The sequence below is a fragment of the Echinicola salinicaeni genome (genome assembly GCF_014280965.1).
GTDB lineage: Bacteria > Bacteroidota > Bacteroidia > Cytophagales > Cyclobacteriaceae > Echinicola > Echinicola salinicaeni.
This window is the reverse complement of the sequence record NZ_JACODZ010000003.1, coordinates 57,672-173,014: the sequence shown is the minus strand read 5'-3', so window position 1 is coordinate 173,014 and position 115,343 is coordinate 57,672. Positions and strand designations below refer to the sequence as shown.

The 115,343-nt window shown below is 39.4% G+C and carries 100 protein-coding genes (1 of these 100 only partly in view); 45 read left to right on the top strand and 55 right to left on the bottom strand.

Going from position 1 to position 115,343, the window contains the following annotated elements; genetic code table 11:
* The 8 genes from betA to H7U17_RS06520 all read right to left on the bottom strand — a co-directional run.
* On the bottom strand, positions 1 to 1,398 hold the 5' portion of the coding sequence (gene betA, locus H7U17_RS06555; protein WP_186755865.1) for a choline dehydrogenase. It extends 216 nt beyond the left edge of the window; 1,398 of the gene's 1,614 nt are visible here — the first part of the coding sequence; the start codon lies at positions 1,396 to 1,398; its stop codon lies beyond the left edge, outside the window.
* 12 nt (positions 1,399 to 1,410) lie between these two features.
* Positions 1,411 to 2,880: a betaine-aldehyde dehydrogenase gene (betB, locus tag H7U17_RS06550; RefSeq protein WP_186755864.1), complete on the bottom strand. Its 1,470-nt coding sequence runs from the start codon at positions 2,878 to 2,880 to the stop codon at positions 1,411 to 1,413.
* Between the two features lie 957 nt (positions 2,881 to 3,837).
* The gene (locus H7U17_RS06545) at positions 3,838 to 4,083 is read right to left on the bottom strand and encodes a hypothetical protein (protein ID WP_186755863.1); all 246 of its coding nucleotides are present in this window, start codon (positions 4,081 to 4,083) and stop codon (positions 3,838 to 3,840) included.
* A 191-nt stretch (positions 4,084 to 4,274) separates the two neighbouring features.
* Positions 4,275 to 7,430, bottom strand: coding sequence for an efflux RND transporter permease subunit (locus H7U17_RS06540; RefSeq protein ID WP_186755862.1), 3,156 nt, complete (start codon positions 7,428 to 7,430; stop codon positions 4,275 to 4,277).
* Positions 7,431 to 7,449: 19 nt separating this feature from the next.
* Positions 7,450 to 8,496: an efflux RND transporter periplasmic adaptor subunit gene (locus tag H7U17_RS06535; RefSeq protein ID WP_186755861.1), complete on the bottom strand. Its 1,047-nt coding sequence runs from the start codon at positions 8,494 to 8,496 to the stop codon at positions 7,450 to 7,452.
* Between the two features lie 51 nt (positions 8,497 to 8,547).
* Positions 8,548 to 9,915: a TolC family protein gene (locus H7U17_RS06530; RefSeq protein ID WP_186755860.1), complete on the bottom strand. Its 1,368-nt coding sequence runs from the start codon at positions 9,913 to 9,915 to the stop codon at positions 8,548 to 8,550.
* Positions 9,916 to 9,989: 74 nt separating this feature from the next.
* Positions 9,990 to 10,451, bottom strand: a complete 462-nt coding sequence (locus tag H7U17_RS06525; protein WP_186755859.1) for a GbsR/MarR family transcriptional regulator — start codon at positions 10,449 to 10,451, stop codon at positions 9,990 to 9,992.
* A 146-nt stretch (positions 10,452 to 10,597) separates the two neighbouring features.
* Positions 10,598 to 10,774, bottom strand: coding sequence for a hypothetical protein (locus H7U17_RS06520; RefSeq protein ID WP_186755858.1), 177 nt, complete (start codon positions 10,772 to 10,774; stop codon positions 10,598 to 10,600).
* A 304-nt stretch (positions 10,775 to 11,078) separates the two neighbouring features.
* Here H7U17_RS06520 and H7U17_RS06515 point away from each other — a divergent pair, with 304 nt between their 5' ends.
* The 3 genes from H7U17_RS06515 to H7U17_RS06505 all read left to right on the top strand — a co-directional run bounded on the left by H7U17_RS06515 (position 11,079) and on the right by H7U17_RS06505 (position 13,973).
* Positions 11,079 to 12,212: an amidohydrolase gene (locus H7U17_RS06515; protein ID WP_186755857.1), complete on the top strand. Its 1,134-nt coding sequence runs from the start codon at positions 11,079 to 11,081 to the stop codon at positions 12,210 to 12,212.
* A gap of 22 nt (positions 12,213 to 12,234) precedes the next feature.
* Complete coding sequence (gene alr, locus H7U17_RS06510; RefSeq protein WP_186755856.1) at positions 12,235 to 13,389, top strand: alanine racemase; 1,155 nt, start codon at positions 12,235 to 12,237, stop codon at positions 13,387 to 13,389.
* 179 nt (positions 13,390 to 13,568) lie between these two features.
* Positions 13,569 to 13,973, top strand: a complete 405-nt coding sequence (locus H7U17_RS06505; protein ID WP_186755855.1) for an META domain-containing protein — start codon at positions 13,569 to 13,571, stop codon at positions 13,971 to 13,973.
* A gap of 102 nt (positions 13,974 to 14,075) precedes the next feature.
* Here the strand turns inward: H7U17_RS06505 and purU are convergent, their stop codons facing one another.
* Positions 14,076 to 14,930, bottom strand: a complete 855-nt coding sequence (gene purU, locus H7U17_RS06500; protein WP_186755854.1) for a formyltetrahydrofolate deformylase — start codon at positions 14,928 to 14,930, stop codon at positions 14,076 to 14,078.
* A gap of 134 nt (positions 14,931 to 15,064) precedes the next feature.
* Positions 15,065 to 18,004: a DEAD/DEAH box helicase gene (locus H7U17_RS06495; RefSeq protein WP_186755853.1), complete on the bottom strand. Its 2,940-nt coding sequence runs from the start codon at positions 18,002 to 18,004 to the stop codon at positions 15,065 to 15,067.
* 1,117 nt (positions 18,005 to 19,121) lie between these two features.
* Here H7U17_RS06495 and H7U17_RS06490 point away from each other — a divergent pair.
* Positions 19,122 to 20,714 (top strand): hypothetical protein, encoded by a 1,593-nt coding sequence (locus H7U17_RS06490; RefSeq protein ID WP_186755852.1) that lies wholly within the window; start codon positions 19,122 to 19,124, stop codon positions 20,712 to 20,714.
* Positions 20,715 to 20,779: 65 nt separating this feature from the next.
* Here H7U17_RS06490 and H7U17_RS06485 read toward each other — a convergent pair whose 3' ends face one another.
* Entirely contained in the window at positions 20,780 to 22,003 is a 1,224-nt protein-coding gene (locus H7U17_RS06485) for an FtsX-like permease family protein (RefSeq protein ID WP_186755851.1), read from the bottom strand.
* Between the two features lie 83 nt (positions 22,004 to 22,086).
* A complete protein-coding gene (gene rbfA / locus H7U17_RS06480) occupies positions 22,087 to 22,461 on the bottom strand; it encodes a 30S ribosome-binding factor RbfA (RefSeq protein ID WP_186755850.1) in 375 nt (124 codons plus the stop codon).
* 179 nt (positions 22,462 to 22,640) lie between these two features.
* Here rbfA and H7U17_RS06475 point away from each other — a divergent pair, with 179 nt between their 5' ends.
* Together H7U17_RS06475 and H7U17_RS06470 are read left to right on the top strand one after the other, a co-directional pair.
* On the top strand, positions 22,641 to 23,948 hold the full coding sequence (locus H7U17_RS06475; protein WP_230981294.1) for a hypothetical protein: 1,308 nt from the start codon (positions 22,641 to 22,643) through the stop codon (positions 23,946 to 23,948).
* A gap of 85 nt (positions 23,949 to 24,033) precedes the next feature.
* On the top strand, positions 24,034 to 24,468 hold the full coding sequence (locus tag H7U17_RS06470) for a hypothetical protein (protein WP_186755849.1): 435 nt from the start codon (positions 24,034 to 24,036) through the stop codon (positions 24,466 to 24,468).
* 74 nt (positions 24,469 to 24,542) lie between these two features.
* Here the strand turns inward: H7U17_RS06470 and H7U17_RS06465 are convergent, their stop codons facing one another.
* The 5 genes from H7U17_RS06465 to H7U17_RS06445 all read right to left on the bottom strand — a co-directional run bounded on the left by H7U17_RS06465 (position 24,543) and on the right by H7U17_RS06445 (position 28,635).
* Entirely contained in the window at positions 24,543 to 25,205 is a 663-nt protein-coding gene (locus H7U17_RS06465; RefSeq protein ID WP_186755848.1) for a phosphatidylserine decarboxylase family protein, read from the bottom strand.
* Positions 25,206 to 25,319: 114 nt separating this feature from the next.
* On the bottom strand, positions 25,320 to 26,597 hold the full coding sequence (locus H7U17_RS06460; protein ID WP_186755847.1) for a Glu/Leu/Phe/Val family dehydrogenase: 1,278 nt from the start codon (positions 26,595 to 26,597) through the stop codon (positions 25,320 to 25,322).
* A 74-nt stretch (positions 26,598 to 26,671) separates the two neighbouring features.
* On the bottom strand, positions 26,672 to 27,511 hold the full coding sequence (locus H7U17_RS06455; RefSeq protein ID WP_186755846.1) for a phosphatidate cytidylyltransferase: 840 nt from the start codon (positions 27,509 to 27,511) through the stop codon (positions 26,672 to 26,674).
* Positions 27,495 to 27,701: a putative signal transducing protein gene (locus H7U17_RS06450; protein WP_186755845.1), complete on the bottom strand. Its 207-nt coding sequence runs from the start codon at positions 27,699 to 27,701 to the stop codon at positions 27,495 to 27,497. The genes H7U17_RS06455 and H7U17_RS06450 overlap by 17 nt, the downstream gene beginning before the upstream one ends.
* Positions 27,676 to 28,635, bottom strand: coding sequence for a CPBP family intramembrane glutamic endopeptidase (locus tag H7U17_RS06445; RefSeq protein ID WP_186755844.1), 960 nt, complete (start codon positions 28,633 to 28,635; stop codon positions 27,676 to 27,678). The genes H7U17_RS06450 and H7U17_RS06445 overlap by 26 nt, the downstream gene beginning before the upstream one ends.
* A gap of 37 nt (positions 28,636 to 28,672) precedes the next feature.
* Between H7U17_RS06445 and dusB the strand changes: the two genes are divergently transcribed.
* Entirely contained in the window at positions 28,673 to 29,671 is a 999-nt protein-coding gene (gene dusB / locus H7U17_RS06440) for a tRNA dihydrouridine synthase DusB (protein ID WP_186755843.1), read from the top strand.
* Positions 29,672 to 29,885: 214 nt separating this feature from the next.
* Positions 29,886 to 30,809 (top strand): DMT family transporter, encoded by a 924-nt coding sequence (locus H7U17_RS06435; protein WP_186755842.1) that lies wholly within the window; start codon positions 29,886 to 29,888, stop codon positions 30,807 to 30,809.
* A gap of 6 nt (positions 30,810 to 30,815) precedes the next feature.
* Here H7U17_RS06435 and H7U17_RS06430 read toward each other — a convergent pair whose 3' ends face one another.
* From H7U17_RS06430 to H7U17_RS06410, 5 genes are all read right to left on the bottom strand, one after another.
* Positions 30,816 to 31,907, bottom strand: coding sequence for a DUF3810 domain-containing protein (locus H7U17_RS06430; protein WP_230981293.1), 1,092 nt, complete (start codon positions 31,905 to 31,907; stop codon positions 30,816 to 30,818).
* 74 nt (positions 31,908 to 31,981) lie between these two features.
* Positions 31,982 to 32,566 carry a NifU family protein gene (locus H7U17_RS06425; RefSeq protein ID WP_186755841.1) on the bottom strand — a complete coding sequence of 195 codons (585 nt, stop codon included), beginning with the start codon at positions 32,564 to 32,566 and terminating at the stop codon, positions 31,982 to 31,984.
* Positions 32,567 to 32,635: 69 nt separating this feature from the next.
* Entirely contained in the window at positions 32,636 to 33,967 is a 1,332-nt protein-coding gene (locus tag H7U17_RS06420) for a dicarboxylate/amino acid:cation symporter (RefSeq protein WP_186755840.1), read from the bottom strand.
* An 18-nt stretch (positions 33,968 to 33,985) separates the two neighbouring features.
* Positions 33,986 to 35,068, bottom strand: a complete 1,083-nt coding sequence (gene aroC / locus H7U17_RS06415; protein ID WP_186755839.1) for a chorismate synthase — start codon at positions 35,066 to 35,068, stop codon at positions 33,986 to 33,988.
* The gene (locus H7U17_RS06410; protein WP_186755838.1) at positions 35,068 to 36,513 is read right to left on the bottom strand and encodes a BatD family protein; all 1,446 of its coding nucleotides are present in this window, start codon (positions 36,511 to 36,513) and stop codon (positions 35,068 to 35,070) included. The genes aroC and H7U17_RS06410 overlap by 1 nt, the downstream gene beginning before the upstream one ends.
* Before the next feature lie 122 nt (positions 36,514 to 36,635).
* Here H7U17_RS06410 and H7U17_RS20615 point away from each other — a divergent pair, with 122 nt between their 5' ends.
* Positions 36,636 to 36,824, top strand: a complete 189-nt coding sequence (locus H7U17_RS20615) for a hypothetical protein (protein ID WP_226335468.1) — start codon at positions 36,636 to 36,638, stop codon at positions 36,822 to 36,824.
* Positions 36,825 to 36,878: 54 nt separating this feature from the next.
* Here H7U17_RS20615 and H7U17_RS06405 read toward each other — a convergent pair whose 3' ends face one another.
* The 4 genes from H7U17_RS06405 to bshC form a co-directional block, all read right to left on the bottom strand.
* Complete coding sequence (locus H7U17_RS06405; protein ID WP_186755837.1) at positions 36,879 to 38,003, bottom strand: sugar phosphate isomerase/epimerase family protein; 1,125 nt, start codon at positions 38,001 to 38,003, stop codon at positions 36,879 to 36,881.
* A gap of 97 nt (positions 38,004 to 38,100) precedes the next feature.
* Positions 38,101 to 38,586: a hypothetical protein gene (locus H7U17_RS06400; RefSeq protein WP_186755836.1), complete on the bottom strand. Its 486-nt coding sequence runs from the start codon at positions 38,584 to 38,586 to the stop codon at positions 38,101 to 38,103.
* Positions 38,587 to 38,615: 29 nt separating this feature from the next.
* Complete coding sequence (locus H7U17_RS06395; RefSeq protein ID WP_186755835.1) at positions 38,616 to 39,191, bottom strand: 5-formyltetrahydrofolate cyclo-ligase; 576 nt, start codon at positions 39,189 to 39,191, stop codon at positions 38,616 to 38,618.
* Complete coding sequence (bshC, locus tag H7U17_RS06390; protein ID WP_186755834.1) at positions 39,175 to 40,749, bottom strand: bacillithiol biosynthesis cysteine-adding enzyme BshC; 1,575 nt, start codon at positions 40,747 to 40,749, stop codon at positions 39,175 to 39,177. The genes H7U17_RS06395 and bshC overlap by 17 nt, the downstream gene beginning before the upstream one ends.
* A gap of 376 nt (positions 40,750 to 41,125) precedes the next feature.
* Here bshC and H7U17_RS06385 point away from each other — a divergent pair, with 376 nt between their 5' ends.
* The 14 genes from H7U17_RS06385 (at position 41,126) to H7U17_RS06320 (ending at position 53,185) form a co-directional block, all read left to right on the top strand.
* Entirely contained in the window at positions 41,126 to 43,339 is a 2,214-nt protein-coding gene (locus H7U17_RS06385; RefSeq protein WP_186755833.1) for a heavy metal translocating P-type ATPase, read from the top strand.
* 23 nt (positions 43,340 to 43,362) lie between these two features.
* The gene (locus H7U17_RS06380; protein WP_186755832.1) at positions 43,363 to 43,560 is read left to right on the top strand and encodes a heavy-metal-associated domain-containing protein; all 198 of its coding nucleotides are present in this window, start codon (positions 43,363 to 43,365) and stop codon (positions 43,558 to 43,560) included.
* Between the two features lie 172 nt (positions 43,561 to 43,732).
* On the top strand, positions 43,733 to 44,986 hold the full coding sequence (locus tag H7U17_RS06375) for a M16 family metallopeptidase (RefSeq protein WP_186755831.1): 1,254 nt from the start codon (positions 43,733 to 43,735) through the stop codon (positions 44,984 to 44,986).
* 157 nt (positions 44,987 to 45,143) lie between these two features.
* A complete protein-coding gene (gene ispF / locus H7U17_RS06370) occupies positions 45,144 to 45,629 on the top strand; it encodes a 2-C-methyl-D-erythritol 2,4-cyclodiphosphate synthase (RefSeq protein WP_186755830.1) in 486 nt (161 codons plus the stop codon).
* Position 45,630: 1 nt separating this feature from the next.
* Entirely contained in the window at positions 45,631 to 46,314 is a 684-nt protein-coding gene (mnmD, locus tag H7U17_RS06365) for a tRNA (5-methylaminomethyl-2-thiouridine)(34)-methyltransferase MnmD (protein ID WP_186755829.1), read from the top strand.
* Positions 46,315 to 46,603: 289 nt separating this feature from the next.
* A complete protein-coding gene (locus H7U17_RS06360) occupies positions 46,604 to 47,029 on the top strand; it encodes a hypothetical protein (RefSeq protein WP_186755828.1) in 426 nt (141 codons plus the stop codon).
* 56 nt (positions 47,030 to 47,085) lie between these two features.
* Positions 47,086 to 47,817: a hypothetical protein gene (locus tag H7U17_RS06355; protein WP_186755827.1), complete on the top strand. Its 732-nt coding sequence runs from the start codon at positions 47,086 to 47,088 to the stop codon at positions 47,815 to 47,817.
* A gap of 53 nt (positions 47,818 to 47,870) precedes the next feature.
* A complete protein-coding gene (locus H7U17_RS06350) occupies positions 47,871 to 49,151 on the top strand; it encodes a CPBP family intramembrane glutamic endopeptidase (RefSeq protein WP_186755826.1) in 1,281 nt (426 codons plus the stop codon).
* Between the two features lie 48 nt (positions 49,152 to 49,199).
* The gene (locus tag H7U17_RS06345) at positions 49,200 to 49,622 is read left to right on the top strand and encodes a DUF3995 domain-containing protein (RefSeq protein WP_186755825.1); all 423 of its coding nucleotides are present in this window, start codon (positions 49,200 to 49,202) and stop codon (positions 49,620 to 49,622) included.
* A 38-nt stretch (positions 49,623 to 49,660) separates the two neighbouring features.
* On the top strand, positions 49,661 to 50,239 hold the full coding sequence (locus tag H7U17_RS06340; protein WP_186755824.1) for a Crp/Fnr family transcriptional regulator: 579 nt from the start codon (positions 49,661 to 49,663) through the stop codon (positions 50,237 to 50,239).
* Between the two features lie 84 nt (positions 50,240 to 50,323).
* A complete protein-coding gene (locus H7U17_RS06335; RefSeq protein WP_186755823.1) occupies positions 50,324 to 51,493 on the top strand; it encodes an Acg family FMN-binding oxidoreductase in 1,170 nt (389 codons plus the stop codon).
* A 310-nt stretch (positions 51,494 to 51,803) separates the two neighbouring features.
* Positions 51,804 to 52,226 (top strand): DoxX family protein, encoded by a 423-nt coding sequence (locus H7U17_RS06330; protein WP_186755822.1) that lies wholly within the window; start codon positions 51,804 to 51,806, stop codon positions 52,224 to 52,226.
* Positions 52,227 to 52,229: 3 nt separating this feature from the next.
* Positions 52,230 to 52,712, top strand: a complete 483-nt coding sequence (locus H7U17_RS06325) for a glutathione peroxidase (protein ID WP_186755821.1) — start codon at positions 52,230 to 52,232, stop codon at positions 52,710 to 52,712.
* Entirely contained in the window at positions 52,709 to 53,185 is a 477-nt protein-coding gene (locus tag H7U17_RS06320; protein WP_186755820.1) for a MarR family winged helix-turn-helix transcriptional regulator, read from the top strand. Before H7U17_RS06325 ends, H7U17_RS06320 begins: the two co-directional genes overlap by 4 nt.
* Before the next feature lie 251 nt (positions 53,186 to 53,436).
* Here the strand turns inward: H7U17_RS06320 and H7U17_RS06315 are convergent, their stop codons facing one another.
* Together H7U17_RS06315 and H7U17_RS06310 are read right to left on the bottom strand one after the other, a co-directional pair.
* Positions 53,437 to 54,045 (bottom strand): hypothetical protein, encoded by a 609-nt coding sequence (locus tag H7U17_RS06315; protein WP_186755819.1) that lies wholly within the window; start codon positions 54,043 to 54,045, stop codon positions 53,437 to 53,439.
* Between the two features lie 271 nt (positions 54,046 to 54,316).
* A complete protein-coding gene (locus H7U17_RS06310; RefSeq protein WP_186755818.1) occupies positions 54,317 to 54,931 on the bottom strand; it encodes a hypothetical protein in 615 nt (204 codons plus the stop codon).
* 246 nt (positions 54,932 to 55,177) lie between these two features.
* Here H7U17_RS06310 and H7U17_RS06305 point away from each other — a divergent pair, with 246 nt between their 5' ends.
* The 4 genes from H7U17_RS06305 (at position 55,178) to H7U17_RS06295 (ending at position 58,719) form a co-directional block, all read left to right on the top strand.
* On the top strand, positions 55,178 to 57,115 hold the full coding sequence (locus H7U17_RS06305) for a helix-turn-helix domain-containing protein (protein ID WP_186755817.1): 1,938 nt from the start codon (positions 55,178 to 55,180) through the stop codon (positions 57,113 to 57,115).
* 298 nt (positions 57,116 to 57,413) lie between these two features.
* Complete coding sequence (locus tag H7U17_RS06300) at positions 57,414 to 57,809, top strand: dihydrofolate reductase family protein (protein WP_394353714.1); 396 nt, start codon at positions 57,414 to 57,416, stop codon at positions 57,807 to 57,809.
* 9 nt (positions 57,810 to 57,818) lie between these two features.
* Positions 57,819 to 57,974 (top strand): hypothetical protein, encoded by a 156-nt coding sequence (locus H7U17_RS20795; protein WP_394353713.1) that lies wholly within the window; start codon positions 57,819 to 57,821, stop codon positions 57,972 to 57,974.
* Positions 57,975 to 57,990: 16 nt separating this feature from the next.
* A complete protein-coding gene (locus tag H7U17_RS06295; RefSeq protein ID WP_186755816.1) occupies positions 57,991 to 58,719 on the top strand; it encodes a carbon-nitrogen hydrolase family protein in 729 nt (242 codons plus the stop codon).
* On the opposite strand, the gene H7U17_RS06290 is transcribed toward H7U17_RS06295, so the two are convergent.
* The 6 genes from H7U17_RS06290 to H7U17_RS06265 all read right to left on the bottom strand — a co-directional run bounded on the left by H7U17_RS06290 (position 58,716) and on the right by H7U17_RS06265 (position 64,753).
* Positions 58,716 to 60,191, bottom strand: coding sequence for a cryptochrome/photolyase family protein (locus H7U17_RS06290; protein WP_186755815.1), 1,476 nt, complete (start codon positions 60,189 to 60,191; stop codon positions 58,716 to 58,718). The genes H7U17_RS06295 and H7U17_RS06290 overlap by 4 nt on opposite strands.
* The gene (locus H7U17_RS06285; RefSeq protein WP_186755814.1) at positions 60,188 to 61,654 is read right to left on the bottom strand and encodes a cryptochrome/deoxyribodipyrimidine photo-lyase family protein; all 1,467 of its coding nucleotides are present in this window, start codon (positions 61,652 to 61,654) and stop codon (positions 60,188 to 60,190) included. The genes H7U17_RS06290 and H7U17_RS06285 overlap by 4 nt, the downstream gene beginning before the upstream one ends.
* The gene (locus H7U17_RS06280; protein WP_186755813.1) at positions 61,647 to 62,741 is read right to left on the bottom strand and encodes an FAD-binding domain-containing protein; all 1,095 of its coding nucleotides are present in this window, start codon (positions 62,739 to 62,741) and stop codon (positions 61,647 to 61,649) included. The genes H7U17_RS06285 and H7U17_RS06280 overlap by 8 nt, the downstream gene beginning before the upstream one ends.
* A 1-nt stretch (position 62,742) precedes the next feature.
* Positions 62,743 to 63,258: an SRPBCC family protein gene (locus tag H7U17_RS06275; protein WP_230981291.1), complete on the bottom strand. Its 516-nt coding sequence runs from the start codon at positions 63,256 to 63,258 to the stop codon at positions 62,743 to 62,745.
* Between the two features lie 287 nt (positions 63,259 to 63,545).
* Positions 63,546 to 64,046 carry a TspO/MBR family protein gene (locus tag H7U17_RS06270; protein ID WP_186755812.1) on the bottom strand — a complete coding sequence of 167 codons (501 nt, stop codon included), beginning with the start codon at positions 64,044 to 64,046 and terminating at the stop codon, positions 63,546 to 63,548.
* Between the two features lie 11 nt (positions 64,047 to 64,057).
* Positions 64,058 to 64,753: an SDR family NAD(P)-dependent oxidoreductase gene (locus tag H7U17_RS06265; protein WP_186755811.1), complete on the bottom strand. Its 696-nt coding sequence runs from the start codon at positions 64,751 to 64,753 to the stop codon at positions 64,058 to 64,060.
* 121 nt (positions 64,754 to 64,874) lie between these two features.
* Between H7U17_RS06265 and H7U17_RS06260 the strand changes: the two genes are divergently transcribed.
* The gene (locus tag H7U17_RS06260) at positions 64,875 to 65,441 is read left to right on the top strand and encodes a fasciclin domain-containing protein (RefSeq protein WP_186755810.1); all 567 of its coding nucleotides are present in this window, start codon (positions 64,875 to 64,877) and stop codon (positions 65,439 to 65,441) included.
* 194 nt (positions 65,442 to 65,635) lie between these two features.
* Here H7U17_RS06260 and H7U17_RS06255 read toward each other — a convergent pair whose 3' ends face one another.
* Together H7U17_RS06255 and ytxJ are read right to left on the bottom strand one after the other, a co-directional pair.
* Complete coding sequence (locus H7U17_RS06255; RefSeq protein ID WP_186755809.1) at positions 65,636 to 68,518, bottom strand: outer membrane beta-barrel protein; 2,883 nt, start codon at positions 68,516 to 68,518, stop codon at positions 65,636 to 65,638.
* 200 nt (positions 68,519 to 68,718) lie between these two features.
* The gene (gene ytxJ, locus H7U17_RS06250; protein ID WP_186755808.1) at positions 68,719 to 69,057 is read right to left on the bottom strand and encodes a bacillithiol system redox-active protein YtxJ; all 339 of its coding nucleotides are present in this window, start codon (positions 69,055 to 69,057) and stop codon (positions 68,719 to 68,721) included.
* Between the two features lie 283 nt (positions 69,058 to 69,340).
* Here ytxJ and H7U17_RS06245 point away from each other — a divergent pair, with 283 nt between their 5' ends.
* The gene (locus tag H7U17_RS06245; protein ID WP_186755807.1) at positions 69,341 to 70,729 is read left to right on the top strand and encodes a DUF4403 family protein; all 1,389 of its coding nucleotides are present in this window, start codon (positions 69,341 to 69,343) and stop codon (positions 70,727 to 70,729) included.
* A 65-nt stretch (positions 70,730 to 70,794) separates the two neighbouring features.
* On the opposite strand, the gene H7U17_RS06240 is transcribed toward H7U17_RS06245, so the two are convergent.
* The 5 genes from H7U17_RS06240 to H7U17_RS06220 all read right to left on the bottom strand — a co-directional run bounded on the left by H7U17_RS06240 (position 70,795) and on the right by H7U17_RS06220 (position 77,859).
* Positions 70,795 to 71,469: a 3'-5' exonuclease gene (locus H7U17_RS06240; RefSeq protein ID WP_186755806.1), complete on the bottom strand. Its 675-nt coding sequence runs from the start codon at positions 71,467 to 71,469 to the stop codon at positions 70,795 to 70,797.
* Entirely contained in the window at positions 71,470 to 73,416 is a 1,947-nt protein-coding gene (locus H7U17_RS06235) for a DUF294 nucleotidyltransferase-like domain-containing protein (protein WP_186755805.1), read from the bottom strand. It lies immediately after the preceding gene.
* A gap of 326 nt (positions 73,417 to 73,742) precedes the next feature.
* Positions 73,743 to 75,641 (bottom strand): acetate--CoA ligase, encoded by a 1,899-nt coding sequence (gene acs / locus H7U17_RS06230; protein WP_186755804.1) that lies wholly within the window; start codon positions 75,639 to 75,641, stop codon positions 73,743 to 73,745.
* Between the two features lie 226 nt (positions 75,642 to 75,867).
* The gene (locus H7U17_RS06225) at positions 75,868 to 77,571 is read right to left on the bottom strand and encodes a sodium:solute symporter family protein (protein WP_186755803.1); all 1,704 of its coding nucleotides are present in this window, start codon (positions 77,569 to 77,571) and stop codon (positions 75,868 to 75,870) included.
* Between the two features lie 30 nt (positions 77,572 to 77,601).
* Complete coding sequence (locus H7U17_RS06220; RefSeq protein ID WP_186755802.1) at positions 77,602 to 77,859, bottom strand: DUF4212 domain-containing protein; 258 nt, start codon at positions 77,857 to 77,859, stop codon at positions 77,602 to 77,604.
* A 270-nt stretch (positions 77,860 to 78,129) separates the two neighbouring features.
* Between H7U17_RS06220 and H7U17_RS06215 the strand changes: the two genes are divergently transcribed.
* A complete protein-coding gene (locus H7U17_RS06215; protein WP_186755801.1) occupies positions 78,130 to 78,510 on the top strand; it encodes a hypothetical protein in 381 nt (126 codons plus the stop codon).
* A gap of 7 nt (positions 78,511 to 78,517) precedes the next feature.
* Here the strand turns inward: H7U17_RS06215 and H7U17_RS06210 are convergent, their stop codons facing one another.
* Both H7U17_RS06210 and H7U17_RS06205 read right to left on the bottom strand, forming a co-directional pair.
* The gene (locus H7U17_RS06210; protein WP_186755800.1) at positions 78,518 to 79,249 is read right to left on the bottom strand and encodes a ZIP family metal transporter; all 732 of its coding nucleotides are present in this window, start codon (positions 79,247 to 79,249) and stop codon (positions 78,518 to 78,520) included.
* Between the two features lie 104 nt (positions 79,250 to 79,353).
* A complete protein-coding gene (locus H7U17_RS06205) occupies positions 79,354 to 80,418 on the bottom strand; it encodes an FAD:protein FMN transferase (protein WP_186755799.1) in 1,065 nt (354 codons plus the stop codon).
* A gap of 133 nt (positions 80,419 to 80,551) precedes the next feature.
* Here H7U17_RS06205 and ruvB point away from each other — a divergent pair, with 133 nt between their 5' ends.
* The gene (gene ruvB / locus H7U17_RS06200) at positions 80,552 to 81,592 is read left to right on the top strand and encodes a Holliday junction branch migration DNA helicase RuvB (RefSeq protein WP_186755798.1); all 1,041 of its coding nucleotides are present in this window, start codon (positions 80,552 to 80,554) and stop codon (positions 81,590 to 81,592) included.
* A 38-nt stretch (positions 81,593 to 81,630) separates the two neighbouring features.
* Positions 81,631 to 82,569 (top strand): tRNA epoxyqueuosine(34) reductase QueG, encoded by a 939-nt coding sequence (queG, locus tag H7U17_RS06195; protein ID WP_186755797.1) that lies wholly within the window; start codon positions 81,631 to 81,633, stop codon positions 82,567 to 82,569.
* A 76-nt stretch (positions 82,570 to 82,645) separates the two neighbouring features.
* Here queG and H7U17_RS06190 read toward each other — a convergent pair whose 3' ends face one another.
* Together H7U17_RS06190 and H7U17_RS06185 are read right to left on the bottom strand one after the other, a co-directional pair.
* Positions 82,646 to 83,344, bottom strand: coding sequence for a response regulator transcription factor (locus tag H7U17_RS06190; protein WP_186755796.1), 699 nt, complete (start codon positions 83,342 to 83,344; stop codon positions 82,646 to 82,648).
* Entirely contained in the window at positions 83,341 to 85,056 is a 1,716-nt protein-coding gene (locus H7U17_RS06185; protein WP_230981289.1) for a sensor histidine kinase, read from the bottom strand. Before H7U17_RS06185 ends, H7U17_RS06190 begins: the two co-directional genes overlap by 4 nt.
* 193 nt (positions 85,057 to 85,249) lie before the next feature.
* On the opposite strand from H7U17_RS06185, the gene H7U17_RS06180 reads away from it, so the two are divergent.
* The 7 genes from H7U17_RS06180 (at position 85,250) to H7U17_RS06150 (ending at position 93,402) form a co-directional block, all read left to right on the top strand.
* Positions 85,250 to 85,864, top strand: coding sequence for a hypothetical protein (locus H7U17_RS06180; protein ID WP_186755795.1), 615 nt, complete (start codon positions 85,250 to 85,252; stop codon positions 85,862 to 85,864).
* Between the two features lie 109 nt (positions 85,865 to 85,973).
* On the top strand, positions 85,974 to 87,209 hold the full coding sequence (gene lysA / locus H7U17_RS06175; RefSeq protein ID WP_186755794.1) for a diaminopimelate decarboxylase: 1,236 nt from the start codon (positions 85,974 to 85,976) through the stop codon (positions 87,207 to 87,209).
* Between the two features lie 678 nt (positions 87,210 to 87,887).
* Positions 87,888 to 89,684 (top strand): T9SS type B sorting domain-containing protein, encoded by a 1,797-nt coding sequence (locus H7U17_RS06170; protein ID WP_186755793.1) that lies wholly within the window; start codon positions 87,888 to 87,890, stop codon positions 89,682 to 89,684.
* A gap of 3 nt (positions 89,685 to 89,687) precedes the next feature.
* On the top strand, positions 89,688 to 90,698 hold the full coding sequence (locus H7U17_RS06165) for a PorP/SprF family type IX secretion system membrane protein (RefSeq protein WP_186755792.1): 1,011 nt from the start codon (positions 89,688 to 89,690) through the stop codon (positions 90,696 to 90,698).
* Positions 90,699 to 90,845: 147 nt separating this feature from the next.
* On the top strand, positions 90,846 to 92,387 hold the full coding sequence (gene gltX, locus H7U17_RS06160) for a glutamate--tRNA ligase (RefSeq protein WP_186755791.1): 1,542 nt from the start codon (positions 90,846 to 90,848) through the stop codon (positions 92,385 to 92,387).
* 53 nt (positions 92,388 to 92,440) lie between these two features.
* Positions 92,441 to 92,644 carry a hypothetical protein gene (locus H7U17_RS06155; RefSeq protein WP_186755790.1) on the top strand — a complete coding sequence of 68 codons (204 nt, stop codon included), beginning with the start codon at positions 92,441 to 92,443 and terminating at the stop codon, positions 92,642 to 92,644.
* Between the two features lie 143 nt (positions 92,645 to 92,787).
* On the top strand, positions 92,788 to 93,402 hold the full coding sequence (locus H7U17_RS06150) for an outer membrane beta-barrel protein (RefSeq protein WP_186756159.1): 615 nt from the start codon (positions 92,788 to 92,790) through the stop codon (positions 93,400 to 93,402).
* 350 nt (positions 93,403 to 93,752) lie between these two features.
* Here the strand turns inward: H7U17_RS06150 and H7U17_RS06145 are convergent, their stop codons facing one another.
* From H7U17_RS06145 to H7U17_RS06130, 4 genes are all read right to left on the bottom strand, one after another.
* Positions 93,753 to 94,319: a hypothetical protein gene (locus tag H7U17_RS06145; protein ID WP_186755789.1), complete on the bottom strand. Its 567-nt coding sequence runs from the start codon at positions 94,317 to 94,319 to the stop codon at positions 93,753 to 93,755.
* 115 nt (positions 94,320 to 94,434) lie between these two features.
* Complete coding sequence (gene pruA / locus H7U17_RS06140; RefSeq protein ID WP_186755788.1) at positions 94,435 to 96,066, bottom strand: L-glutamate gamma-semialdehyde dehydrogenase; 1,632 nt, start codon at positions 96,064 to 96,066, stop codon at positions 94,435 to 94,437.
* Positions 96,067 to 96,146: 80 nt separating this feature from the next.
* Positions 96,147 to 96,842 (bottom strand): YjjG family noncanonical pyrimidine nucleotidase, encoded by a 696-nt coding sequence (locus H7U17_RS06135; protein WP_186755787.1) that lies wholly within the window; start codon positions 96,840 to 96,842, stop codon positions 96,147 to 96,149.
* 11 nt (positions 96,843 to 96,853) lie between these two features.
* A complete protein-coding gene (locus tag H7U17_RS06130; RefSeq protein WP_186755786.1) occupies positions 96,854 to 97,234 on the bottom strand; it encodes an ArsR/SmtB family transcription factor in 381 nt (126 codons plus the stop codon).
* A gap of 135 nt (positions 97,235 to 97,369) precedes the next feature.
* Here H7U17_RS06130 and H7U17_RS06125 point away from each other — a divergent pair, with 135 nt between their 5' ends.
* Entirely contained in the window at positions 97,370 to 98,017 is a 648-nt protein-coding gene (locus H7U17_RS06125; RefSeq protein WP_222439152.1) for a carboxypeptidase-like regulatory domain-containing protein, read from the top strand.
* 72 nt (positions 98,018 to 98,089) lie between these two features.
* On the opposite strand, the gene H7U17_RS06120 is transcribed toward H7U17_RS06125, so the two are convergent.
* The gene (locus H7U17_RS06120; RefSeq protein WP_230981287.1) at positions 98,090 to 99,688 is read right to left on the bottom strand and encodes an aminopeptidase P N-terminal domain-containing protein; all 1,599 of its coding nucleotides are present in this window, start codon (positions 99,686 to 99,688) and stop codon (positions 98,090 to 98,092) included.
* A 185-nt stretch (positions 99,689 to 99,873) separates the two neighbouring features.
* Here H7U17_RS06120 and pafA point away from each other — a divergent pair, with 185 nt between their 5' ends.
* Entirely contained in the window at positions 99,874 to 101,499 is a 1,626-nt protein-coding gene (gene pafA / locus H7U17_RS06115; protein WP_186755785.1) for an alkaline phosphatase PafA, read from the top strand.
* 116 nt (positions 101,500 to 101,615) lie between these two features.
* Here the strand turns inward: pafA and H7U17_RS06110 are convergent, their stop codons facing one another.
* The 3 genes from H7U17_RS06110 to mfd form a co-directional block, all read right to left on the bottom strand.
* Positions 101,616 to 104,417 carry a YCF48-related protein gene (locus H7U17_RS06110; protein ID WP_186755784.1) on the bottom strand — a complete coding sequence of 934 codons (2,802 nt, stop codon included), beginning with the start codon at positions 104,415 to 104,417 and terminating at the stop codon, positions 101,616 to 101,618.
* A gap of 319 nt (positions 104,418 to 104,736) precedes the next feature.
* Entirely contained in the window at positions 104,737 to 105,918 is a 1,182-nt protein-coding gene (gldJ, locus tag H7U17_RS06105) for a gliding motility lipoprotein GldJ (protein ID WP_230981314.1), read from the bottom strand.
* Between the two features lie 219 nt (positions 105,919 to 106,137).
* The gene (gene mfd / locus H7U17_RS06100; protein ID WP_186755782.1) at positions 106,138 to 109,488 is read right to left on the bottom strand and encodes a transcription-repair coupling factor; all 3,351 of its coding nucleotides are present in this window, start codon (positions 109,486 to 109,488) and stop codon (positions 106,138 to 106,140) included.
* Positions 109,489 to 109,709: 221 nt separating this feature from the next.
* On the opposite strand from mfd, the gene H7U17_RS06095 reads away from it, so the two are divergent.
* The 3 genes from H7U17_RS06095 to hflC all read left to right on the top strand — a co-directional run bounded on the left by H7U17_RS06095 (position 109,710) and on the right by hflC (position 112,310).
* Positions 109,710 to 110,321, top strand: a complete 612-nt coding sequence (locus H7U17_RS06095; RefSeq protein ID WP_186755781.1) for a cytochrome c oxidase subunit 3 — start codon at positions 109,710 to 109,712, stop codon at positions 110,319 to 110,321.
* A gap of 76 nt (positions 110,322 to 110,397) precedes the next feature.
* Positions 110,398 to 111,375, top strand: coding sequence for an FtsH protease activity modulator HflK (gene hflK, locus H7U17_RS06090; protein ID WP_186755780.1), 978 nt, complete (start codon positions 110,398 to 110,400; stop codon positions 111,373 to 111,375).
* Positions 111,372 to 112,310, top strand: a complete 939-nt coding sequence (gene hflC / locus H7U17_RS06085) for a protease modulator HflC (protein ID WP_186755779.1) — start codon at positions 111,372 to 111,374, stop codon at positions 112,308 to 112,310. The genes hflK and hflC overlap by 4 nt, the downstream gene beginning before the upstream one ends.
* A gap of 94 nt (positions 112,311 to 112,404) precedes the next feature.
* Here the strand turns inward: hflC and H7U17_RS06080 are convergent, their stop codons facing one another.
* Together H7U17_RS06080 and H7U17_RS06075 are read right to left on the bottom strand one after the other, a co-directional pair.
* Positions 112,405 to 113,637, bottom strand: coding sequence for an ammonium transporter (locus H7U17_RS06080; protein WP_186755778.1), 1,233 nt, complete (start codon positions 113,635 to 113,637; stop codon positions 112,405 to 112,407).
* A gap of 56 nt (positions 113,638 to 113,693) precedes the next feature.
* On the bottom strand, positions 113,694 to 114,032 hold the full coding sequence (locus H7U17_RS06075; protein ID WP_186755777.1) for a P-II family nitrogen regulator: 339 nt from the start codon (positions 114,030 to 114,032) through the stop codon (positions 113,694 to 113,696).
* A 302-nt stretch (positions 114,033 to 114,334) separates the two neighbouring features.
* Here H7U17_RS06075 and H7U17_RS06070 point away from each other — a divergent pair, with 302 nt between their 5' ends.
* On the top strand, positions 114,335 to 115,237 hold the full coding sequence (locus tag H7U17_RS06070) for a nucleotidyltransferase family protein (protein WP_186755776.1): 903 nt from the start codon (positions 114,335 to 114,337) through the stop codon (positions 115,235 to 115,237).
* The last annotated feature ends 106 nt before the right edge of the window (positions 115,238 to 115,343 follow it).

Here is a 115,343-nt window from a genome sequence, read left to right as displayed (position 1 = left end):
AGCACTTTCTCCCTCTCGAGCAACCCAGTCGAGAATTTCTTCATCTGTTTGAACATCCTTGCCAGGTGACAGTTCCTCTCCTCGGATATCCTCCATGGCTTTGGTTTCAATAAGTTCTCGGGTTTTGCGGACAGCTGCCACCCAGTTCCTTTTTTCATCCTCCGTAGAAAGATAGTTAAAAAAGATACTTGGATGTTGATAAGGGTCAGATGATTTTATTTTCACATGTCCACGAACATCCGTATTCATAGGGCCAATATGGAGCTGAAAACCATGCCCCTTCACTGGGGTACTACCATCATAGCGGATCGCAAGTGGCAAGAAATGATACTGCAAGTTAGGGTACTCCTTGTCCTCATGACTCTTGATAAATCCTCCTGCCTCAAAATGATTCGTTGCTCCTGGACCTTTCCTGCGAAAAAGCCAGTTAAATCCTATCATGGGCGCACGCCATGGACTAAGGGAAGGATACTCACTGATTGGTTTTTTACACTTCCATTGGATATACACCTCCAAATGGTCCTGCAAGTTTTCCCCAACGCCTGGCAAATGATGAACAGGCGTTATTCCCAACTGTTTTAGTTCTTCTGCATTTCCTATGCCTGAAAGCTGTAGGAGAGTAGGAGAATTGATGGCGCCTCCACAACTGATCACCTCTTTTCCAAACACCTGTTTAACCTTACCTTTGTGCTTATACTCCACTCCAACAGCCTTCTTCCCTTCAAATAATATGCGATGGGCCATGGCCTGAGTGAGGACGGTCAAATTTTCCCGGTCCCTTACTGGCTTTAGATAAGCCCGAGAAGTACTCATTCTTCTTGAACGGAATATCGACTGGTCAAACTTCCCAAAACCTTCTTGCTGAGCTCCATTTACATCATCAGTAAGTGGATAACCTGCTTCCTTCACTGATTCAAAGAAAGCCTTAAAAAGTGGATTTTTGTTTTCCGGGGTGGTCAACTTCAAAGGCCCCTTATCCCCGTGGAATTTGTCAGGTCCAATCAAGCGGTGCTCTAGCTTTTTAAAATAGGGCAAACAATGGGCATAATCCCAATCTTCCAAGCCCTTTTCTTTGGACCACTTATCAAAATCCAACTTATTACCTCTGATCCAAATCATCCCGTTGATACTACTGGATCCACCCAGCAATTTACCTCTGGGCTGAGCAATTCGTCTATTTTTCATATTGGGCTCTTCATCCGAAGAATAGGCCCAGTTATAAAAAGTCCCGGTCAACAAATAACTTAGCGCTGCCGGCATATGGATTCTAAAATCTAATTTGTAATCTGGGCGTCCAGCTTCAAGTACTAGAACCTGGTTTTTTGGATCTGCACTCAAACGGTTGGCCAAAACCAGACCTGCACTTCCTCCCCCCACAATAACATAATCATACTGCATTTTACTCTTTCTTTATCCGTAAGGTGAATCAATTTTGTTCATTTCTACATACACTGTCTTCAATTGTGTATAGGCTTCTATGGTCGTTAGGCCATTTTCTTTTCCAAAACCTGACTGCTTATAAGGGCCAAATGGAATTTCCACTGGAGTGATATTATAATTATTGATCCAACACATTCCTGCTTCCAATTGATTCACCATGCGATGGGCCTTCTTAAGATCCTTGGTAAATACACCAGCAGCCAAGCCATAGACCGTATCATTAGCTTTCTGAAGGACCTCATCCTCTGTTTTAAACGGCAAAACAGTCATAACAGGACCGAAAATTTCCTCTTTGACTATTATTGCTTCCTCATTTTCTGCATAAAAAATGGTCGGTTCAACATAATATCCACTGTGCAAGTCGGCATTTTTATGGCCTTGGAATCGCTCTCCTCCATATACCAAACTTGCCTCTTTTTTACCTTGTTCAATATAGCCCAGCACTTTTTCCATATGCTCTTGGCTAATAAGGGCCCCGATATGGGTTCCCATATCCATTGGATCTCCGGTAATCAATCTCTTGGTCTTTTCAATTAATCTTTCCAAAAATTGATCTTTTATGGATTCCTCCACATATACCCGAGTACCATTCGAACAAATTTCCCCTTGGGTATAAAAATTAGCGAGCATGGCTCCCTGCACGGCCTCCTCCAAATCAGCATCCTCACAAATTATAAGCGGTGATTTTCCTCCAAGCTCCAAGGTGACATGCTTCAAAGTCTCTGCCGCAGCAGCCATTACTTTCTTGCCCGTACCTACTTCACCTGTTAGTGAAACTTTCTTTATGGCAGGATGGGCAGTAAGCATTTTTCCAACCTCTTCATCTCCCTGAACTATATTAAACACACCATCTGGAAGGCCTGCCTCCTTATAAATTTCTGCCAGAAAAACTGCTGATAGCGGACTCAGTTCTGCAGGCTTGAAAATCATTGAATTCCCACATGCCAATGCTGGAGCAGATTTCCAGCAGGCTATCTGAATCGGATAATTCCAAGCTCCAATTCCAGCAACTACTCCAAGAGGTTCTCTGCGTGTATAAGCAAATGATCCTCCCAGATCATGATAGTCTCCTTTGATGGTTGGCGCTACTCCTGCATAATATTCAATGGCATCAGCACCTGAAATAATGTCTACTTCGATTGCCTCTGATATAGGCTTACCTGTATCCATTACCTCTATCTTTGCTAATTCGTCATTTCTTTCTCGCAGTATATCTGCAGCTTTCTTCAAGATTCGACCTCTTTCGGTCCCTGTCATTTTTGACCATATCTTGAACCCATTTTGGGCAGATGCTATGGCCTTCTCCACGTCAGTAGCGGAGGCTTGGCCTATCTCTGAAATCAACTGCCCATTTGATGGATTAGTATTAGCAAAATACCTTTCGGATGTGGAATGCTGACGCTTACCTTCATAAAAGAGCTGTCTGGAATCTTTATTCATTTTCTTTCTTGAAATAGTTATCAACTAATAAATTAAGCCGTCAAAGCTCATCTGGCCAAATATTTAATGCGCCAAAATAAAATGACTAACTATGAACATTAGATTGAGTTCAATTATTGACTGAACATTCAATAAAATTAATCAAAAATACAAAAAACCTTTTTTATAAAAAATTTTATTAATCTTCCGGTTCCTCAAAATAAAATTTAACATAAGTCCTTTAAAGATTGGCAAGCTTAATTATACTGGTTATTTCACAAAACAAAAACACATATAATTACTAAATATTCGTTATTCTGAGCTCCTCTAAAAAAACATAAAACACTCATATTAAAAAGATTAAAGTTATATTCTTCAAACATAATAAAGGTATCCAATTACCAAAAGCATGAGCGGTTAATCCATTATTTCCTTTTCCTTCCGTAATTTGCCAAAAGCTTTTTCAAACGCTTTTGATCCTTAATTCAAATACTACAAGGAAATTTAATATTATTCGATCTTAGGTTGATCTTCCTCTATCTATTCTATAATCAAAGTATAAGCCAAGGAAACAATAATGGCTCCAGTAAAAAGACAAATAAAGCTATTTATAATATCCACAAAGAGAGCACTAGGCTCGGAACAGTAAATTTTGTTTCAATAAAACTCACTTAAACCACGAGAAATAAGGTTCTATTCATCCAAAACAGTCTTCCCGCAAGGTAAATCTCCGAAAAATAAGTTACAGCTGTTTTCACAGATAATTAAACTCCATTTTGAGCTGAAGCAAAATATCAATATGGGAAGTGAAAAATCTTAACAAGTAAAAAGTAATTAATGGAAAAGATTTGCCTTTGGAAAAAATAATCATCCCAAAGGTCAATATTCTATCCAAGGCAAACCCATTAATATTCTACCAAATTGGCTGCACCCGGTATCGGACTAAAAAATCAGTCTATTAAATACTGTTTGAAATTATTAATTTTGATACTGAAGCATATGTTCAATTAATTCAGCCGGGCTTCTAAAAGACTGAGCCTCCTCTTCCTGCAACTCTACCTTTAAGGCATCTTCTACATCATAGATAAGACCATCTAAAAACACCCTGTCAAACCCCATATCTTCCATAAAATAGGATTGCTTTTGTTTGGATATAGGAGCTATCCCATATTTTCCCATTACCTGAATGATGGTTTTAAGCTTGGAATAATTATTGGTTTTCATAGCTTTTTATTTTTTAGGACGAGACAATAACCGTTTTTGTCTCAATAGTTTCTAAATCAATTCAATAAGAAGACACCTTAATGTATCCTTACCCTTAGTAAGAAAAAGGGCTGCACGGAAAATTGACCTGTCTTTACTGTCAACAAATAACTTATACAGTTCAAATTCCGCACATACCCATTCACACACAATTAATAAACATATTCAGCCACCTCTGATTCCGATTCATCGAGTTCAGTCTCTTCAATGTGGATTTCTTTCTTCTTATCTTTACCAAACCTCTCCATGATGCTATCAAAGATGTAGTAGATCACCGGAACAACGACCATCGTAAGGAACATGGAAGAAATCAATCCTCCTATCAGTGCCCAAGCCAAACCATTTTTCCACTCAGCACCTGCCCCAGCAGCCAAGGCGATCGGCAACATCCCGAACACCATCGCCAATGTGGTCATTAGAATCGGTCGAAAACGAATCTCAACGGCCTTGAACAAAGCTTCCTTCACCTCCATACCCGCATCTTTCAACTGGTTGGTAAAGTCCACCAACATAATCGCGTTTTTCGCCACCAAGCCCATCAGCATAATCAGCCCAAGAATACTGAAAATACTCAATGAAGAACCCGACAATGCCAAAGCCAACAATGCCCCTATGATGGCCAGAGGCAAAGAGAACATAACGACAAATGGATATATATAATTATCGTAAAGCGCTACCATAATCAAATAAATCAGTAGTATAGATGCCAATAAGGCAATCCCCAAACTTCCAAATCCATCCTCTTGCCTTTTAAGGTCTCCATCAAAAGAGACAGATACTTCTTTTGGTAACTCCATCTGACTTACCAATTCCTTGACTTCAGTACCAACCGTACCGGTAGGTCTACCTGATACTTGTGACTGAATGGTGACAGAGCTGATCCTATCTTGCCTCTGCAGTTTGCTAGGTCCTTCTGAAGGAATAGCCTTTGCAAATTGTTTTAATAGAATTGACTGCCCGCGATTATTTACAAATGCCAAGTTTTCTATATCAGAAACGGATTTCCTATCAAATTCGTCCATACGGATATTGATATCATATTCATAATCCCCATCTCTGAATTTGGTGTCAGTATTTCCATTAAAGGCTACCTGCATAGTTCCACCCACCATGGCCATATCCAATCCCAAATCTGCCATTTTAGCCCTGTCCACCTCTACACGAATTTCTGGATTCCCATCTTCCATGGAAGTTTCAATTTTTCTTGTTCCAGGCACTTCTTGCACCTTAGCCATGACCTGATCTGAAAATTCCTTCAACACCTCCAAGTCTGGACCTGAAACAACCACCTGAATAGGTGCATCGTTCGCCGTACCGGTAATACTAATAGGCACAGCTGTAAATTCTGCTCCTACAATATTCTCCTCTAAAGCAATTTCCATTTCCTTGGAAAATTCAGGAGCTGTCATGGCTCTGAGCTTTGGCTCCACCATTTTTACAGTAATTTCAGCAGCATAAGGTGTTGCCTGATTTCCTGTCATCCCCGTAGTCTGGCCCACAGTAGTAAATACATCAGTGACCTCAGGGTATTTCATTATAAAATTCTCTACCTCTCTTGTAGTAAAATTGGTCTCCTCTAAAGTAGCGGATTTGGGTAATTCCAGTCGCATGATGAATTCTCCCTTATCACCTTCACTCACAAACTCACTTCCTATAAAACCTTTGCTTACCAATAAAAACGACGAGATAAACAGTACAAAAGTGACAGCCAAGGTGATGATCTTGTGGTTAAATGACCATTTCAGAATTCCTGTCAACCAAGCAATCACTCCATCCAGCATTTTTTCAAATCCATTTACAATCCTCCCAAAAATACTTTTGGGGTTGATATGTTCCAATTTGGAAAATCTAGAGGTCAGTAGCGGAATCAAGGTAAATGCTACCAATAAACTCATTAGCGTTGCCACGGCCACCGTAATACTGAATTGGGTAAGAATCCCTGAAATCATGCCCCCAGTCAAAGAAAGAGGCACAAACACCACTACAATTACTAAAGTGATAGAAGTAACAGTACCTCCAATCTCCCGAATACCATCATAGGAAGCCTGAATCGCCGATTTTCCTTTTTCCATATGACGATAAATATTCTCAATAACCACAATAGCATCATCCACCAAAATCCCCACTACTAGTGATAAGGCCAATAAACTCATCAAATTCAATGTAAATCCAGCCATATACATCACCGTAAACGTAGCTATGATGGAAGCCGGTACTGCAATCATTACAATAATTGCGTTTCTGAAACTATGTAAGAACAATAGCATGATTACAGCTACCAAGACCACCGCAATGATCAAATCATGAATAACAGCATTAGCCGCCTCTAGGGTAAACTCTGACGAATCCTGGGAAATCTCAAATTTCAAATCCTGTGATTGGTAAGTAGTTTCCAGTTGCGCCAAAGCATTATTTACTTTTTCTGCCACATCCACGGCATTGGCATCTGACTGTTTTTGTATACTTAAACCAATGGCTGTATTTCCGTTTAGTCTACTAAGGACCTCATCATCCTTCTGAGAATCTACTACCTCTGCGATATCTTTGATTTTTACTGGTGATCCATCTGTATAACTGACTATCAAATCACCAATTTCAGTAACCGACTGAAATTTCCCGGCCAATCGAATCAGGATTTGCTCAGCCTCACTTTTCAATTTTCCTGTTGGGAAATCAAGGTTGGCTTGTGCGATGGCCTGATTAACCTGTAAAGGGGAAATCCCATAGGTCTCCATTTTATTCAAATCCAAATTGACCTTAATCTCTCTTTCTGTACCTCCCAAAAGGTTAACTTGTGCCACACCATCAATTTGCGACAATGTAGGCTGGATTCTCTGGTCCATCAGATCATAAAACTCCGTCGAACTCAGGGAAGAATAGGCTCCCATTTGCATAATAGGCATATCATCCAAACTGAATTTCCCCAGCGAGGGAGGATCCGCATCATCTGGAAGATCGCCTAATACCGCATCAATTTTTCTTTGGGCATCCTGAAGAATGATATCTACATCCACATCATCATCCAGCTCAATGGTAATGATGGAAAAACTCTCCAAAGAAGTAGATTTCATTACATCAATCCCCTCTAAAGACGCCAAAGCATCCTCCAATTTTCTGGTCACGGAATTTTCCACCTCTGAAGGTGCCGCTCCAGGATAAAGCGTAGAAACCGTTACCACATTAGATGAGAACTTCGGCAAAAGTTCATAGGACATTTGACTGTAGGAAAATAGTCCTAACAAAGTCAAAATAGTGAACAGTACCACTACAATGGTGGACCGTTTTATGGATACTTTCGTTATTTGCATTTCCTTGATTTTTTTTAACTTATAGTTCTGTCACAGGAATTCCGTCACGTAAATTGATCAATCCTGAAGTCACCAATTTCTCTCCTTCTTTCAACCCCTCTAGCACAACCAACTTGTTTTCTCCTACTTGTGCCAACTTTACTTTTTTAAGTTTTGCCTTGCCGTTTTCCACCACAAAAACCTCAGGATTCTTCACCCCACCTACTAAGGATTTTCTATCTATCAACATAGCCTCCTCAGCAGGGTACTGGAAAGAAGCATAGGCAAACATTCCTGGCTTGATCTGTTCAGAACCTTCCTCCAGCTCAATTTCAACCTCATACCGCAAGGATGCATCTCCCTTTTTACTGGTAAATGAAACCTTACCCTTTAAATCTTTTTCAGGTAATACACCTACTTTTACGTCCACAGTATCACCGGTATTAATACGGGCAATCTCCAATTCGGACACATTGACATTTAGTTTTAAAGGTCTGATATTTACTATATCGGCTACATTCATCCCGGGACTCATCAGGGTCCCGATCTCTATATAATCTTCATTAATATATCCTGAAATGGGAGCCTTGATCACTGTATTGGCCAATCGCTTCTTTTTAATGATCACATCGGATTCAGCCATTTTGGTGGCATTGCGGATTTCCTCCAACTGCTTTTCTGTAATAGCTTCAGTCCCTGCCAAATTCTCATATCGAGCCAAATCTTTTTTATTCTGTTGAAGTTTAATTTCAGCAATAGCCAATTCCTGCTGAATGAACTCATCATCCAATTTGGCAATAATGTCTCCCCTCTTTACATATGCACCCTTTTTCTTATAAATCTTAACCACCTTTCCATTGGCTTCGGATTTTAAAGAAAGCTCCTGACTAGGCTCAAAAATCCCATTGGATGAAAAAGAAATTTCGTGTGGCTCACTTTTAATCTTAGTGGTCCTTACAGGAATAGATTCACTCGTTTTCATAGCTTCCTCAGCCTTTACTTCCATTTCTTGCTTGTTTTTGAAAAGTGTAAAGCCAATCGAGGCAGCAATAACGACTAATACTAATGGTGTTATAAGTTTTTTCATGACTATAGTTGATATAATTGGAGGATTACCTCCATTGTGTTCTGAGATAGATTATTTAATGATCTTTTCGATCTGTCCTTTTGATTTATATAAATCAGCTTCTGCGGTCTTTACATTGATGATTTGTTGATAATAAGTGGATCTGGCTTCTCTGAGAGAAGTTTCTGCATCTAGCAAATCTGTCAATGGAGAAAGCCCCTCTCTATACAATTGTGCCGTTTCATCAAATACAGTTTCTGAAAGCTCCAAATTGGACTCTTGAGCTTTTAAGCTTTTGATGCTGTTTCCAAGTTTTTTAACTGCATTGAGGTATTCTGCCTGAGCAGATTGCTCCGCCATATACTGATCATATTTGACCTTTTCTGATTCCACCTTTGCTTGGGCGATTTTGTTCTTTTTTTGGAAACCATCGAAAATTGGCACATTGAGCTGCAAGCCTATCAATGCCCCCCTGTACCATACATGACTATCAGAGATAAAATCAAATTCCTTTGAGAAGGCATTATAATTCACATCCGCAAAGGCAGATAAGGTAGGGTAATAACCCGATTGGATATTTTTGATATTCAAAGAATGTAGCTCCAATTGTTTATCCAAAACTTGTAGATCATAACGCTCACTCAAGTCCCCATCTGCTTGCAATGCCTGTAACGGCAACTCATTATCGGTGAAATTATATGCTGCCAATTCTAATGGCAGGTCCACTGGCATCCCCATTATCAGTTTAAGATAATTCGTCCTTTGCTCCGTGATGATTTCCAGATTGTCCATCTCTGTTTCCAAAGTGGTCAAATTGACCTTCACTCGATTATAGTCCACCTTTCTTGCCAAATCATTATCATATTGGGCCTTGATGATCTCCTCTAGCCTTTTTAGCTTATCATGGTTAGCTTGCAGGTTGGTCATTTGTAACTGAGTGGCGATTACATTATAATAGTTCAAAGAGATGTCATAGATAATGTCCTCTTCAGTCATCCTGGTGAGTAGCCTGTAAAATTCTTCCGAAGTTTTGGCTGCTTTTAGACCAACCAAATAGGATTGACTGAATACCAATTGATTTAATTTAAATCCTGCTTTCATGCTTTGTGGCACGCCAAAAGAGATCACATCTACACCGTTCGGATCTGATTCCGGGTTCAAGACCCCACCAGGAATCGCCTGTGGATATACATCCAAGAAATTATTATACTGCCCATAAGCATCTATCTGCGGTAAGCCAGTCCCTGTAATTTCCTTACGCTGATAATCTGCAGCTTCTTCATCCAATTGTGCCTTTTTTACCTCGGTATTATGTTTTATGCCTAGCTCTATACATTCCTTGAGCGTGAATATGCCACCCTCCTCAAATTTGCTCTGGGCGGATATGCTACCTGAGACTAAAAAAGCAGCTATAAAACCAATCAAATACTGTTTCTTCATTTTATTATATTATAGTTATTTTCTTATTTATTACTTTGTTCTGTTTTTAAAGAACTATTAAAACAAAAAATATATCAGCTGTGAAGCCGATCATATTTTTCAATAAGTTTTGGCATTTCTTCTTTCATAAACTCGATAAAGTTTTGAAAATCTGAGATACAATGGTTGAATTCAGAATTAGAATTGGACCTCACCTCCATGACTTCCTTCAACAAAACACTGATCCTGAATATACCATTCATATCATCTTGCATATCCTTTCTCCAGTTCCTTACCTTTAATCGAAAATACCTTTTTCTCTCCCCTGGCTTGGTCGTGTATTCCACCCTGTCAAGACTCTGCAATAGCGTAAGCGCATTGCTTACCGCACTTTTACTAACCGATAAATACTCCCGAATCTCATCAAAAGTGGCCTCAGCCCGATCTAAAACCAATAGCAAACCCATAATCCTCCCCAATATTGGCTGATGTCCCTTTTTCTCAAAAAAAACGCCAATTCGTTCGATTATTTCTTGTTCTTTGTCAGATAATTTCATATTTTTTCTTGACATTTAATGGAGTAAACGCTGCAAATATACAAAAGGTTTTGTTAGTTCATAAAAAAGAGAACTAAAAAAAATATAATTACATAAAAAAAGGTCCTGAAACGGACCTAAATAAAGCTTATGTTTTATTTTATTTTTTAACTTCCACATCCAATACAATCAAAATGACTATCCATAGGTTTCGTTCCATTTAATTGCATTTCCAGATTGTGAATCTTATCACGAATTTCCATGTCACTAAACATGTCACCAGTCAATGATCCTTTTAACTTTTCAATTTCGTTGGTAAGAGCTGTTTTTTGTTCTGCGTTCATAGGATGAAAGTTTATTAGATAGAAAGCAAAATTGAATATAAATAAGTTCAGCCAAATAATCTATCATTTTTAAATTTTATATAATCCACTGATTCCTAGCCGAAAAATTTATCGACAATCCCACTCCTAAATTAAAATCCAAATCAATGGTGCTTTTGGGAATTACCCATAATTGAGCTATTTTAATTTCTATGAAATGATTCTTTGCCAGAACATTCAAATAGGTATTAAAGATTAATCAAATGAAAACCAGCATCGAACGGTATGATTTTGGCACAGACAAGCATCAAACCAAATTTAGGCCATGAAGAAAGCAGATATTCAGAAATTAATCAATTTTAGAAGGGAGCTTCATCAGCATCCTGAATTATCCGGAAAGGAAAAATCTACCGCAAAAAGGGTAAAAGATTTTTTTGTTCCATTAGATCCTGACGAATTTATAGAAGAGCTGGGAGGAAATGGACTGGCATTTATCTTCAAAGGAGAGCAAAAGGGCCCCAGTACTTTGGTACGCTGCGAACTGGATGCCTTGCCCATACAGGAAAATAACGATATCAAACACAAAAGCAAAACCCCGAATTGTTCCCATAGCTGCGGACATGATGGCCACATGGCGATAGTAGCCGGCCTAGGCATGGCAATAGCGGCCCAAAGACCAAAAAAAGGACAAATAAACTTACTTTTTCAACCCGCTGAAGAAACGGGAGAAGGAGCAGAAAAAGTAATGCAAGATCCTAAATACGCAAAAATTAAATCTGACTACGCCTTTGCCCTTCACAACCTACCTGGCGAACCTGAAAATAAAATAGTACTCAAAAAAGGTGTTTTCACAGCCGCCTCCAAAGGTATGATCATTGAACTAAGGGGTAGAACATCTCATGCGGCACATCCTGAAGATGGAAATAGCCCAGCAGAAGCCATGTCCAAAATTATAGTGGGACTCCCATTGATTTCTAAAAGTATAAAATCATTCAACCTAATCACGGTCATCCATGCAACACTGGGAGAAGTTGCCTTCGGAACAAGCCCAGGAGAAGCCACCATAAGCGCCACGCTTCGGACTATAGATGACCAAAATATGGCCACACTTGTCGAATATGCAGAAAAGCTTTGTAGTTTAATTGCCAAAGAATACAAATTAGGTTTATCTATCTCCTTTACGGAAGAATTTGCTTGCACTGTGAATGACGATTCAGCTTGGAGTTTTGCCAATGAAGCGGCCAAAACACTGAAGTTAAAAAGTAAATATATCCGCAACCCTTTCAAGTGGTCAGAGGATTTTGGTCAATTCTCCTCTGAGAGCAAAACTTTGCTTTTTGGAATAGGATCGGGCAAAAATCACCCTCAACTCCATGAGGCTCACTATGATTTCCCAGATCAGATTATTCCCACAGGAATACATATGTTTGAAAAAATTTTAGGCCAAATCCATCAATAAACAACTTAACACGTGCCCGCCCATGCCTCACACTTCCCGCTTGGAAATCAGTAAATCAGCTTACCGTAGAAACATAAAGTTCCTCCAAAATCAACTAGGGGCCGAAACCATTATCTCCTCTGTTGTGAAAGGAAATGCCTACGGCCATGGTATTGAAAATATTATCCCCATTGCTGAAGCTGTTGGCATAAGGCATTTTAGTACCTTCAGCACAGATGAAGCACAGAGAGTATTTGCATCCTCCCAAAAAAACAGCACCATCATGATCATGGGCATGATTGAAAACAAAGACCTGGAATGGGCTATCAAAAACGATATCGAATTTTTTGTGTTTGAATTTGACAGATTATTGGCAAGCATCAAAACGGCAAAAAGACTGAAGAAAAAAGCAAAAATCCATATCGAGGTAGAAACAGGTTTCCATAGAACCGGATTTGAATGGAAAGAAAAGGAAATTCTGGCCGAAATGCTCGTGAAAAACCAGGAATTCCTAGAACGCTCCGGATTTTGTACCCATTATGCAGGAGCTGAAAGCATCGCCAATTATGTCCGGGTTCAAAATCAAATTAAAAGGTACCATGAATTCAAAAATTGGTTCAACAACAAGGACATAAAATTCAAATCCCACCACACAGCTTGCTCAGCGGCCAGCTTAAGCTACCCGGAAACGATCATGGATATGGTTAGGATAGGCATTGTTCAGTATGGTTTTTGGCCAAGCCAAGAAACTTATATGAGCAAATTCAAACAACTTGCGGTCAACAGAAAAAATCCATTAAAAAGACTGATCACTTGGAAAAGCAAGATCATGAGCTTAAAGAAAGTAGAAATGGGTGATTTCATCGGCTACGGTAACTCCTATATGGCCCCTAGGGATATGCTTGTTGCCATGGTCCCTGTAGGCTATGGACATGGTTTTAGCCGAATGCTTTCCAATCTTGGAAAGGTCCTGATTCAAGGAAAAATGGTTTCTGTTGTAGGCACGGTGACCATGAATTCTATCAGCGTAGATGTGACAGACCTGAAGGAAATCAAGAAGGGAGATGAAGTGGTGATCATAGGCAAACAAAAAAGCAATGAAATAACAGTCGCCTCCTTTAGTGAATCCACCCATCAAGTCAACTATGAACTTTTGACACGATTGCCACAGGACATTCCTAGGAAAATAGTTTACTGATTCCGCCGATAATTCTCTCCGACCGAAAATCAAAATATTGCCATATTCGGTCCGTCAATATAAGACTTAAGTATACTTTTTGCAGGATATGATGGAAAATCAGTGTTCCCAGTTCTGAAACTCAAAAGAGGAACAAACACTGATGTATCAAAAAATTTATCAACGAAAAAACTTTAAAAATGAAGTTCCTTAACGTTTTATCCTTAATCTGTTTGTTATCCTTTACATTTTTTGCCTGTGGTGGTCCTACTGATATTGGAGCCCATGAATGGAAAGTAAGATCTATCAAAGGGGCCCCAGCCACAAAAGAACAACTTTCTGATATGACCTTAAAATTCGGAAAAGACAAAAAAGTTTCCGGTACTTCGATTTGTAATGATTTCAATGGGCAAGCAGTATATAATAAAGAAAAGGTCAAATTCTCCACTTTATATGCAGACAGCAATCCATGTGATGAACGGTTTATAGAACAAGCCTACTTAAGCTCCCTGGAAATGAGTAAAAAATATAGCCAAACGGCAGACCGACTGGTATTCTATGATGAAAAAGGTAATATCACCGTAGAGTTGGAAAAAATCAACTAAGCCAATTTTCCTGGAAAATAACTAAGGCTGTCCTGTAAACTACCGTTAATCTTTTTGAAGAACTATCAGATCCATCAGACAGTACAGGACAGCCTTAAAATATTAATTAAAAATAATGGTCTTATTGCCCATGACCATTACTTTTTGGGCAATATGATATTTGATAGCTTTTGAAAGCACGACTTTTTCCACATCTTGACCGATTTGGACCAATTCCTCTACTGTATTGTGGTGCTTAACCCTGGCGATGTCCTGCTCTATAATAGGCCCCGCATCCAATTCTTCTGTCACATAATGCCCTGTCGCCCCAATGATCTTTACGCCCCTCTTATGAGCAGCATGATAGGGTTTTGCCCCCACAAAAGCAGGTAAAAAAGAATGGTGAATATTGATAATTTTATTGGGATACTGAGCGATAAATCGGGGACTTAAAATTTGCATATACCTTGCTAAAACCACAAAATCCACCCCTTTTTCCTCCATCAATTTCAATTGTTTTTCCTCTTGATCAGCTTTATTGTCCTTGGTAATTGGGAAGTGGTAAAAAGGTATATCAAAGGCCTCTACAACCGACCTCAGTTTTTCATGATTAGAAATCACCATGGGAATTTCAACCTGAAACTGGCCTGAAAAATATCTTGAAAGGATATCGAATAAACAATGGGAATGTTGGGAAACCATAATGGCCATTTTTGGCTTAGGCTCTGTAAAGTGCAAGGTAAAATTCATACCAAACTTGGTGCCCACAGTCTCTGCAAATATTCGCTCAATTTGATCTTTTTTTATGGCAAAAGTGCTTAACTCCCATTTAGCACGCATAAAGAAATCACCCGTATCATTATCTATATACTGATCCACTTCCTCTACATTTCCATTGTGAAAATAAAGGAACTGGGAAACAGCTGCCACTATACCTTTCTGGTCCTTACACTGTATGATTAAAATCGCACTTTCCATACCAATCAAAAATTAGAGAAACAAGACTAATTACGCCTCTAAAATTATATCTTTTTTAGTTTCTCACCATTATTATTACAATATATTCAAAAAAAGATCATTGTTAAGGTGCCATTATTTAATCTCAAAGCATTCTATTCCAGTAAAGCCTCAATATCCTCCTTATTAAGGTTTTTCATAAAGCTTTCTTCAGTACTGATCAGCTCTCCTGCAAGAGCCATTTTCCTTTCTTGCAAGGCCATGATTTTCTCCTCCACCGTATTATGCGCAATGAACTTATAGATGATCACCTTGTTTTCCTGTCCGATCCTATGAGCCCGGTCGATTGCCTGAGCCTCCACTGCCGGATTCCACCAAGGATCTAAAAGGAATACATACTCCGCCTTGGTAAGATTAAGCCCAACACCTCCGGCTTTCAAGGATATAAGGAAAATCTTTACCTTTTCATTTTCTTGAAATGCCTTCACTTGAGCCTGTCTGTCCTTAGTAGTACCATCCAGATAAGCATAAGGAATATGATTAGCATCCAAGTATTCCTTCACTATACCAAGGTGCTTCACAAACTGACTAAAAACCAAAACCTTATGACCTTCTCTGGCTGTAGAATCCAACATATGGATAATATCCTCCATCTTACCAGAATCCCCGGTATAGGCCGGATCTGTAAGTCGAGGGTGGTTGGCAATCTGACGCAACTGAGTCAAGCCCCTCAAAAGCGTAAATGCCTGCCTGTTCATTCCAGGAATAGACATTTCCTGGACAATTTTTTCTCTGTAATAAGCCTTCACTTCCTCATAAGCCTTTTCTTGCTCGGAAGTCATATTGGAGTATTTGACATTAATTACCTTTTCGGGAAGGTCTGTAGCCACTTGGGTCTTCAGCCTTCTGAGCACAAATGGCTTGATCATGGCATGCAGCTTTGAAGCCTTATCCATGTCATTTTTCTTTTCAATTGGCTGTAGGAACTGCTTTTTAAACATGCCTTGTGTTCCTAAAAGGCCTTGATTCACAAAATTCATCTGTGACCAAAGGTCCATGGTTCCGTTTTCCACTGGAGTACCCGTGAGTATCAACCTATGTCTACATACCAATTGATTCACGGCCTTGGAAATAATACTTCCAGGATTTTTGATCGCCTGGGATTCATCCAAAATGATATAATTGAAGAAAAAATCTTTAAGAATATCCACATCCAATCGGGTAATGCCATAGGAAGTAAGTACCAAATCATACTTGGAAAATCGGCTACTGTCTTTAATACGCTGCGATCCAGTATACACCAAGATTTTCAAATTTGGTGTAAATTTCCTAGCTTCTAACTCCCAGTTATATATTAATGAAGTAGGCATAACCAAAAGAGAGGTAGCTCCTTCTGTACGCTGTTTTTCATGGGCTAGCAATGCCAAGGTCTGCACTGTTTTACCAAGCCCCATATCATCAGCCAGACAGCCCCCAAAATTATATTCGTTTAAGAACCTCAACCAATCATAACCAGCCTTTTGGTATGGACGCAAAGTCCCTTTAAAATTGGGAGAAATATCATAAGATTCCATCTGGGAGAAATCCTTGAGTTTTTCCAGCTTCCTACTTAGTGTAAGGTCTATAAGATTACCTTTTTGCAATTCTTGGGCAAGCGCAATATGATGCTTTTTCAGCTTCATATTTTCATGTTGTTCCTCCCCATTTTCTAGGAATGAGAAAATCTCAGAATAATTCACAAACCAAGAATCCGGGATGACAGCGATCTCCCCATTGGGCAATTCAAACTCTGCCTTCCCCTTTACCAGTAATTTTCTAAGCTGATTAAAGGGAATCTCAAATTCACCAAAGCGAATGATCGCATTTACATCAAACCAATCTATATTTTCCTTAATCTCTACCTTTATGGAAGCATTACCAATAAAGTATTTCTTGCCTTTTCCACTTTGGTTTTGAAGAATTTTAACCCCCATCCCTTCGAGTGCCTCACGGTGGGAATTCAACCAATCAAAGGCCTTGGATTTACCCAAACTGAATCGAGATGCTCTTACTGGCAATCCCAAATCCTTTAGATAATCTCCATAGGATTTTTCCTTCTCCAAATCCCGGATGACCTTGTGAAAAATATAATTATCCCCCTGCTCTTCCAACTCGACATTATTGGATTTCTTTTCTTCTGAACGGAAAGAATAATTACCATATTGGAATTTGAGGTCAAAGACGATTTTATCTTCCTCTTCGGACTCTTGAGCCTGTCCAAATAGGTCAGTTCCATTGCCGACACTTGGCAGGTCACTCAGGCTCAGCAATGCCTCAGGCTTACTTCGCTGTACTTTTATGTCAAACCCTTTGGCATAAACATCAAAAGATGCCACTAATTGGGTGATGAACTTCTGATAATAAGATCTTTCTACATTTTTAGGAATGACAATAAACTTTTTATTTAAAAAAGGCTTCAGTTTTTTGCCATCTACATTCTTCTCAAAATTATAGAGACAACCATTTACCACTAGCCAAGCCGGCTCCTCGCAAATCAAGTAGCCCCCTCTATACTGCCATTCCATTTTTTCCCCTGCATATTTTAGCGTAGGGAAATAATGGGTATTATCTTCATTTCTCCTAAAGTGAAAAAGCACACTAGCCCTATCTGGCATCACCTTGATTTCCTTCCAAATTGGATTTCCATCATTACCCATTTCAAAAAGTCGTTTCCCCTTAATCTTCTCCAGAATCTTCGCACGCAATCCTTCCAATCGGATTTCAATCATATTCCGAATCTCCTTGTTAGCCGCCGACTCACTATTGGTATCATAAACTTTACGGAGATACTCCTTAGGCTTAAGCTTTTTGGTATTGAACTGTTTGACAATCGCATCATGTTGCATACTATCCATCAACTTGATCAACTCATAGTCTTCATCATCCAGACCACTACCAAATTCGCGGGCATTCTGCGAGGCTATATTCTGATAAGCAAAGGAGAGCCTGCCCTTATCATCCAATTGTATAACAAAGGACTCAAAAAGGATTCCCAAGTACTCGTGACTGAAAAGAGAATAAACAATTTCAAATGGCTTCTCTGGAGAAACTTTCATAACACTTTCAACAATCCAACCGACCTAAATCACTGATTAGGCTATAATTTTCTAAAATATACTAGCTTGCAAAGTAAATAATAATTAGAACTTTTAATAGAAAAAAGAAAAGAAAAAAGGGATATTTTACAAAATTCACAATACTAATTCAGTTATATCATTCTTGGCATCATTCACACCTAATATTATGCCGTTCAGGTTGTTGGACTTAATTTCATGAATAAAAGGCAATATTGTCTATCCGCCATTTCACCAATAAGCTTTACCCTTCATCATTCCCTCAAAAAATAAATCTTTTAGAAATGCTTCATTAAATCAGTGGAATATCCTGATAAACGAGAACAGGCTATGAGAAATAACTTTAATGGTGTAAAAACAGATAATCATAAAAGTTATTTTCCGAACACACTAGATAATTAATTCACCAGCAACTCATTTCACCAACTTTAAAGCAAAACCATCCATTCCTAACTATATCAAAAGGACAAAAAACAGAAAATTTTCCAAAATATGGAATTCAACTTATATGAACAAAATCAAAAAACATTGATTATCAACTGTTTACAAACATGGAACTTGAATTGCTTTTGGTATAATAACACGCTACATGCATTTAAGAAAATGGTGTCCTCTACCAAAGCAACATTTAAAGTTGCCAAGTGGAAAGGTTGACTTATCACCCATAATTCAACAGTTCATTGAGTTACATTTTGACTTTAGCCGGAAAACTAGGTCCGGCTAAAGTTTTCCTAATTATCCAGAATATTAATGACCAGACCCAAAAAACCAGATCATCAAAAAAACTCAGTCTATTACCGATAATAACTGCGTATCTCCTGCCGTCCGAAGTCCATGAATCTGATTTAAATCAAGATCATGTGAATACACAAAGCTTGAATAGACGCCATTATATTAAGGGAAAATTCAAATAACCTTAGGCTATATTACGGTTCTCTATTTATAGAAAGGAATGTTTTAATCACCCCCATCACCCAAAGACATTTAAACAATTCCTTCTAATAGCTCTTTATTACACAGACAGTCCAACACAATATCCTAATCACCATGCTGTAGAAGCCAAAATCTAAAAATTAAACAAATAATCACCCTACCCAAAATGAAAAACTTCTTATTAAGTCTAATGACAGGATGGCTGTGCCTATGCATGAATGCCTATGCCCAAATAGTCCCTGGAACTATGGCTAACCTCAAACTGGGAGACCAGAATTATGTCAAAAATAATATGATGCCCAGCCGAATTGTCGGCAGTGATGAAAGTGGTATTTATATGGTCAAAGTTAAATTAAAGCATGAAATCAGAGCTGATCATAACTTCCCCGTTTTGGAGCATTATAATGATCAAATGGTACTCACTAAATTTAGAGAATTAAAAGTGTCCAACACGGAAACAATTCCTCATTTTGAAGGAATTATTGAGCTTGGGAACCACCTATACTGCTTTTACAGCACAGTGGATAAAAGCTCCAAAACCAAAACCTTAATCGCTCAGGAAATAAATAAGCAAACGCTCTCCTTAAAAGAAAAAACCATCCCAATACAATCGTTAAATTATACAGGGATACCAGCTTATCAAAGTCCAGAATTCCATTATAAATTATCTCCCAATCACCAAACCCTTTTGATAAGCTCCCAAAAGAAAGGAACCAAAAACCTTGAAAATGGCTTCATGTTTTCAGTATTTGACAAAAACCTAAGTGAAACTTGGTCAAAAGAAATATCCAGCCCATTTGAAAAAGATCATTATAGTATTGAGAATTATCATATTACAGATAAGGGAGAAGTCTTTATGCTGACCAAAACCGTAAAGACGACAAAAAATCTTGATATTTTCTGGGAACCTAATTATTCGTTTCAAATTTTGCATATCGACAAAGACAAAGAAGAACCACAGTTGATTCAGCCGAAAATAGGAGGAAAGTTCATAAGCAAGATGCAAATCGCCACTAAGGCAAGCGGGGACCTTATATGTACTGGATTTTATCTTGACCTAGCTGATAGCAGCCAATCAGGCAGCTATTTTCTCACCTTATCAAAAGAAAATAACAAGATAATCCATGCAGATTTCCAAGTATTCAAACCAGATCGCCACAGTAAGGATATACCTGAAGGTGTTTCCAAAGAAAATAATGCCAAAAGTATCTTTTCCTATTCCTTTAAAGACTTGGTATTTAGAAACGATGGCAGCTCAGTCCTTATCGGAGAACAAGCCATCATCACCTCTGGCAATAACCCTAGAAACAATATCCCGGGAACTAAAACCAGTTATAATAATATCTCCGTTACTAGCATTGATCCTGATGGTAAAATCATGTGGACTGAGGAAATCCCCAAAAACCAAGTTTCCTCTGCTGGATATAGCTTCTTTTCTTCATTTGCCAATATAGTCTTACATGACAAAATATATTTCGTCTTCAATGACAACCCTGAAAACCTTTGTGAAGGACCCTGCAAACCCGTCCAGTTCAATCCCAAATCACCTAAAAAAGAAGTACTTATTGCTTTAGTTGAACTTGACTGGAATGGAAACATTAAAAAAAGTGCCTTGCCCTTTTCTAGAGACTTAAATATTCTAACTAAACCAGGGGCTTGTGAACAAATCTCTACTCATGAAATGGTGATTTTAGGACAGAACAATAAGTCCTACCAATTGGCCAAATTAGAATTTGAGAAGTCCTTTGCTTATCAGTAAGGGGGCATTGATAATTATCTAAATACTCCTGATCTAACTTTTAAATGAAGCTAGATCAGGAGTATTTATAAATGATCAACAGTATTCACCTTGGCGGCAATGCTCGCTGGCCTATAAGAAGCCAAAAAAGTGATGATCACTACACTTAGACTAGTCCAAACAAAATCGGACCAAATCATCTTCACAGGATAGTTCTCTACTACGGAAGAACCTATTCCCAAGGACACTAAACCATAATTATCCTGCAGCCAACAAATCAAAAAACCAAGCCCCAAACCGACAATTGCTCCACTAAACGCAATGATTACCCCTTGCTTGATATATATTTTTTTAATCAAGCGAGAAGAAGCTCCCATGGCCAGCATAACAGCAATGTCCTTTTTCTTCTCAATAGCTAACATACTTAGAGAGAAAAAGATATTAAATGATGCAACCGCTAGGATAAAAGTAAGGGTAATAAAGACAAAAAGCTTTTCTATGCGAATGGCCCTTAAAAGGCTGGCATGTTGCTCATCAGTATCTTTTACTTCAAATTTATCACCTAATAGATCCCTTAAAGAAGACTTTACCTCCTGTACCCCATAGTTCTCAGCCACCTTTACCTCTAAAGAGGTTCGCTTATCTCCATATTCCATCAAGTCCTTAGCAAAAATAAGCGGCACCAAAACATAATTATCATCAAACTGCTTCTCTACCCTAAAAAACCCAGCAAAATCCAGCATATTGGAATTGTACATTTTGGAGGGATCAATGGTCCCAGCCCTGGGCGCCTTGGGATAATACATCCTTAGCTTTTCAAATTGATTATTGGGGTCAACCCCAAGAAAGTAGCCAACCCCACTTCCCAAAATAGCCCTTGGACGCTGTTCTGTTCCCAAACTCATCTCTCCATTAAACACTCCACGGCTAAACCTCTCCGCATCCAAAAAATTATCAGAAACGCCCTTCATGGTCACCACAAGTTGATCATCGTTATACTTCAGAAGGGCATTGTCTTCTATCACTTCTACCAAACCTTCTACTCCTTCAATGGCCCTGATGCTATCCATCCATTCCTCGGTAATCACAAAGGATTTACCCTTCACGGCCTGAATTTCCAATTCAGCGTCAAATGAAGCATAAAGTCCTCTGATCAAATCCTCCAATCCATTAAACACAGAAAGTACTATTATCAAAGCCATGGTCCCTACTGCCACACCAATCATAGCAATTCTGGACAGGACATTGATGAAGTTCCTTTTCTTTTTACTTCTGAAATACCGGGAGGCAATGAAAAATGAGAGATTCACAGGTTTATTTATTTCTAATCAGTGCTATTAATATTCAATAGTCCTTTAAACTAATTTAAAATTTAACAATTTCCAGCGAATAATCAGTCCTCATCATCTTCTTCTGGTGCATCTGGAATATCTAAATCTCCAATTATCTTATCCATATGCTGGGCATAAGCAGAAGAATCATCTGGATAAAATACCAATTCAGGCACTATACGTACAGATTTTCCTATTCTTTTGCCCAAGTGTTTGCGAATTTCGCTTTTATGGGCATTGATTTTATCAAACAATTCTTCTTTATTGGCCAACAAAAAACTCAAATTGATTTTTGCCACACCTAAATCCGGGCTCATCAGCACCCTGGTCACCGTCACCATTGCATTGCCCACCAATGGACGGGACTCCCTTTGAAATATCTCACCAAGCTCCTTTTGAATTAACTTTGAATACTTTTGCTGTCTCTTACTTTCCATATTGTATAATTTTCATTGCAAATTTAGTGAATTAAATGACTAACCTTTAATTTCGTACGTTCAGAATACACAACCTACAACAGATATTATATTTGCTTAGTTTTTTCAGAATCAACGACCCCTTTAGGATCCTAGGAATAGCCCTCCTTTTGATCATCTTAAGCATTCCATATATACTTATGGATATTCCCTTGCTATCACCAGAACTATCTTGGATGTTGATCGGAGAAAGGATGAGTGCAGGGCACTTTTTATATGTGGATATTATCGATGATATCGGTCCACTGTCTGCATATACCTACTGGGCAATTGACTTGTTGGTTGGAAGGTCATGGTGGACCTATAAAATACTGGCTTCCCTGATCATACTCTTTCAGATTTATTATGTAAATGGCCTTTTGACCCAATACAGGGCTTTTGAGGAAAGTAGCTATATACCTGGATTGGTAATGGTAATCTTATTCCATTTGTCTTTTGATTTTCTGACCTTGTCTCCCATGCTCTTGGGGAGTACCTTTATTGTTCTGGCTTTGGGGCAACTTTTTTCCCAAACCTTAATTAATGAACAAAATACAGAATCTATCCTATTGGTAGGAATCTTTGGCGGGCTTGCCGTCTGTTTTCATTTCCCTTTGCTAATCTTCCTTCCTTTCTTGATCATCACGGGAATTTCTGTAAGTGGATTTTCATTCAATCAATTATTGTTGGCCCTTTTTGGATATTTCCAACCCTTTTTGCTTTGCTGCATTTATTTCTTTTGGATTGGGGCTTTTCAAGAGTTTATCAATGAATTTATACTTGCCACCAGAGTACGGGGAAGTTACCCTCACGTAACCTATATTGACTTGGCCATCATCATAGGGGCCCCACTAGCTTTTTCGGTATTTGGTTATCTGGTAGGAACTGTTTCTAAAAGCATCACGGTAAACCAGCAGAAACAAAAACAATTGATGATTATCTTTTCCATCATTGCTCCACTATCCATTATTCTGGCCAATAGAAGAACCCCTTACCAAATGGTAGTTTTCCTTCCCGGCCTTACCTATTTTATCAGTCAAATTTTCGTGTATGTCCGAAACAAAAAACAGCTCAATCTACTGTTTTACCTATTCATTTTACTAGTTCCGTTAGTCGGATACAGCTGGGCTATATATAAAAGTCAGCCCAATAAAAACTGGAATTATACACTGAATGAAGATACTAAAAACCAGGGCAAGAAAATCCTCGTCTTAGGAGATGACATCAGCCCTTATCAGGGAAACACCTTAGCCAGTCCCTACCTTAACTACCGCCTTTCTAAACGGGTTTTGACCAATTACCAAAGCCATGAAAAGATGATAGAAGTTTACCTTCATTTCTTGAAGGAAAAACCTGAGGTGATATACGATCAAGAAGGCACATTTTCTGAGCTTCTTCAGCATATCCCGGCATTGGCTGAAATGTATACTAAAAAAGGGCAAGGCAGTTACGAATTAAACAATAACTAAAAGCTTCTTAAATAACTTGCTATTCATTTAAAAATTGGATTTGTAATATTATCTTCGTTTGATCTTTTAACAAATCTAATTTCAAATGAATTATTTAAAATTAAGCTTTTTAGCAGTTATTCTTTTTTTTACAGTCCAACTTTCCGAAGCACAAGTAACAGCGGGTTTATACACCAATGGTATTGTGACCCACGTAGGTGTAGGAACTGATCCTGAAAAAAAGATTTTTGGGGAAGCCCGTCTTTTCGCAGGTGAGTTTATTAACCGATTTTTTGGAGCTGAAGTCATTGGACAGTACAATTTTATCCAGTCTGACTGGTACAACCTTTCTGGAGGATTGATGGCTGGCTATCATGAATTTGATGATGCCAGGGTAGGCTTACCCGTTCTATTGGCCATTAAGCCTATTGCAAACCACCGTAAGTTTGCTTTGATACTCGAAGCCACTCCTCTATACAATGGATTAATGGCCTTTCGTGGAAATTTTGGTTTAAGGTACACCATAGAGGGAAACAAATAATTTCCCAAAAATGACAACACAAAAAAGGCTTATCTGTTACGATAAGCCTTTTTCTTTTAATATTAATTTTATCTTTACTTCAGTCTAGCAAGCGGGGTAATACCACCCTTGGTCACATCATCAATCTTCACTAAGATTTCAGCATCTAGTGGAACAAACACATCCACACGGGAACCAAATTTAATAAAGCCAAATTCCCCCCCCTGTACCAAAGGATCCCCCTCCTTCACATAGTATTTGATTCTTCTGGCAACAGCTCCGGCAATTTGTCTAACCAATAATTTTACATCTGACTTAGCATGCTTGATGACCATAGTCGTCCGCTCATTTTCATAACTCGCCTTTGGGTGCCAAGCAACCATATATTTTCCTGGATGATAAACGAAGTAATCGACTATTCCACTGATAGGAGAGCGGTTCACATGTACATTTACAGGAGACATAAAGATAGATATCTGTTTTCTCCTTTCTTTAAGCACTTCATCTTCTTGTGCTTCTTCTATCACTACTACCTTACCGTCTGCCGGTGCATACACCAAACTTTCATCATCTGGCAAGGGAATAGCAGGGTTTCTGAAAAATTGCAGTACCAGCAAATAAATGATAATACTGGCCAATAGAATCAAGTTCAGCACAGTATCCTGTCCTGGCAAAAGCTGGTGCATGGCAAAATTGACACCCGTCAAAATCACCAACATCCAGAAAAGCAAACTTCTTCCTTCTTTATGTATGGTCATGATTTAAAATTAAGGAGGCAAATTTAACTATAAATAACCAATTAAGAATACTTACTCCTCAATTAGACAATCAAATTTTATTTTTTCCTCTCTTAGCGAATATTATTCAGCGATTTAGTAACCTCCCCTATATTGATAAGTTTGTGCCACTTTATCAATGGCCACAATATAGGCAGCAATCCTCATAGGTACATTATACTTCACTGACGCATGATAAACATGATCAAAGGCCTCCTTCATAATTCTATCAGACCTTCTGTTCACCCTTTCAGCTGTCCATTTATAACCTAAACGGTTCTGCACCCATTCAAAATAGGAAACGGTCACCCCCCCTGCATTGGCCAGAATATCCGGCACTACCATGATTCCTTTTTCGTTGATAATTTTATCGGCATTGAAAGAAGTAGGACCATTTGCCCCCTCTACAATCAATTTCGCCTTGATCTTATCAACATTTTTCTTGGTAATCACATCTTCAACTGCTGCAGGAACCAAGACATCTACCTCTAATTCAAACAATTCATTTGCACTGGAAAGTTTCTCTGCACCGTGAAAGCCTTCCAAAATACCATTATTTTCATTCCTAAATTTAATGGCCTCCTGAATATTGATTCCATTGCTATTATAATAAGCACCTGAAATATCCGAGATAGAAACAATTTTAAGTCCTCTTTCTTCCAGAAGCTGAGCTGCCCATGAGCCAACATTCCCAAAGCCTTGAACAACACAAGTAGCCTGAAAAGGATTGATTTTCAACTTTTCCATAGCTGCCAAAGCAGAAACCATCACCCCTCTTCCAGTTGCCTCTGTTCTGCCCAAAGAACCTCCCAGTACCAATGGCTTGCCAGTTACCACAGCATTAACAGTCGTACCATGCGCTTTGGAATACTCATCCATCAGCCAAGCCATTTCCCTAGGGCCAGTACCCATATCAGGAGCAGGAATATCCTTATCAGGACCAAAGACGTCAATCATGGCAAGCGTATATGCCCTCATCAAACGCTCAATTTCACCCTTAGACATTTCTCTGGGATTACAACGAACGCCTCCTTTTCCTCCACCGTACGGGATATCCACCACAGCACATTTCCAGGTCATCCAGGCAGCCAAAGCCCGAACTTCATCAATATGTACATCGGGAGCAAAACGAATCCCGCCTTTAGCAGGACCGAGTATATTTGAATGTACTACCCTAATGCCCTCAAAAACTTTTATCTTACCATTGTCCATGGTAATGGGCAGGGAAACAATCACTTGTTTAGCGGGGTTTTTCAGCACGCTATAGACCTCATCAGAAAGGCCTAATTTTTCTGCTGCAATATTAAACCTCTCCATCATTGACTCCAAAGGATTTTCTTTGTCCTTTATAGGAGCCGGTTCAATGTAAGCCATAATTGGGTTTTCGTTTATTTAGCAATTGAATTACAATGCAATATTAACACATTTTCAAAACACCTTTGCCAATTTTAAAACATTTTCAAAAACGCGGCGATAAAAGGCGCAGAAACTAACAATCCATCAAATCTATCCATAAAACCACCGTGACCTGGCAATCCTTTTCCAGAGTCCTTGATGGCTATGCTACGTTTGAATAACGACTCGATCAAATCCCCATAGGTACCGGCAATAACTATGATTCCAGCTATACTAAACCATTTCCATTGTGCTATAATGGTAAAGTTAATACTCAATACATAGGCAATTATCAAAGCCATCACAGCTCCTCCCAAGCTGCCTTCCCAAGATTTCTTAGGGGAAACTCTCTCAAACAACTTCGTTTTACCAAACTTTGTTCCAGCAAAATAGGCTCCAGTATCACTTGCCCACAATAATAGCAGACAGCCTACGATCACTTCATAATGGAATGTATCATCCACAGAAAAAGCAGCCATATTCAATAAGGAAAATGGAATTGCTACATAAAACAACCCTAAAAAGGTATAGGCAATCCCTGTAAATGGCTTCTTATCTGTTTTCTTATACAATTTAATAAAGAATATAAGGGAGACCATTGGAAAGATCAGAAAGTAATATTTATCCGCCATGTGCTGCATCTCCACCAGAAAGGACATCGCAAAGATCATTGCTCCCAAAAAGGTACCAAAAGACTTTAAAGGAAGCATTCCATCCAAGCCTGAGAGCTTATAAAACTCCATTTGAGAAAACACCAAAATCACCCCAAATACCGCAAAATAGGTCCATTCACTATATACACAACCTCCAATTATCGCAGCTGCGCCAATGATTGCCGTGATCACACGTTGTCCTAGCTCACTATAATTGGAAATATTAAAACGAGATCTCATTTTTTATTATATTAATCGCCACAAGGGCTTTTTCTGCCGCTACCATTACCTGATAACTGCCATGAATTTGATAAACTGATTCTTTCTTATTGAGTACTATGGCTGTTATATCATGTTCACCTAATACACCTTTTACTATTTCAGCCCTTATTGGTGTACTACTTTCAAATACCTTCTGCCATTTTTCCATGTGAAGAGACATTTCTATTTTGAGCAATAAAAATACGCATACAGAAGACAAAGACGATCAAGCCTATCAAAACCGTATACCAAGAAAAATCATCCGGCTCTTCCATATTGAACTCCACCATGCCCAGTTTGTTCAGGTAAACCATAATCAGCGTAAAGGAATTATTGAGCACGTGTCCGAGCATGGGATAAACTAAACTGCCGGAAAACAAATAGAGATAGCCAAACAAAGCCCCTAAAAACATCCTTGGGAAAAAGCCATAAAATTGAAAATGAATAGCGGAGAAAATAAATGCAGAAATCCAAATCCCCATGTGGGCATTGCCGGTATAACGGTGAAACTTAGGCTGAATCAAGCCACGAAACAAATATTCCTCTCCTATGCCAGCCAAAACACCTATCACTAAAAGTCCAAATAGAAACTCAACAGGGCTTTGGAAATCGGTAAGATATTTGGTCAAAACCATGGCCTTATCCTCCATTTCTCTTGCGAAGTTTTCAAAACCAGACATGAAGGAAGGGAAACTGATGTTCATATTCCACTCTACTATGGCAGAATCAAATAGGATAAAGCCAAAAAGCAGAGGAAAAATAATCAGTAAGCCATTGAACTTTACACGGTTAAACTGTTGTTTCCAGTCGAGATCGGCTTTTTCTACCAGCTTAATATATAAATATGCCGCTAGGAAATAAGCCAATCCTCCTCCCAGCCCCTGAAGGAACAGCATGGCTGCTCGCCCATTGGGATGATCTAGCTGCCCTTCGAAAAGGGGCAGAATATCATCATAGGGGATATCAAACATAAAAGGGATGAGGACCAATGCCAGTCCTTGTGTAAGTGCAAGTACACCAAAAGTGATCAAAACGAGTACAACTAAGGACAATATCCAGTTGCGTTTTGCAGCTATTTGGCTTTGGGTTTTATAAATCTCCATAATTGGGGTAAATTTACAGGAAAATTATAAATCAGTCGTGGTAAAAATAGGAAACTTAGACTTAGGAGAATTTCCATTGCTGCTGGCACCGATGGAAGATGTCAGTGATCCGCCTTTTAGGGCTGTTTGCAAGGAAAATGGCGCAGATTTAATGTACACTGAGTTTATCAGCTCTGAAGGCTTAATCCGTGATGCCGCCAAGAGTGTCCAAAAACTCGATATTTTTGAGTACGAAAGACCTATTGGAATTCAGATTTTCGGCAATGAGATTGAATCCATGCGGGAAGCCGCCGCCATCGCTGAAGCTGCAGGCCCGGACATTTTGGACATCAATTACGGTTGCCCGGTAAACAAAGTGGCCTGTAAAGGAGCTGGTGCCGGAATTCTGTTGGATATTGACAAAATGGTCAATATGACGGCCGAAATCGTTAAGGCAGTCAAAATACCTGTTACCGTAAAAACCAGATTAGGCTGGGACAATGATACTATCCGCATAGTAGAGGTTGTCGAAAGACTACAGGATGTGGGCATTCAGGCCATCAGTGTGCATGCCCGTACCAGAAAGCAAATGTACAAAGGCGAAGCAGACTGGACGTATTTGGCCAAAATCAAAGAAAACCCACGTATCCACATACCATTATTTGGAAATGGAGATATTGACAGTCCTGAACGCGCCCTCGATTATAGGAACCGGTTTGGAGTAGACGGCATGATGATCGGACGAGCTGCCATTGGCTATCCTTGGATCTTTAATGAAGTCAAGCACTTTTTTGAAACCGGAGAAAAACTCGCTGCACCTGATTTGGCTGAGAGAATCAGCGTGACCAAAAAGCACTTGGACTTTTCGGTAAAGTGGAAGGGTGAAAAACTGGGCATTCTTGAAATGCGCAGACACTATACCAATTATTTCCGCGGTATGCCTAACTTCAAACCCTATAGGATGAAAATGGTCACTGCAGACACCTATGAAGAAGTAGCAGCTATTCTAGACGAAGTCGCCGTTCAATTTGCCGATTACCAGTTTGTAACTGGATAATTCCATAAACATAAACTTTCATTACCCAAGGTTGGCCCATAATGCCAACCTTTTTTTGTCTAGTATCTAAATCGATAACACTTTGATTCTAAAGAAAAGCTATTCCTTTTTTCAACTATCATTTTTCTCAAAAGGCAACTAATTTTTAACCTAGGCTGTTAATTGAAAAGTTTACTTTTGTGAATATTTTAGCAACAGATATAACCCTAATATAATGACTCAAAACCAATCCGGCGATCAAAGTTTGCGCAGCTGGCTGTTATTAGCCTTTCTTTCTTTAATCTGGGGAAGTTCCTTTATCCTTATCAAAAAGGGCTTATTGGTATTTTCAGCTGGAGAAGTAGGGGCCTATAGAATAGTTTCTGCTGCCATCGTGCTACTTCCTCTATCCATCCCAAGATTAAAAAAACTAAACAAAAAACAGCTCTTCAACCTGGTCATAGCAGGAATGGTGGGCAGCTTTATCCCTGCCTTCCTCTTTGCCACAGCACAAACTCAAATCAGCAGCTCCATCACGGGCGTACTCAATGCCCTTACCCCGCTATTTGTAGTGATCATTGGCGCCTTGTTTTTTGGAGCAAGGATCACCACGAGAAATAGTATTGGGTTAATTATCGCCTTTATTGGTGTGTTAATATTGATAACTGTAAAGGCCGGTGCAGGATTCTCAGGCTTGACAGACATCAATGCCTTTGCCTTTTTGGTGATCCTGGCAACAGTATGCTATGGCATAAACCTCAATATCATCAAACATTGGTTTGTCAAACTCAAGCCTGTGGAGATTACCGCCATTTCCTTGCTATTGGTTTTACCAGTGGCATTAGGCTATTTATTATTTGCGACAGATTTTATCTATAAAATTAACCATGCAGAAGGCGCTAAATTGGCTGCTGGCTACCTGACTATTTTAGGGGTGCTGGGCACAGCCTTTGCCTTGATCATTTTTAATGGACTGGTAAAAATTGCCTCGCCTGTATTTGCAAGTATGGTCACCTATCTGATTCCTATAGTCGCAATTGCATGGGGAGTGGTTGATGGCGAAGTATTATTGCCTGGTCATTATATTGGAATTCTGGCAGTCATCACCGGAGTTTGGATAGGAAACAAAAAGAAAAAAACTATCAGGGCAATGGCTTAAATATTCCTAGTGAGTATTTCCTTCTTCCTTCTTATTCCTCCAAGCATAAGCCAGCATGGTCAGCTGGGCATAACTGCCCACTCCTGCCTTCACTCCTTGGGCCTTTAAGTATAAGTCATTTGATTTTCTACTAATCTCCAATGAAAAGGGTTCAATCTTCTTATGGTTTTCAGAAATGTCCGCAAAATCATTACGGACTCCTTTCTCAAGAGTTTTGACAAATGATTTATAAGCCTCTACATCTTGGCGATAAAGGTCCTTAAGCTGATAACTGATCAGTCTTAGCTGGGCAGAATAGTTCAGCAGAGGTATATCACTTTGGGTACAAACCACCCAAGCAAAGAAGTTGGCCTCTCCCTCATCGGTCACCCCACAGCTATGAGCCATCTCATGTGCAAGCGTAAATGGTTTTTCCAAATGGTGCAAAGTAGGGTCAATATAACTTTCCCCTGTAAAAGGGAAATAGATGCCCAATATTCCCAATTTCCTCAAAAAACCTCCAGGATACAACTCCCGGGTACGGGGATTACCACTATATTCAAGCCCTAGCATAGCTATCTTCTCCGCTATAGTTTCACGAACAACATCTTCTAACTCTCCAAAAGCGACGGTTTCCGTCAATGCCGAGGTATCCATAGAGATCTGTGCACGCCAGGCATGAAGATCATCCCTGGTAAGCTTGAGCTCACTAAGCAGTTCCTCCTTATGAAGGGGCATGGGCTCCAAGCTCAGTTGCTGAAAAACGGGAATTCTTTGGTAATTAAATCCCCATAGCAAGAGAAATGCAAAAACCAGAAAACCTAGAAAATTCAGCACATTTCTCCCTGTAAAAACAAGACTGTTCAGCCAGCCCTTTTGATGTCTCCAGCCTTTCCAAAAATAATAAAGTGCTACCAACAATCCTGTAAAAAAAAGATAGATACTGGGCACTGGGAATTTCCCAAAACTATAGTCAATAAGATTTCTGATGACTGGAAAAATCCCTCGGGAATATATTTGTTCGGTACCCTCTGGATACTGAATAAAGAAATAACGGATGAGCAATGCTATTAATCCAAGCAAAGCCCATGTCCAATTTCCTTTTGTTATTTTATCCAAGCGCATACCAGTGTAATAATACAAAAAAAGGTCATCTGCCTAGGCGGATGACCTTTAATTTTCTTATTTATCTCTTAGATACCTTCTGCTTCTACTGTCTTAACTTCATCAGGAAGCATTCTGGTAAGTAAATTCTCAATTCCAGCCTTTAAAGTCACCGTACTGGAAGGACAGCCTGAGCATGCTCCTTGCAATAATACCTTAACAGTTCCCTCATTGAAACTATGGAAAATGATCGCTCCACCATCTTGCTCCACAGCCGGACGGATATATTCATCCAAAATCCCCTTGATCTTCTTAACAGTTTCGCTGTCATTTTCATCAAACAGTGGATCTTTATCCAACACTACATTGATGGCTGGTTTGCCAGCTTCAAGGTATTGTTTGATATGCTCTCTGATATGATCCTGAATTTCTGGCCATTCTACATCATCCTTCTTCGTAACGGTCACAAAATTAGAGGTGATAAAAACCCTCTCCACTGCCGCAAAATTAAATAGTTCTTTGGCCAATGGGGAGTTCTCAGTGCTCTCCTCATCAGGATAATCAAAGCTTACTCCATCATCCGTCAACATGAAATTCACCACGAATTTCAATGAATTGGGATTTGGATTTGCTTCCATATAAATATGTACTGGCTTTTTCTGCGCTTGTAACATGGTTTTAATTTTTAGCTTTCTAGCAATTCAAACAGCAAAATAAGCGATAAGTTCCTGTTTTGCCTAATTTTATTGTTCCACAGCCGTCAATGGATTGGCCTCACGGATAAGACCTTCTGGCAGTTCTCCCTCTGTGCTGGCCACTACAGTACAAACGGTAGCATCCCCAGTGACATTCACCACTGTTCTAAACATATCCAAAATTCTATCTGGAGCTAAAATCAAGGCAAGCCCTGCTGCGGGAACACCGATTGACTCCAATACAATCAAGAGCATAATCAATCCTGCTCCAGGAACTCCAGCTGTACCGATTGAGGCCAAAGTAGCAGTCAAGACAATCATCAACTGCTGCGTGATGCTCAGGTCCATCCCTAGGGCCTGGGCAATAAACACAGCTGCTACACCTTGGTATAAACTGGTTCCATCCATATTAATCGTGGCCCCTAAAGGCAAGACAAAACTGCTTACTTCTTCAGAAACCCCAATTTCTTCTTCCACCTGCTTCATGGTCACCGGCAAGGTAGCAGAACTAGAACTTGTAGAGAATGCCAATAACTGAGCCGGACGCATGGCTTTAAAGAAATCTTTGTAAGGCACCTTGGTAAACAATTTTAGTATACTAGGATATACTACTAAGATCATAATAAGCAGACCTCCAACGACCACTAAGCTGTACTTCAATAAGGCATATAAGAGTTCAAAAGCAGAATTAGGATTATCACCAGCAATTTCTACGATCAAGGAAGCCATCAATGCAAATACCCCATAAGGCGCTATCAGCATGATATAGCCCACAATCTTGATAATCACATCATTCAACCCATCAAAGAAGGCAATCACAGAGCTGGCCTTTTCCTTAGGAATCTGCAGTAATGCAATCCCCACTATGATGGCAAAGAACACTACCTGCAACATCGCACCATTATCTGTAGCTGCGTGAAAGACATTTTGAGGGACAATATCCACTAAAGGCTGAAGTGGGCTTTGCTCTTGAAGTTGAGCAGCTTGATTCGACTTATCTCCAACCACATCATCATATAGCCCCATTAGATTTTCTCTAGTTTCTATCGGAAGACTTTTTCCCGGAGCAAATACATTGACCAACATTAGGCCCATCGAAACAGCAATTACAGTAGTCAGCATATAGGTGATAATGGTCTTACCTCCTATCCGACTCAATTTTGAGATATCACCCAAATTGGACACCCCCACAATCAACGATGCCAAGACCAAGGGTACAGCAATCATTTTCAAAGAGTTGATAAAGATGGTACCTATGGGTTTAATATAATCAAGCGTAAAGTCTGGCGAAATCTGCATTTTCACAATCACCAAACCAAACACTAATCCTAGCACAAGACCAATAATAATTTGGGTATGAAGGGGTATCTTTTTAATCATATTGATGGGTTTAAAATCCTATTCTTCCAATTTATTTAATCGATTCAACAATAAGAAATCCGCTAGGACCAAGGCCCCCATTGCTTCCACAATCGGCACAGCTCTCGGAACTACACAAGGATCATGTCTGCCTTTTCCGGAAACGGTAACACTTTCGCCCGCTTGGTTGACACTTTCCTGGTCGCTCATGATCGTGGCTACTGGTTTAAAGGCAACCCTGAAATAAATATCCTCCCCATTGGAAATACCGCCTTGGATACCTCCCGAGAAATTGGTTTTGGTTCTCACCTTGTCCCCCTCCTGATAAAAAGCATCATTATGCTCAGAACCTTTCATGGAAACACCATCGAAGCCACTACCATATTCAAAACCTTTCACAGCATTGATACTCAGCATCGCCTTACCAAGATCGGCATGAAGACGGTCAAAAACTGGTTCTCCGAGTCCTACAGGAACATTCTTAGCCACACAGCTGACCACGCCGCCTACTGTATCACGGTTCTTTCTTATTAAGTCAATATACTCGATCATTTCCTCCGCTTTTTTTGGATCTGGACAGCGAACGATATTGTTTTCTATTTCGGAAAAGTCAAGTTCTTGATATGGTTTTTCCAATTTGATATGGCCTGCTTGGCTGACATAGGCATTGATTTCAATGCCAAAATGCTTAAGCATCAACTTGGCCACAGCCCCTGCTGCTACCCTGGCTGCAGTTTCTCTGGCACTGCTTCTTCCTCCACCTCTATAATCACGGATACCATATTTCTCCTGATAGGTGAAATCAGCATGAGAAGGCCTGTACTTGTCCGCAATATGGGAATAATCCTTACTCTTCTGATCCGTGTTCATGATCACGATCGCTATGGGCGTACCAGTACTTTTCCCTTCAAATACCCCCGATAGGATCTGACATTCATCTTCTTCCTTACGTTGTGTGGTGATCTTCGATTGGCCGGGCTTCCTTCTTTGAAGCTCCTGCCTGATAAAATCCTCATCAATTGGAAGCCCTGCCGGACAACCATCAATTATAACTCCTAGCCCTTTTCCGTGCGATTCACCAAAGGTGCTAATCTTAAATACTTTTCCGAATGAATTACCCATTACCTCTTTTTCATAATCAGTACGGCAAGCAGAATTACTGCGCCGACCAGTAGTATATTGATAAAAGTCGAAAAATAATACTTATATCGTTGGTTTAAAAGCTTATTGTCCTCAAGTTCGATTAAATCGTATATTCCGCCCAATCGGGTAGAGGAAATGGACTGGTTAATTTTACTTTCTCCTACCACTTCCAGGACCGCCTGTGGACGCAAAGTATCATAAGTTTCACGCGCAGTATTGAAGTAAATCCATTCAAAATGATCCTTCAAGTCCACCTTGCCTGGTTCATTGATGGTAATATAATATTCAAACTGCTTGATACCTGTTACCCGCCCTCTTCCACGGTTAATTTGCTGTCGCTCATTTGGGTCATAAGTGTTCAGTTTATTGATGTTCATTTTACGTGGAGCCTTGATGGCACTGATATTTCCGTCTCCCACAATCCCAAAATCATAAGTCACCCCCTCACCGGTTTCGATTTTCTTGGATTTAAAATTTTCTCTCAACCTGAAATTCCCAACGCTCACCTCATTTTTCAAAGGATGTGGCGGCAATGGCTTCACCTTTACCGTTTTGGCAGAAGTATAAAAGGTCTTGAAATCCTGTTGCCTGTTATTCCCAAAAAAGGTCGGGTTCTTTGCCACCTTATATTTGATCATTTCCCAGGCTACCTGTGGCAATTCTACCTCACCCACATTAAAAGGATAGAAAGTAGCTTCATACACTTTAAAACGCGTCCAATTCTTCCCATCAATGGTCACCCTTTCAGGCTGGATATTGGTAATATTAAAATTTTCCTCCCATGCACTGGTAGGCTTGATCTTCTTTACAATCTCCTCCAGCTGTTTCCCTGGCTCATAAAAATCAAAAGGAGCCTGATTGGATGCTGACATATAAAAGGCCAAACTTACATTGAAACCTTCTCCCAAATAGATCTCATCCTTGTTCACATTCATTGAGAAAAAGGCCTCGTCATCAATTTCGACAAACTCTTGAGGTTCCTGCTCGGTCCTGCCAAAGAAATCATCAAAAGGATCTCGCGAACGTTGCCTTTGTTGATTTTGGCTCGCATCCGTAACCGTAATGGTCATTCCCTGAGCTGAAACAGGCTGTCCATTGATCTGCAAAGTAAAATCCGGAAGCAAAAACTGCCCTTTTTTGGTAGGACGGTAATACTGAACAATACTATTGGTACTGCTCATCTGTCCATTGATCACATTCATGGAAGAAGACTGGGAAATCCCCTGCTTCTGAAACCCCGGGATTTCAGGGAATTGATCATAGGACTTTATTTTTTCATCCGAAATCGTTATTTTTATACTGAACGTTTCATTCAACCCTATCTCTTCTGGACCAAAATCAACTTTGATATCCTGTGCAAATGCTTTTGAAACCAACATTGCACTTAGAAATACTAGATTGAGGTAAAGTTTCGTTCTTTTCATAGACACATGTGCTGCTTTTAATAATGAACGCAAATTAACGAGTATATTTTAAACGCAACAAATTAGTCGTGTTGTCGTATTGAATTTAGTATTGTTTAACATAATTTAAAACCAAATGAGCCATGATTGAATATGTTAAAACCATTTTATTGAAGGTGAGTTTTGACAAAAAGCTTTTCGAGAAAGAGTTAAGAAAGGGCCTCAATATGCTTGTACCCTCTGAGGTTCAGGAACTAAAAGTTTGGTGTTATAAGACGTTTTCAAAAATTTATTTATCTGTACTGAATAAATATTTTGTAAAACTCGCCTAGAAAAATATAGCCCCGCCAAAGCGGGGCTTCTTTATATCATTACTTTTTAATCTATTATCTCAAATCATCCATAGTCACCACAGGAATATCCTTAGAAGCTAAGGCATTCATTTCCTTAAAACCTTCTTCCGGATATTGATACCCATTATCCGTCAATGGCCAAAGCAAAGGACTCAAGTTCAATACAGTGGCTTTATACCCTTGCATAATGGCAGCCATATTGCCCGTACCTTTGGATAGTCCAGCTTCATTCTCAATCTCAAAAGGACCTGAAAAGCCTCTTTCCTGAAGGGTATTGATAAATTTTCTCCAATCCATGCTATCGCCCACACCAAAGCCTGGCAAAGTTGCTTCATAATGATGCCTGTCCCATTCGTTTTGAGGATGAGGCACTCCAGCCTTTTTGGCCAATTCAGCATCTACCCACTGGGTAGGATACATATTACCCCAAAATGGATCTGCATTGTTCCTGGTGGATTTCACATGAATACGCTTCAGCCTATCCATATCTGTATTTTTGATCACCTCCACGGGATCTGTATGTTGCCAAACATCATGAGAAGGATCATATATTTCACCATGGGCCTTGCTCGGTATCATGGCGTACATCAACTTCCTAGCGGCCAGCACCCCTGGTAGGTTATTGAAAGTCCCTGTATATCCAGCAGCCCTCCAACCTTCCATGGGGCAATTTTCATATAAAACAGTTACCCCTAGATCTTCTGCGTATTTAATAATTGGTCCGAAAACCTTCGCATACTCTTCCAGATTTTTCTCAAAACCATTCTCCTCATTTCCCAATTCATGGTTATAACCAACAAATGTCCCTACCTTGATATCATTGGCATCTCCGCCCAAAAGGTGAGCCATGCGGATCAACTTGAGCAAATGATTTTGATTTTTAATTCTCTGGCCAGGATCTCCTCCGATTAAATTATCAAAGGCCCCTAAAGACAGGCGCAGTTTCGCATCGTTAAATTTCCCTAAAGTTGCTTTGGCACTGTCTAAGCTGAAATTGTCATAGTCCATATGGGTGGCCACAAAATCATCCCTGGTGCCATCCTTTCTAAATACACATACATCCAGTCCTTGTACCCCAGTTTCCTTTGCTTTGCTGATAACCTCATCCAAACTCAACTGGTCAAAGGCTGAGGTCATGATCCAAATCGGATTGTTCATATTATCTCTTATTAATCTTAATGGTTACTCTACTAAATTAAAAAACAAAGGCAAATGCCCTTTGACATTTGCCTTTAATATTTAAAATCACCAACAATTAGTTAAAGGTGAAACGAATGGAAAGCGCCAATTCATCTCCCCACCAGGTCACCCCATTGGTAAAGTTATAGGCTGGCTTATAATCCAAAGAAAGGTTGATTGGAGCGTCTATGAACTTATAATCCAAACCAATAATCCCATCTATACCGAAAACGGTGTATTCAGTGTCATCTGAATCAAATGGAGGATTGGTCTTTTTGCCCCATGTTCCCAAATGGGCACCGCCACCATAAAACCATTTTAAACCCTGTATCTCACGAACATCCTTGTGAACTTCATAAAGACCAGTTATCAAAAGTCCCTTCCAACGTGTATGGATTATACCCTCAACTGCTGCATCATAAGTCAAAAATTGTTTTACAGATAATCCATTGGTTACACCAGCCCTGAGCCCAACCCCAGTACTATAAGTCTGTGCTTCAGACTCTTGAACAATAACCATAACGAATACCGCAACAATGGCTACAATCGCTTTTTTTAACATATCAAATAAAATTTAGTGAAATAGATGGTTTATTTAAATTCAATAATTCCGCCCGGTAAAATGCATAGATCCAAAGCAACATCATGTTCTTCTTTGGCTTCAATGGATACCTCTGGAAGGAAAAAGGACAAGCCAATTTTTAGTACCTTAGAAGATAGTCCTGATAAAAACTTATCATAAAAGCCTTTTCCATATCCAATACGGTTACCATTCAAATCATATGCCAATAGTGGCACAAACACTACTTCAAGTACTTCATCCCCGACTTTCTCATATTCATTTGGTACGGGTATCCCCCATTCATCCAATATAAAGTTAGTTTTTGAATCTATTTTCACAGACATCAAATTTCCCGAATCAAAATCTGAAATAGAAGTATAAACTTGCTTCCCTTCTTTTATTAAAGATTCCAACAACAGAAAAGTGTCTATCTCAAATAGCTTTTCAATAGGTAAAAATAGATGAAAATGTTGAAATCTATTTTGGGCCTCTAGATATTTTTGTACCTGATCGACTATTTTCCGGGAGTATTCTGCCCTTTTTACAGGACCTAGGGACTTTCTCTTCTCCTTATAGCGTTTTCTCAGCTCAGCTTTTCCTTCCATCTTGTTCCAAGATAATAAAGTTAAAATCCAATGGATCAAAATGCTCATACAGCGAGGCTATGAAGTCATTATCCTCAAGATAAAACTCCAAAAAATTATTCTTTCTTTCCTGGGCTGTTCCACCAGGAAATAATAGTCCCTTCAAATCCTGCATCTGTCTCAAGGCCGTCTCCAAATTTCTCTCTTCTGCTTTTCTCAGCTTTTTGCCGAAGTGTTCAAGTACTTTTAATGCACGAGTCTTGGCAGCTTCAGAGGAAGGCTTGAGCGTAGCATCTATTTCAGATGCCTCCTCACCCATATTTTCAAAAATGGCCTTCAATGCTTCTTTTTCCTTTTTCAAATCCAAATCGGACTGGGAGTGCTGACGTACATATTCCTTTTTCCAAAGATCAAAATCCTGAAAAATTTCAGTCTGGCTCAGCCCAAGAGTTCTCACCTTTCTCTGGGCATTTGAATTCAAGATCATCGCAAAATTCCGAGGCATCACTACCGGATAATCTGTGTGGTAGTGGTCGAAGACCAGTTTCAATTGCAGCCAGTAGGCCACTTCTGCCGGCCCTCCCAAATATGCGATATTAGGCAATATATATTCCTGGTATAAGGGCCTTAAAACCACATTGGGACTAAACCTTTCGGGATAGGCCTCCACCAGGTCCAACATCACATCTTCCTTGATCTGCTCACCAGTATCCAATATCTCAAAACCTTCCTTGGTTTTTACAATTCTAGATCGAACCCCTTTTTCCAAATAGAAAAAGTTAATCTCCCTAGGAAATACCTGGCTCTTATAACCCAGTTTTTCCAAATTGCCTGTCTGCTCATTTACCAGATCGTTGGCGCTATTAAATTTTAAATCATCCTTGATGACTGGCGTAAATACTTTCTTAAGAGCAGTGTCATGACCATCCACAATAACCAATCCTTTCTCTCCAAAGAGGTAATTCACATAATATCTTACAGCCTGAGCTAAATTTCCCTTTTCCGTATAAGCCCGCTTAAAGAAATCCGGCGCAAAGCTTAATTCCTTCAATAGCCCCTGTAATTCCGCATCCAAATTAAAATCTCCCACTGCCCCCTTTTGCGCAGAATTCCAGCTATACTTTTTGCCCTCGTATGTAAAGTGATTGATTTCCTCAAAATCATGATCCTCCGTTGCCATCCAATAAACCGGAACAAAATTAAAATCAGGATAGGCTTGTTGAAGTTTCTCCGCCAAATTAATGGTAGAAACTATTTTATATATAAAATACAGCGGACCTGTGAAGAGGTTTAGTTGGTGGCCTGTAGTCACCGTAAATGTCTTGTTTTCTGCTACTGACTGAATATGCTCCAGGACTTTATCAGTCAAGTCAAATCCCTCATATTGTTTTTCCAAAGCCTCTTTGAGCACCCTTCTCTTTCCTTGGTCAAACTCCCTCTCCTGAATAATTGATTCAAAATTTTCCAAGCTCGGATATTGATTATAAAAAGGACGAAGTTTTTCGTCTTTTCGTATATAGTCAATAAACAATGGTGAAAATTGACCGGTACACTCCGGTTCAAGGGTGGATTTCATCATGAGTCTAAAAGATTTTGCTTGGCAATTTATGGTTTTGTGTTGTTAAACTAGAAACAAGGCTTTAAAGTTCGGGATTTTTTTGTGAATTCATGAATAAGCATCACCCTGTTTCAGGGAAACAGCTTTTAACTATTGATATTATTTAATTACAGTAGCTAGGTGTCAGGCCGAGCCCCGCCTTCCTGAGGACAGGGAGTCGAGGCCCATTTTCTGACCTTCGATTCTACCTGTTGGTCAGACCGATCAGCTCTGACTGATACCACTTTACTGATAGTTTATAAAAGCGATTTCCCTCACCTGTTTAATCATTTCAAAAATTGTATAAATAAGCATAGTATCATTCTAGCTAATTTTATGTCAACAAAAGAAGAAAAAGATGTCCACAAATAAATCAAAGGCAAAAAAAAGTGAGTGGCCGGTTACAGGCATGAGCTGTGCAGCCTGCGCCACTTCCATAGAAGACACCTTAAAAAAGCAAAAAGGTGTGAACGCAGTAAATGTCAATTTCGCCAATCATACTGCCATCCTTGAATTGGAAAGAAATGCTGACCCAAAGACCATCCAAAAGGCAGTTAGGGATACAGGATACGACATTATCATTGATGAAATAGAAGAAAAGGACCTAGAAGCTATTCAATTAAAGGCATATAAAAACCTTAAGAAAAACACCATTGCTTCAGGGATATTGGCTTTCCCAGTTTTTGTCATTGGCATGTTCTTTCATGAAATCCCCTATGGCAATTATATCATGTGGGCCCTGACAACACCTGTATTATTTATCTTTGGCAAACAGTTTTTCATCAATGCCCTGCGCCAACTTAAGCACAAAAAGGCCAATATGGATACCCTGGTGGCCATAAGTACAGGGGTAGCTTATCTTTATAGCTCTTTCAATACCTTTTTCCCTGAATGGCTAAGCCAAAAGGGAATTAGCCCCCATGTGTACTATGAAGCCGCAGCAGTCATCATCTTTTTCATCCTACTAGGTAGGATGTTAGAATCAGGTGCTAAAGCAGGCACTGGACAGGCCCTTAAAAAATTGATGGGGCTCCAACCTGATGAAGTTATAGTGATCAGTGCTGGAAATGAGCAAATCAAAAAAACTTCCGAGGTTCATGAAGGTGCACTTGTCCTGGTCAAACCTGGTCAAAAAATCCCATTGGATGGAAAGATCATCTCAGGAAACAGCCATGTAGATGAAAGTATGTTAACAGGAGAACCGATTCCTGTGGACAAGCAAAAGGGCGATCAGGTCTTTGCTGGCACCATCAACCAAACAGGCAGCATCAAATTTGAAGTGGAAAAAGCAGGAGAGGACACCTTCCTTTCCCAGATCATCCAAAGGATAAAAGAAGCCCAAGGATCCAAAGCCCCCGTCCAAAAATTGGTGGATCAAATTACGGCTATTTTCGTCCCTGTTGTGATCAGCATCGGCATATTGGCCGCACTGGTGTGGGGATTTAGTGGTATTGAAGATGCTTGGCTACATGGAATGTTGGCCTTTATCACAGTGCTGGTTATAGCTTGTCCCTGTGCGCTGGGATTGGCAACCCCGACAGCTATTATGGCTGGAATAGGCAAGGGAGCGTCCATGGGAATTTTGATCAAAGATGCCGAAAGTCTGGAGATAGGGCCTAAGGTCGACACCATTATTTTGGACAAAACGGGCACTATTACTGCCGGAAAGCCTACCGTTCAAGAAATATTATTGGCCCCAAAACTGGCCAATAAAGAGAAGGAACTCGGCACTTTACTGGCCATAGAGTCAGAAAGCGAGCACCCCTTGGCTGATGCCGTAGTCCAATATTTAAACAAAAAGCACAAAAAATATCCCTTGGACAATTTCCAGTCTCATACAGGAAAAGGAGTTTCAGGCACCAGCGATAGCAGCCATTATGCTATCGGACAAAAGGACTGGCTTCTTTCTCTCGGCGCGAAACCAAATGGCTGGATGGAAGCTTTTGAAAACAAGCAATTGGGAATGGGAAATATTGTAGTTTATTTTTCCAAGGATGATCAATTCATTGCAGTCATCAGCATTACGGACCAAATCAAGGAGCGATCGGCCAAGGCCATAGCACAGCTGAAGGAAATGGGAATGGAAGTGCATATGCTTACAGGTGACCAAGAAAAGACTGCTGCATCATTAGCAAAAAAAGTAGGCATCAGCCAATATAAAGCAAAAATGCTCCCTGAAGACAAAGGCCTATATTTAAAAGCCCTGCAAGAAAAAGGAAAAACCGTGGCCATGGTGGGAGATGGTATCAATGACAGTGAGGCATTGGCATTGGCAGACATGAGCATTGCCATGGGCAAGGGAACAGACATTGCCATGGATGTGGCCAAAGTCACCCTCATCCATTCTGACTTACAACAAATTCCCCAAATGTTGGTTTTAACCAAAAAGACAGTCAAAACCATTCGTCAAAACCTATTCTGGGCCTTCATTTATAATATTATAGGCATCCCAATCGCCGCGGGGGTGCTTTACCCGGCTTTTGGCTTCCTGTTAAACCCCATGATAGCAGGGGCAGCTATGGCCATGAGTTCTGTGTCCGTAGTTACCAATAGTTTACGCTTAAATAGATAATTTAAACCTTAAAAAAATAAAAAATGATCAAGCTTAAAACCAATATAAAATGTAGTGCATGTGTAGCAACAGTAAGTCCAAAACTTGATGCACTTCCCAAAACCGAATGGAAAGTAGACCTAAGTCATCCTGACCGGATATTGACGGCTGATGGTGAAGCCAACGAAAAAGAAATAAAAGCCGCTCTGGAGGCTGCTGGCTATCATGGAGAATCGATTTGATTAATCTTCGGTAACCTTTACCCAGATTTTATTAGCTTTGCGCAAGACAACTGTTCTAATTTATTGTTGACAGTTGTTTTGTGCATTATATATTTAGCATCAGCATTTTCATTCAGAAATTCAACCACGTTTGATTCCGAAGGGGTTTTTCGAAAGTGACAGCACCCAACCTATGATTAATTACGAGCATTTTATATTAGATAACGGCTTACACCTTTTGGTCCATGAAGACCATAGCAGCAAGATGGCAGTTAGCAATATCATTTATAAAGTAGGGTCCAGAAATGAAATAGCTGGAAAAACTGGACTGGCCCATTATTTTGAACACCTGATGTTTGGAGGTTCTAAAAATGTGCCCAGCTTTGACGGCGCCTTGGAAAGGGTAGGAGGGGAATGTAATGCCTTCACCAATACTGATATTACCAATTATTTCATCACCCTGCCAGCCACCAATATAGAAACTGCTTTTTGGCTGGAGTCTGATAGGATGCTGCAATTAAACCTCAGCAAAAAGACCATTGAAACCCAGCGTAAGGTGGTCATCGAGGAATTCAAGCAAAGGTATCTCAACCAACCTTATGGGGATGCCATGCACCTGCTGAGGAAGCTTTGTTATAAAAGCCACCCTTATCAATGGCCTACTATTGGAGCTGAAATTGCCGATATAGAAGGATTTACAGAAAAAGACATCCGTTCTTTTTACCAGCAACATTATGCTCCCAATAACGCCATCTTGGTAGTAGCTGGTGATGTGGACAGTGAAGACATTCTTGAAATGGCCAAGAAATGGTTTGGCCCAATTCCTCCATCAGGTAAAAAGGCCAAAACAATCCCTGTAGAATGTGCGCAGCAGGCAAAAAGAGCGCAAACTCATTTTGCGGATGTACCCACAGACACCTTATACAAAGCCTACCATGTACCAGGCAGACTTCAGGAAGGCTATTTGGAATGTGATTTGATTACCGACATTCTGGGCTTCGGCCGATCATCCCTATTGGAACAAAAGCTGGTAAAAAACACTGATGTGTTTGCCTCCTGTAATGCCTATGTGCTGGGTTCCATAGACCCGGGATTAATGATCTTTACTGGAAAAATGGAAAAAGGGAAAACTGCCGAAGAAGCAGAAAAAATATTGGACGAAGTAGTACAGGAATTTATTGAAACCCCGATCTCTTCAGAAACATTAGAAAAGGTTAAAAACCAAGCTGAAGCGATGAAGACCTATGAATCCATTCAGCTGATGAATAGGGCCATGAACCTTGCCTATTATACCCAACTGGGCAGTCCTGATCTGTATCAAATAGAATACGATAAGAAGACAAAAATCACTGCCGATCAAATCACTGCAGCAGCCAAAAAGTTTATTTGTGAGGAAAATGCCTCTGTACTTTATTATAAAAGCAATAACAGCGAAAGCCAAGCTTAAAATTAATTCCCAGGCTTAACCTTATAGAGGACTACAGGCTGAGCTGCTGGACCAAAGCTGCAATTCCTATCCTGAATTCACAATTGGCCTTTTAGGCCGTGCTTAGACAAAATCACCCATTGCCTAAAATCTAAAGTAAAAGCATTATCTTCACCGCATGAATAACTTTAGAATTGGATTTGGATATGATGTTCACCAATTGCAGGAAGGTTATGACTTCTGGCTGGGGGGCATTAAACTAGAACATACCAAAGGTGCCGTGGGGCATTCTGACGCTGATGTATTGATTCATGTCATCTGCGATGCACTTCTTGGAGCTGCCAACCTACGGGATATTGGCTATCATTTTTCTGACCAAGACCCGCAATACAAGGGCATAGATAGTAAGATTTTACTTAGGGAAGTCATGAAGCTTATCCGTAAAGAAGGCTATGAAATTGGCAATCTGGACACCACTGTTTGCCTACAACTACCCAAGGTAAACCCACATATTGACAGCATCAAAACCTGCTTGGCTGAGGTGATGGAAATTCCGGAAAACAATGTTTCCATTAAAGCCACCACCACAGAAAAATTAGGATTTGTGGGTAGACAAGAAGGCGTTTCTGCCTATTGTGTAGCATTGATTTACAAAAACAGTTAAGATGGACAGAGAAATCAAACTCATAGAAACGGAGGATGGCTCACATTCACTTTATGTACCTGAATTGAATGAAACTTATCATTCCTTTCATGGTGCCTACAGGGAATCTATCCATGTTTTCTTTCTCTATGGCTTGGACCATTGGTTCATGCATAACCACGGTAAACAGCCCATACGCATTTTTGAGGTGGGCTTTGGCACAGGACTGAATGCCTGGCTAGCATTGGTATGGGCAGAGCAAAACAAACTCCCTATGCTTTATCACACCATTGAGCCTTTCCCTATTCCAGAAGACATCTATACCAAGTTAAATTATACTTCGATAGATGAGGAAATCAGCCATTATAAAGGCTATTTTGAAGAATTGCATAAGGCTGAATGGGACAAAGGAGATGCTGTAACACCTTACTTCAATATGAAAAAGGATAAAACCACTTTGGAGGAAGTAAAACTTTACCCCACAGATGTGGTCTTCTTTGATGCCTTTGCGCCAAGCAAACAACCTGAGCTATGGTCAAAAGAGCTGCTCAAAAAAGTAGTGGACGCCATGAATCCTGGAGGTGTATTTGTTACCTATTGTGCCAAAGGTCAGCTCAAAAGAGACTTGGCTGAACTGGGACTTCAGGTAGAAACTTTACCTGGCCCTCCAGGTAAAAAAGAAATGATCCGAGGAACAAAAATCTGATCCTTAAACTGTTATTGTTTTTTACGATCTAAATCCCCAAGTAATTTAGGACAAACATCCATTTAAAGGGCATTTTGCTCCTATTGAAAAAAGAAAATTTTAGGATCTCAGAAATATACCCCACATGGGGTATTTTTTTATTTATACCAAATCCTTAGTTTTAGGTTTCGTATCATTTACTCAACAGCATAAACCATTAGTTACCAACACTTTTAAATAGCTATAATGGTCATGCCATTTGATATCTCGAACTATGCATTTGACATATCATTGAACCGATTTATAGACAATGACCAAAAGAACATTACTTTTTATCAGTTTTACAACCCTCGTCTTCACTGCATGTGGAGTTTCTTATTCTGAGAAAAATTCAGTAAAGATCAAAGAAAAAAATATCGATGGTGTCGAGTACAGATTTGCAAATCAGTCCAAATATAAAAGCGTAAAGTTTTCTTTTGCCAGGGGTTTTATGCTAGAAAATAAGATTTCCTTTATTGGACTCGAGGATGATATCCACAAAGTCATTGGTAAATCCGACTTTGAAAGGAAGATCAATCTAAAAAATACAGAATCCCTTCATATAGACAGTATTTCCTTTGACGTCAACAAATCAAAAAACAAGATTGACCTACTATATTATTTGAACCTTGATAATCAAGCAGAAATGGTGACCATGTCCTTGGAGAAGAATAAGGATCAGTGGACCCTGAATTAATCTTGACCAATAAAAGCAAAACCCAATTTGTTCTTTTCATTATTTAAATCCAAATTATGACCTCCTCAAAAACCGCACTTCTCATCATCTCCTCTTTATTGATTTTATCTTGCCAGACTAAAGAATCCCAGCAGCTGGAGGAAGGCTATTATCTTTTGAAAAAAATAGTCAAAGAAGGTAATACCACACTCAAAGATTTGGATATCAGTAGCGGTGTACTGCTGGTAAAAGGTCAAGATTCCCTTATTTTCGAAGGGAATAAGAATATAGGCCAACACTTTTTTGATAATGATCATTTTAAATACCAACTGACAGGAAATAAGCTAAGCCTACAAAACAACAACTATAAGGAAAAATTTGTCCTTAGTTTTGACCAGGACAGCTTATTGCGGATTGATATCCAAGACAATACCCAACTCTACTTTAAACAACTTAATCTTGATTTGACTGGAAAATACAGTATTGTCAGTTATGAAAGACATCCGCATGCCAATCTGGATACCATCAGAAGATACAGGGATGAGCTTACCCAGGGCATAGCCTTTCATTTTATGGAGAACAATACCGTAAAAATAAGCTCTCAGCTAGTTAGTTTTCTCTCAAAACAGGCCAACAACAATAATGAAACATTCAATTATTCGCTAAGTAATAATGTCCTTGTTTTTAGTAATGCCAATTCCAATTTTCAATTGGACTATACCTATGATGGCATACTCCATTTTTTCCCAGAAGACAAGAATTTCAAAAGATGGGACTTTATGAAACACCCTGAACAAAAGCATAATTGAGCTATTTCATACATCCTGCAAGTTTCAAACGGTCATTATAATTTTAAAAAGCCATGCTTAATACTTTTAAAAGTACCTACGCAGACCTATTACAGTTTCTAAAAAGTCCACAAGATCAACCTAGTCCATATCAATCATTTAAGGCGAAATTATATGCTTGGACCGGCATATTAATAATTGATATAATAGTCGCTGGATTATGCATAGTTATAATTAGCGCTCTGGCCAATGCTGGATTATTTTCCTTCGAAAATCATGGTATAATTGAATTATTGCAGCAACATCCAAAGTCTACTTTATTTTTCCTCGTCGTACTTCTAGTACCATTTTTAGAAGAGCTTGTGTTCAGGTCTTACCTCAGGTATAAATACAATTTCCTGCTTAGACTATTTAGCTCACTGTTTTATATAGGGGGCAAGGAAACTCAGCAAAAAATGGAAAAAAAGGTTAAAAAGCTCTGGTATGCGAAATATAAATACATTTTCTATTTCTCTGCTTTGCTCTTTGGCTTTATCCATATTTTCAATTTTGGAGATTATAAGCAGCTGATCTATATCTTTCCGCTCCTCACCCTTCCACAAATATCATTTGGACTTTTGGGAGGATACTTACGCGTCCGCTACAGTCTTATATATAGTTTCGTTTTACATGCCTTTCATAACCTGATATTCTTATCGCCATTTTTCCTTATGGATAATGGGCTAAAGGTATTCCAAAAAGAAACTGAGGATTACACTGTCCGTATCGAGGAAGTCACTATTGATAGCATGCCGAAAAAGTTTTATGCTGCATTTTCTGACTCCCTTATTTTCAATAATTACCAATTAAGGAATTTAATAAGTCACTATTCAAAAGTGGACACTTGGCAAATCCAGTCCAATAATGAAAAGAAAATGGACAAGTATTTTATCATCAATTATAAAAACAAATTGGATTCAGGTTCAATGGATAAAACGGTCGTTGAAAATTACCTGGTAGAAAAATATCAGTTCCAGAAATCCAAGGAATTGAAATTAACCAGTTCCTGGGAATTGGTGATTGAAGATACCCTAAAATTAAACCAGTATAAAACGGATTCCTTAAAGGGAAAATATATCAAAACTGGAATAGATACAACCGCTATTTTCAGAGCTCCTTTGTCTGAAATTGCGAGGGCAATTCAAGGATCAAAGGGCAAGCAGGTAAGGATGAAATCCAAGCTTCCAGGAAGATTCAATATTAAACTAGCTTCAAAGGATTCTACAGGAATGAAAGAGCAATTGAGCTCCATTTATGGCTTGAAATTGGTCAATGCCAGTGATTCGGTGGAGTTTATCCATATAGAATTTCAGTAGATCGAGTGAACCATTGAAATCATAACAAAAGAATAAAACCTCATAAAAATGTTTTTACCTAGCCTTTTATCTTTCATTCTATTTGTCTTAGGAATAATCCATTTCAACTGGGTATTTGGAGGAAAATTTGGCTTTGTTGAATCCTTGCCCACCAATGAAAAGGGAGAAAGAGTATTAAACCCAAAAAAAATTGACAGCGCTGTAGTAGGTTTAGGATTAACAGCCTTTGGATTGTTCTATCTTGTCAAGTCTGGAATGATTGAGATTGAATATAGTTGGCCCGAGTGGATCATGAATTATGCTGGCTGGATCATTCCATTGATATTTCTTTTAAGGGCAGTGGGAGAATTTAAGTATGTGGGATTTTTTAAAAGTATAAGGGAAACTGACTTTGGAAAAATGGACAGTAAATTCTTTTCTCCCTTATGTTTGATACTGGGAATTCTGGGCATTTTGGTCCAGATACTTTAAACTTAATTACACAAGTCCAAACTAAGCCAATATAGATTTTGAGCAATCAGGAACTGATAGAGCACTTCAAACAAGTCTTTCCTTTGCAAGAGGCTGATTTAAAAGTTTTTCTTTCAAAGTTTAAACCTCTCCACCTAGAAAAGGGCGATTACTTTATTCGTGAAGGACAGGTTTGTAAAAAAATTGGCTTTATTCTAAAAGGCAGCATGCTTTGCTCATACAACAAGGATGGACAGGAGATCATTGATGAGTTCTCTCTAGATCATGAATTCATAACGGATTATTATAGTTTTTTGACCCATTTACCTGCAGACAAGAATGTCAAGTGTCTGGAAGATTCCGAACTATTGGTCATCGCTTTTGATGATATTCAAAGCTTATATGCCCAAAATCCAGTTTTTGAGAGATTGGGAAGAATCATGGCCGAAACACTTTTTATCAATTGGCAACAAAAGGCCAAATCCCTGATGATGGACGATGCTGAAACCAGGTATTTAAAACTCATCAGTAGAAGACCCGACCTGCCACAGCGCATTCCACAATATCTAATTGCCTCCTATCTTAATATTAAACCTGAGACCCTCAGCCGGATCCGCAAAAAACTGACCTCTCAATAAAGTCTTCTTCCTTTCTTGATCTAGGTCAATAATATTGGCCAGCCTGCCCTTTAGCTTTGTTCTATTAACAAATAACAAAGCATTATGGAACGAAGAAACTTCATGATAAAAACAAGTCAGATGATGACTGTATCCATGTTTATCTCAGCTGTAGTTGGCTCCCCTATTTTTGCAGGTACCACCCCTAAACTTCAGAAGCCCGAGCGCTGGACCAAAAGGCCCAAGCCTAGTGATTTTGACCAGCCGATATTGAAGGCCATAGCCCTAGGGATCAATGCCCCAAGTCCCCATAATACACAGTCCTGGAAATTTAAAATTGTCGATGAGCAGGAAATGCTCCTCTATGTGGACGAAAACAGACTTCTGCCCGCCACTGATCCACCATCAAGGCAAATCCATATGGGCGCTGGATGTTTTATAGAAACCCTGATCATTGGGGCCAGCAGTTTGGGTTATCAGACTCAGGTAAATTATTTCCCTGAAGGCTACCAAAGCCAAGCTGATTTTGGGCAAAAGCCAGTAGCTTCCATTCGCCTCAAAGAAGGTGGCGCAAAAGATCCTCTTGCTGATTATATTTACAAAAGGCAAACCAATCGGAAGTCCTATACGGCAGAAAAAATTTCGCAAGCCACTTTTGAAAGTATTAAGGCCAATGCAGGAAAAAGTCATTCCAGGCTAATCTTTAGGAACGAGGATTTGACTGATTTAAAAAACATTTTTTATCAGGGTCTGGATATAGAGTCCAGGACTTACCGGACCAATGAGGAAACCAGACGCCTATTTAGCTTCAATGAAAAGCAAAGAGCCAAAAAGCGCTATGGCTTAAGCATGCCCCAAATGGGCTATGAAGGCTTAACAAAAACCATAGTGGAACTGGCAGTAGATAATGGCAATCCTAAAAAATGGCATGATCCAAAGACCATTGATAAATCCATGAAATCCATTAAAAAAGCAATTGACAGTACCCAGGGGGTGGTATGCTGGATTAGTCCAAGCAATAGCTATCTCGACTGGATAGCCTCGGGCAGGGATTTCGTTAGGTTTTCACTTTCCTTATGTCAGTTTGGGATGTATGCCCACCCCTATAACCAAGCCCTCCAAGAATTTGATGAAATGGAAGAGCTAAGTGTAGAGCTTGACCGGATTTGGGATGTTAAAGCAGGAGAAAAGATACAGATGATGGTAAGGATAGGTAAATCTAAGGCACCTTATTACAGCTACCGTCAACATCTGCAAAGCTATTTGTTGGAATAAATAGCCCATTTTCCCACATGATTAAAATGAGACTGTCACATTCCATGTTTTTTACTATATCCTGAAGTACGAACTATATGTTATTGGATTTCAAAAACAAGAAAGACAAAAAACTTCTTTTGAAACAGAAAACACCAGATTTGAGACAGTCTCACTATTTTATCCTATCTAAAACCTTAGCGCAATACCCAAAAAACTCTCCTCAGGCATAAACGGAAATAAGACTAAGAATTTCAACGACATAAAATTTGAAAGGTCTGAAAACCTCATTATATTTGAATCGTGAACGACTTAATCACTTACGACCATAATGAAAACTAACCTATTTCAAAAAATCATGCGCATCCTTCTGGGGTCTTTTATGACCCTAGCAGGAATCGGACACTTAACCTTCCAACGGGAAGAATTTCAAGCGCAAGTTCCCAGATGGTTACCAAGTGATCCGGCCTTTATGGACTTTGTGGTTCTGTCCTCGGGGATAGTAGAAATTTCTCTTGGTCTGGCCATGATCTTTCTATGGAAGCATCAGGTTAAGGTTGGTATAATATTGGCCGTATTTTATGTTTTGATATTTCCAGGGAACATTTCACAATACACCAATGAGATAAGTGCATTTGGATTGGACACTAATCAAAAAAGGCTGATCCGACTTTTCTTCCAACCCGTACTTATCCTCTGGGCACTTTGGTCAACGGGCGCATTAAAATATTTGTTAAACCGAAAACAGAAATAGAAGATGACATTTTATGATTTTGAAGCTCAAAAGCTGAATGGAGAAAATGCTAGCATGAGCGAATACAAAGGAAAAACTGTAGTGGTAGTCAATACAGCAAGTAAATGTGGCCTCACGCCTCAATATGAAGGTTTAGAAAAACTCTATCAACATTATAAAGATCAAGGCTTGGTAATTTTAGGTTTTCCCTGTAACCAATTTGCCAATCAAGAATCTGGAACATCCGATGAAATCCAAGAGTTTTGTCAGCTGAATTATGGAGTAAGTTTTCCCATGTTTGAAAAAATCGAAGTGAATGGAAAAAATGCACATCCACTTTTCAAATTCCTTAAATCAAAACTTTCTGGTGGTATCTTGGGCAGTAAAATCAAATGGAACTTCACTAAGTTCGTAATAGATGGCAATGGCCAGCCGGTAAAAAGATTTGCTCCGACTACCTCTCCTGAGAAAATGGAAAAGATCATTAGACAAACCCTGCAAAAATGAAAGATGACGCTGCCTCCCTCTATTTGGAAAACCAATTATGCTTTCCGCTCTATGCTGCCTCCCGCCTTACTACAAAAATATATGGCCCGTATTTGGAGAATATGGGCCTTACCTATCCACAGTACCTGGTACTACTGGTACTATGGCAGTATGAGCAATTAAGTGTAAAAGAAATTGGCCAGCGGCTATACCTGGAATCCAATACCCTTACGCCATTATTGAAGCGGCTCGAACAAAAAAGACTGATCCTGCGCAAACGCTCCGAAGAGGATGAAAGAACCGTCCATGTTTCTCTGAGTGAAGAGGGTAAAGCCCTTAAAAAAGAAGCCATGTCCATACCTAAAAAAATCATCGATTCTTTTCAGGACAATAGCATGAAAGATACTGATTTGCTCAATTTCCAAAAGACCCTATTTGAACTAGTGGATATCCTTGCAAAAAAAAGTCTATCCATAAAAGAAGGGAAAGAATGATATTTCAACAGTTAATGAATCGTTAAGTTAAAATATAGCGATAGGGAAATTCATAAATAATACGGCAATAGCTCCAACAAAGACATCAATTAGTAACTATTTCATGATTTAGATATTTAGCATTTTTCCAACAACTAAAATGCATTAGAAAATTTAACCATTAGGAACTGGCCATATTGATATTGATGAATCCAGTGGACAACCAATAAAATCAGCCAGTTCCAAATTACCTAAATGATATATAGCTAGCATTAGTTTAATATAATGGTACCTTTTTGAATATGATCAGTTCCTGAACCATCCGCCTTGACATAACCATAGTTCGTGATTTCTCCTGAGGCATTTTCAAACCTTCCTGTACCTCCGGTAATATGGAAAATGGTTACAAACTCGTAATCGTAATTTTCATCTTGAACGGGGACGAGGACTCCCTCATCAAAATAACTGTACAATAAATCACCATTATTTGCTTCGATAACAGCGTCACCTCCTCCAAACTCACCAAATCCACTTTCTGAATCAGGCAGGCCCTCCTCATTCAAAACCACATGGAAACAAAATTTCAAGTCAATAGTATAATTGCCCATATGAGTTGCATTCCCACCACCTACTTGGTGCTCCAATCCCCAGAAATCCGCTGGTGAAGTAAATGAACACAATTCAGATAAAGCATCATCAGCTTGACTGGTCTGCATTCGAGCTTTAAAAGGCACCGCTAATTCTTTTGTTGACGACCTAGATTGTAAGTACAGTTCTGATTCCTGATTACCATTATCAAGTGATTCGTCCAAAGCTGTTTCACATGCAGTAAACACACATAGTAAAGTACCCAGAAGAAATAATAATACTAAGGTTTTCATGGTATATATATTTTAGTTCAACAAATATTATAAATGGCTATTGCAAAAAAACCTTATTAAAGCTAGGGATGATGGTAAACCAATAGTCACTCCTCAACTGAGGAATTGCCTTCATTTTATAAGTAATCGAAAGATGGGTGGTATTTAGGAACAATAAATACTTAAATCCTTAATTAAGTTTTATTGGAGCAGTCAAGCCTAATATTATATTGGTGATAGGTTATAATTTTATCTATGATTCATTGAATCAAGGTAAAATGTAGCCCCTCTATCACATTGGACGCTTTAATATGATGATCCCCTCATGAACATGATCTGTTCCAGATCCATCCGAACGAACTTTACCGTAATTGATAAATCCGCCTGAAGCATTTTCAAATCGCCCCGTGCCTCCTATTACATCAATATTGTGCTTGAATTCCAGGACATACTTCTCATCTTGGATGGGCATGATACTACTACCATTACCTTTGGTAAATAATTGATCACCATTATTGGCGGTGATTATATTAACGCTTCCTGTAAACTCACCAAATCCCCCTTCAAAATCAGGAAGGCCTTCATCATTTAATACAATATGGAAACAAAATCTTAAATCAGTTGTAAAATTGCCTATATGTGTTGCATTTCCACTACCTACTTGATGTTCTTTCCTCCAAAAATCTTGGGGGGAAACGAAAGAACATAACCCATCGCCTGAATCTTCTGCAGCACGAGTTTGGAATTTTGCTTTAAATGGGATTTCCAAATAATTGGAGCCTTTTACCTGAAGGACTAAGTCTGAACCTTTCGGATCATTGATGGGCCCCTCGTTCAAATCAGTTACACAAGCTGTTAAGCAACATGAAAAACAGCCAAGAAGAAACAGAAATATCAACGTTCTCATAATGGATAAACTTTAGTTACACAAATCTCTAAAAACCTTTATTTTTAGACACTTACAAGGTACTCACTAAGATGAGCATTGTAGTTTTTTCTTGTTGCAAGTCCTTTAAACTATGTTGCGAAAGCTTTAAAGTATGTTTCAGCTTATTAGATTCTGCCTTGAAGTACTTCCCGTAGCTAATCAATGGCCATTACCAATTTTTATCCGTAAATTGTTATAACCAGTTCCTTCTAAAAATTTTTAGTCATGGATCCATTATTATCAATGAATGAGACGTTTATAGTCAAGCTGAATGGCATACTGGAAGAAAACTACCAAAATGAGAAATTCGGAGTAAAGGAACTGGCTGCTTCAGCAGGAATTAGTAGATCCAATCTACACCGGAAACTGCATCAAATCAAAGGTAAATCCGCCAGTGAATTCATCATGTTATTTAGGCTGCAAAAGGCCTATATTTTATTAAAAAATGAGGTGTCAACCGTCTCTGAAATTGCCTATAGTGTTGGGTTCAAAAGTCCATCCTATTTTTCAAAATGTTTTCATGATCAGTACAACTTTTCTCCGGGAGATGTAAAATACAGAACTGAAGTCCCTCCTCCAATCCTTTCAAAAACAGACACCACAAAAGACAAGTCCATAAACAAGAACCCTTTTTGGAATTTACTTCATTTTTATAATCTGGACAGAAAAAAATTCAAAGTTTATTCTTCCGGCCTGGTGATTATGCTATTGATCGCCATAGTAGGGGGCCTGAGCTTAAATTTAGGCAAGGACAATGAACCATCAATAACAAAATCTATAGCCGTTCTACCTATAGAAGCTACCTCTAAATTGATCAATGAGGATATTTTATCTGAAGGCATACACCAAGGACTTATCAGTTCTCTGGGTAAAATCAAGGGAATTAAAATCCTTTCCAGAGAAACAACTCTAAAATATCAAGACAGCAATAAAACCATGGATAATATCATCCAAGAATTGGGAGTGGATTTTCTAGTCTCTGGAGAGATAAATTATTCGGACCGGGATAGTCTGGTACTACAATTAAGCATGTCCCAGCCAGGCACTTCAGCATCTGATATACGGCATTTTACCTATAATAATTCCTTAGAAAATATCATTTCTATCCAAAATGAAGCCACAAAAGACATTGGAATATCTACAGGGGTAATTAATGCTCAGCAAGAATTGTTCAACCATAAAAATAGAAAGGTAAATACAGCAGCTTATAAAAATTATATAAGGGGCATGCATTATCTTCATAAGTCCAGTCAGGAAGAGTTTGACAAAGGAATCCAATACCTATACAAGGCTCTAGATAATGATCCGGCTGAACCGTTGGTATATGCAGGTCTAGCTTATGGATATGTGATTTTGGGACACAGCTCCTCCGAAAACAGAAATGTATTCGATATGGCAAAGGTTGCAGCTCGGAAAGCAATTGAGCTCGATTCCATGCAACTGGAGGCTTATGCCGCCCTAGCGAGTATCAATATCTACCATGAAAGAAACTGGCAAGAGGCAGAAAAAATATTTGACTTCATTCTTTCCCAAAACCCAAACATGCCCAATGTCCATTATGATAAGGCATGGTATTGTATGCTAATTGGAGACGAATCAAATGCCATTCTACACCATGAATTAGCAGAAAAACTGGATCCTTTTAACCCCAAATATATTGCATGGTCAGGCTGGCTATATGCTTATTATGGACATTATGATGTGGCCTTGGAAAAAGTGGAAAATGCCCTGAAGATATCCCCAGACAACGTGACAGGCCATTTTACTAAAGGATTTATTTATCAATCAAAAAACGACACGGTACGGGCAATGCAGGCATATAAAAAGGCTTATGAATTAAATCCTAGAATGGCTGGCATTTATGGTGCATTCAACGGTCAAAATGGAGAAACGGCAAAAACCTATGAACTCATAAAAGAAGTAAAAGCATGGCCAAAATCTCCTTGGAAAAATTGGACCTTGGCAGTTTTATATGCTGGACTAAATAAAACAAAAGAAGCTGTAAAAATGCTGAACACCGAACCAAAACATGCCTTTGTTGCCTGGGCATCTGTTGTTCCCGCCTTTGATGGGATTAAAGAGGATGAAGAGTTTAAAAACTTCGTTTCAACTTTAAATATCCCTTTTAAGAAAGAGCAAATTGCCGACAATTTTGAAGATTAAATAGGCTGGAAATGATGGCTATCAAGCGAAAGAAGTAATTCAACTGAATAAATTATCTGATTATCAGCAATGATGCCAGTAACAAAAAATCCTTTGCTCAAGTGGTCGGAAGTTTGAAGCCTGAAGACCGAAGCAGTTGACATCCTAATCAAAACGAACATTTAGATTCGCTTTTAACCATTACTGGTGAAATTACGGATATACATTATAAATTATTTTATTCCCCCTTACCAAGGCAATGGTACACATCATCAATAATAAAACACTTTAAAAAAACCAACAAGCAAAAAGAATTATCATGACTAAACTGACCTCTTTCACATTCATTTCCTTAAATGGATTTTATAAAGATCTCCACGAAAATATTGATTGGCACCAGCACGGTGGAGAAGAAGCCGACTATTCTGCTGAAAGTTTAAAATCAAACAGTATTCTGCTTTTTGGTAGGATCACCTTTGAAATGATGAAAAGCTTTTGGCCTAGCCAAATGGCCTATGATGCCTTTCCTGAGGTTGCCGAGGGCATGAACAAGGCTGAAAAACTGGTGGTAAGTAAAAGCCTGAAAGCTGCAGACTGGCAAAACACCAAAATCATCAAAGAAAACCTTATTGAAGAAATAACAACATTAAAAAAGTCGAGAGACAAGGATATTACACTTTTAGGCAGTGGCAAGATCCTTAAGCAGCTGGCCTAAGCCAATTTGGTGGACGAATACCAAATAATGATCGACCCCGTGTTTATTGGGGCTGGGGCACCTATTTTAGACAATCTAAATCATAACATCACGCTAGAATTAAAGGATTGCAAAACTTTTAAAAGCGGAACCATCTTGCTTTATTATCATCCAAAACTGAAATAAGAAAGAGTTCTCTGGAATGAAAATAGGAATCGCACAAATAAAACCAAGAAAAGGAGATATACAGGAGAATATCAAGATCCATAAAAAGTGGATTGAAATTTCCATTTTAGAAAAAGTAGACTTTATCGCTTTTCCAGAATTGTCACTTACGGGTTATGAACCAGAGCTAGCCCAGGAATTGGCCATGGAGAAAAGCGATGCTAGATTGGATGAATTTCAGAAGTTATCCGACCAAAACAACATCATCATAGGACTCGGCATCCCCTTCAAAACACCATTAGGAATCAATATAGGCATGGTCATATTTCAACCTAACCAATCGAGGATTATATACTCTAAACAAAGATTGCACGCAGACGAACTCCCCTATTTTATTGAAGGGAAGGAACAAGTGGTGTTGAATGTGAAAAACACCAAAATTGCCCCGGCCATCTGCTATGAATCCTTGCTAGAGGAACATGCTGAAAATGCCAAAAAACTTGGGGCAGAAATCTACATGGCCAGCGTGGCCAAATCCCAAAATGGAATTAAAAAGGCCTATGCACACTATCCAAAAATCGCAAAGCAATTCTCAATACCCGTCTTGCTGGCCAATTGTATCGGATATTGTGACAATTATTTAAGTGCCGGACAAAGTGCGGTCTGGAATAAAGAAGGAGAAATTCTAGGGAGGCTGGAAAAGGATAGGGAAGGACTATTGATTTTTGACCCGGAAACTGAGGAGGTTATAAAAAAAGAAAATTAAGACAATCCTCCCAAAAAATGCTCAGCCTTCTCCAATAACTTTTCTCGCTTGGTTTTGTCCATCTTGTCAAATGTTCCCAGAAGCATCTTCAACCTGGGATTTTGCTGAAGAAAGTCCCGGTACACATGCATAAAACGCCAAAATAAGGCATCCCAGATTTCCTCCCAGTCCCCCTTGGGGAAATCACTCATTTTCTTCAGGTAATTGCTGCCACTGATATAGGGCTTGGTGGCCATCAGTCCACCATCGGCAAATTGGCTCATGCCATATACATTCGGCACCATCACCCAGTCATAGGCATCAATATACATTTCCATAAACCAGCGATAAACCTCATCGGGATCAAATTCACAAAGTAGCATAAAATTGCCCAACACCATCAGTCTTTCTATATGGTGATTATAGGCAGTATTGAGGGTTTTCCTGATGGTCGCGTCAAGGGGAGCAATCCCCGTCTTTCCTTCCCAAAAAGCTGTTGGAATCTTACGGTCAAATCCCCAAAAGTTCTTAGTCCGCTCATCTGTTCCCTTCCATTCATAAACCCCGCGGATAAACTCCCTCCAGCCCATCACCTGCCGCACAAAACCCTCCAGAGAATTCAAGGGAACTTCATTCTCTTTGGCATAGACAAGGGCCAAATCAAGCACTTTTTGAGGTGAAAGCAAACCCACATTGAGCATGGGCGTCAGCACACTATGGTGCAAAATACTTTCCTCCCTTACCATGGCATCCTCATAAGGACCAAATTCATGGAAACGTTGTTCCAGAAACTGCTTCAGCCAAGATGCGGCCTCTGAGAAAGTAACTGGATAAAAAAATCCATGATCAATATTCCCATAATTATCAGCATAGTGCTTTTTCACATAGCCCTTGGCCTCCTTGATATAAGCATTTTCTTTGGGCCAGTGGACTTGGGGAGGACTTTTCTTATTGGGATATTTTTTTCGGTTTTCCGAATCAAAACTCCATTTCCCGCCAATGGGGCGCTCGCCATCCATCAATACCTCACGCTTCTTTCTTTGCTGGGCATAAAAATCTGCCTGAAAGTATTTTTTCCTTTTCCCGAAATATTCCTCTAGCTCAGCTTTGGTATTGAGAAACAACTGGCTTTCATGCATCTCCAGCTCTATGCCCACCTCTTGACAAGCTTTCCTTATCCGCTTTTCTAGCCAATTGTCTGTTGGATCAATAACAATAATTTTTTTGAACCCTTCCTTGCCCAGTTTAGGAATCAATTCCCGTATATCTGAGTCCTTATCAGTACTTGGTATATACTTTAGCTTAATTTCTTTTTTCTTAAGGTAATTCTCATAGGCTTTCATGCTCGCTCTATGGAATAATAGCTTTTGCTGATGGAATTTATACTGGCGAAAAAACAAAAATTCCTCCACCAAGTACACTGGATAACCATTGTCCACCAAAGGACTTTTTTCATGCAGCTGATGGGGAAAAATAATATTGACAGTTTTCATTTGCTGATGCTATTTCTCGTATGGGTGTTAATGATCCTTTCCCTCTCTACTTGGACCTGCTCGTTTTTTCTGTGGCCCCAAATGGCTTTACGGGCTTTTTTGGCACTCTCATGAATATCTACAACGGGTACTGAATAGGCTTCTTCTACAATAAACCCCGTCATTTGTTGCTCCAACTGAGGCATTTTCCAGGGTTCATGGATATAGGCACTAGAAACCTTTTCCAACTCAGGCACCCAACGTTTGATAAAATTCCCTTCCGGATCATGATCCTGGGATTGCTTGACAGGATTATAGATACGCAAAGTATTGACCCCGGTAGTGCCTGCTTGCATCTGAAACTGGGTATAATGAATTCCTGGCTCATAATCCAAAAACAACCGGGCAAGGTGATAATGCCCCTTGCGCCAATCCTGAAACAGATGGTGACAAAAAAAGGAAACCAACATGGCCCTCATCCTAAAGTTAATCCATCCGGTTTCCCTCAAACAACGCATGCAAGCATCCACCAAAGGATAACCCGTATAACCATTTTCCCAAGCCTCAATCCAACTGGATTTTTCAGGATGATGAAGGAGTTCATATCCTCTATTGATGCAGGTATGCTCATAGTTGCACTCCACCTCAAACTTCTGAATAAAGTGGCAATGCCATTTCAAGCGGGTTAGAAAAGCATTGAAAGCAGCTTTCTGTTTTGGATAGTTTTCATGTTGTCTGACATATTGATAGGCCTGACGGATAGACAAGTTCCCCCATGCCAAATAAGGAGAAATCCGGCCGCAAGACTGTCTGCTTTCCATTGGTTTGGAAATATGTTTGCGGTAGTTCATCCCTCTTTTATTCACGAAGGATTCCAGATAGTGCCAAGCATTTTTCTCTCCTGCCGGCTGAAATGCTTTGGGATACTCCTTTATTTTTTTCCCTAAATCTGTTGGCAATACTCTTTCAAAGGGGATAGATAGCGATGTGCCTTTCTTGTAACGATTTTGGATAATAGAAGAATGGGCCATTTGATACCATTGCCTATCCCAACCTTCCCTGTTACGAATCCCTCTAATTACCCCATCTTTTTGGCATTCCTCCCAATTAACTTGGTTGGCTATCAACAGTTTTGAAACTGCTTTATCCCGATCCCAAGTCAATTGTGTACCACTTTCCTGATAGGCCCAGACATTGTTGATATTAAAATACTCCATCAACAAAGAAAAAACCTCTACAGCCTCTGCATAAAAGGTGTCTACTTGTTTTTGAAAGGGGGCCAATTCTTTATTCATGGCCTCTATGGAATGATAGACAAACTGCAAATGTCTGAGCGATGTATCTGGATATTTAATGAGACTTGGCTCAAAACAATAAATAATCAAGTAGGGTAATTCTGCCTCTTCAGCCATTTTCAATGGCCAATGATCTTGTAATCTCAAATCACGCTTGAGCCAAACAATATTAATGTCCTTTTTAGCCATCTCGCCAGTGTTTTTGGCACTTTTTCCAAAATGCAAAAAAAGAAGGATAATAGCCCTTCACCGAAAACATCCAGTCCCTGATATCTTCTGTGCCAGTATAATGTCTATTTAAGGGATGCTCTTTATAGAAAATTTTCTCTAGGCTATATTTTGTCTCCAACTCTAAAAACTCCCCGACCATCACTTGCAAACCCTCTATATTTTCTGCCAACTTCAATATAAAGTCAATGGTTTTTGGGGCCACTGGATATTGGTCAAAATGGCTCGGTTCCAATAATAATATCCTGTTAGCGTCCATTTCTTTCCTCCAAAGTGGATCAAGGTTATAAAAATTATAAATTAAAGTCGGCTTTTTGGGATCTAGATCTAAGTCCTTTGCATCTGGAAGGCTTACTGTCAAATCAGGTAAAGCGGTAGGTATTAACCTCTCAGGAATGTCCATTTCAGCCAATTCCTCATAACTGCGATCTAAGAAAGTTCCTCGCTGAGTAGAATGGCAATATCTATTGATATTTTCTTGGTTGGCCAGGTATTTTTTGTGGCTATTGCTTCCCACCACCCACTGCCAACTCAGCGCGTTGCTGGCCCAATCACCATCTAATAAATGGTAATACATCCACTTTGCCGGAATTTTCCAATGACTTTGCCCCATATTGCAAGCCATAGCCGCCAAGTACATGCGAACATGGTTATGCAAATATCCAGTTGCATAAAATTCTTCGACCTGTCTATCAACAACCTCTATCCCTGTATTGCCCTCAATAATGGCCTTGGGCATTTTATGGTTTTGAACAGGGGATTGGACTTGCTTCAAATCTTTATTAATCGCATCTCCCTTGGTAATCCAAATCTGTTGCCAATAATCCCTCCAGGCCAACTCTTGAAGAAATTTGGTGATTTGACTCGGCTCGTATCCTTTTCCCAAAACATGCTCCATCACTTGCTTGGTGGAGATCACACCTCTAGATAAATAGGGTGAAAGATGGGTCACAGCTCCATCAAGGAAATTACGTGATCGACCATAAGCTATAGGGTCCACCTGATCTAAACGATGGATGATCTGATTATATTCAGTTGGAAATAGCATTTCAATTTTCTAGAATGGCCGCAGGCTCATATTTTCCAAACTTCTCTTCTACCGCTATAAAGCGATAATCAAAAATTTGTTTCAGCTGTCTTTTGATTAAAAGTGCATTGGCCAGGGCTCCCAATGGGCCCATGGGAGGTTGGTAGGTTACAATATCCGACATTAAAACCCCTCCTTCTTTGAGAGGAGTCAATCGATGCTGATGATGCCACATGGCATATGGGCCTATCCGCTGTTCGTCCACAAAGAATTCTTTTTCCTGTACCTGCGTAATTTCAGTCACCCAGGTCATTTTGATACCCAATAGTGGACTTACCTTATAGGAAATGATCATTCCTGGATACATCTTCTCAGGCAAGTTTTTTGAGGTAATATCAAAGCCCATATGGTCTGGGGTAATCACTTTTAAATTAGCTGGAGAAGAAATAAAATCCCAGATTTCCTCCAAGCTAGCAGGAATTTTCTGTTCGGTATATAGCTGATAATGTGCCATGAATATCTTTTGAATATTTTCCATTTCTCTAATCCTTGGATCAGATCTACAGGAATTAAACCTTACTGTTCTAGAATTGTTTAGTAATATTTTGAAACAATCTTCCTAAAATGATATTACCACATATCAAACCTGTAATTTTCTATCAGATCAAACCTGCTTTTGGTGACAAAAAGACAAAACTGAGACCCAAAGATTTCTTATTCTTTAACACTCCCCTCAACTACGCTCGAGGTGACTATTGAATGGCATTCATCCTCATAGATAAGACTTAGTTTATTCGGGTATCGGAACATTATACAGAAACATAACTAACTATTTAACCACCAAATACTGATATTCAAAACACTGGCAAAACTGACCCAAAGCAAGTAGGGAATCTGTATATAGGCTGCCCAATGATTAATTTTATGGAAACTAAGGATCATCCAAAGTATCATTCCCCATAAAATCAAAATTTCAATAGCCGCAAAACCTGGTAAATGGAAATAAAAGAAAATAAAACTCCAGCAGAAGTTCAATACCAACTGAACAAAAAATATCTTAAGGGATTTGGTCCGCTGTGCGGTTTTTGGAGACTGCCAAATCAGATAAAGGCTCACCCCCATCAAGGCATAAAGGGCAGTCCAAACAGGGCCAAACACACTATTAGGAGGATTGAAGCTTGGTTTTTCCAAACCTGCATACCAGGTTTGAATATTACCGATATTGGCCAAACCAGAAATGCTGCCCAAGAGCACAATTCCGAGCACACAAATTAACAGCTTCAGCCAGTTGATTTTGTTTTTTTGAAAATCTAAAATGGTATCCATAAAAAATAATTTTAGTTTCTAATTGAGGACATACCGCCATCCACGGGCATAATTTGTCCACTGATCCAAGAACTCTTGTCCGAGAGTAAAAACGCCGCCATCGCTGCAATATCTTCCGCCTTGCCAATTCTTCGCAAGGGATGCCTCTTGGCATTGGCTTCCCTCTTTTCTTTTGAGGAAAGCAAAGCACTTGCCATGGCTGTATCTGTTAAAGAAGGAGCGATACAGTTGGCCCTGATACTAGGTGCCAACTCAGCAGCCAAGGCTCTGGTTAGGCCTTCAATAGCTCCCTTTGAAATGGCCACCTGACTATGAAAAGGCAGGCCTAGCTGCACAGCCACGGTTGAGAATAGTACAATAGATGCCTGTTCTGCTTTTTTTAATTTGGGCAATACTCGTTGAATGATCTTGACTGCTCCACTGACATTAAGCTGAATATCCTCCATTAAGCCTTCCTCCTTGATACGCCCAAAGGGTTTGAGCTGAATACTTCCAGGACAATAGACCAAGCCATGCAGTTCATCAGGCATTTCTTTACCCTTCCAATCATCCTCCATCACATCAAAGGAAAAATAATGTACTCCTTTGATAGCTTCTGGTTGATGCTGATTGTAGCTAGCCCAAACTTGATTTCCCTCCTTGGCCAATTGCCTTGCCAGCTCCTTTCCAATACCAGAAGAAGCCCCGATTATTAAATAATTTGCCATACCCTTAAAACCTGCCCTGCTTAAAATTGTTTGGAACTCCTGTAGATGGAATTTAAGACAGCACTCAATCCAGTATTATAAAGCGCAGCGTATATGCTTCCAAACAACAAATAATATACTCATGAAAACGACAAAAATTTTACAAGTGGCTTTGCTAGCATTTTTTGTACTAGGTGCATTCCAAGCATTTGCCCAATCAAAAAAAACCGTAGAGGTAGGTGGAGCACCCATGTACCCCACTAAAAACATTGTAGAAAATGCGGTCAATTCAGATGATCATACCACTTTAGTGGCAGCTGTTAAAGCAGCAGGCTTGGTAGAAACCCTACAAGGTGATGGACCATTCACTGTTTTTGCACCTATCAATAAGGCCTTTGATGCCCTTCCTGAAGGCACTGTGGAAAGCCTATTAAAGCCAGAAAACAAAAAAGCCTTGACCAATGTCCTTACTTATCATGTGGTAGCAGGAAAAATGAGTGCTAAAGACATCATGAAAGCCATAAAAAAAGGTGATGGAAAAGCCATAATGACTACTGTGGAAGGCGAAGAGCTTACCGCTTGGATGAAAGGGAAAAAATTATATATCTCTGATGTCAGTGGCAATAAGGCAGCCGTAACCATTCCAAATGTATTTCAATCCAATGGTGTAATCCATGTAGTAGATACGGTTTTATTGCCAAGCATGTAACAGTTATTCGATCCTTCAAACTTAGTAACTGTAAAAATATCCGGAGATTTACTTTTCTCCGGATATTTTTGATTTGGCATAATCTATAAAATTCCACACCACCCAACTATGCTCATAAAAACTCGGTCGGTATGACAGAAAAATGTAAGATGCAGTGTCCGACATTTATTAAGCATAACGACAAGTCTCTTGACTTACCAAGTCCTGGCCCCTCCTGGAGATGGGCCAAACCGTCTAAACCTCCCCCCTCTTTCATCTTCATCAGATTTTTTAAACTTACCTATGATATAGGTAAAGGTCACTAAACCATAACTGGTCAATACATTCGAATAAACATCAGAAACTGTCACATCAGAAACTGACCTGTTTACACTTTGATTTTGACCCAAAATATCAAAAATGGACAATTTTAATTCTCCCTTATTATCTTTTAAGAACCGATATCCCCCTTCAATATTCCATAACCAGACACTCTGGTCAAAACCTTCTGACAATCCAGCATAAAGGGTATTGGCCAAGGTGGTATTGAAGAACAATTTTCCATCATTTGGTGAGTAATACAATTGTAAGTTTGAGTTTTGCTGGTAGTAATTATTGTCCAAATTACTTTGCAAACTGCTCTTTACTATACTGTAAGTCGCAGCAGTAGAAACAGTAAAATCAATATCTTTTGAAATATTACTGGTTAAGGACAAGCGCTGAGTCAAGCCAATATTGTTATTATAATTCAGTTCATTATTGATCATACCGGGAGTTCTGTTATAACTCACACTGGAATTGAGATTTAAATTCGACTTCAATTTCTCCATAGGCGTTCCGTAATTAAAAAACAGCCTAGCATTCCAGTTTCCATTCAAATTAATAGGCTGGGTGATCTGACCTCCTTTTCTTAAAAGCACTTCCCCATTGATCAAGGTGTCTTTTTCTGCCACATAGGTATGGGTTCCTAAATAGTTATTGGTAAATGATCCTGTGGCAAACAAAAACATGGTTTTGGACTTTTCCATATCAAATTTCCCATAGTTCATAAAAAAATTATGATTATAGCTCTGTCCCAAATTTGGGTTTCCCACACTCAGCTGTAAAGGATTATTATTATTGATCACATTTTGCAGTTGGTTGACGCTAGGCTCATTGGTGCTGGTTCTATAGCGGAACCGCATATTCTTTCCACTATCCCTGTCCCTAAATGAGATACTGGCATTGGGCAGGAAATTATTAAAACTTCTTTTGAAAGTCCCTTCCTCAGGAAAAACTGCTTGATTGTTCAGCTGGGCATTTTGGTAATCCACATTAAAATTAATATTGAGGCCATTATCACCGAAGCGATAACCCACACCTGCTTTTTGAGTGGTGAATTTATTGTCAAACTCATTACTCAGAGCTGTATCCAAAACCATCAGATTTTGCTCTTCCATTAAAACAAAGGTTTTCTGGTCAGCGGCACTTTTATTATTTCCGATCTGATAATTAAGGGACATAATGGATTTTTCACTTATAGGCTCGGTATAGGTAATATTCGCCCGATAGTTAAACCCATCTGACAGTGCATTACTTTCTTGGAAAACGGTATCCACAGCACTTCGGACAAAATCACGGTTGGCCATCAACAAATCTGAAAACTGGTCCCTTTTATTCAGCCCAGTATAAAAATTGGTACTAATGGTCCTCCCTCGCTTATCAAACTTATAGCGATAGGTAAGGTTATTGGAGATATTATAACCATCGGTCAGCCTATTATTAATGGTCTTTGCTGCACTCAAAGAATCTAAGCCCTGATCCAAATTCAGGCCATATTCATCACTGAACATTTTGTTATTCTGCCATCTCATACTTGGACTGATAATTAATGAATTTTTTTCATCTATATCATATTCGATTTTAGCATTGACCCTATGATTTTCATTCTTGGTATTACGTAGCAGATCTTCTTGGTAATACTGTCTCCTATCCTCAGAAATTACCGTTTCAGTATTCGTATTTTGAATAAGGTTACTATTTGAATGATTGAAAAAATAGCTTCCTGTAAAATTGATTTTATCACCCCACTTATCACTGTAGTTTAAACCTAAAGAATTTGTATTGGCAATTCCATTATTATTTCCAGTGAGGAAGTTATCATTTCCTCCACCACCTCCACGTCTTCTAGAACGGCCACCACCCACTCCTCCAGATACCCCAAGCAAATCCTGGGAGGAGAAGTTCTGTTGGTTGATATTATTGGATAAACCGATGATGGAAATTCTTTTATCCCCCTTAAAAAGATTGATATTACCACCTGCAGTATATCGTTCATCTGTTCCATATCCACCATACAGCCTTCCAAAATAACCATTGCGCATATCTCCCTTGGTGATGATATTAATGGTCTTGGCATAATTGCCATCATCCAAGCCAGTAAGTCTAGATTGATCTGATTTTTGATCCAAAATCTCCACTTGGTCAATCATATTTGAAGGAAGATTTTTCAAGGCAATATTGGGATCATTTCCAAAAAACTCCCTACCATCTACCAAGACCTTTTGCACATCCTCACCCTGGGCCTGAATCTTACCGTTTTCTATTACCACACCAGGAATTTTCTTAATCAGGTCTTCAGCATAACCATTTTCTTTGGTCTTAAAAGCCGCCGCATTGAATACAGCTGTATCTCCTTTCATTTCCCCCACTGGCACTTGGCCTTCTACCAAAACCTCCCCCAGTTCATTGCTATCCTCCATCAAACCTAGCGCTCCCAAATCCACAGGACCACGCTGTTCTACCACTTTTCTCAATTTGGTATAACCTATATATGAAATTTCTACAATTAGACGAGGAACCTTGGGCCTGGAAATGGAAAAACCTCCCTGCTCATCCGTAACAGCTGCAGCCATTAGGCTATCGGCCTCTGTTTTCACCATAATATTGGCACCGATCAAAGGCTCCTTAGATTCTGCATCCAAGACAGTCCCTGTTATACTAAATGAGCCTATACCGCGTGTCCCTCTCATTCTTCCTCCATTCTGCTGAGCCGAAGACTGAAAAGAAGTTAAAATAAACGCTAATCCAAAAATTAAGATTGTAATTGTCTGTTTCATAAATTGTGAATTTGATGCTTATTAGACATCAGCATGCTACAGACGTTTAATGCTAGGCATGAAATTTATACCTAGTTACCAGTTTTTATTGAAGGATGGTAAAAAATAGATTTAAAGGAGAGCTATACTTATTTGAAAAATAAAAAGGCGCCATCAGATTTTGAAGGCACCTTGAGTTTATTTTTGAGACAATTGGATAATTAGCCTACCTGGCCGATGATATCCTGATAATTGATCCCCATATGACTATTATCGTAATACGCCATTCCATCCTTTACTAGGATGACTTGTGGAGACTCATGCTCTACAGCAAACTCTTCTGCTATGGCATTTGATATTTCTCTATAGCTCAATAGATCTAAAATATAAGGGCTTACCTTTTCAAAATCCTTGTCCTGCCAATTTCGCTGTAAACGGTTCCAAGCCATGCCACTGATGGAGCAGCTGGTAGAATGTTTAAAGATCAAAACCGGTTGTTTTTTGCTTTCTTCTTTCAGCTGTTGGATTTGCTCCAAATTATCAATTGATTTCCAAGCCATATTATTCAATTTTTCTTTTCTTCTAGCCCTAACAAGCTTGAGGGGTATTTTGGTTCGAAGATAATGGAAATCAACAAAATAAACCTAGAAGTAACTTCTTAACTTTTTGGGGGATCATTTTTTTTATCACTCTACAAGTTATAGCTCCCCATCAAGCAAACACCTTTAAATCACCCCATTATAGCATTTAAGAAAATTTAAGGCATAATAATGGCAAAGACTTCACCACTTGCTCCCCAAAGTCCAAATGATTTATTATTCTTGTAGGCCTGAAATGTCCATTATGAAAAGTAATCTATTTGTTTTCAGCTTGATATTGCTGATCATTTCCTGTAAGGGAATCAATCCAGAAAAGCCACAATATGAAGGAGCTCCTGTTGTTCTTCCAGAAGCCATTTCTAAAGTCAATGTACCTCTAGAAATCCCACTTGCCTACATAGAAAAAAACCTCAATAAGGAATTAAGTCAATTGCTCTATAGCGAACAAGGACTGGACATGGGCAATGGCTTTATAGCCGACTTGAACGTAAACAGAACCGGAGATATTGCACTCAGCGCTTCTGGACCAAAGCAATTGGAAATAGAAATGCCACTTAAGTTAAAAGGCAAAATCAATATAGAAAAGAAGCTTTTCGGACAGACCATTTCCACTGCAATCCCCTTTGATGAAGGCTTGAAACCTAGGGTTAGCTTTATCCCGGAAATTGGCAGAAATTGGGATATCGGTATTTCCAATATAAATATTAAGAGCTGGGGAAGGTCACTCAAATACAATTTGCTAGGTTATGAAATTGACCTGGAACCCCTATTGGAAAAGCATGTTGAAAAGATGCTGGACGACCAACTTACGGGAGATAATCTTACCAGAATTAGTTTTAGGGACATGATTCAGGAAACCTGGGAAGCCTATGGCAGACCGGTAAAAATTGAACATGAGGGATTTGATGCCTATGTATATACTGTTCCTCATAAAATAAAAGTCAAAGAACAATTCACTACAGATCAAAAGCTTGAGCTAACCATAGGAATAGAAGGAGAGGTATTTACCCAAATAGGCTCAGAACCCCTCGTTGAGCTGAGTCCTTTGCCACGACTTTACTTCAATGATGATAGTGAGAATTACCTTGACATTACCTTGCCACTATCTATACCCTATCAGGATATGGACAAATACCTTAATGATATGTTGGCGGACCAATCCTTCAAGATGGATGCAAGCACCCACCTCATCCCAAAAGCATTTAAAACCCAAAACTTTGGCAATAAGGCTTTGGTGAAGGTGGACTTTGTGGTCAATAGAACGGGCAAGAAAAATATCTCAGGCAATATCTATTTAGTCGGAAAACCAACTTACGACCCATTGCGAGAAGCTATTGTTTTCGAGGACATCGACTTTGACATCAACACAAAAAATATTTTGGCCAATAGTGCCAGCTGGATGAAGCAAGGGCAATTACTGGAAGAAATCCAAAAATATGCCAGCTACCCAATTGGGAATTATATCAAAGAAGCCCGAATGGAATTGCAGCAGCAGGGCTATATAGACACCAAATTTGCTTCTTTCAGGGTGATCCGACCTGCCTTTGATGTGGAAGGAATTTATACCACCAAGGAAGACATCAGACTATACCTTAAATCAACAGGACAGATGGAAGTAAAGCTCAAGGATTAAAAGTGGAATTTTCTTTCCTCTTTTCGCTAATATTGCTACTAAATACTAGCATCTTAGTACTCTCTTTAATAACGCATCAAATCCCCATAGGTCTTAATCCCTTTTTTGTCAGCCTCTTTCAGCAGCTTCAGCAATAACTGGGCGGTCAAAAACGCATCACCAGCAGCAGTATGCCGATCGTGGATGGGAATTTTATACCTTTCGCACAAAGCATCCAAGCTATAGTCCTTCAAGTTGATACGATTGGGATCATAGGGCATGCCATGCTCTATTCGTATTGCTAGGTCTCCCGTATCCACTACAGGATTTAAGATTTTTCTAAGTCCATATGGTTTTACTAATTTTTCCAACATGGCTTGGTCAAAGCCAGCATGATGGGCCACCATAATATGTGTACTCAAATAAGGCAGCAGTAGCTTCACAAAATCATCAATGGGCATGGCATCATTGGACTGAATGATTTCATGAATTTTTATGCTGGACACATTTTGCTTGGTAGAAAACAATAGGCTTTCCATACTTGTATCTACCTTGATTCGCTCATTAATAATTTTTATTCCACCAAAGGCCAAAACATGATCATTTTTCACATCCAAGCCTGTAGTTTCCGTATCCAAAACCACAAAGGAAAGGTCTTTAATCGGTGTTTTCTTGGACAGCTCAGTATCAAACAATGCCTCATATTGATTCACTTCAGGAATTTTTTCCTGTTTTTTTCGAAAAATATCCAGCCAACTCATTTACCTATCTATAAAATCAGTTTGAAACCTTAATGCCAACATTTCCTGAATTTGACGAATAGGGGAAAAGGCATTTTTTAACATTTGGCGCTGAAGCTTCCCTAAAGAGCTAGGACTGATATATCTTCCTGAGGAATTAGAGCCTATGCCTTCCAAGCCTCTTAAGCGCAAAAATATTTCGTAAGCCTTTCCTGCTTCCCTAAAAACCTCAGCATTTTGAGGTTCCAATTCTGCCAATAGTTCGAATCTTTTAAAAGTATTATTTACGCCCTTTTGCCTGTGGCTCAAAATCAGTAACCTTGCTGCATCGGCCAAAGGCAGCATGGCCCTCAATTTAATATCAAACTGGTCCTTATGCTCCCCAGATTTTTCTACAATAAAATTCCTGAAAAAACCCAAAGGAGGAGGATTCAACAAGGCATTATTGGCTAAAAAGCTCATAAACACTTCTCTTTTATCTATTGCCTTGAAAATATGTTCAGTCATTGCCTCAGCAAGTTTCTTATTTCCATATACCGGCCTAAAATCAAAAAAGATAGTCGCTTTGATCAAGGATTCCTCATCCGGTAAATTTACCCATTCACTGAAATATGCCTCCCAAGTTGAAAGAGAATTACACCATTTTGGATTATTAGCCATGACCTTACTTGGGCAAGGGTGAAAGCCACAGGCCAGTAAAACATCAATAATCTCCTGAGAAAGTTGTAGAAAATAGGCCTTGGTTTCCTCTTTTTCGTCATCCTCCACATCTTCATAGACCAAAGCATTGTCCAGGTCTGTCCTGAGCAACTGCTCCTGCCTGCCTTCACTTCCCAAAGACAGAAAGCAAAAAGGAACCTTGGAAGCTTTAGGATATTTGGAGTCTAATTTTTTCTTGGCCAATAAAATCGCCCTTCTAATGATCACATCATTTACTTCAGAAATAATATTTGCGATAAAATCGATGGCTACTTCATTTTCCAAATAATAGGCAAGTAGGTTTTCTGCTCGGTCCCTAATTACTTTCATCTCATCTACCTCCCAAGTATTCATCAAAGCATGTATTAAGACCGCAGGGCTGTTACCTTGAGATAAGAATACATCATGATCAGAAAGAATCCCTGTTATCTTGCTTTGATCTGTACCATCTTCCGTTAAAATTAAATGGTGGAGATGATGCTTGATCATCATCAAATAAAGGCTGGGGAAATTACTTTTATGATGCATGGTCATCACCGGAGAGGTCATTATTTCCTCCACCTTGGCATCCACGGACAAGCCCGTGGCCACCACTCTATTTCTAAGATCCTTATCTGTAATAATACCAATCGGGTGATCCTGATGATCCAGCACCACAATAGACCCCACATCCATATCATGCATCATCTGTGCCGCCTCACTGATCTTGGCACCTTTTTGACAGCTTAGTACCTCCGTAGGGAAATTGACCTTCCCATTTTCCAAAAACAAAGAGAGACCATGGTCTGAGGAAGCATCCTTGAATAATTTTCTTGCCTTCTGAGATTGGGAAAGATCTGTCCTTACAACTACTTGGCCAGCGGCAAATCCCGCTGCAAAATATAAACTGACCTCACTATTTCCCTTTAAAATCTTATTAAAAACATCTACCGGAACGGCATACAAAAGGCTATCCTCAGCCGCATAGGCATTTAAAACATAAGGTCTGTTTCCTAACAGGGCCATTACTCCAAATACGTCTCCTTCATCACAATAATCCTTCACTACCATCTTCCCCGAATCTTCTTCTGTCAGGTAAACGGACCCCTCTTTCAGAACAAAAAAATGAGGATTGGCCAGGTTCCCTTTCCGAAAAATATATTCTTCCCTGCTGAAATACATCAACTCCACTTCTTTGGCTACGCTTTCCAAAAGCTCATCTGAAAGAAAACTGAAGGGAGGATATTGAAATAAAAACTCCTTTACCCTATTGACAATGACGTTTGACATGGTTATTGATTTTGGGCTATTTGCATATATATAGGTAGATTACCCATGCATGGCTCCTATTAGCAGGCAATCTACTTAAAAACCGCTGAAAGGTAAAAGTATGAAGAAAGAAAGGTTATGGAAAGCAGAACGTAAATTGACTACAGTTCATTAAATTCGAAATATGCATTAGCAGATCTATCACAGAATGAAAATGCTTTTAATAAGTCGCTAGGCTCAAAGCTTGATCGGAAAAAGTTATTGTGGTTCCTGCTAAATAGTTAGGGCAAAAAACAAAAAGCCGTTTCTTAATGAAGAAACGGCTCCAAATTCTTATCATTCGATATTTACTCTACCCTACCTTTAATGATTTCATCTACTACAGCTGGATCCAATAGAGTAGAGGTGTCACCCATATTATCCATGGCTCCCTCTGCTACCTTTCTTAAGATTCTTCTCATGATTTTACCAGAACGGGTTTTAGGCAATCCCGGTACAATCTGGATTTTGTCTGGCTTGGCAATAGGCCCAATGATTTTACTAATGGTGTCCTTGATCTCTCCTTTAAGGTTTTCCTCTGTCCTATTTTTCATATCACAGATTACATAGGCATAGATTCCTTGTCCTTTGACCTCATGAGGATACCCCACTACTGCAGATTCGATCACTTTAGGATGCTCGTTGATGGCATTCTCCACCTCAGCAGTACCCATCCTATGACCGGAAACATTGATAACATCATCTACCCTACCAAGTATTCTGTAATACCCATCATGATCCCTTTTGACTCCATCACCTGTAAAATACATACCTTTATAGGTAGAAAAATAAGTCTGCTTACAACGCTCATGATCTCCATAGGTCGTCCTAATCATACCAGGCCAAGGGAATTTCACGCAAAGATTGCCCTCTACTGAATTTCCTTTCAGCTCTTTTCCTTCGGGATCAACAATGGCCAATTGAACACCTGGCAGTGGTAGGGTAGCATAAGCCGGCTTGGTCGGGGTAACTCCCGCTAATGGAGACACCATAATTCCACCTGTTTCGGTTTGCCACCAAGTATCTACTATTGGACACCTGTTTTTACCAATATGGGTATGATACCAGTGCCAAGCTTCTTCATTGATAGGCTCTCCTACGGAACCTAACACTTTGAGGCTATCCAATTTATATGGCTCAATAGGCTTAGTACCATGTGCTTCCAATGCCCTGATAGCAGTAGGAGCAGTATAAAACTGATTGACCTTGTATTTATCTACCACAGCCCAAAATCTTCCAGCATCAGGGTAGGTCGGAACTCCCTCAAACATAATAGAGGTTGCCCCAGCCAATAATGGACCATAAACTATATAAGAGTGACCGGTTATCCAACCAATATCTGCTGTACACCAGTAGACATCACCTGGTGAATATTGGAATACATTTTCAAATGAGTATTTGGAGTAAACCATATAACCGGCAGTAGTGTGCACCACTCCTTTTGGCTTACCAGTAGATCCTGAAGTATAAAGGATAAATAGCATATCCTCGCTGTCCATTACTTCTGCCTCATTGGTGTCAGGCTGACCTGCAATGGCATCATTCCACCAAATATCTCTTCCCTCTACCATATTCACCTCTTGCTTGGTCCTTCTATAAACCACAACAGTCTCTACTGTGCTCGTCCTCTCCAAAGCCTCATCGACCACGGCCTTCACAGCTATCTTTTTTGCACCTCGGAAGTTTCCATCTGAGGTCAATACTGCCTTAGCTTCGCAGTCATTGATTCTATCCGCGAGGGCATTACTGGAAAAACCAGCAAAGACTACAGAATGAACCGCTCCAATTCTGGCACAAGCCAACATAGCAATCGCCGCCTCTGGCACCATGGGCATATAAATGATAACCTTATCTCCTTTACCAATTCCTTTTGCTTTTAAGGCATTGGAAAATCGGCAAACAGCATGATATAGTTCTCTGTAGGTTAAAGTCCTGCCTTCTTCATTGGGATCATTAGGTTCCCAAATAATGGCAGGGCGATCACCCATAATAAATAGGTGTCTTTCTAGTATATTTTCGGTGATGTTGAGTTTACCATTTACAAACCATTTCACATCTGGGCCTTCAAAATTCCAATCTAACACTTTATCCCATCGCTTTTTCCAGTGAAAGGAATCTGCTATCCTCGCCCAAAACTGTTCCGGTTCTGTAACACTTTTTTGATATTCATGAAAATAACCACTAAGGGTGTGGATTCTATCACTCATGTTATAAATTAAATTTTAGGTTGTATTATTAATTCGTTTTATCCTTTTTGGATCCTCAAGCTATTTCTAATATTTCGAAAAACAAATAATACGTTAAAGAAATATTTTGAAAAAGACCACTTATCCCCATAATAAATCTCCACATATAAAATCATTCCGATTATTTAATAAAATATAACGATTGGAAGCCCAAATAGATATCAAATTAATAATATTTAACAAAAATCTAATGGGACTGGGCCTCTCCAGCTCCCCGGGGAATTCGAATGTCTTCCACCATCTCTTGGACAGCTACTGGAGGGGCAGGCGTCACCATGGATACCACAAAACCCACTATAAAATTCAATAACATCCCTACTGAGCCAATTCCCTCGGGAGAAATTCCAAACAGCCAATTTTCAGCAGTTAAATGCGCTGCTGGAACACCGAATAAATCTGTACCAAACTTAAAATATATGATATAGGACAGTGTAAAGACCAAACCTGTTAACATTCCTGCTATGGCTCCTTCCTTGTTCATCCTTTTGGAGAAAATTCCCATAATTATCACAGGAAAAAAAGATGCTGCTGCCAAGCCAAAGGCAAAAGCCACCACTTGGGCAACAAAACCAGGAGGGTTAACACCAAAATACCCCGCCACTACCACGGCTACCGCAGCAGCAGCCCTAGCGATCATCAATTCTTTTTTATCAGAAATTCCCGGATTGAAATTTTTCACCAGATCCCTCGACACAGAGGTCGAGATTACCAAAAGCAAACCTGCTGCAGTGGATAGTGCTGCCGCCATTCCTCCTGCAGCGACCAATCCCACCACCCAATTGGGCAATTCTGCTATCTCCGGATTCGCCAATACCATGATATCTTTATCAATGGTCAATTCATTTTTCTCTGCCTCAGCAAGGTACTGTACCATACCATCACCATTCTTATCATCAATTTGTATCAATTGGGTCTGTTGCCAATTCTGTACCCACTCAGGTAAATCATTCACAGGTTTCTCAGCTACTGAATCAATAGCATTATATATCCCAAAAGCTGCCACAGCAGGAGCAGTAGTATACAAGATCGCAATAAAAACCAGCGCATACCCTGCCGATAATCTGGCATCCTTCACTCTAGGCACTGTAAAAAACCGGACAATCACATGTGGCAAACCAGCGGTTCCCACCATCAAAGCCAATGTAATGGCAAACATATCAATCATGGGTTTTTGCCCAGTAGTATATGCGTTAAAACCTAATTCGGTCAATACACCATCCAACTTATCCAATAGAAAAGTCCCATCTGACACAGTCCCTCCCAGTCCAAGCTGCGGAATAGGATTGCTGGTCAACTGCATGGAAACAAAAATAGCAGGCACCATAAAAGCAAAAATCAGCACACAATATTGGGCTACCTGAGTATAAGTAATCCCTTTCATACCTCCCAAGACCGCATAGAAAAACACGATACACATCCCGATAACCACGCCAGTATTAATATCTACTTCCAAGTACCTAGAAAATACGATTCCTACTCCTCGCATTTGACCAGCCACATAGGTAAACGAAATAAAAATAGCGCAAATAACGGCCACTACTCTTGCCTTATTGGAATAATAACGATCCCCAACAAAATCAGGCACTGTAAACTTTCCAAACTTACGCAGATAGGGAGCCAATAACAGGGCCAGCAGCACATAACCTCCTGTCCACCCCATCAAATAAACGGAGCCATCATAGCCTGCAAAGGAAATCACCCCTGCCATTGAAATAAATGAAGCAGCAGACATCCAGTCAGCCCCTGTTGCCATCCCATTTGCCAATGGAGACACTCCCCCTCCTGCAACATAAAATTCTTTGGTAGAACCAGCCCTGGTCCAAATCGCTATACCTATATAAAGGGCAAAAGAAAGCCCCACTAGAATATAAGTCCAAACTAAAATATCCATGATTTAATTATTTTACTGTGCTAGAAAAATTTATTCGTGTACATCAAATTCCCTGTCCAGCCTGTTCAAAAGCCAGACATAAACAAAAATCAACAACACAAAAACATAAATGGAGCCTTGCTGGGCAAACCAAAATCCCAGCTTAAAACCTCCTATATGCCACTGATTAAAAAAATCTACTAATAAAATACCGCATCCAAATGATACGCAAAACCAGACTACTAAAAGAGACAAAAGAATTTTCACATTCTTCCTCCAGTAAGCCTTCATTTTTTCTTGATGAGTCATGTTATAAAAAGGGTATTTGGGGTTAAATTAAAAGACTTCAAGTATAGAGCACACAGACAAACGATCCTTTCGAATATCAATAACACAACGCTATCTGCCCTACACCAAACCTTTAAATAACAACAAATACTCTGATTATCCAGACCATTACCAAACATTTTTCTTCACGAAAGTCCAAAAAGAGAAAATATGGTTAAAAAACTCCCTTACTGTAGCAGAAAAGATAAAGCTACCGTCTCAATAATATACAGCAAAACAATAACCTGAATTATGAAAACTTTTTGCCCATTACTTTTTTCAATAGTCTTAGGCCTTATTTCCTGCAAAAATGAAGATGATTTTCCTTCCTGCATCCAAGCGAATATTATAGGGCCTGAACAGTGTTCTGATTTTATTTTGGCAGAAATCATTAGCCCAGGTGGTATTGGAAAAAACATCACCTATTACGACGGAAACAGTTACAAAAATGTGATCAAATTAATCCCGAACACTGGTATTCAGCATATCACCAGCGGACATTATAATGTCAGGGATTTTGATCCGGAAATGGATTCAGGATTAAGCAAGCCAGTTATTTGTCAAGCCCTATATGCACCGTATAATCTCCCCGCCATGGTAGTCAAGGCTTTTTCAGACACAAATTGCCCCTAAGCAATCTTTAAATCAAATATTCGGTGGCTATGGCCAATAAAGCAGCAAGGATACTCAACAATAATCTATTCAAATGGAATTTGTGGTGTGGACTACTTTCAAAGAAAATAGTTGTAGAAATATGAAGGAAGCCACCTGCAACCAAACCAAATAAAATATCTATAGTTTCGGCCCCCATTATATTTTTCGCAAAAAGAAACTGGCTTGAAAGCATTCCCATTGGAGAAGCCAAAGCAAAAATCAATAACAGCAATAAAACCATATTCCTCTTCAGGTTATTCATCAATACCGCTACCAAAGCAAAAGCTGCAGGGGCCTTATGCATGATAATCCCCAATAATAAACTTTCTGTACCATGATGGTGACCTGAAAGAGAAGGCTGTTGACTCAACAAGGTCCCCTCTAAAAAAGCATGCAAGGACAAACCTATCATCACCATCCAAACCGTATTCTTGCCTGTACCGTGATGGTGGATATGACCATGTTCTATTCCTGAAGACAGGAATTCCAATACTTGTTGCAATAGAAAACCTATCAATACATATAAGCCCATATAATAAGCTGAGTCCCTATTGGCAAACAACTCTGGCAGTATATGTAAGACTGTAATAGAAAACAGATAAGATCCAGCAAAAACCAATATTAGCTTGAAACTCTTTTCCTTCCACTTTGGCACAGCATAAGCTAGCAAACCCGCAATTAGGGCAGAAAAAAAAAGTATTAAAAATTTTCCAATCATAGGTTATTAAATATGATTATCCCTCTTATTCATAATTTGAATCAGGAATAAAACCCCAGATAATTTAAAATCTTAATCAAAAGGACAACAGCCAAATAACAGCTTTAATTCTCTTGTCCCTTGATATAGGAAACGAAAGGCTTCAGCTTTTCACTGACAAAGGTTTTCATTTCCCCTTCTTCATCATAAATGAGAAAAACATCGACATCCGTCATCTTTTCCTGTAGTGCTATTGCCTTTTCAGTGCCCATCACCATCATGGCCGTAGCAACGGCATCTGCTGTCATACAGTCCTTTGCCAAAACTGTAGCTGACAATAATTGGTGATTTACTGGATAACCGGTTTTAGGATCAATAGTATGAGAGTACCTAACGCTATCCTTTATATAATAATTCCTATAATTTCCAGAAGTGGCCATACCACGATTATCCAATGCTATAATACTATAAATATCATTATTGCTAATATCTTCACTTGGCTGGTTTACTCCTACTTTCCATAATTCCCCGTTTTCATTGCTACCCTTAGCCACTAACTCTCCACCAATTTCCACCAACATATCCTTGACTCCCTTTTCCTTTAAAAAAGAAGCCACCACATCTACTCCATAGCCCTTGGCTATCGCACTGAAATCCAAATAAACTTCAGGCTGTGTTTTCCAAACCTTCTCTTCATCAAACAGGATCTTGTCATAGCCTACCGTCTGCAGCAATGCACCGATATTAACACTATCCTTTGGACTTGCTCCCTCTGGCCCGAAACCCCAAACATTGACCAATGGCCCAACAGTTGGATCAAAAGCGCCTGAAGTCTGTTGATTAATTTCCTTACTTCTTTCCAGTATGGAAGGGAAAAACTTCAAATCAAAAAACAAGGTATCGCCCTGATTAAAACGGCTAAGCTCAGATTCAGGAATATAAGTGGACAATGATTCATTAAAAACTCCCAAAAGGGAATCCACCGATGCCGTAAAATCCCTATTTTCCAAATCCAGGTAAACAATCCTATAAGATGTGCCCATTGTTTGGCCAGTGATGACCATTTTACCTTCTTTTTCCGGCTCAGGAGCTTTTGGAGCCATTTGATTCTGTCTATAGAGATATACTAAGAAAACCACCAAAAGTAGGATGATGGAATAAATAATGTTTTTTCTGGCGTTCTTTTGCATGTAAATCAGGGAATTTTCCCGAAAGTTAATTTTTATTTTTTTAATTGTCCCCAAAAGTCTGTCACAAGTCCATGTGTACTGACTTTTTCCTACTTTGATTTTTCTATATTTGTACCCAAGGAAAAAGGAGAATATGAGAGAAGACTATCTAAGCGGCGAAAATGATAATATGAGCCATACCGACAGGGAAATTGAAAAAGCCCTGCGTCCGCTCAGCTTTGATGACTTTACCGGTCAGCAAAAAATCGTGGACAATATCCAGGTATTTGTGCTTGCTGCCCGAAAAAGGGGAGAGCCACTGGATCACGTTCTTCTGCATGGCCCTCCAGGTTTAGGAAAGACTACTTTGAGCCATATTATCTCCAATGAATTGGAAAGCAGTTTAAAGATCACCTCAGGACCAGTATTGGACAAGCCTTCCGATCTTGCAGGCTTACTGACCAATTTAGATGAGGGCGATGTGCTTTTCATTGATGAGATTCACCGTTTAAATCCAGTGGTAGAAGAATACCTTTATTCTGCCATGGAGGATTTCCGCATCGATATCATGCTGGACTCTGGCCCTAATGCCCGCTCAGTTCAGATTTCCTTAAACCCTTTTACCCTTATAGGAGCAACTACCCGATCAGGGCTTTTGACTTCTCCTTTAAGGGCCAGATTTGGCATTAATGCCCGTTTGGAATATTATGACGCCAAATTGCTCACGACCATCGTAACTAGATCTGCCAATATCCTTGGGGCTCCTATCGACGAGATCGCTGCCTATGAAATTGCCAGAAGAAGCCGTGGCACTCCTAGGATTGCCAATACGCTTTTGCGTAGAACACGCGATTTTGCGGACATCAAGGGAAATGGAACCATTACAATAGACATTGCAAAGATGGGCTTGGACGCTTTGGATGTTGATGAAAATGGCCTAGACGAGATGGATAACCGTATCCTCATGACCATCATTGATAAATTTAAAGGTGGCCCAGTAGGTATCTCCACCATTGCCACTGCTTGCAGTGAGGAAAGTGAGACCATCGAAGAAGTCTATGAACCATTTTTGATTCAAGAAGGCTACCTTAAAAGAACCTCAAGAGGTAGGGTTGCGACTGAACTGGCCTATAAACATCTTAATATCCGTCCCAATTTTGGTGTACAGAACGGACCTTTATTCGGTGACCAATAGGCTAATCACTTGATTACTCTGCCAAATAACCGCTTCCCATGAACCAATACGAGAAAAATGCCGCTACCATAAAACAACTGGCCAAAGAACTTGGCTTTGAATATTGTGGTATCGCCAAGGCAGAATTTCTCGAAGAAGAAGCCCCAAAGCTAGAAGCTTGGCTGAACCACAACTACCATGGAGCAATGGGCTATATGGCCAATCATTTTGATAAAAGGCTTGATCCTCGCAAACTGGTAGAAGGGGCACAGACAGTGGTCAGCTTGATTTATAATTATTACCCGGAAGAAAAGCTTCCAGAAGAAAGTGAGCATTATAAAATCGCCAAATATGCCTATGGTAAGGATTACCATTTTGTCATTAAAGATAAATTGAAAATCTTTTTAGAAAGGCTTAAAGAGGTTATTGGAGACATTGGAGGTCGGGCCTTTGTGGATTCTGCTCCAGTGATGGAACGACAGTGGGCCCAAAAATCCGGTCTAGGCTGGCAGGGCAAAAACAGCTTATTACTCAATAGGAAGATGGGCAGTTTTTTCTTCTTGGCTGAGCTTATTATTGACCTTGAAGCAAGCCCAGACGCCCCCATAACCAAAGACTTCTGCGGCAGCTGCACACGATGTATAGATGCCTGCCCAACAGATGCAATTGTTCAAGCCGGTGTGGTGGATGGATCCAAATGCATTTCCTATTTTACTATAGAGCTAAAAGATGAGCTTCCTAGTTCCATGAAGGGAAAATTTGAAAATTGGATGTTTGGCTGCGATATATGCCAGGATGTATGTCCTTGGAACCGCTTCTCAAAACCCCATCAGGAAAAGGAATTTCTACCCCATCCAGAACTTCAGGAAATGACCAATAAAGATTGGGAAGAAATCACCCAAGAAACATTCAGCAAAGTATTTCAAAAATCAGCAGTTAAACGAACTAAGCTAAAAGGTCTCCAAAGGAATATTCAATTTTTAAAGAAAGAAAAATAAATCTACCTGAGTAGAAATAGACATAAAAAACAGGGGCTGCAAGTGAATTGTAGCTCCTGTTTTTTATTGTTGATAATTAGGCTTCTTTTACTACCATCTTAAAACCTTCCCCGTGAATGGTGATAATCTGCACTTTGGGATCCGCTTTCAACAACTTTCTGATTTTACTCAAATAAACATCCATACTTCGCGCATTAAAATAACTATCATCTCCCCAAATCTGCTTTAAGGCATAGCTACGGTTCACCGGCTTGTTCAGCTCAGAAGCCAAAAGCCTCAGCAATTCATTTTCCTTGGAAGTCAGCTTATGCTTGCCCTGAGGACTTTCCAACATTTGCTCATCATAGTGCAGGACCAAATCGCCCAAATTATAATTCTTCAAACTTGCAGGTGCTTCATTGCCTTTTTGGGTTCTTCTAAGAATGGCCCCTATACGCAACAGCAATTCCTCCATACTAAATGGTTTAGTGATATAATCATCGGCACCGATCTTCAGCCCCTCGATCACATCATCTTTCATGTTTTTGGCGGTAAGATAAATAATGGAAATATCCTCCTGTATCTTCTTAATATCTTTCCCAAGTGTGAAACCATCTTTTTTGGGCATCATGATGTCCAATATACAAAGATCAAATTTATCTTTCTTGAATTGGTTCCAGCCCTCCTCTCCATCTCTACATAGAGTGGTATCATATCCTTTCATGCTCAAATATTCTTGAAGGATATCTCCCAAATTCGGGTCGTCTTCTACAACCAAAAGTCTAGCTTTACTCATTTTTTTCGGGGTAAATTGATGGTAAATGTACTTCCTTTATTTATTTCACTTTCAACAAAAATCTCTCCATGATGCTCCTCCACCATGGTTTTGACATAAGCCAATCCCAATCCAAATCCCTTTACATCATGAACATTGCCGGTAGGAACACGATAAAATTTATCGAAAATCTTCTTGACGGAATCTTTGGACATCCCCATCCCATTATCTTTTATGGTGATGGTAAATCCATCTGAATGCTCGACCAATTTAATTAAAATCTTTGGCTCTTCTTTGGAGTATTTATTCGCGTTATCCAATAGATTATTGATAATATTGGACAAATGGAATGCATCTGCCTGCAGAAAAGGGTCCTCCACATCCAACTCCATCTTAATCACACCACCCTTTTTCTCTACTTGTAATTCAAAGTGTTTCTTTGCATCCTCTAAGAGGCTCACCAGGTCCACTTGTTCAAATTTCAATTTGAAATCTTTCTTGTCCAGCGCTGCAGCCTGTAGCACTTTTTCCACTTGACTGCCCAAGCGCTTGTTTTCATCCTTAATAATTCCCAAATACCTATTTCTAAAAGTATCCTGATTGACCAACTCAGGGTCTTGCAATGCCTCCACCGCCAAACTAACCGTAGCAATAGGTGTCTTGAACTCATGGGTCATATTATTGATAAAATCATTCTTGGTCTCGGAAAGCTTTTTCTGTCTGATAATCACCTTTATGGCATACACAAAGCAGAATATGATAATCAGTAGAAACACCAGCGAGCTCGATAGAGGCAACCAAATCTGGCTGAGCAAAAATCCATTTTTAGATGGAAAATTGATCATCATGAAATTCTCCTTCCCAACTAGATCACCGGGAAACAGCTCTGCTTTCAATCCATTTTTCAAAAAGAATTTAGGATCATCAATATTATTGATCCCGATCAAGGAATTTTCATAATCCAATATTGCGAGTTCAAAATGACCTCTTATCCCCCTTTTATCAAGTTGCGACTTAATATCCCTATGTAAGGCAGCCGTATCTACCCTATTTAAAATATTAATCTTAGCATCAGCCAATAGCTGGGTCATCACCACTTCGACCAATTCGATTTTTTTATTGGCCTTCACAATATTTTCGGCAGCGTTTTCTGAGATATTATATTCCTCTGTAATCAAAGCCTCCCGATTGAAGCCATAATCCTGAACCAATGCAAAACTGTCACGCTTAGCTACAAACTCCAGGTATTTTTCTTTTTCCTGAAGATAGATAACCATTTCATCAGGTGTAAATATTTGACTGGCTATGGATGGAGGAAGCTCAAAATACTTTTGCAATTCAAACTGATCTTGAGGCTTTCCATTTCTGGAGGCAATCATCCTCCTGAAGGTCTGAGAAACCTGAGGCACTTTTTCCTTAAACAGTGAATCCAATACGGAAGGTCTTCGCTCAATGGAAACCTGCCTCTTAATATTAAATTCGATCGGCTCAATCTTTTGGAACAAGGCCTGTTGGAAACTACTATCCCTGGCCATGGCATTAAGAATAATCTCACTGGTCTCTCCCTTCTCCAATTTTGCAATACTGGCCGCCAAAGACTGGTACACATTCTGTTCAAAACGCTCTTGGTTGATCTTGATGGCATTAGCTACCCAATAATATTGGAAAGCCACCAAACCCAAGCAAGCAAGGGACATGAGCAGAATTACAATTTTCATTTTTGTCTTAGACATAATACAAATTTACTGGTAAATATGGAGTATACCGGAACCTTAACAATTTTTAACAAGGCTTAACAGCCCTCATATAGAATTTTATTTCGAAATCAGGTACATTTATACACATCAACATATCGATTTAATTTATTACATAATTAATCGATAGTTCATTCCTTTAAATCAAAGTTCCCTTTAAACCCAAATCACTATGAAAACGAAATTAAATTGGATCATGGCAGTCTTTTGCTGCTTTGCCATCTCTTCTGTTTCCATCGCCCAGAATGATGAAAACCCAACCAAATATTACTTGAACGTTAGTGCAGAAAAAGATGGAGTAAAAGAAAATATTTCAAAGACCTATGACAGCCGAGCGACCATGGAAAAAGATCCCTTCTTTAAGGAATTAAAGCTAGATCTTCCAAAAGGACAACATGACAAGCTAGTCTTGGAAACCACTATCGATGATAAAAAGATCAGTCTGTCGACAATGAAAATGAATCAAAAACGATTGGGAATTTCTAAACATATGGCTTGGGTAGAAAGAGATGATGATGTCGATGTGGAAATCCTCCGAGAGGATGGAAAACAAGTAAGAGTCATTGAAAAAAAAGTGGGATATCCCAACCCCAATTTTCACTTCGACACAGAGAGCATGGAAGGTGGAAACGCCAAAATATTTAGTCATAATAAAAAAGTAGAGGTTTTTGCCTTCGAAAAAGACGAAAATGGCCAGATCAAAATGGATGATTCCGAACTGGATGAAACCATTGAAAGGCTGGAGGATTTGATCAAAGAACTAAAAGCTGCCAAAAAGAATAATTAATAAGCACCAATTATTTGTTAGTGGATTAAATTTCAAAAAGGAAGGCAATGCCTTCCTTTTTTTGTTGCCCTGCCTTTTCTATCTTTGCCCACTTAATTATTCATGTATCATGACTATCAACAACGAACAGTATCAGATTCAGGGTGTTCCGCTTTTGGACATCGCCAAAGAATACGGCACTCCAGTATACGTCTATGACGGACAAAAAATACTGGATCAAGTAGCCGCTTTAAAAAGTGCATTTTCCTCAGTAAACCTGAAGATTAAATACGCTACTAAGGCACTTTCCAACATCAATATCCTGAAGTTGATGAAGAAGGCTGGTACTGGTGTGGATGCAGTTTCCATTGAAGAAGTAAAACTTTGTCTTCATGTAGGATTTGCTCCTGAAGAGATCATGTATACACCTAACTGTGTTTCCTTTGATGAAATCCAGCAAGCAGTAGACCTTGGGGTAATGATTAATATTGACAATATCCCAATGCTGGAGCATTTTGGCACTTATTATGGTAATTCCGTGCCTATTTGTATTCGCCTCAACCCACATATTCTTGCAGGAGGAAATGCAAAAATCTCAGTTGGACATATTGATAGCAAATTCGGAATCTCCATTCTACAACTGAAGCATGTGCTTAAGATTGTAGAAGTACATAACCTACAGGTTATTGGATTGCACGTACATACCGGGTCCGATATTCTGGATGCTGAAGTATTCCTAAAAGGTGCTGAAATTTTATTTGACGCTGCTAAGGAATTCAAAGACTTGAAATTCTTGGATTTTGGTGGTGGCTTTAAAGTCGGCTATAAAGAAGCTGATATCACCACGGACATACAGGATGTGGGCAAAAAAGTCTCTGCCGCTTTCAAAGAATTCTGCAATGAATATGGAAGAGAATTGGAAATATGGTTCGAACCTGGAAAATTCTTAGTAAGTGAGTGTGGATACTTATTGGTAAACGCCAATGTTATCAAATCCACACCTGCATCTACCTTCATTGGAGTCGACTCAGGACTTAACCACCTAATCCGACCAATGATGTATGATGCTTACCATGGCGTGGAAAATATCTCAAGACTAAACGGACCGGATAGGGTATATACTATAGTAGGGTATATCTGCGAAACAGATACTATTGCAGCAGATAGAAAATTAAAAGAAGTAAAGGAAGGGGATATCTTGGCCATCAAAAATGCTGGAGCTTATGGATTTAGCATGGCATCGAATTATAATTCCCGTCTTCGTCCTGCTGAAGTATTAGTTTTGGACGGAAAAGCCCACTTGATCAGAAAAAGAGAATCATTTGAGGATATTTTAAAACATCAAATAGACATCGATATCAGATAGAATTAGCCTTTATTAATTGATTCTCTAATTAATAACTGATAATTCTTTGAGCATTAACAGGATATATTTAAATTAGCGATGAGTATAAACCATTGCACAAGCCTGGTAGTAATAATTTCAAAAGCTCGGAGCCAACTCTCCGAGCTTTTATTTTTTTGAAACCAAAGCCTAGTCTATTATTTTCCGTAAGACACTGAATATTTGCCTTTTCAAAAATTTCAGAACACCAAATCACCATTATTCCACATCAATTTATATTCATAGCCAAAACTTTACCCACTAGTAATTTTCTCTGGGCAATTGGTTTTTACCAACATTTTCATGAAAAATAATTTTTTTTGAAAAAAATATTCAACAATAACAAAAAAAATCGCTGAACAGATAGCATAAATTCTTTTGCTGTTAAAAACTTATTTTTTGCTTTTCACTCCGTTTTCTTTCGTTTTTCAATTTTTAGAAAGTACCTCGAGAACGAATCATGACCATACTTTATTTTGTTTTTAACCATTTTATTTCATTTATTATAAATAGAAACTGAAATAAACAAATTTCAAATATTTATTTATGAAATTCATAAAATAATATTTCAAATACCGAAAGGCGTTTTTTATGTTTCGAAATGCAAATAACCAGCTATAATCTACCCGGATTAATTATTCTTTCTTCAACGTTAATCATATGCACCAAAATCCATCCACACATGGGTCTAGGCTTGTTTGGCTCTATACTTTTGTCCTTAGCATTTGCTTAGGGATAAACAGTAAATCCTTTGCCTCTTCCGCTCTTGCCGTAGAGGTAAGTGGAAAGCTTGCGCTATGTTCATACGAAGAAAAAGGAAACATCATTCTAGATGTTAAAGGAGGAGCAGCACCCTATCAATATGAATGGCCATCCATTAAAAAATACACCTCATCAATAGACAACCTAAACGCAGGGAAATATACAGTAATCATCACTGATGCCAATGGACAGGAACTCACCAAAGAAATTCTTATTCAGCCACCTTATCCATTATTAGGAAAATTACTTCAAACTGAAGCCTCCACTTGCGGTGTAGCTAATGGATCAGCAGAAATAAAAGTAGTAGTAGGAAGAGGAGAGCCCTACCGTTATGAATGGAGCAATGGACTAAAAGGCAAAACCAAAGCAGAAAATTTAGAAGCCGGAGAATATTCAGTTGAAATTTTTGACAAGTACAATTGCAGCACCACACTTTATTTCACCATCGAAGAAAAGGGCAGCCCTATACAAATAGATGAATCCATCCAACACAACAGCTGCGGAAGTACCGACAAGGGAGCTATCTCCCTAGACATTTCAGGAGGACAGGCCCCTTACGAATATATATGGTCAAACGGAGCAAAGACCGCCAGCTTGGACCAGCTCTCCAGTGGAGAATATAGTGTTGAAATCCTAGACGCCACAGGGTGTAGCGTAATCAAAACTTTTGAAATCCAACAATCAGCTCAATTACAGGTAACCGTTCAAAAACAAAACATTGGCTGCAACGGCGCTGATAATGGATGGATTTCCCTTGATATAACGGGTGGTGCAGCCCCTTATAAAGTTAAGTGGAATGACATCAATGACAATACCCTTGAAAGAAGTCAGCTCAAACCGGGAACATACACTGCCTCCATTAATGACGCCAATGGCTGTATCACCGAAAAAAGCATCACGCTTAGTGAAACGAGCCTCTTGAACGCCAAATTATTCTCTATGGTGGAAGTAGATTGCGGAAACGGCACAGCAACGGGCACAGCTTGGTTGAATATCGAAGGTGGTCTTCCTCCATACAAAATTGCTTGGCATAACGGAATCGAAAATCAAAGCGAGATTTCATTTAACCAAGCGCAGGAAATAAGCGTGACCATTACCGATGCAAAAGGATGCATCACTCATAGCTCAACGAAAGTAGACTTTCCTTCTAACCTTGCCAGAACCAATTTCACCTATGAATTGGAGGGATTCTCTACCAGTGAAGACATAATTGCCCGACAACCAGTAGTATTTAAAAGCAATACACCTGAAGAAGTAATTGCTTGGGAATGGGACTTTGGAGACGGCAGCACCAGCGAAGCTCCCAACCCTGTACATCAATTCGTCAAAAAAGGAGAATACGATGTAACGCTCAGGGTACATAATCTCTATGGATGTAGCTCCACTTTTACCAATACCATAGAAGTGGAAGACAATAGCTCAAGCATTAAAATACCCAATGCATTCAGCCCCAATGGAGATGGCTTAAATGACTATTTTATGCCAAAGCTGAAAAATATAAGCAAGCTAGAATTAAGCATATTTAATACTTGGGGAGAACTAATTTATCATCAAACCAAGATAGAAGGCAAAGGCTGGGATGGCAGCTATAAAGGAGCCATCCTACCACCGGGCAATTATGTCTATAAGGTCCAATTTAACGATTTGGAAAATAACGTATTCGAAGAAGGAGGATTATTTACACTTATCAGATAAAGGATGAAGAAGACATTACTGTTTGGTATATTTTGGATGAGTTGCTTACTCTTGAAGGCACAGGATATCCAGTATTCGCAATTCTATGCTGCCCCAATATATTTAAATCCGGCTATGACCGGTGCCGGTGAAATGACTAGAATTGGCGTGAATTACAGAAATCAATGGCCTGGACTGAACCAATCTGTAAATTCCTATTCAGCCTATATAGACCACTATATGTTCAATATCAACAGTGGCATTGGGCTTATGGTGAATAAAAGCCAGCAAAGCGCTGCCAGTCTGAGTACAACAGAAATTGCCGCCTCTTATTCCTATAGACTTCAACTAGGAACAGAAAGCTATTTGCGCATGGGTGGACAAGTAAGCTATATGTCCCGAGACGCCTATTTTGGCAATCTTGTTTTTGGCTCTCAACTAGATGTAAACTCAGATCAAATCATCGGCCCCAGCGGTGAAAACCTAGGCAACGATATCAAACACCGTTTTGCGGACTATAGCTTCGGCCTATTATATAATAATAAAAATGCTTGGCTTGGAATTTCAGGACACCACTTAACCACTCCCAATACCAGCTTTTTAGAAGATCAACTTAGCGAGCTTCCCATGAAATTATCAGCCCATGGCGGAGTTAAAGTTGATCTTCTGGGAGCCGGCATGAGTACCATCAATGATAGAAGCATCACCTTTGCCTTCAATTACAAAACACAAGGGCAATTCCAGCAATTAGACCTCGGAACACAACTTGACCTCAGCCCAGTGGTTCTTGGCCTATGGTACAGAGGAATTCCAGTAGCCAAACAAGAAACCCCTAACCATGAATCCCTCATTGGGCTTTTTGGATTCTCTTTTGACAACGGTATTGACATTGGGTACAGTTATGATTATACCCTATCAAAAATGGGTAATGCCCTTTCCGGTGGAGCACATGAAATATCCCTTAGATTTTCCTTTTTCGCTGGAGATTCCCGTTTAAGAGGCAGAGAAAGTTCTATGCCCTGTTTTAAATACTAAAACAGGGCATTACCTATTGGCCAAGCAATAGATTGAGGGAGATATCTGCACATCCTTCTCCATCTTTTTTGTATCTTTGCCCTTTAATTCATTAGAGATTATTCTCTTAAAAGGTTTTACCTTAGAAAAAGGAAAAATATCAATAAGATGACGAAAGAAGTACGCGTACGTTTTGCCCCATCTCCAACAGGAGCCCTACATATTGGAGGTGTCCGCACCGCCCTATACAACTACCTTTTTGCCAAAAAACACAATGGCAAATTTTTGTTGAGGATAGAAGATACTGACCAGACCCGTTATGTACCGGGCGCTGAAGAATACATCAAATCTGCTCTGGAATGGATCGGCATTACACCGGATGAAAGCCCATGGGTAGACGGCCCCAATGGCCCTTACCGCCAATCTGAAAGAAAACCACTTTACATGCAATATGCCATGGATTTAGTGGAAAAAGGCTATGCGTACTATGCCTTTGATACGGCTGAGGAACTGGATGCCATGAGAGAAAGACTTACTGCTGCTAGGGTAGTCTCTCCTCAGTACAATGCCATTACCAGAACCCAGATGAAAAATTCCCTCACCCTTCCTGAGGATGAGGTAAAAGAAAAACTGGCCTCAGGAGAACCTTATGTCATCCGACTTAAAGTCCCAAGAAAGGAAGAAATCAGATTAAACGACATGATCCGTGGTTGGGTCATGGTTCATTCAAACACATTAGATGACAAAGTTCTGATGAAATCTGACGGGATGCCTACTTACCACCTTGCCAATATTGTGGATGACCATTTGATGGGCGTTTCACATGTGATCCGTGGTGAGGAATGGTTACCTTCAGCACCTATACATGTCTTGCTTTACCGTTATTTGGGATGGGAAGACAGTATGCCGCAATTTGCTCACTTACCATTATTATTAAAACCTGATGGCAATGGCAAATTATCCAAAAGAGATGCTGACAAGCATGGCTTCCCAATTTTCCCTATGGATTGGACAGACCCAAGAACCAACGAACTTTCTCCTGGTTTCAAGGATGCCGGCTACCTTCCTGATGCCTTCATCAATTTCTTGGCTTTCTTGGGATGGAACCCTGGTGATCACAGAGAAATATTTAATCTGGAAGAACTGATTGAAGCTTTCACAGTAGAAAGAATCGGTAAATCGGGCACCAAATTTGACATCAACAAAGCCAAATGGTATAACGAACAATACCTAAAAGCAAAAACCAACCAAGAGCTAGCAGAATACTTGATGGAAGATCTTAAAAAAGAAGGTATTGAGATTCTTCAGTCAAAAGCTGAAAGAATTGTTAATATCATGAAAGAGAGAGCCACTTTCCCTGCAGATTTATGGAAAGAAGGCCGCTTCCTATTGATTGCTCCTGAATCTTTTGATGAAAAAGTAGCTGGCAAAAAATGGAATGAAAATGCGGTGAAGGTATTAGGAACTTATAAAGAGGAATTAAGCAAATTTGAAGGTGAATTCACTCCTGAAAGTGCTAAGTCCTTATTGGAAAAAGCAGCCGAAACCAATGAAATCAAATTGGGTAAAGTAATGCAAGCGGTAAGATTAGCCATTACTGGAGTAGGTGCAGGACCTGACCTTATGGAGGTATTTGTGATCATCGGAAAGGATGAACTAATCAAAAGGATTGATTTTGCGTTAAATACAATAGAAGTAAAAGCAAAATAATTCACTCACAACCAGCGTAATGATAAACACTGGTTAAAAAAGAAAGGAAAGTCATGGCTAAAAAACCTAAAAAGGAGGAAAACCCTAAAGTAAACCCAGAACTGGAAGGCTTTAAGATGAATATCAATTCATTTGGGGAAATCTCAAGTTCTTTTTCCATTGACAAAATCAATGAGTTTCTGAACAAAAATGTAGAAGATAAAAAACTCAAAGACCGGGACGATTTGGACGAGGTCAAAAAACCTAAAAAAGAATAGTTCGCTACGGTGAACTATTCTTTCTCTTTTTAATTTACCCAACAGTCTTCAATTTCGTTACTTTGAACCCTATATCTAATAAATATTTCTTTTGGATTTCAGGCATTGTGTTAAGCCTTGTATTATTGATTAGCAGCAGTAATATGGTGTCGGCACAGACCAATATCGGAATCAGGGGCGGACTTAGTTATTCAGGAATGACTTACCGATCCCTAGCCTCTCTACCCAAAATCAAGGTACATGGAGTAAAAAACCAACCAACCTTTGCCTTTGTCTTTGAACACTTCTATAAGGATCATGCGGGTATAGAAGTAAGTTTTCAAAAGGTTACTACAGGTTTCATAGAATACAATGAGGATGAGACTGCCACCAATGAAACCCATTTTGATTATTTCAAAATGCCTGTTTTGGCCAATTTTTACTTTGGAAGATCTGGCCGTTTTCATATAAAAATGGGACCTCATTTCGGCAGACTCCTCAAAGCCACAGACGTCAAAAGGGAATTTGAAGCTCCAAATGAAGAGATTCCGATTCTGCCTACTTATGGACAGGAAGGCGATGATCCAAAAAAACTGATTTATGGCCTCACCGCTGGAGCAGGAATTTCCAAAGTTTTTGGTATAAGTACCATAGCAGCAGACGTCCGCGCATCTTATGAATTTGGTCGTCCAGAAAGTCAAGACAGGATTTTTGATATGACTGGTACCAATATAGAATTCACCATCGCCTACCTTTTCCAAGTGGCCAAGAGGAAATAACTTCTAGAAGCAATAGAAATAAAAGTATTATATGATTTACTCTGGGTAACTTTTACTTTGTTTGCTAAATTTCAATGTGACTTTCACCTCACCCCATTTGTTACTTTTTTCCTACAGGTGAAAAAAGTAACTAAACCTGCCTCGCCGAACAGGCAGGCAAACCTGCCTTATTGCTTACCCACTTCTTTAATTTCTTAACGCTCAATATCTGTGAGGCGGATTTGCAGATACACTTGAGGTCGCCTCCGACAGGCTTGCTAAAATGGTTTTCCTTCTTAAGGTTGAACCATACTATTTATAAAGAGCCTAATAAAATCTTCCATAAAGCTATTTCTAGCCAGTGTACCTCATCAAAAAATATACCCAAATCGAAGGTGTAGATTACCTGCCAGTTCTCCATTATTCTCCGGATATCCCGCATTTTTAGCAAAGACATATCGATATCCAATACCAATTCCTGCCTCAACCGTAAAATGAGACCAAACTACTCTTCTTATACCCCAGGTTGGGACAATTGAAATCTGATTGACCATTTGAATTTTATCATATTTGGAAAGAACAAACCAATCTGGATAAAAACTGCCATTTATAGAAAGGAAATTGGCACTGTTTCCTTTGGTTTTCTTTAATCTTGAAGCCCTTTTGCTGATATTATAATACCAACGAGGTTCCAAACTTAAAACCGGTGTCCAAATACTCCCGGCATCGTTCCAGTAATTCCCTCCAATCAAATCTCCTAAAAGACCTACTTCTGTCCGTAAGGCTATTTTATTTGCCAGCTTAGCTTCATGATGTGCCCAAGCCCCTAAATACCCTGTTTGAATTCCTATTACTGATTTTTCAACTTCACTTCTATTTTGGGCCTTTGCTAAAAAAAACATCCCGACCAGAAAAACAGTCAAATAAAACTTGCTCATTTTTAAATCAATTATATTTCAAAAAGCACTAAAAATGCAAAGCTAATTAAAGCAAAAGAAAAAACCATCCACATTAGTGAATGGTTTAAGTTGATCTTATACGAATCAATTATATTTAATCCTCCCCTAAGAAAGGATATCTGTAATCCGTAGGAGTTACAAATGTTTCTTTGATAGTTCTTGGTGATACCCATCTCAACATATTGATCATGGCACCTGCTTTGTCATTGGTACCTGAGGCCCTGGCTCCACCAAATGGCTGTTGTCCAACTACTGCTCCTGTACACTTGTCATTGATATAGAAGTTACCAGCCGCATTTCTCAATTTCTGGGTTGCCAACTGAGCAGCATACCTGTCCTGAGAGAATATAGCACCTGTTAGCGCATATGGTGAAGTCTGATCTACCAACTCAAGGGTAGCTTCAAAATTATTTTCTTCATATACATATATGGTCAATACTGGACCAAATATCTCCTCGCACATGGTCGTGTACATAGGATCCTTGGTCAACAATACTGTTGGCTCAACAAAATATCCTTTTGATTTATCATAATTACCCCCAGCGATTACCTCTAAACCATCTGCTTTGGCATTATCGATATATTTGGTAATCCTGTCAAATGCTTTTTCATCGATTACTGCATTGACAAAATTGCTGAAGTCCTCAGTTCCGCCCATTTTAATGCTTGCGAGATCTTCCACCATGTACTTCTTCACATCTTCCCAAAGGTTAGAAGGAACGTAAGCACGGGAAGCGGCAGAACACTTCTGGCCTTGGAATTCAAATGCACCTCTCACCAAACCAGTAGCAAATTGCTTCGCATCAGCTGATTTGTGAGCAATCATAAAGTCCTTACCACCTGTTTCACCAACGATTCTAGGATATGATTTATATTTGGTGATATTTTCACCGATAGTTTTCCAAATTGTCTGGAATACGGCCGTAGAACCTGTAAAGTGAATACCCGCAAAGTCAGGGTGATTGAACACTACTTCACCGGTAGCTGGTCCATCCACATAGATCAAGTTGATCACACCATCAGGCACTCCTGCTTCTTTGAACACCTCCATTAACACCTGAGCAGCATAAATCTGAGTGTAAGCTGGCTTCCAAACTACTGTATTCCCCATCATAGCTGGAGCGGTAGGCAAGTTACCAGCAATAGCCGTAAAGTTAAAAGGAGTTAAGGCAAAGATAAAGCCCTCTAATGGACGTTGCTCAGTCCTATTCCAAACGCCATTTCCGGAAATTGGAGGCTGTTGGGAATAAATCTCTGTCATGTACTTGACATTGAACTTCAAGAAGTCTACAATTTCACAAGCTGAATCTATTTCCGCTTGATAGGCATTTTTTGATTGCCCCAACATCGTGGCAGCATTCATCTTATACCTATAAGGACCGGCGATCAAATCAGCAGCTTTTAAGAAAATAGCAGCCCTCTGCTCCCATTCCATGGTTTCCCATGCTTCTTTTGCCCCTAAAGCAGCATTGATAGCCTGCTCAACATGAGATTTATCACCTTCGTGAAAATATCCAAGGATGTGCTGATGGTCATGAGGAGGAGAAAGTGGCAGTTTATTGCCTGTCCTTACTTCCTCGCTACCAATGTGCATTGGTATATCCACTTGCATTGCGCGAGCCTCCCTGATTGCTTCCTGTAACTTAGCCCTTTCTGGAGAGCCAGGAGCATAATCAAATACCGGTTCATTTTTCGGTTCCGGTATGTTGAAGAAACCTTTTAACATAATAATTTGAGTTTTTTATTCTGATTGATACAAAGATAAAATTTCGGACTTAAATTCTATGCAAAAGGATAACCTCACTGCTAAAGAATTTTCTCTAATTCTTTGAATCCTTGAATTGTATAGGTTGCCTCAACGGCCATATCCAATCCCATGGGGTTAAAATAAACTTGGTCAATCGAAGCTCTTTTAGCTCCTTCCACATCAGATCTAGGATTATCACCTATCATCAAACACTCTTCAGCATTAGTCTTAAGTTGCCTCATTGCATATTCAAAAATCCGTTTATCAGGCTTTTTATGCCCTGTTGTTTCAGAGGTAACCACCAGCTTGAAATAATTATTAATTCCTGATGAAGCTATTTTCTTGGCTTGACTTTCATCAAATCCATTTGTGATAATATGCAAATCATATTTCTCATTTAAGTATTCCAGAATTTCCTTTGAATACGGAAACAGATGCGGTTTCGTGGAAGTACGATGCATAAAATCTTCCTCCATCTCTTTTGGTACTTCTACCTTACGCGCACCAAGCTGGTCAAAAATTCTCCTGAAACGTTCCTTTCTAAGGGTAATTTTATCAATTTTCCCCTTATCATAATTATCCCATAAACCATGATTTACCTTTATAAAGGCTTTGTAAAAATCATGGTTCGATGGTACTCCAAGATTTTCCAACGAATAAACCTCATATAATTCAGATAATGACTCTTGTACATTTCGATCATAATCCCACAAAGTGTGGTCCAAATCGAAAAATAAGTGACGGTACTTTTTCAAAATTTATAACTTTAACGGTAAGGAGTATTTTCTATCTTATTGATGGCCAGCTCTCTATTAGAAAGTAGAATTTCATAGATTTCTTGGTCTCGGATCAAATTCACATCTTTTTGAATGAACTTAAAAATTTGATTGATAATCTCTATAGCTTCGTCCAAAATATAATAAAAAGTCCACTGGTCCACCCTTCGGCTACCAACTAGACCTGAATTTTTTAGATAGGCAAGATGCCTACTGGTCTTGGTCTGGGTAAATTCCAAAATATGTTCCAAATCAGAAATACAGAGTTCCTTGTTTTGGATCAATAGATGAATAATCCTCACCCTGGGTTCTTCAGAAAGCGCCTTAAAAACCCGCATACCATAATTTAAACTGATATTTTTTAGTCTCATTTAATAATTTTTAACGAGAAAACCACCCTGAAATTAAGAAAATGCAGTGAAAATAACCTATTATAGCAGTTGAATTTGAGGGCTATTACTTAAACCAATTTTCTTAAGGAACGTTTCTCTATAAAAAGCATTATTTTGAAAATCACTAATTTATACTTCCCTTTATTTTTGTTTTTCTTTCTGTTTATAGCAGGAATCAACACTTCTTATGCGCAAGATTCTCAGGATAAAAAAGTTATACAATTGTCCGGTATTATATTAAATGCAGATAGCACAACTGCCATTTCAGGAGTTAATGTTTATGTGCCTAATAAAGGGAGAGGAACCAGTTCCAATAATTTCGGATATTTCTCTATGCCTGTAGCTACTGGTGATAGTGTAGTATTCAGTTTCGTAGGCTTAAAAAACCAAAGTTTTAAAGTCCCAGATACAGTTGGAGACGATAAAATCAGTCTAATTTTAACAATGGCTCAGGATGAAATAGCTTTGGGAGAAGTAGAAGTAATGCCCTACCCAACAGAGGAAGAGTTTAAACAGGCAGTACTGGCCATGACTGTTGATGAAATCCCACTTGATAGAGGTAATCTGAGCCCTCAAATGTTGCTCAGATGGGCTGAACAAATGCCATCCTCGGCTAATGAGAATTTCAGGAGTTTCCAAAGTGGACAAATGCAGCAAATCCAAGACCGCTATGGTCCAAGATCCTTTCCTTTGCTTAATCCTTTCGCTTGGGCCAATTTCATAAAATCCATCAAGCGGGGCGATCTAAAGAGTAAAGATTAAACCTGATAAACAAAAGGGGCTGTTTCTATCGAAACAGCCCCTTTTGTTTTTTGGATTAAATCTCTTAATCATTTATAATTCTGGCAATACCCAATCTTCCAAAACACTTGGTTTCTCCATCATTGCCTCAATTGCTTCGCTACTTCTTGGTGCATCTGCAGAAAGGTTAACAAAACCATCTTGGGTAATCAAAACATCATCTTCAATCCTAACAGCAATATTCCACCATTTTTCATCACAGTCACTTCCTTCTGGAATATAAATTCCTGGTTCTACCGTCAAGACCATCCCTTCCTTCAACGGACCATAGGCCCCTCTGTCATGTACATCCAGACCTAAATGATGGCTGGTACCATGAGGAAAATAACGGTGACGCTGCCCTCTCACGATAATTCCCAATTCTGCGAGACCTTCATTAATGATCCTTTGAGCCACTTTATTGACCTCACCAAATTCTGTACCCGGCTTACAAACGGCCATAGCCTCTTCTTGAGCGCGGTAAACCAGATCATAAATGGCCTTTTCCTCTTTTGTAAATTTCCCTGAAATAGGAATTGTCCTGGTCACATCTGCTGTGTATCCCCGCCATTCAGCACCAAGATCCATTAACATCAATCTTTTCTGCGGATCTCTCAAATCATTGGAAATATAATGAAGAATACATCCATTCTGACCAGCCCCTACAATAGAAGGATAACCAACAGCCTCTGCACCGTAACGCTTATATACAAATTCATGGATTCCTTGAACTTCCCTCTCTGAAATACCCGGCTTTAAAGCCTTCATTACTTCCACTTGACCAATTGCAGAAATGCGGATAGCTTTTTTCAACATTTGAATTTCTTCAGGGGTCTTTACTCCCCTTAACTCAGTCATCATCTGCGGTAAAGCAGCTACATCCACTTTGGTTTCAGGTAGATTTTTAGCAATTTCCATTCGTTTTTCAGCGGTTTCGGCATCTGCAAAAGCATTCAGCAATGCATCGTTCTCCACTTCTGGATAATATTTCCTATATCTACCGATGACCTGGGCAACATTTGCAGAATTTTCCAAATCAGTAGCTTTGATCAGGTCATACATTTGATTAGTAACTTTAGAAATCTGTTTTGGATAATTGCTAGCAGCCTTAAAATCTCCTTGAAGTGCTATCATATCTTTATTGGCATTGCTTTCTTCAATCCCTTTAAGATTAAAGGTCATGACCTTATCGAGCTCATCAAAATTAACCTTAGCCTCCGCAGAAAACTGGGAATTCAAAAACACATGGTCAAAACCTAATTTTTCTTTTACTCCCTCAACACCAAGCCTTTTGCCATTCCACATTTCTGCATTTTCATCTCGCTCCTGAACGTAAATGACCTCCTTTGCCATTTCACCACCTACCAGTTTAGGCTCACTGAAAATAACCAATACGGCATTCGGCTCTCTATATCCGGTTAAATAGAAAAAATCAGTATTGGGATGATAGATAAAATCCACATCATTCGACCTGTTCTTCACAGCAGCGGTAAATACCACAGCAGCTGAATTTTCAGGAAGCATAGCCCTCAGTGCTTCTCTCCTCCCTTTATGAAAATTTTTGTCAAGACCATCATCAAAATAAGACTGAGCCTTAACCGTGCTCATTCCCAGGCAAGCTAAAATTGCCAACAGTATTATTTTATTACTCATATACGATTTTTGTTTCAAATGTGAATATAGCGGATTAAAATTACAATGGATTTTACATAAATGACAGAAAATCAAGTCTGCCTTTATGGAATTTTTATAATTCCTTCCACCACTTGTCCAATTTTATTTATCAGAAACCACCATATTCCCTATATTTGTTTCATTCATAAAAAGCTATAAACCTGATGAAAAAGATTGTTCTAGCCAGTTTAATTTTGTTGGCTTGCTTATCCGTGGGATTCGCTCAAAATTCCAAAAAACCAAAATTAGTAGTGGGCATTGTAGTGGATCAAATGCGCTACGAATATTTACATAAGTTCCATGACCGATATACTGAAGGAGGCTTCAAGCGCTTGATGCATGAAGGATTCATGATGAAAAACGGCCATTATAACTATATCCCTACTTACACTGGGCCTGGACATTCGTCAGTCTACACTGGAACAACTCCTGCTACACACGGCATCATCAGTAACAACTGGTATGTAAGAAGTATGGATCGTAGTATATATTGCGCCAGCGACAGTACAGTTACAGGTATTGGTGGAACAGCTTCTAAAGGCAATATTTCACCAAGAAATCTACTGACCACCACCATTACAGATGAACTTCGCTTATCCACTAATCATCGTTCTAAAGTAGTAGGCATTGCCCTCAAAGACCGTGGAGCAGCCTTGCCCGCTGGCCATTTGGGAGATGCATATTGGTATGACGGCAAAAGTGGTGAATTTATGAGCTCTACCTATTATGGTGACGAGCTTCCTGACTGGGTACAAAAATTCAACAAGAAAAAATATCCTCAAAAATACCTTTCAAAGGACTGGAAACCGCTTTATAATATCAAAACATACACCCAGAGCATTGAGGATGACAATGACTTCGAGGCACCTTTTATTGGAAGAGAAACTACAAACTTTCCGTATGACCTAAAAGACCTTCAAGAAAACAACGGCGGTCTCGGCTTAATATCTTCTACTCCTTTTGGAAACGACCTTACCTTAGATCTTGCTTATGCTGCCCTTGAAGGCGAGGACCTTGGAAAAGGTGATGAAACAGACTTTTTAGCAGTCAGTTTCTCTTCTACGGATTATGTCGGACATCGATTTGGTCCTGCCTCCAAAGAAATTGAAGACACCTATTTAAGATTGGACCAAGGGTTGGATAAATTCTTTTCCTATCTGGATAAAGAATATGGTAAAGGAGAATATTTGGTGTTTCTTACTGCAGACCATGCAGTTGCAGATGTAGTTAATTATATGAAAAGCATCAATATTCCCGCTGATAGTTTTAACTCAGGCTTTGCCAACACCCAACTTAAAGGCTTTACCAACCAAAAATACGGTGAAGGAAACTGGATCCTAAACACTTCAAATGAACAGATCTTCCTAAACAGGAAATTAATCAAGGAAAAAGGATTGGATTTGGCAAAAGTCCAAAGAGAAATAGCTGATTTTATGCTACGATTCGATGGCATTAAAGAAGCATATACTGCTTCTGATATGATGAGCCAGGAATATACCCAAGGCAGAGCTCACTTACTTCAAATGGGCTTCAACCACAAAGCCTCAGGTGATGTACTATTGATTTTAGAACCTGCATGGCTGGTTAACTCTTCAAGAGGAACCACCCATGGAACAGGCTATAAGTATGACACTCATGTACCGATCTTATTCTACGGATGGAATGTTGAGGCAGGAAGCAGCTCTAGGTATTGCACAATTACCGATATCGCACCTACATTGTCCATGCTGTTAAATATAAGAATTCCAAATGGAGCAAGTGGTGAACCAATCTTAGAGATCACTGATTAATAATAACTTTCCTTAATTGAAAAAGGCCTCCCAGACATCTAGTCTGGGAGGCCTTTTTGTTGCTATTTTTCAGTCTAGTTTTGTACGCTCTTAAAAGGAAAAAGAACAAAAATCATCTATTTTATCCACAGCTTTTCCACAAATTTCCCCTGACTGGTTTTGACCACAACTACCAGCATTCCTTTTGGCAAATTTTGTATATCAAATTCATAAACACCGTGACTAGGGGTGATTTTCCGTATATTTCTGCCCATTGGATCCATTATGCTAATTTCCCTCACTCCAGACAGGCCTGACAGGCCAATGTGGATATCTCCGGAAGATGGATTTGGATAGATATTTATACGCCCGTTTTCCACTTCATTTTCAATGGAGGTAATCAAATCAACATTCACGTCCAGGCTTTGTGAGGGACCTGATTCACAAGCATTCATAGGAACAACATTTAAGGTAAAATCACCTTCTACTTCCCAAGAAACCAAAACCTGATTCGTTCCCTGACCTTCCAATATAGTTCCCCCATCAGTACTCCATTGATAATTCACTCCCGCCACAAAAGGAACTTCATACAACTCCTCCTTCAAGCCTACCTTTAGTGGGCCGGTTATAATGCCAGGCTTATCTGGTGCTTTACTTACCGAAATGGCTTTTTCCAACACTGCAGCTTCACCACAAGTATTTCTAGGAAACACTTTTATGAATTGATCCCCTTCAGCTTCCCACTTGACCGCAATATGTGCTGTACCCTGACCTTCTTGGATCACACCTCCACTGACCTCCCATATATAGGAAGTTCCTGGAACAGAATCTACTTCAAAGGGCTGAGTTACTCCCAAACAGGCAATACCATCTCCAATGATCTGTGAGACTTGAACTGGCTCCTCAGAAACCAAAACCTCCAACCCAGTAGTAGGGCCATTACCACAAATATTTTGCCCTCTCACCAAAACTGCGTTCCGACCTGGACTATCCCACTGAACCACCACTCTATTACTTCCTTGCCCTTCCATAATGGTCCCTCCATCTACTCGCCACTCATAAGTAACTCCTGCTCCCACTTCATCCTGAATGGTATAGATTTGCTGACTCAGGCAAATATCCTCTTCACCAAAAATAGCACTCGGTTCCAAAGGAACCAGACAACTGTATTGATAAAAAATCCCATTCTCTCCTACAGCATATCCTGTATTCAAATCTCCAAAACTAATAGCTGTAAAATCCTGATAGGTGCTCGTCAAGGTTTGCTCCCAAGTTGCTCCCTGATCCATTGTTTGAATGATCAGCCCCTTTTCCCCAGCAATAAAGCCAACTGACTCATCCAAAAAGTCAATGCCTGAAAAGTCCTGGGAATAGGGTATTGAAATCTTTTTCCAGCTCACCCCTTTATCTTCAGATTTATATAAAGCACCTGATTTGCCCACGACCAAAACAGTTAATTCATCCAATATTTTCAATGCCGAAAAATCCTCTGTGGCTCCAATATTTACTTTCTGCCAATTATCCGCTCCATCCGTCCGATAGACATTACCTTGATCACCTATAATCAAACCTACATCGGAATCAAAGAAATCAATATCCCGAAAGTGGAAAGGCAATGTACCTTCCGTGATAGTGGTCCAATTGACACCGCGATTATCGGTTTTGGCGATATAGCCATTTTCACCAACGATATACCCATTATTGGCATCAAAAAAATGTATGCCATAGAGATTTTTCTCTGTGTTGGGATTTAAGGCTGTCCAGCCTCCACCAGAATTGGTAGTGATTAGAATAGTTCCATTATCCCCCACCACATAACCGAAAGAAGCGGAGACAAATTCTAAGTCATTAAAAGGTACAGATAGAGGCCTCGATCTGTCGGAAAAGGAACTTCCCCCATTGGTAGTCAAGAGCACCAGTGCATCCTGCCCCACAATATACCCGCGATTATCACTGACAAATTGGGTGGCAGTAAAATCATTATTCCTACCAGACATCCTTAGCGACCATGAAGCTCCAGAATTACCTGAGGATATCAACACCCCTGAATTGGCCACAGCATAAACACTATTTGTGGCCAACTTATAGCTGAGCCCTAAAATATTCTGATTAGTTCTACTTGTTCGTTGAGAAAATGTAAGGCCGGCATTATTGGTATATAAAACCACTCCACTCTCTCCTACCACTAATCCTACATTCGGATTGGTGCCATGAAAACCAACCCTGTTATAATTAAATTCCGTTCCACTTTGTATAAAATCCCAATTCAATCCTGCATCTATGGATTTCAAAATGGTTCCTGCATCTCCCACCGCATATCCCGTGGTATCATTCACAAATACGATATCATTAAGGGGATGAATAACTGGCGTATTGATTTGTGTCCAGTTATTTCCACTATCAACAGTACGCAGAATTTTTGCGTCTGAAGTGGCCAAATAACCTGTATCCAGATTATAAAAATGCATCGCATTTAAATCTGACGTAAAGCCAATATTTTGTAAACTCCAACTCACACCACTGTCGTTCGACAAAAACACGGCCCCAGAATCCCCTGAAAGATAAACCTTATTTCCTGTCAAATATTGAACTGAATTTAGGTCGCCACTATGTCCAATATCGATTAAATCCCACTGCTCACCGCCATTAATGGTCCTAAAAACCAAACCGCCTTCACCGACGATCAAGCCCATATCATTATCAAAGAAGTCTAATGCCAGCATCTTACCATCAACAGGACTTTCTTGCTCTATCCAGCTCAGCCCTCCATCTATGGTCTTTAAAATAATTTCATCCCCAGATATATAGCCCACATCGTCATTTACCCAATGAATTCCAGTAAGCTCATTTCCCCATCCGGCCATCCTCCGCCAGCTTTGAGAAAAGACCTGAAGCACAAAAAGTTGGGTGATCAAAAATAAAAGTATATATTTTTTCATGTAATAATGGCTGTATTTATAATTGATGTTGTAAAAGTATATCCCCAAAAGCGATATATCAACGCTTCATTACTAGTAATTTACAAAAAAATACAACAGATACCAGCATTCCGCCCACCCTAAATTATTCACCTTCAACAAGTAGCTATTACACCAATCATTTATTATTTACTTCATCCCCTCAAACTTAATAATTATTTGCCCTCCCAATCTATTTTCTTGATAGTAGAAAAAAATGGACTATTGAATAAACTTCATGGCATAAAAAAAGGCTGGTGTATCACCAGCCTCTCTATATCTATTCTAATTATTTCATCCATTAACGGTCATCAGCACCTACAGAAATCATAGCACATCTAAAACCAATGCTATTGGTAGCTGAATCTTGGTGCATAAACCTCCTTGTACCTGGAGATAACCAATAGGCCACATCCTTCCAAGAACCACCTTTGTATACCCTGTAATTATCATCAATCAAAGAAGTACCATATAAATCTGCATCATCCAGGGTACCATCTTTTCTTAAAGGGTTCAAATCTTCAAAATCTTCATAAGACAATGGTCTGTAAACATCCTGAACCCATTCGTTCATATTACCAGACATATTATACAAGCCAAAGTCATTCGGAGGAAACTCATAAACGTTGGCAGGAATAATTTCTCCATCATTGGTAATGCCACCAGCAATACCGGCATAATCACCACGACCACGCTTAAAGTTGGCCAATAGATCACCTTGACGAGATTTCCTTTTAACGTCATAAGGGTTTCTTACCCCTCTACCATCCCAAGGATAAATCCTACCGTTTTCTTGGTTCTCATCCAAATACTGCGTTCCGATCATCGCTTTTGCAGCATATTCCCATTCAGCCTCATTTGGAAGTCGATAACTCGGTAATACCACTCCACGCTCAATAAGCATGTTTTTGCTCATGGTACTATCCAACTCATTTTCTTTTCTGTAAAGCTCATTCACATATACTGTTCTCCATTGAGAATAAGCATTTGCCTGAGCCCAAGTGACACCTGCTACTGGGTAAAAGTTAAATCCAGGGTGACGGAAATAATAAGTAGAATAAACATCATTATAAGATAAAGCCTCAGACCAAACATCTTCTCTAGGCTCTAACTTATTCAATGAATCTGCGCTTACACGGCTTCTCATATTGAAAAGAAACTCCTTATAATCCACATTGGTCACTTCAGTTTCATCCATATAGAAAGACGCTACAGTGACTGTTCGTTCTACATTGTCCCTGAATGCCATTACATCCTGCTCTTGCGTACCCAAGACTGCACGACCACCTTGAATATATTTCAGTTTGGGTCCTACTACAGGATCTTTGAGCCTTACAACAGTAAATTGTGTAGTGTCTTCCAGGTCAAAATTTAATTCAGCACCAGTTGAGGCACTGACCTTACCTGGATTTCCAGCGGTCCTTCTACCATAAGTTGGACCATTGTTTTTAGCACAAGAAGCCAAAAGTGTCATTGACAACATAAAAAATGCTGCAAAGACTAATTTCAAATTTTTATTTTCAATCCCCATTTGATCGGTTGTTTTTTCCAAACCTAAACTAAGTACTAATATATAATCATTCAATGAGTATTCACAATACTTTTAAATGATCCCATACGCATTTTCCCTATTTATCTTAAATATAAAAGAACATAGCAAAAAGCACAACAAATAAAGTATTAGATATAACAAAAGCAAAATTTAATGCCTCATATCTGTCAGCCACTGCTTCGCTGTATTTACAGATTGCACGCCACTGATCGTAAGAATTAAACGATTTTTATGCTCCTTTATTTTACAATACCTTCCCTTCGACTGAATAAACCGAATTATATTTCCAAACACCTCAGATTTAAAATAAATTTCCCTAGATGATGGAACAAAATAACATTTCATTAAGCCATTTTTAAGCACTAGCTTTTCAAATCCCAGTTTTTCAGCCAACCATCTTAAGCGCACAGTCTCAAATAAAGCACCCACCACCTCTGGGACCGGACCAAATCGATCTTTTATGGATGTAGCAAATTTTTCTAATTCCTCTTCTGTTTTAATATTATCCAACTTCGAGTATAAACTCAATCGTTCGGAAATATTTGTAACATAATCTTCTGGAATCAAAAGTTCCATATCCGTCTCGATCACACAATCCTGCACCAAAACTTCTACCTTCTCCTTGAGATCCACTTCAAATAAAGCTGCAAACTCATTTTCCTTCAACTCCTGGACTGCTTCATCCAAGATTTTATGATACATTTCAAAGCCTAGATCTGTAATAAAACCACTTTGCTCCGCACCTAGAAGATTCCCTGCTCCACGTATATCCAAATCGCGCATGGCCACTTTAAAACCATCTCCCAAGTCAGAAAACTCTTCCAACGTCTGCAATCTTTTCCTCGCTTCTGGAGTCAGTCCAGACATTGGAGTAGTTAATAGGTAACAATAGGCTTTTTTATTACTTCTTCCGACCCTGCCACGCATTTGATGAAGGTCACTCAAACCAAACATATGCGCCCTATTAATTATAATGGTATTGGCATTTGGAATATCTAAGCCTGACTCGATGATATTGGTGGAAACCAATACATCGTATTCACCTTCGATAAAGCTTACCATTACCTTTTCCAATTGCTTTCCATCCATTTGCCCATGGGCTCCTACCACCTTGGCATCTGGAACCAATCGCATGATGAGATTGGCAATCGAATCAATTTCACCTACTCTATTGTGCACAAAAAACACTTGACCGCCCCGTTGAAGCTCTTGGGAAACGGCATCTCTAATCACTTCTTCTTTGAATGCATGGATCTCAGTGGTCACAGGCTGCCTGTTAGGCGGTGGAGTAGCGATCACAGAAAGGTCCCTTGCCCCCATCAAGGAAAAATGCAGCGTCCTTGGAATCGGCGTGGCAGTAAGCGTTAGTACATCCACATTTACCCTTAATTCCTTAAGCTGATCTTTTACCTTCACACCAAACTTCTGCTCCTCATCTATAATCAATAGACCCAAGTCTTTAAATTTCATATCTTTATTGACAATCCTGTGGGTCCCTACCAAAACATCAATCTCTCCACTTGAAACCTGCTCAGCAATCTCTCTTACCTGCTTGGCCGTCCTGAATCGATTAATATAATCTACCTTTACAGGGAAATCTTTCAGCCTTTCTTTAAAGGTTTGATAATGTTGCATGGCCAAAATAGTAGTAGGAACCAAGACCGCCACTTGCTTACGGTCATTAATGGCCTTGAAAGCTGCACGAATGGCCACTTCTGTTTTTCCAAAACCAACATCGCCGCACACCAACCTGTCCATTGGATAAGATTTTTCCATGTCATCCTTGACATCACCTGTGGCACTGGCTTGATCGGGGGTATCCTCATAGATAAATGAACTTTCCAACTCAACCTGTAATACACTGTCAGGCGAAAATTTGTACCCGGGGGCATTTCTGCGCTTGGCATAAAGTGCTATCAAATCCTTCGCGATATCCCTTACCTTGCGTTTGACCTTCTTCTTTTTGTTCTCCCACTCCGGTGATCCCAGTTTGGACATACTTGGCATAGTACCTTCCTGCCCTGAATATTTAGATATTTTGTGCAAAGAATGGATATTCACATATAGCAAATCATCATCTCTAAAGACCAATCGCACTGCCTCTTGCAAATTATCATTGATCTCCACCTTCTCTAGACCTGCAAAGCGCCCAATTCCATAATCCACATGCACCACATAATCACCAGGCTGTAAGGTCTTGAGTTCCTTCAGTGTAAGGGCCTTCGTTTTACTGGCCTTTTGATTGCTTTTATATCGATGAAAACGCTCAAAAATCTGGTGGTCAGTATAGCAGGCCAACCTGACAGAATGATCTAAAAACCCCTCCCTCAGGCTTATCGGCAATGATTGCACCTTAAGGGTAGGATCTAGCTCCTGAAAAATATTTTGTAATCTTTCAACTTGCTTTTCACTTTCTGAACAAATGATATTCACCAGGCCTTGCCGTTCATTATCCACCAAATTCTCCACCAACATATCAAAATTCTTATTGAAAGATGGCTGAGGCTTAATATCAAATTCAAACACCTGAGCTTCTGGAAGATGAAACTGGTTACCAAATTCCAATTTATTAAACCCAGCTATGGATTTCATAAACGCTGCACCATCATCAAACAAAGCCTCAGGTTTTAACATCAGCTTTTCACTTCCCGTCTGCCCTACAATCTGATCAAATTTTTGACTGGCTTTATCAAATGCCTGATCCAGCACGTCCATGGTCATTGCTACATCCTTGATCCAAACTTGGGTTCCTTCAGGCATAAATTCCAAAAACGACTGCCTCACTTCTTGCATCAGTCTGGTCTGTACATTGGGAATAATGCTGATCTGCTCCAAGTTCTCCACAGAAAGCTGGCTCTCTGCATCAAAGGTCCTGATACTCTCTATTTCTTTTCCAAACAGTTCAATTCTGTATGGTTCCTCATTTGCATAGGAGAAAACATCAATTATACCACCACGAATAGCAAACTGACCCGGCTCGTAAACGAAATCTGTTTTCTCGAAATCATAAGTAGCCAGCAATTCTGCAATAAATTCCGTATCCACTTTCTCGCCCACCTTTGCAGAAAATGTATTGTCCTTCAGGGATTTCTTATTGATCACCTTTTCATAAAGCGCCTCAGGATAAGTAACCACTATTTCCTGCTCATTTTCTTTGGCCAGTACTTTATTGAGGATTTCTGCTCTTAAAAGCACATTGGCATTTTCTACCTCATCATATTGGTAAGGACGCTTATAGGATGATGGAAACAATAATGGCTTTATCCCATCCACCAACATCTTCAGATCATCTGCAAGATAGGCTGCCTCCTCCTTATCATGCGCCACAATTAAATGGAAATGATCTCCGATTCCTGCCATAGCCGCCAAGAACACCATATCCATACTTCCAGTAAGTCCCTTCAAATGAAAGTTTTTACCCTGCACACCGAATATATTGCTGCTTATAGTCCTGATATAAGAATCCTGCTCGTATAGGGAAAGAAATGCTTTTTTATCCAAAATGAATTTGTCTTATAAGGTGGTATTCCAATTTTCAATTTACAGACCTGCAAGTTAGGAAAAAGATGGCTTTTCTCTTGGTATGTGAACATTTAGTAATTGTAGCTTAAAAGACAATTGCCCGCAATAATACAAAGCCATGGTTTGCTGCAACCAATTGCAAGTTCTTAAGGTTATAATCACAAAGGGCAATTTAAATTTCGTCTTACTGAAACCGGTACATGAATACAAAAACTAAAGATAACTGGATAAAAAAAGTAGAAGGACTCCACCCCTACCAAACCTTGGTTTACCTAGGAATGCTAGGCAGTGGAATCATCTTTATTTTCTTGTCCTTTGCATTTTTGAGTTCTTTTTATGAATCAAGTCCCTTAAAGGCCTACCAACTCCCCACACCTTTTTGGTTAAGTACTTTGGTCCTTGTATTCAGTAGTTTCATCACCCACAAATTGGTCAAGTTCTACAAGCAAGATCAACCAAAACAACTGGAGAGATTATTATGGCTTATTTTCCTTTTGGGGATGACATTTACCAGTCTTCAACTTTGGGGCTGGGAAGAACTAAAGTCACAAGGAATAGATTTCAGTGGTATCCCAAGCGGAAGTTACCTCTATTTACTTACAGGAATTCACATTTTTCATTTAATAGGCTTATTGATTTTTTCCCTGTTCCTAGTTTGGGAAGTGCACCAAACCAGTCTTGACCCCGTAAAAGATTTGGTATTTAGTACCAACCCTTATGCAGAAATGAAATTCAGGTTATTCATCACTTATTGGCATTATGTGGATATAATTTGGCTCTGCCTTTTCCTGATATTCACCTTGGCATTTTAGCATTTTTCACCATTTTCTATGCTTATTCCAATATTTTTTTGGAATTTCAACTTTCAACAAACCAAATTTTACCTCTATGGCAAACAAAAATTTTGAGATCAATGTCAACCCTGATTGGATCAAAAAATACCTAAGGAAAATTATCCTTGGACTGATCCTGCTTTATGCGGCATTCAGCTCTATTCACACAGTCGGCCCTGAAGAGGAAGGTGTTGTACTTCAAATGGGCAAATACAATCGCACCGTCCAACCTGGGCTTAACTTCATTTTGCCATTAGGCATTGAGGAGATTTTCAAGATCCCTGTCCAAAGACAACTCAAACAGGAATTCGGCTTCAGGACCACAAATCCCAGCCAAAGATCAAACTATGTAAAAGATGGCTACCGAGATGAATCCACCATGCTTACCGGCGACTTGAATCTAACCGATGTAGAATGGGTAGTACAATATAGGATCAGCGACTCCTATAAATATTTATTTAAAGTCAGGAATGCGGACAAAACCCTTCGAGACATGTCTGAAGCAGCCATGAGAAAAATTGTGGGCGACAGAACTGTCAATGAGGTACTAACGGTGGGCAGACAAGAAATCGCCACGAGCGTCGAGCAATTGCTACAAGAATTATGCGATGAATATGAAAATGGCATCCGAATAGACCAAGTTGTGCTACAGGACGTCAATCCACCAGATCCTGTAAAACCTTCTTTCAATGCCGTCAATGAAGCACAGCAAGAAAGAGAAACCTTGATCAACCAAGCAGAAGCAGACTATAATCGGGTAATACCAAGAGCTAGAGGAGAGGCCCAGGAAACCATTGAACTAGCGGAAGCCTTTGCCCTGAACAGGGTCAACAGATCCAAAGGGGAAGCAGACAGGTTCAACTCTCTTTTCAAGGCATATATCAAAGCCCCAGAAGTAACCAAGCAAAGGATTTACCTGGAAACAATGGAAAAAGTATTACCGAAACTGGGTAATAAGGTCATTGTCGACGAAAAAGGCAATAATGTGTTACCATTACTCAACCTAGACAGAAAAGGAGGAACTGAAAAATGAGCAGAAATATCATCATATACAGTGTAATAAGTCTTTTACTGATCATTGCAGCCAATGGCAGCATTTTCATATTAGATGAAACACAGCAAGCCATCGTGACCCAGTTCGGGAAACCAGTCGGAGAGCCCCGCACCAGTCCTGGACTCAACTTCAAAGTTCCCTTTCTCCACAAAGTCCAATTCTTCGACAAAAGATACTTGGAATGGGATGGAGACCGCAACCAAGTACCTACCAAAGACAAGAAATTTATCTTTGTGGACACTTACGCAAGATGGGAAATCACCAATCCATTGCAATTCTTTATCCGATTAAGAGATGAGAGATCAGCGCAGTCCAGATTGGACGACATCTTGGATGGTGAAACTAGAAACGCCATTGCCAGTCATGATTTATTGGACGTAGTCCGATCTACTAATAGAGACCCTGAGGTAACAGAAGACTTTATGGAAGAACTGGAAGTCCTGGAAGAAATTTCAGTCGGCCGAGAAAAAATCGAAGAAATCGTCCTTTCCAAAGCCAATGAGCGAACTGCTGACTTGGGGGTAAGGATTTTAGATTTCAAATTCAAACGAATGAATTATGTAAATGAGGTCCGTGATCGTGTGTATGACAGAATGATCAGTGAAAGAAACAGAATTGCTGATCAGTTCCGCTCAGAAGGTCAAGGAGAAGCTAGAAAAATCCAAGGTGACAAAGAAAGGGACTTGGCAAAAATCCAATCAGAAGCTTTTAAGGAAGCTGAAGAAATAAAAGGCCGAGCAGATGCTGAAGCAACGGCAATTTATGCAGCTGCTTATAACCAAAACAGGCAGGCAGTGGATTTATATAAATTCCTAAGAACGATGGAAAGCTTTGAAAAATCCCTGGATGAAAATACCAGCATCATCCTATCTACCGATAGCGACTTTTTCAAATACCTCAACAGCATCAAATAGAAAAAAAGAAACCTATTCCGCTTGAAAATTAAAATGGCCATCCGTTTAATCGGATGGCCATTTTATTTGTCAGGTAAATTATATTTTACTCAAATTATTCCTTAGTAGCAAAATCAGGATATGCCCGCATGCTGTGCTCATTGATATCCAAACCTTCAACCTCTTCGCCTTCATGAACTCGGATACCCACGGTCTTTTTCATGGAATAGAATAATACCCAGCTAAACGCTACACAGAAAACTCCAACTGCAGCTACACCAATTAACTGTGACATCAACTGAGAGAATCCAGCAAGGTCTCCAAAGATACCAACTGCTAGGGTACCCCAGATACCTCCTACAAGGTGAACTGAAATCGCACCAACAGGATCATCCACTTTTATTTTATCAAAGAAAACAACACCAAATACAACCAGTGCTCCTCCCACAAATCCAATAATGGCTGACTCACCTACGGACACCAAATCAGCCCCGGCAGTGATCCCTACCAAACCAGCAAGCACTCCATTGAGCACCATCGTGATATCATAGGACTTGAATTTCAAATAAGAGAACATCAATGCACCAAAAGCGCCAGCGGCTCCCGCTATAGAAGTGGTCACAAAAACTTTGGACACAGTTCCTGGGTCAGCACTCAAAACCGAACCACCGTTAAATCCAAACCAACCGAACCAAAGCAAAAACACTCCAATTACAGCCATTGGAATATTATGTCCCGGAATAGCATTCATGCCTCTTTCTGTATATTTTCCAATCCTTGGACCTAATAAATAAGCACCAACTAGGGCTCCCCAACCGCCTACGGAGTGGACAATGGTCGAACCTGCAAAATCATAAAAAGGGGTACTTAGGGTATCCAAAAATCCTCCACCCCATTTCCACATCCCAACTATTGGATAACAGATAGCCACATAAAGTGTAGAGAATATGATAAATGGCCCCAATTTGATTCTTTCTGCCACAGCGCCAGAAACAATAGTAGCGGCAGTAGCTGCAAACATCGCTTGGAAAATAAAGTCTGTGAAGAAGGTATAACCTTCGCTATAAGCAGAAGTATCCCATCCTTCTGGAAGACTTAGGCCTAAACCACTCAAACCAAAGAAACCTCCAGCGAATGCTTCCCCCGGATACATCAGGTCAAAGCCAATAAATGCATAGGTCAACAGCCCCATGGCAGGAATAATGGTATTTTTAAATAAGATATTAATGGTGTTTTTGGCTCTTGTAAGTCCAGCTTCTAAAGATGCAAAGCCAAGGTGCATGATGAATACCAGGATAGTGGCCACCATCATCCACACATTATTGATGGTAAATAATTCTTGATTCATTTGTTAGGAAAATTATGGATTACGTATTGGAAAGGAGATAGATTGACAAAGTGACACTATAAAGCGTCAGCACCTTTATCCTCATTTCTTACCCTATAGGCCTCAAGTACATCGGTAACGAAGATTTTACCATCTCCGATCTCGCCGGTACGACCTTCCTTAAGGATACATTTGATTACTGAATCTACGAGATCCTCTGTAACCACAATTTCCAACTTGGTTCTAGGGATAAAAGCAGGCTCATAAGCCACACCCCTATACTTTTCAATCTTTGCATGCTCAAGCCCCATACCCTTAACTTCATAAAAAGTAAGGAATTTCACTCCTAAGGCAGCAATACATTTGTGAATCACCTCAAATCGAGATGTTCTAATAATCGCTTCTACTTTTTTCATTTTAATTATACTGACAAACTTCGAGGTTGTTTTACAACCTATTTATAACTGAATTGCATGCAAATCTAATAATATAGATTAATTTATAACCCTATTTTTACATTTTTTTTAATATTTACAGGAAAACATCGTTGTTTTTTAAACCAAAACTATCACAACGTATGAAATTTGACAACAAACGGGTGTTTTTTAGCATTTATCAGAAATCGGTCTAATTTTTGACTGCCAACATGGTCACTTTAAAAGTTTGTCTTAATTTTAGGCACCAAAACAAACCAGACTATCAAGAAACTTTCAATTTCATGAATAAACCAACACTTTTGATCCTTGCTGCAGGGATAGGTAGCAGATATGGGGGGAATAAGCAAATCGATGGCTTTGGCCCAAAAGGGGAAACAATTATAGAATATTCAATATACGATGCGATCAGAGCAGGCTTTGGGAAAGTTGTATTTATAGTCAGGAAAGAAATTTTAGAATTGGTAAAGGAAATCTTTTTACCCAAACTAAAAGGAAAAATAGCAGTAGACTTTGTCGTTCAATCTCTGGACAGCATGGTCCCTGTAGAATATAGAAATGCAGAAAGAAAGAAGCCTTATGGTACTGGTCATGCAGTGTTATGCGCAAAAGATGCCATTAAGGAACCCTTCGCCGTAATTAATGCAGATGATTTTTATGGAAAAGAGGCTTTCCAAGTTTTGGGAGAATTCCTCCAAAATGGCGTAAAGGAAGACTTGCACTGTATGGTGGGTTACGCGATTCAAAATGTCCTTTCTGAAAACGGCACTGTCAGCCGGGGGGTTTGTGAAACCAACGGCAATAGGCAATTGATGGGAATGACAGAAAGAACGGCAATTGCCCAAGAAGGGGATAAAATTCTTAGTCGCGAAAATGACACTGCGTTAGAAATCCCAACAGACACGCCTGTCTCCATGAATTGCTGGGGCTTTCACCCTTCATTCTTTATAGAAACTGAAAATCTTTGGAGAAACTTCTTGTCAGAAAATAAGGACAATATCAAATCGGAATTTTACATCCCTACAGTAGCGAATGCTTTAATAGAAAAAAAGAAAGCCAATATCGCCATTCTTGAAGGAGGTAAAACATGGTTTGGGGTTACCTATCCAGAGGATAAACCCGTCGTGGTAAAAGCCCTTCAGGAATTGCATGACCAAGGCGATTATCCTAACTCACTATGGGGTTAGTCCATTAAGGACAATTTCTACTCAAAAGAAAATAACACTTAAAAATATTATACTTATGGACATTGTCCAATAGTTTATTCAAATGCACGTTGATATTATAAGCTAA

Excerpts from the sequence above, each read along its gene's own strand:
- H7U17_RS20615 (WP_226335468.1), top strand. The coding sequence starts at position 36,636 with ATGATTGAATATGTTAAAACCATTTTATTGAAGGTGAGTTTTGACAAA.
- H7U17_RS06070 (WP_186755776.1), top strand. The coding sequence starts at position 114,335 with ATGAATAAACCAACACTTTTGATCCTTGCTGCAGGGATAGGTAGCAGA.
- H7U17_RS06260 (WP_186755810.1), top strand. The coding sequence starts at position 64,875 with ATGAAAACGACAAAAATTTTACAAGTGGCTTTGCTAGCATTTTTTGTA.
- H7U17_RS06170 (WP_186755793.1), top strand. The coding sequence starts at position 87,888 with ATGCACCAAAATCCATCCACACATGGGTCTAGGCTTGTTTGGCTCTAT.
- mnmD (WP_186755829.1), top strand. The coding sequence starts at position 45,631 with ATGGACAGAGAAATCAAACTCATAGAAACGGAGGATGGCTCACATTCA.
- H7U17_RS06295 (WP_186755816.1), top strand. The coding sequence starts at position 57,991 with ATGAAAATAGGAATCGCACAAATAAAACCAAGAAAAGGAGATATACAG.
- H7U17_RS06495 (WP_186755853.1), bottom strand. The coding sequence starts at position 18,004 with ATGAAAGTTTCTCCAGAGAAGCCATTTGAAATTGTTTATTCTCTTTTC.
- gldJ (WP_230981314.1), bottom strand. The coding sequence starts at position 105,918 with ATGTTGTCAATGACACTTTTGGCTTCTTGTGCTAAAAACAATGGTCCA.
- H7U17_RS06245 (WP_186755807.1), top strand. The coding sequence starts at position 69,341 with ATGAAAAGTAATCTATTTGTTTTCAGCTTGATATTGCTGATCATTTCC.
- H7U17_RS06425 (WP_186755841.1), bottom strand. The coding sequence starts at position 32,566 with ATGTTACAAGCGCAGAAAAAGCCAGTACATATTTATATGGAAGCAAAT.
- hflK (WP_186755780.1), top strand. The coding sequence starts at position 110,398 with ATGGCAAACAAAAATTTTGAGATCAATGTCAACCCTGATTGGATCAAA.
- aroC (WP_186755839.1), bottom strand. The coding sequence starts at position 35,068 with ATGGGTAATTCATTCGGAAAAGTATTTAAGATTAGCACCTTTGGTGAA.
- H7U17_RS06520 (WP_186755858.1), bottom strand. The coding sequence starts at position 10,774 with ATGAACGCAGAACAAAAAACAGCTCTTACCAACGAAATTGAAAAGTTA.
- H7U17_RS06110 (WP_186755784.1), bottom strand. The coding sequence starts at position 104,417 with ATGAAAAAATATATACTTTTATTTTTGATCACCCAACTTTTTGTGCTT.
- H7U17_RS06310 (WP_186755818.1), bottom strand. The coding sequence starts at position 54,931 with ATGAGAACGTTGATATTTCTGTTTCTTCTTGGCTGTTTTTCATGTTGC.
- H7U17_RS06290 (WP_186755815.1), bottom strand. The coding sequence starts at position 60,191 with ATGAAAACTGTCAATATTATTTTTCCCCATCAGCTGCATGAAAAAAGT.
- betB (WP_186755864.1), bottom strand. The coding sequence starts at position 2,880 with ATGAATAAAGATTCCAGACAGCTCTTTTATGAAGGTAAGCGTCAGCAT.
- H7U17_RS06225 (WP_186755803.1), bottom strand. The coding sequence starts at position 77,571 with ATGGATATTTTAGTTTGGACTTATATTCTAGTGGGGCTTTCTTTTGCC.
- H7U17_RS06305 (WP_186755817.1), top strand. The coding sequence starts at position 55,178 with ATGGATCCATTATTATCAATGAATGAGACGTTTATAGTCAAGCTGAAT.
- H7U17_RS06255 (WP_186755809.1), bottom strand. The coding sequence starts at position 68,518 with ATGAAACAGACAATTACAATCTTAATTTTTGGATTAGCGTTTATTTTA.
- acs (WP_186755804.1), bottom strand. The coding sequence starts at position 75,641 with ATGAGTGATAGAATCCACACCCTTAGTGGTTATTTTCATGAATATCAA.
- H7U17_RS06205 (WP_186755799.1), bottom strand. The coding sequence starts at position 80,418 with ATGCAAAAGAACGCCAGAAAAAACATTATTTATTCCATCATCCTACTT.
- hflC (WP_186755779.1), top strand. The coding sequence starts at position 111,372 with ATGAGCAGAAATATCATCATATACAGTGTAATAAGTCTTTTACTGATC.
- H7U17_RS06150 (WP_186756159.1), top strand. The coding sequence starts at position 92,788 with ATGGTGTCGGCACAGACCAATATCGGAATCAGGGGCGGACTTAGTTAT.
- H7U17_RS06280 (WP_186755813.1), bottom strand. The coding sequence starts at position 62,741 with ATGCTATTTCCAACTGAATATAATCAGATCATCCATCGTTTAGATCAG.
- H7U17_RS06300 (WP_394353714.1), top strand. The coding sequence starts at position 57,414 with ATGACTAAACTGACCTCTTTCACATTCATTTCCTTAAATGGATTTTAT.
- H7U17_RS06325 (WP_186755821.1), top strand. The coding sequence starts at position 52,230 with ATGACATTTTATGATTTTGAAGCTCAAAAGCTGAATGGAGAAAATGCT.
- H7U17_RS06410 (WP_186755838.1), bottom strand. The coding sequence starts at position 36,513 with ATGAAAAGAACGAAACTTTACCTCAATCTAGTATTTCTAAGTGCAATG.
- H7U17_RS06435 (WP_186755842.1), top strand. The coding sequence starts at position 29,886 with ATGACTCAAAACCAATCCGGCGATCAAAGTTTGCGCAGCTGGCTGTTA.
- H7U17_RS06450 (WP_186755845.1), bottom strand. The coding sequence starts at position 27,701 with ATGGAAAAATGGCAGAAGGTATTTGAAAGTAGTACACCAATAAGGGCT.
- H7U17_RS06395 (WP_186755835.1), bottom strand. The coding sequence starts at position 39,191 with ATGGAAGGAAAAGCTGAGCTGAGAAAACGCTATAAGGAGAAGAGAAAG.
- H7U17_RS06360 (WP_186755828.1), top strand. The coding sequence starts at position 46,604 with ATGACCAAAAGAACATTACTTTTTATCAGTTTTACAACCCTCGTCTTC.
- H7U17_RS06165 (WP_186755792.1), top strand. The coding sequence starts at position 89,688 with ATGAAGAAGACATTACTGTTTGGTATATTTTGGATGAGTTGCTTACTC.
- H7U17_RS06190 (WP_186755796.1), bottom strand. The coding sequence starts at position 83,344 with ATGAGTAAAGCTAGACTTTTGGTTGTAGAAGACGACCCGAATTTGGGA.
- H7U17_RS06465 (WP_186755848.1), bottom strand. The coding sequence starts at position 25,205 with ATGACCATACATAAAGAAGGAAGAAGTTTGCTTTTCTGGATGTTGGTG.
- H7U17_RS06210 (WP_186755800.1), bottom strand. The coding sequence starts at position 79,249 with ATGATTGGAAAATTTTTAATACTTTTTTTTTCTGCCCTAATTGCGGGT.
- rbfA (WP_186755850.1), bottom strand. The coding sequence starts at position 22,461 with ATGGAAAGTAAGAGACAGCAAAAGTATTCAAAGTTAATTCAAAAGGAG.
- H7U17_RS06315 (WP_186755819.1), bottom strand. The coding sequence starts at position 54,045 with ATGAAAACCTTAGTATTATTATTTCTTCTGGGTACTTTACTATGTGTG.
- H7U17_RS06345 (WP_186755825.1), top strand. The coding sequence starts at position 49,200 with ATGTTTTTACCTAGCCTTTTATCTTTCATTCTATTTGTCTTAGGAATA.
- ruvB (WP_186755798.1), top strand. The coding sequence starts at position 80,552 with ATGAGAGAAGACTATCTAAGCGGCGAAAATGATAATATGAGCCATACC.
- H7U17_RS06380 (WP_186755832.1), top strand. The coding sequence starts at position 43,363 with ATGATCAAGCTTAAAACCAATATAAAATGTAGTGCATGTGTAGCAACA.
- ispF (WP_186755830.1), top strand. The coding sequence starts at position 45,144 with ATGAATAACTTTAGAATTGGATTTGGATATGATGTTCACCAATTGCAG.
- H7U17_RS06330 (WP_186755822.1), top strand. The coding sequence starts at position 51,804 with ATGAAAACTAACCTATTTCAAAAAATCATGCGCATCCTTCTGGGGTCT.
- H7U17_RS06475 (WP_230981294.1), top strand. The coding sequence starts at position 22,641 with ATGGATATTCCCTTGCTATCACCAGAACTATCTTGGATGTTGATCGGA.
- H7U17_RS06095 (WP_186755781.1), top strand. The coding sequence starts at position 109,710 with ATGAATACAAAAACTAAAGATAACTGGATAAAAAAAGTAGAAGGACTC.
- H7U17_RS06355 (WP_186755827.1), top strand. The coding sequence starts at position 47,086 with ATGACCTCCTCAAAAACCGCACTTCTCATCATCTCCTCTTTATTGATT.
- H7U17_RS06120 (WP_230981287.1), bottom strand. The coding sequence starts at position 99,688 with ATGAGTAATAAAATAATACTGTTGGCAATTTTAGCTTGCCTGGGAATG.
- H7U17_RS06385 (WP_186755833.1), top strand. The coding sequence starts at position 41,126 with ATGTCCACAAATAAATCAAAGGCAAAAAAAAGTGAGTGGCCGGTTACA.
- H7U17_RS06490 (WP_186755852.1), top strand. The coding sequence starts at position 19,122 with ATGAAAAACTTCTTATTAAGTCTAATGACAGGATGGCTGTGCCTATGC.
- H7U17_RS06220 (WP_186755802.1), bottom strand. The coding sequence starts at position 77,859 with ATGACTCATCAAGAAAAAATGAAGGCTTACTGGAGGAAGAATGTGAAA.
- H7U17_RS06235 (WP_186755805.1), bottom strand. The coding sequence starts at position 73,416 with ATGTCAAACGTCATTGTCAATAGGGTAAAGGAGTTTTTATTTCAATAT.
- gltX (WP_186755791.1), top strand. The coding sequence starts at position 90,846 with ATGACGAAAGAAGTACGCGTACGTTTTGCCCCATCTCCAACAGGAGCC.
- H7U17_RS06505 (WP_186755855.1), top strand. The coding sequence starts at position 13,569 with ATGAAGTTCCTTAACGTTTTATCCTTAATCTGTTTGTTATCCTTTACA.
- H7U17_RS06455 (WP_186755846.1), bottom strand. The coding sequence starts at position 27,511 with ATGAGATCTCGTTTTAATATTTCCAATTATAGTGAGCTAGGACAACGT.
- pruA (WP_186755788.1), bottom strand. The coding sequence starts at position 96,066 with ATGTTAAAAGGTTTCTTCAACATACCGGAACCGAAAAATGAACCGGTA.
- H7U17_RS06470 (WP_186755849.1), top strand. The coding sequence starts at position 24,034 with ATGAATTATTTAAAATTAAGCTTTTTAGCAGTTATTCTTTTTTTTACA.
- H7U17_RS06285 (WP_186755814.1), bottom strand. The coding sequence starts at position 61,654 with ATGGCTAAAAAGGACATTAATATTGTTTGGCTCAAGCGTGATTTGAGA.
- pafA (WP_186755785.1), top strand. The coding sequence starts at position 99,874 with ATGAAAAAGATTGTTCTAGCCAGTTTAATTTTGTTGGCTTGCTTATCC.
- H7U17_RS06335 (WP_186755823.1), top strand. The coding sequence starts at position 50,324 with ATGGAACGAAGAAACTTCATGATAAAAACAAGTCAGATGATGACTGTA.
- H7U17_RS06240 (WP_186755806.1), bottom strand. The coding sequence starts at position 71,469 with ATGAGTTGGCTGGATATTTTTCGAAAAAAACAGGAAAAAATTCCTGAA.
- H7U17_RS06525 (WP_186755859.1), bottom strand. The coding sequence starts at position 10,451 with ATGAAATTATCTGACAAAGAACAAGAAATAATCGAACGAATTGGCGTT.
- H7U17_RS06080 (WP_186755778.1), bottom strand. The coding sequence starts at position 113,637 with ATGAATCAAGAATTATTTACCATCAATAATGTGTGGATGATGGTGGCC.
- H7U17_RS06350 (WP_186755826.1), top strand. The coding sequence starts at position 47,871 with ATGCTTAATACTTTTAAAAGTACCTACGCAGACCTATTACAGTTTCTA.
- H7U17_RS06375 (WP_186755831.1), top strand. The coding sequence starts at position 43,733 with ATGATTAATTACGAGCATTTTATATTAGATAACGGCTTACACCTTTTG.
- bshC (WP_186755834.1), bottom strand. The coding sequence starts at position 40,749 with ATGATGAAATCCACCCTTGAACCGGAGTGTACCGGTCAATTTTCACCA.
- H7U17_RS06185 (WP_230981289.1), bottom strand. The coding sequence starts at position 85,056 with ATGTCTAAGACAAAAATGAAAATTGTAATTCTGCTCATGTCCCTTGCT.
- purU (WP_186755854.1), bottom strand. The coding sequence starts at position 14,930 with ATGGAAAGTGCGATTTTAATCATACAGTGTAAGGACCAGAAAGGTATA.
- H7U17_RS06265 (WP_186755811.1), bottom strand. The coding sequence starts at position 64,753 with ATGGCAAATTATTTAATAATCGGGGCTTCTTCTGGTATTGGAAAGGAG.
- H7U17_RS06515 (WP_186755857.1), top strand. The coding sequence starts at position 11,079 with ATGAAGAAAGCAGATATTCAGAAATTAATCAATTTTAGAAGGGAGCTT.
- lysA (WP_186755794.1), top strand. The coding sequence starts at position 85,974 with ATGACTATCAACAACGAACAGTATCAGATTCAGGGTGTTCCGCTTTTG.
- H7U17_RS06270 (WP_186755812.1), bottom strand. The coding sequence starts at position 64,046 with ATGGATACCATTTTAGATTTTCAAAAAAACAAAATCAACTGGCTGAAG.
- H7U17_RS06155 (WP_186755790.1), top strand. The coding sequence starts at position 92,441 with ATGGCTAAAAAACCTAAAAAGGAGGAAAACCCTAAAGTAAACCCAGAA.
- H7U17_RS06320 (WP_186755820.1), top strand. The coding sequence starts at position 52,709 with ATGAAAGATGACGCTGCCTCCCTCTATTTGGAAAACCAATTATGCTTT.
- H7U17_RS06420 (WP_186755840.1), bottom strand. The coding sequence starts at position 33,967 with ATGATTAAAAAGATACCCCTTCATACCCAAATTATTATTGGTCTTGTG.
- H7U17_RS06215 (WP_186755801.1), top strand. The coding sequence starts at position 78,130 with ATGAAAACTTTTTGCCCATTACTTTTTTCAATAGTCTTAGGCCTTATT.
- ytxJ (WP_186755808.1), bottom strand. The coding sequence starts at position 69,057 with ATGGCTTGGAAATCAATTGATAATTTGGAGCAAATCCAACAGCTGAAA.
- H7U17_RS06075 (WP_186755777.1), bottom strand. The coding sequence starts at position 114,032 with ATGAAAAAAGTAGAAGCGATTATTAGAACATCTCGATTTGAGGTGATT.
- H7U17_RS06545 (WP_186755863.1), bottom strand. The coding sequence starts at position 4,083 with ATGAAAACCAATAATTATTCCAAGCTTAAAACCATCATTCAGGTAATG.
- H7U17_RS06130 (WP_186755786.1), bottom strand. The coding sequence starts at position 97,234 with ATGAGACTAAAAAATATCAGTTTAAATTATGGTATGCGGGTTTTTAAG.
- H7U17_RS06460 (WP_186755847.1), bottom strand. The coding sequence starts at position 26,597 with ATGGCTTACATTGAACCGGCTCCTATAAAGGACAAAGAAAATCCTTTG.
- H7U17_RS06540 (WP_186755862.1), bottom strand. The coding sequence starts at position 7,430 with ATGCAAATAACGAAAGTATCCATAAAACGGTCCACCATTGTAGTGGTA.
- alr (WP_186755856.1), top strand. The coding sequence starts at position 12,235 with ATGCCTCACACTTCCCGCTTGGAAATCAGTAAATCAGCTTACCGTAGA.
- H7U17_RS06445 (WP_186755844.1), bottom strand. The coding sequence starts at position 28,635 with ATGGAGATTTATAAAACCCAAAGCCAAATAGCTGCAAAACGCAACTGG.
- H7U17_RS06145 (WP_186755789.1), bottom strand. The coding sequence starts at position 94,319 with ATGAGCAAGTTTTATTTGACTGTTTTTCTGGTCGGGATGTTTTTTTTA.
- H7U17_RS06535 (WP_186755861.1), bottom strand. The coding sequence starts at position 8,496 with ATGAAAAAACTTATAACACCATTAGTATTAGTCGTTATTGCTGCCTCG.
- queG (WP_186755797.1), top strand. The coding sequence starts at position 81,631 with ATGAACCAATACGAGAAAAATGCCGCTACCATAAAACAACTGGCCAAA.
- H7U17_RS06530 (WP_186755860.1), bottom strand. The coding sequence starts at position 9,915 with ATGAAGAAACAGTATTTGATTGGTTTTATAGCTGCTTTTTTAGTCTCA.
- H7U17_RS06180 (WP_186755795.1), top strand. The coding sequence starts at position 85,250 with ATGAAAACGAAATTAAATTGGATCATGGCAGTCTTTTGCTGCTTTGCC.
- H7U17_RS06405 (WP_186755837.1), bottom strand. The coding sequence starts at position 38,003 with ATGAACAATCCGATTTGGATCATGACCTCAGCCTTTGACCAGTTGAGT.
- H7U17_RS06275 (WP_230981291.1), bottom strand. The coding sequence starts at position 63,258 with ATGGAAAATATTCAAAAGATATTCATGGCACATTATCAGCTATATACC.
- H7U17_RS06400 (WP_186755836.1), bottom strand. The coding sequence starts at position 38,586 with ATGTTAAAAAAAGCGATTGTAGCCATTGTTGCGGTATTCGTTATGGTT.